This window comes from Peptacetobacter sp. AB845 (assembly GCF_047528295.1).
GTDB lineage: Bacteria > Bacillota > Clostridia > Peptostreptococcales > Peptostreptococcaceae > Peptacetobacter.
This window is the reverse complement of the sequence record NZ_CP180001.1, coordinates 922,744-1,038,086: the sequence shown is the minus strand read 5'-3', so window position 1 is coordinate 1,038,086 and position 115,343 is coordinate 922,744. Positions and strand designations below refer to the sequence as shown.

The window sequence follows — 115,343 nt, the reverse complement described above, 5'->3', positions numbered from 1 at the left end:
ATATTTTCTGTCCAGTAGTAGTAAACTGGTAGATATGCTAAGTTCCAGAATATCCAGAATATTACTGAGAATCCAGCTACAAGGAATATAGCAGCGATTCTTTTCTTTTCAACTTTAGTAAGAGGTTCATCTTTAGCTTCTGCTTTTTTATGAGCAGCTTCTTCTTTTTCTCTTTCAAGTTCTTCAGGAGTTTTTTCAAATTTGAATGGTTTTTTACCAACTTCACCCATGAAACGATTACCAAGAACGAAGAACCATAAAGCACCAGCAAACATTGATACAGCAGCTAATTTGAAGCAAGGAGCGAATCCTAGTACTCCATTTTTAGCGAATACGTCTTTGTATAATATACCAACTAAGAAAGTACCTATGAAAGCACCTGTGTTAACTAATGTATAACGGATAGAGAAAGCAGAGTCAACCTGATCTTTATCTGTTACTATACGTCCTACAAGTGCACCAGTTTTCTGTAAACCAAGACCTATACTTACACAGAATATCATAACATAAACCATTGCAGGTGATTTAGCTATACCACCACAGTAGTAACCTATACCTGCTATTATATAACCTATTGGAGTAGTATAACGTCCACCTATATATCTATCGGCGATAACTCCTCCTAGTAATGGTCCAAGATAAGCAAATGCTGTTAATAATGATTGCATTGTAGCACCCTGTCCTTTAGAAAGTCCAAGACCTCCTGTTGCAACAGATGCTGTTACGAAAATAAGTATCAGTGAACGACCTAGATAGTAAGCAAGACGTTCAAAGATTTCAGTACATCCACATACCCAAAATCCCTTTGGATATCCTTTTTTCTTTGTTTCTCCCATTTGAACAAAATTCCTCCTATTTAATTTTCAGTTTTGTTTTGATTGCCACTGATATGCAATTATGCTATTAATTTAACATCCAGAGCAATACTTTTTAATTTTATTAGTATTCCCCATCGACAATTACAATTTTAATATATATTTAGCCCTATATCAATAAATATTTTAGTATAATAAGAAACTTATATTAATTTATTTATCTTATAGATTCAAATTTTTTATGTTTTTAAATCTTATGATTACGTTTTCCATTTAATTTTTTATTATTTTTTTATCAATTCAACTTAAATTCTATAATTATTCATATCTTTTTCTCAATTATCTTTTTAAATTTTTAGAATTTTTTTATTTATATCATTTTTTTATTACCGAAAAAATTCTATTTTTTCAATAAATTTAGACTTTTTTAAAAGTCCAATCGATAACTTTTTTTTATCATTAATCCATATTTTTACTATATTTTGTATTGTTTTCTATAAGATATTTTTTTACTATAACCCATTTAGTAGAACATATTTTATAATTTAAACCAACTATATTTCCAAATTTAAAGTAAGTATTATACTATTAATTGTTAATCAAACTTAATTCCTATCAAAAATTCATTTTTAGTATATACTAATTTTCAATTAGCAAAATCAATTAACAAAAGTTAATATCTATACCTTTTGCTCCTGCCATTTTTTGCAAATAAAAAAGGACGCTTATAAACGTCCTATAATTACCCTTATTACTGTATAACTCTTCTTGCAGTGTATAAAGTTCTTGCAGATAATTTGCTTATTTTAACAACATCCCCAGTCTGTGGTGCATGTATGTACTGATCGTTACCTACATACATTCCAACATGATGTATTCTTCCACCTCTTGCAAAGAATACTAAATCTCCAGGCTGTAAATCTGCTTTAGCAACTTTTTTACCTACAGTAGCCTGTTCTCTTGAAACTCTTGGAAGAGATATATTAGCTCCTTTTTTGAATGCATACTGCATTAATCCTGAACAGTCGAATGAACTTGGTCCACTTGCTCCCCATCTGTATGGTTTACCCATCTGAGCTTTTGCAGTAGCTATTACTTTCTGAACTTTTGCATTAACTTCGTATGATGTAAGGTAATCTTCATTTACCCATCCCTGAAGTCCATTAGTTGATTTTACTTTACACCAACCATTTCCTTCTTTTATTATCTGAACTACATCACCTGTATTTATTTTTCCAACTACTTCTGCATCAGCATTAGCTTCTGTTCTTACATTTAAGAAGTCACATTCTAATACTTCTGCGTATTCTTCACCTTTTACTATTACTCCGTTAGCATCGAATCTAAACATTCCTTCAGTTGTTTTTGCTATTTCGTTAGCTGCTAATGAACCATCTGCTTTAAAGTAATATTTAACATTTGATATTGCTCTAAACATTGATTTAGCCATTGTATAGTCTTTCATGAAGTAATATTTTTTACCGTTAGATTCAACCCAACCTTTTACTTTACTTCCGTTTTTATAATAGAAAGTTTTGTTGCCCTCTTTAACAAAACCATTTTTTGCTGCTGCTCTTGTTACATCAGTCACTTCCTGAGTAGAAACTAATGATAAATCTGATATTTCATCAGCGCTTACTGTATTGTTTCCAGCGAATACTGTTAGTGATCCAGCTATTATAACTGCTGCCATTACTTTAGATATTTTCTTATTTATATTTAACGAATGCATTAATCGCCCTCCTGATTCTCTTATTAGTTAGTGGTTAATGTAGTAAAATTTATATTTCTTAAATTCTACATTTTCTATTCTATCATAGCTTTTTGTCATATACAAGTATTTTTGTTACATTTCTGTAACTTTTTTGTCTTTTTTAGTAACATTTATCTGTAAAACGTTGAAATTACTACATTCTTAAAAGTAACAATTTGAAACTTATGACTAAAAATGACAAATTAAAATTTGCTGCGACCATTTGAATATATCATTTTTGTAGTATTATGTCAACTTTTCGCAATTATTTACTACTTTCCAATAAAAAAAGCTTGGATTTTAACGCCAAATCCAAGCTTTTTTTCGTCTATTTTTACTATATAATTATTTTTTTGTTACTTTTTTGTTTCTAATTTTAAATTTTACTTATTAATAGGTTAATATTGTATTAATAGAAAGTAACAGTTACATATTTGTAATAAGTTGTTACTTATATATAAACAAACTTTAATATATAACTATCTTTAATATCCAATTACATTTAATACATTACTATCTTTAATACACAACTAACTCTAAAAACTTAAACTAACCTCTTTTTAGTTTTTTCTTAACTATATCTGTTATCATTGATACTTCATCAACCTTAAATAACAGTATTAAAAGTCCATATACAGCTGCACCTGCAACTATAGCAGTACCTAGAGCTATTACTTCCATTATTAGTCCTGTTCCAAGCATAGCAAATATAAATTTATAAACCACTCTAGCAACAACACCCATTATAAGTGCTGCAAAAGTAGTCTTGAAAAATACAATTATTATCTTTTTCTGACCAAAATCTCCAAGTTTCTTTTTAAGACTTCTAAATAGAAGTAGTATACATATTATTGAAGATAAACTTGTCGCAAGTGCAAGCCCACCGTGTTTTAAATGTCTTATAAATATTAAGTTCATACATATATTCATAACAACAGCTATTGTAGCATTTATCATCGGTGTCTTTGTATCCTGAACAGAGTAGAATATCTTTGTAAGTATATCTCTAAGTCCTACCCCTATAAGACCTACAGAATAGAATACTAAAGCTATAGCAGTCATCTGAGTCGCTCTTGCGTCAAATGCCCCTCTTTGGAATAATATTCTAACTATTGGCTGAGATAACACCATAGCACCTATTGTCATAGGCATTATTATAATTATTACAGAGTTTATACTTTTTCTAATAAAGTCAAAGAACTCTGTTCTATCCTCTGCTGCAGATAGTCTTGAGAACTGAGGATATACAACCGCAGATATAGATGCGATAAACATACCTGTTACAAACCCTTTTAATCTATCCGCATAATTTAGAGCAGATATACTTCCTTCTACTAGAGTCGAAGCAAGTGTTTTATCGACCATTATATTTATCTGATCCACTGCAACCCCTATAACTATAGGAGCTACAAGTATAAGCATCTTCTTAACATATTCATCTTTAAAATCTACAAATAATCTATATTTATATCCCTTCTTATAGGCAAATGGTACCTGGAAGAAGAACTGACTCGCCATAGCTAACAGTGCACCAACAGGTAGAATGTAAACATTATCTAAAACAACACTAAGAATCATCGCTCCGATTAATATAATGTTGTATGGTAGACCTATAAGCCCAGGTATAGTAAAACTGTCTTTAGACTGTAGATAAGACTTCATTATATCACTAAGACCTGTAAATATTGCACCGAATATTATTATTCTGGTAAATATAACAGCCTGTCTAAAAGTTTCACCTTTAAATCCCATAGCAAATATTTTTACAATAGGACCTGCAAAAATAAATGACAATGTAGATAATATTATACCTAGTATAATAGTTATATTAAGTATATTATTTGAAAATCTAAGCGCCTTATCTTCTCCACCTTCTCTTAAGTTTTCATAATAAAGTGGGATAAATGTAGTTGCAAGCGCTGTAGCAACTAATGTAAATAGTACCTTAGGTATGTTTGATGCAGCTATGAAAATATCACTATAAGTACTTGCCCCATATAAAGCTCCAAGTACTAACTCTCTACCAAACCCCATTATTTTTGAAAGCATCGTAACAGCCATAAGGGCTGCCGTAGCTTTTGCAACCTTGCTCATCTAGTTTAAAGCCCCCTTTCCATAAAAAGAAGCCTCATCCTCTGCTATTTTTTCCCAAGCAAAGTTATCCATTGTATTTTTAGAGATTGCATCTCTATCAATATTAGAATTAACTACTTCAACAACTCTTTTAGCTAATCTCTCTTCAAAACATTCTCCATCACTTACTACGTTCTCTTTTATACCTATAGCCTCTGGAATTCCTCCTGCATTGCTACCTACAACAGCTGCACCACATGCATTTGACTCTGTAACAACACATCCAAATCCCTCTCTCTTACTAGGTAGAATCATTACATCCATAGTATTCATAAACTTTCTAACACCGTCGCTTTCCTGATTTCCGGTAAATACAACGTGTAGATTTTTTTCTTTACATTTTTTCTCAACCTCAGATTTTAAAGGCCCATCTCCAACAACAGTAAATGTATATTCATTATTTGAATCTAAATTTTTTATAGCTTCAAATATATCAGCAAATTTATCAGATCTTTTTACTTCATTTATAGCACCTACAAATCCGATATTTTTGCCTGTTATATTGTACTTATTTCTAATTTCATTTTTCTCGTCTTCAGATATTGGGTAGAATTTTTCTGTATTTACTCCATTTCTTGAAGCAGTACAATTATCTCCAGAATATCCAAGTTCTCTTGCAATATCCATAAGTTTTTTACTTACAAAAATATTCTGTACAGAATTTTCCATTATCTGTAGCACCTTTTTCTTTATGTCGCTATTATTAAACGGCATTGTGTGAACATCACTACCATGATATGTTACGATATAAGGCTTACCAAAATCCCTATTTATCCAATAAGCTATTCTTCCATGTGGGTAACCCCAATGGCAGCTTACTATATCACAGTTTTCAATATCTTCTTTACAAGCTGAGAAGAATTCTGCAAATCTTGCTCTATCATCTTCCTGTTTTTCAATATTTTTACTCTTCATATCTATGCTTAAATATACTTTTTTGTAGTTTACACCATCAAAAGTAAATTCATCGCTAGTTTTATCATAGGTTTTTTTACCAGTTATCTTTTTAATAGCTCTAAAAAGACCTGTATCTTTAAACTGAACAGATATGATTTTGTATTCATTTTCTGGATGAAGTTTCATTATAGCTTTGATTTTTTCATGAGTTGCCATGAAAAGACCTTTTTTATTATTCTCATCCATATTCACTATATATAGTACTTTCATCTGTTTTTCCTCGCTATTTAGAATATATTTTTTTATATCTTTCAGCTACATTTTTCCAGTCGAAATCATTTAGAATTTTATCTTTATAATTTGATATTTTTTCAACCTTACCAGATGATATATCTTTTATTCTATTTTTTATTTCCTCTGAATCATCGTATTTTACACTATATCCAATAGTTCCGTCTGCAAAGTAGCCATCAAACCCCTGTCCTCTAGTGTATATCAAATGTAGACCCTGAGTCAATGCTTCAACATAAACTAGACCAAATGTTTCAAATTTAGATGGCATAACAAATATATCACTATTTCTGTATACATCTATTATCTTTGTCTTATCCATAAATCCTAGTAGATTTACCTTACCTGGTGCATTTTCCTCGGCATATTTTTTTATACCGTCTTTTTCAGGTCCATCACCGATTAAATCTAAAGTAGCATTTACCCCATCTTCATTAAGCTTCTTAACAGCATCTATTGAAGTGTAAATATTTTTATTTTTATCTAATTTCCCTGTAAATACTAACTTAACATTATCTTTATCTGATGTTTTTTCTTCATCCATTATTTCGTTTTCTAGCCAAAAACTATCAACTCCATTAGGAATAACCACAGACTTATTAAAAATCTCTTCTCTTAATTCTTTAGGAACATATTCCTTTATAACATCATTTTTATATCTTTCAGATAAGAATATAACCTGTTTAGCATTTTTCATTATCTCAACACCTAGAGGTCTAAGGTGTTTAACCTTTTTGAAGAATGTATTTACGTCTGTATTTCTAACAGCTACGATATAATCAATCCCTCTATCTTTTTTAAGTCTATAAGAAACATATCCATTTACAAAAAGTGAATGTGCATGTGTTATATCTATATCATCCAATTTGACATTCTTATTTAAATCAGAGTATATTTTTTTATTTTTCCACTTAAAGCTAACTCTATCAAATTTATTAAAACACTTAGAATATAAATACTCTGTCATATCACTTTCTTCGCCTACAAACTTGTTTATCATCTCATTAGAAGAAACAGGTATATACACTCTACTATATATACCTGTTTCCGCTAAATTTTCTATCAAGTTTTTATAAAGTTTAGAAGTGATATAATAAGAGCATACATGTAATACTCTCATACCTTCTCCTCCTATTATAATCTTAAATATGCAAATATTTTATAATCTCCAATATGCAAATCCTTTTTCTACCGCTTCTTTTGCATTGTATATTCCTTTTATATCTATAAGAACTTTTCCGCCTTTATCATTTTCCATAGCTTTTATCTCATCTAATGAGAATTTTGCAAATACACTGTGGTTGACAGCAGCTACTATACAATCAAAATCTTTTAATTCTTCTTCTGTTATCATATCTACACCGTAGAATTTAATAGCGTCATTTTCATCGGCTACTGGATCGTATACTTTTACTTCCATTCCGTAATCTTCTAGTCCAGTTATTATATCTGCAACTTTACTATTTCTAGTATCTGGGCAATTTTCTTTAAATGTTATACCCATAACTAAAACTTTTGCACCTTTTACTTTTCTATCTGCTTTTATCATTTCTTTAACTGTATTTGAAACAATAAATTCAGCCATACCATCGTTTATTCTTCTACCTGCTGATATTATCTGAGAATGATAACCTAATTCCTCAGCTTTGTATATGAAGTAGTATGGGTCAACTCCTATACAATGTCCTCCAACTAATCCTGGAGTGAATTTTAAGAAGTTCCATTTTGTTCCTGCTGCTTCTAAAACAGCTTTTGTATCTATATCCATTTCATTGAATACCATAGCTATCTCATTCATAAATGCTATATTTATATCTCTCTGAGAGTTTTCTATTACTTTAGCAGCCTCTGCTACTTTTATACTCTCAGCTCTATAAACACCAGCTTCTACTACTATTGAGTATATATTTGCAACTTCTTCAAGTGTTTCATCATCGCAACCAGACACTATTTTCATTATAGTAGTAAGTCTGTTTACTTTATCCCCTGGATTTATTCTTTCTGGAGAATATCCAACCTTAAAGTCTTCCATATATTTTAATCCTGATATTTCTTCAAGAATTGGTATACAAACCTCTTCAGTAGTTCCTGGATAAACTGTAGATTCATAAACTACTATTGAACCTTTAGTAAGATTTCTTGCTATTGCTTCTGTAGCTCCTATTACAGGTTTTAAGTCTGGAGTTTTATCCTGATTTATTGGAGTTGGCACAGCAACTATATGGAATTTTGCATCTCTTAAATCTTTTTCATCTGAAGTAAATTTAACTGTAGTATTTTTTACTTCTTCATTTCCTATTTCTTCTGTTGGGTCTATTCCATTTTTATAAAGTTCTATTTTTTCTTTATTTATATCGAACCCTATAACAGATGTGTGGCGTGCAAATTCAACCGCTAAAGGAATTCCTACGTATCCTAGTCCTACAACTGATATTTTTTCATTTCCATCAAGTATATCTTTATATAAACTCATTTTGAAACACCTCTATTTTATCTATTTATCTACCTATTAAATGGTTTATCTACCTATTGAGTGGTATTCTATCCCAGCTTTTTCCATATCTTCTGGAAGGTAGCAGTTTCTACCATCATATACAACACATTCTGACATCATTTCTTTAAAATCTTCTGGAGTAAGGTCTTTTACCTCTTTCCATTCAGTCATTATGAAACATAATTGAGCATCTTTTAAAGCTTCTTTAGCAGTTTTTGTGTATACTATTTTGTCCCCAAATTTCTTTTTAGCATTTTCAACTCCAACTGGATCAAATGTAAATACATTAGCTCCTCTTTCTAATAAATACTCTATATTAGGTATTGCTGGAGATTCTCTTAAATCATCTGTTCCTGGTTTGAAAGTAAGTCCTAAAACAGCTACGTTCATTCCTTCAAAAGAATCAACTTTTTCTGCAGCAGCTCTCATAAGTTTTAATTTCTGCTGTTCATTTACTTCTATAGCTGCCTTAACAGTTTTTAATTCATATCCATTCTGAGCAGATAACCAGTGAAGTGCTTTTGTATCTTTAGGGAAACAAGAACCACCATATCCTATACCAGCTCTTAAGAATTTGCTACCTATTCTATCATCGTAGCTCATTCCTTTTGCTACGTCTTCTACATTTGCTCCAACTATCTCACATAAATTTGCTATATCATTCATATAAGATATTTTTAAAGCTAAGAAGTCGTTTGAAGCGTATTTTATCATTTCTGCACTATTTCTATTAGTAAGAACCATAGGTATATCGAAAGGCTTGTAAATTTCCTGCATTATATTTGAGGCCCATTCACTTTCTGTCCCTATAACTATTCTAGCTGCATGAAGTGTATCTCTAACAGCTGTTCCCTGTGCTAAGAATTCTGGATTAGAAGCTAATTCTATATGTATACCTTCTTTTAAATTCTTTCTTATATACTGCTCTATTTTTTCATTAGTACCTATTGGAACTGTTGATTTTATAACTATTAAAGTATCTTTTTCTATAGACTGAGCTATCTGAGTAGCAACGCTTTTTATATAATCTAAGTTAGCTGACCCATCGCTTCTTTCTGGAGTACCAACAGCTATAAATATAACATCTGAAGATTTATACGCAGTTTCGTAGTCTGTAGTGTAATCAAGTCTACCTTCTGCATAATTTTTTTTCATTAACTCCTCAAGGCCTTCTTCATATATAGGTGAAATACCTTTTTTCATAGTTTCTACTTTTTTTTCATCTATATCAACACAAGTTACATTGTGTCCTTTTTCAGATAAGCATACTCCTGTTACCAGGCCGACATACCCTGTTCCTGCTACTGAAATTTTCATCGTGTATACCTCCATACTTAATACCGTAAATACACATCGGTAATTTTTATTACATTCTTCTCATCAATGCATTAAAAGCATAACAACAAAAAACGTAACAACTTTTAAATAATCCTAAATGCTCTACATTTCTGTAAATGTTCCAAGTTCTCTTTAATGCCTTAAACTTGTTGCTAGATATAGAGTTTGAAACTTTTCTATATTCTACTAGCTGTTCATTTAATCCATAAGCATAGTCAATCTTTTTAAGAATCTGAAGCCAAGTAGCTGTATCCTGACCCCTTCTAAGTAATGGCATTCTAAAATCTCCTACTATATTTCTGTCTATAACAACTGTTGAACAACCTATAACAGTATTTTTTAGAAGTCCATCATAATTTATCTTTTCAACTGTATTAGCTATCTTATCTGTAACTGTACCATCTTCTAATACATATCTATATGCTGTAAATGTAAAAGCATAATTATTTTTTTTCATAAAAGCTAACTGTTTCTCTAACTTTTCTGGCTTCCATACGTCGTCACTATCAACAAAGGCAACATACTGACCTTTTGCCATTTCAATCCCCGCATTTCTTGAAACAGCTGCACCAGAGTTTTCCTTATTTTTTATATATTTTACTCTGCTATCTTTTTTAACATATTCATCTATTATCGCTGCAGAATTATCTGATGAACAATCGTCTACTAAAATAAGCTCCCAATTATCATAAGTCTGAGCTATAACAGAATCTATAGTTTCATTTATAAATCTTTCTGCATTATAAACAGGAGTAACTATCGAAACTAAACCTTCTTGCATTTTTTTCTCCTTTCACAAGATCTACCAAGAGATATACTGCTCATAGCCGTAACTATCAATACTATGGCCAAATTGGTAGCTATATCTGTAAACATACTTTCTGCAAAAGCATATATCTGAATAGCTATTATAAAGATAATATCTCTTTTTCTATTCTCTGAACAAAGCTTGTATATTGTATAAGAGTACAAGCCGATAAATATTACAAAACCAAATATACCAAAAGTATACATAAGTGTTAAGTATCCGCTATCAAAAGGTAGCTTTGGAACAAATAAATATTCCTTAACATCTGATGGATGCCCAAATAGAGTCAATCCATTTACAGGATGAGTAAGGTATCTATTCCAATAAAGTGGTCTACTAGATAACACATCATTTAAAAAGCTATTTTCTTTAAATACAAAAGCTATTACTAGACTAAGTAAAGATATTAAAATCGGAATAGATGTTATAGATATTTTCATAAATTTATTATCTATTCTTAAAAATTTAACAAATGGAATTATAGCTGTTACAGCTACAACAGTTATAAGACCAGTTCTTGTATTAGTCTGTTTATACATTAATAATGCAAAGAATAGCAGTATAACTATGTCTATAAGCTCTAAATCATCAAATTTGCAGTAAAGATAAGATATCCAAATCGTAAACATCGCTATAAATGCACTGTTTGGATTCCCATAACCGAAGTCATTTCTCCCTTTTACAAATTCAGTTTCTCTAAGCCCTGTTATGTTCATAGTCATATAAATAGCAAAAAAAATAACATTACTTACCATATAAACTTTTATAACATAAAACATATCACAATCAATAAATGCTAGTGATAAGAAATACACATAAAGAAGATTTGGATTCTTTATTATCAGCATTTGAACTGCAAACAATCCAAATATAATGTAGTGTATAGGTTTATACTTGCTTATAGAATCTAAAATAAGGATTCCAGCAAGAACACCAGTCATAACCATACTTCCCTTGTATACTAGATAATGTAGAGACATAGTCTGATACCTAGCAACTATAAAAAATATAAGCATGGCTAAAAGTCTACTTCTCAATTTTTCACTAAGAAATTGACCTTTTAAAAACTCTAATTTATTAAATCTATTATTAATAGAAATATCCATGATTCACCTTCTTTTCATTTTGAAAAATACCTAAATAAATTTCATAAAATATTTTTCATAAAATCAAAGTAATTCAATAATAATATTATTGAATTACCTTGCTCCATGTCCTGTCAGTACAACTCCGACAGTTTTAAATATAATTTTCATATCAAGTAAGAACGATCTATTCTTTATATAGTATAAGTCGTCCTCTAATTTTTCTGCTGGAGTAGCTTCATATCCTCCATTTACCTGTGCCCATCCAGTAAGCCCTGGTTTTACAGATAATCTGTTAATAAATCCAGGTATTTCTTCATCAAACTGAACAGTAAACATAGGTCTTTCTGGTCTAGGGCCTATTATACCCATATCACCTCTTAAGATATTAAAAAGCTGTGGTATCTCATCTATTCTTGTTTTTCTTATAAATTTACCTACTTTTGTAATTCTAGGGTCGTCTTTTTCTGCCCACTGAGCACCAAATTTTTCGGCATCAGTTCTCATAGATCTTAATTTATATAAATAAAAACATTTACCACCTTTTCCAACACGTTCTTGTTTATACACAGCCGGTCCATTATCCTCTATCTTTATTAAAACTCCAAATATAACCATTAAAGGTATTCCTATTATAAGCGCTATAAGGCATAGGACTATATCCATTATCCTCTGATAGGCATTGAATAAGCTTCCACCTTTCACTATATCATAGTCTATAGAGTTTATATGTTCCTCTGTTAGCTGCTCTGGTCTTTTCGCACTATTAGACATATCTACCTCCATAAATAAAGTTCATTAATTATCAATTATTATTCAGTCTTATTTTTATATTATACTCAAAAAATCATATATTATCAATAGCTACACTTCACTATGACAATATATGATTTCCCTACCAATTGAACTTAAAACTTACTACACAAGTTGATCCTTTTTTCTAAGAGCTCTAAATAGAAGAACAAATGAAGTAATCACTAGTGCAACTCCAAAAGCATTTCTAACTCTATCAGGATTTAAAAGTTTTGCTCTCTCTAAAACAAATCCGACAGATGTAAGTTTTTTTATTCCATATTCATTTATAAATTTTTCTTGGTCCTCCTCAAGAAAATTCTCATTACAGAATATAATAGGAATATTTTTGTCTGCTGAAACATTTGCCACTGATAAAGAGTTTACAAATTCACCTATCTGAAGTCTTTCTCCGTATAAGTATGTTCCTCCCTTTACTATAAATGCCTCATCAGTATTGTCTAAGTCATAGAACTTTTTAATAATCTTTCTATTTAAGTCGTAAGAATCCGTACCACTAATTCTCTCTGGGTTTGGAACTAGCTTTTCGACAGTACTAGAAAGTTTGTTATTATCTCCTATTATATAAGTCTTTTTAATACCTTTTTCCTTTAAAAAATCTACTGTATCATATAAAGATGATTCATTTAAAGTTATTACAGGTATATTCTCCCTCGACGCTGCTATTGCCATAGAAACCCCTTCAGCATAGCCAAATTCTTCACCTACAGCAAGTGCTACAGTATCGTATTTTTTCACTTTATAAAGAGCCTCTGCAAATCTAAGAGATATGTCTGATTTTTTGCTTTCAGTTACTCTTACAGTATTTGCACCTGTTCTTTGAATTGCTCTTTCAACAGATTTTGAAATGCTCCTTATTCCTCCAACGACATAAACCTTTTTAACACCTAACTCTTTTATCCTAGACCAAACTTCTGGACTTATCTCTTCTTGAGTTGTAAAGAATATAGGTATATTTTTTTCATTTGCATAGGAAACTGCTGTTATTGCTGTACTTATAGAATTAGTATTCATAAGGACAGCCTCGTCAGCCTTCTCCCAGCCTAATTCATTAGCAAGGACAGATGTCTCATATCTGTCCTTACCAAAAATTGAATTTATATCGTATGTCTGATTAAATTTCTTATCTAAAATTTTTCCACTTCCTACATATCCCCGCACTGCTATAACAACTGCTGTTAATGTAATTAAATTTCGTTTTATTTTTTTGTTTAACTTCATTTTCTTCCCCTTACACTTAATCGGCAATTCAAATAACAGCACAACTATACATAGTGGCAAATATTAATTATTATTTTATAGTTTCTGTTATACCAGCACCTATCTGTGTTCCTAACTGATTTATCTTAGAATCACTGTTAAGTTTTTTCATGTCATTTGCATTATCTATAAATGCACATTCTATTAACATTGCTGGATATTTATTCTGTCTTAAAACTGCATAATAATCAGTTCCACTGCTATTTGCTTTTACCTTTATTCCTCTATTGTAGAATCCAAAAGTATTAACTATTCTTCTTAATACATTTGATGCGGCAGTCTTTGTTAATCCACCATTCTTATCCTTTACATTATAATACACTTCTGTCCCATTTGCACTACCATTATATGAGTTATAGTGTATACTAGTAAATAATTCTGGTCTTACTTTATTAGAAATAGCAGCTCTAGTTGCTAAAGATATGTATTCATCTTTGCTTCTAGTTAATACTACATTTATACCCTGTTTTCTTAAATATGCACTTGTTGCAAGTGTTGTATCAAGTGTGTAGTCTTTTTCTCTTCTTCCGTTTGAAGTTGCTCCTGAATCTGAACCACCATGACCTGCATCAAGTACAACAGTATTATCTTTATAAGAGTTGTTGTTTGTATTACTGTTATTATTGTTGTTATTTGATGTATCCTCATTAGTATTTGTATTTGAATTATGTTTAGACACAGAGTTTGATATTGAAGTTATAACTTTAGAAGATATACCTCCACCTATCTGATAAACTTTTTCTGCTTTATATGTATTTAAGTTTTCTGAGTGTCTAGCTGATACATAACTTGTAGGGTTTATAAGTATAGGTGATTTTTTCTTAGCAGCTAAAGGTCCACAAGTAAGAGCATCTATAAGCTCGTCTGATTTAGCTACAAATAAAGAATTTATATTTTTATTTGTGTAGAATCTTTTTATAACAGCTGCATTTGTTTCGTGTCTGTCTGATCCAGAAACTCTGTTTTTAGTTACATCTGCACTAACTATTCCATCTATTTTATTTGATACATTGTTTGATAAAACAGTTGTACCACCTATTAAATATGCATCAGTTAGGTTTTCTGATTTTAACCAGTTGTAAACTGATGAATTTATCGCATTCTGTTCTGTAAGTATTATAGGCTGTTTGTCTTCCCCAGCTTTTGCAGCTATTGTAAGAGCATCTATTTCCCCACTTGAGCCATTAGCTATATATGCTTTTGTAACATCGTGGTCTTTATCTATAGCTTTTGCTACATTTAAAGATAATTCAAAGTTGTTAGATCCACTTATACGAGAAATCTTAGCCCCTGTCTTACTTAAAGCTGAAACTGCTTTAGATGAAACATCGCTTGTATTTCCTACTATTATTATGTTTTTAGCTTTTAATCTTTTTATTTCGTTTATTATATTAGCTGGAACAACATCTTTACTTGATAAAAGTATAGGTGCGTTGTATGTAGTAGCTAAAGGTGTAGCTATTGTACCTGCTATACCAGCATTTCTATTAACTATTACAACTGTATTCGCACTTGTCCAACCTTCCTGGCTAACTTTTACAGCTGTTCCGTATCTATTATCTCCTATCATCTTTTTAACAGGAACTGCACTTCTTGCTAAAGTTCTCTGTATTACATTAGAAGCAGTATCTCCGTTAGCTATAGCTTCCTGAACTTCAGCCTCATCTATAACAACTTCCTGAGTTATATTACAAGAATCTAAGTCAAGTCCCATACCTTCAAGGTCTTTTCTATTTAATGTATATGGATTCGATGATTTAACTTCTATATTCTGTAATTCCCATACATTTAAATATTCTGGTTCCTGGTCTATTTTTATAGTACCTTCGTAAATATCTTTATCAGAATTGTATTTAAGTTCTGCACTTAGCGGCATATCGTAACATTTAAAGTTTAAAACTATCTTGTCCGCATTTAATTTTTCTTTGAACTTAACTGAAACAGAAGATTCTGTCCCAAATACTACACTCTGTTTTTCTATATTTACACTAACTTCTGAACCCTGTGCACTACTCTGAGCAAATGCTGCAGTAGGTGCTAACATTGTTGATGCCATTACTATTGCTGTTGTCGCTTTAAATCTCTTATTCATAAATTCCTCCTTCAATTTAACTAATTTAAATATAATTTAAATCGTAGTCTCTCTCACTACTACATAACTCTCAAAACCGACCAAAACAAATAATTATTTTAATTTTTACAAATAATCATTATCATTTAATAAATATTATGTAAATCTCATAACATTATGTAAATCATTATATCACAAAAAGTTACAAACTGTAACCTTTTTGATTCAATAAATGATATTCTTGATAAAATTTTTCAAAATTCTTGTTTCATTTTTCAACAAACTTTAAAATTTAATCATTAGTTCAATAAAAAGTAATTCTTAATCCTAAATTCTTCGTCCTAAAAAAAGTAACTCCTTATTCTATAACTTTTTGTTTTCTTCATACAAAAAAGCGCCTAAATTTAATTAGACGCTTCTTCCTCTTCTGCTTCAATTTCATATCTATTTTCTTCAGTTTTTGGATTTATAAAGTCAGAAAAGATTCCTTTAGCTCCTAGCTTTTCAAGTTCCTTAACCTTTTCTGTATCATTATACGTATTTACGTAAACATAAACCCCTCTCTGTTTAAGCTCATTTATAAACTTAGAATTTAGCTTACTTCTATCTACAACAACTGCTTTTACACCATTTTCATAAGCAAAATCTATAATCTCCTTAGAGTTTAACTCGTCCTGTTTGTAAAGACTGTATATTATAGATTTAAAATCGTAAACATCCATAACATCATTCAACATATCCTCTTCATAAATCTGAGGAATCATTCTATCAAGTAGCTTAGGATCTATACTCTTCGCTGTTTTTACACACTTCTGGTAAATTCTCTTACACCGCTCACCTTCTGCTTTTGCATCTAAAACAAAAGTAATATCTTTATATTTCTGCATAAGCTTACATGCATCCTCAAAAGACAATGTATGATACATACCATTTACTAAAGTATCTTCAAACTGGCTCTTTGTCGGTCTATTTTCATTCCAAGCAGACGGAAGCCCTAGCTTTTTAAGCCCTTCTGGATTCCAAGAATGAAGTAAGATTGGCTCTTCCTCTACACTGAATGTAATATCAATCTCAAACATTCTATATCCCATTTTATAATTTGTCTTAAATGCTTCAAGACTGTTTGTATAAGCTCTACGGTCTATACCACCCATAGCATGGGCTATGTATTTTGTCTTATCAATCCAATCGTAATTGAATCTTTCTTTAAAACTATCTATAAACACTCTATTATTTGATAGCTCTAAAATATTTACATACATACAATCTTTTATAAACTCCATTGGAACATATAACTTTCCTTCTATAAGCTCTACTCTTCCATCCATTTTAGTCTCTTCTTTGGATTTTCTATTGTAGACTATATTAGAGCCTTTCTTTAAATCATAAGTAGTTCCCTGATAATTTAAAACTATCTTTCCAAAATTTTCCTCTGTATAGCTATATTTTACATTTAGTGCCTTAGCTATATCATCAAAAGGCAAGAATACTATATCGTTTCTAAGTTTGTATGGACTCTTTGGCTCAAACTTCTTGTTGTTGACATATAGCTCCTGAGCTATTTTTGTATTCTTATACTCCTTAATTCTTTTTGACTCCTTGTGCTGCATAATACCTAAATAAACAGCAAAGCAAAGAATCAAAATAACAATAACACTCGCAATTTTATAAACAACCTTCAATGAATTAAATTTCTTAATCAAAGTATTTATTCTGTTAATACTAAACACCTTCTTTCTAATAAAATTTTATTTATTAAATCTCAACATTTTCTTCAAATACACTTTTTGCTCTTTATTGTTTTTAAATAAGATTATATTCATTTTAAATAAGTTTATATCTAGATAAAATTTTAATACAATTTAATCTAGTCAAAAGCAATAACATCTATATTATACTTTATTCTGTAAAAATTTTCCCCTAATTTCAATAGATTTTAGATAAAATTTTTTACAGAAACAAAAGAGACTGCTGTAGAAAAACTACAACAGTCTCTTTTTCCCACTATCTACAAGAGATATCTAAAAATAATGTATATTCATTTTCGGTGTGTCTGTTTGAGGGAACAGAGCCGAAAATATGAATAATCTATAAATAATTCCTTATATAAATATTATACTATAAATAACACTATTTGCAAGAAAATTATTAATATTTCAAAATAATTTCATATATAAGAAATAATAAAAAAAATAAGGCAGGAAATCCCCTGTGGAATGAGGGATTCCTGCCAAACAAAAGAATGTTTGTGAAAGTTATTCAATAATCTCTCGACTATTAAATAAGAAAAAAGATGTGTTTAGAGAAAAAAAGAAAAACGATTTGCTACTCAAAAAGGAAAACGGTAGCTTATTATAACGAAACTGAGGAAAAATGGAGAAAAATAAATAAGAAAAATTATCAGTAGTAATGCCAGGAGCGTATCCCCGACATTACATTTCCCAATCTATTTTAAATCCAAACCCAGTATTTTTTATCTGCCACACAGTCCCCACTATGTGGCAGTAATTTACATCTTTTACTCAATACTAACTTTCTAAAAAATCTTCTAAAATCTAATCTCACTAACTAACGTGATTGAGTATGAATATATTTTATCTTTATTTAATTTCTATTTTAGTTATACTTTATAATTTTGAAGTGTTTGTACTTTATCATATAATTTAACAAATCTCTTTTTTATTTACTTTATACTTTTAAAATGTTGCTAAAATTTGAGCTTTTAATACCCTTTGTTTTGAACTTTATTACATAATATTCTAGTTGTAGAATATCCTAATCATAGATTAAGATTTGACTATCTACTAGTTAAGACCTAAGTTATTTGCTATTGTTTTTACAACATTTAGGCTTACACCATGACCTACCTGGTATAATGCGTTTGCCTGTTTAGCATTTAATTCTAATGCATTTATCTGTGATTTAGCTAATTTATTTGTAGCTAATACTATAGGTGAGTTATTTAATGCAGCTAAGTTAGATACTGTTAATGCATCAACTAGTTCCATTTTATTTCTCTGTCCATCTTTAGCTACTAATACATCAGTATCCTTACCAAATGCACCTTTGTAGTATATGTTTATAACTTTTGCATTAGTTTCCTGTCTGTTTTCACCAGCTACTCTAGAAACAGATCCATTTGTTCCTACAGCTTCTTTTATGTTGTTGTATTCTGATTTACTAACAACTGCTTCTCCACCTACTATAGTTATAGCCTTGTTGTTGAAGCTACTTAATGCATCGTCTGATAAACCATTTTTATTAGATACTATTATAGGAGTTATTTTGTTTCCACTAGCTGATATTTTTGAACTAGATGCAACTGAAGCTATAGACATGGCATCTGCTTCACCTTCTGCACCTACTACGAATGCACTAGTAGTATTTCCTTTTTCTTCTATAACTTTTTTAGCTACTTTCATTGAAGTATCTTCTCTGTTTTTACCATTAAATCTATCAACAGTGAATCCGTAAGATTTTAATTCTCTTTCTAATTCTTTTGATATAACAGCTGTACCACCTACAAGGTGTATTTTTATACCACTTAAATCGCCAACTGTAGCTTCTCCAGATAATTTTTTAAGATAATCTGCAGTTGCTTTTGGTATTCTATTGCTTTCTGTTAATAACATCGGAGCATTTAAGCTTGCTGCTAATGGTGATGCTGATAATCCATCTACTAATGAATTTCCGTTTACCATTACTACATCGCCTTTTCCATCTGCGAATGGGTTATTTTCATTTGCATATTTTTCAGCTACTTTTACAGCTGTTTCGTATCTATTTTCACCTGCAAGTATGTCTACTTTTGGATTCTGAGTTAATAACCAGTTTAATAGTATTGTAGTGTCTTTTTTGTCACCTTTTACAACATAGTTAGTAACATTAGAGTTTGCATCTGTTAAAGCTATATTGAATCCGTATGTACCATCACTTGATTTTGGTAGGTTGTAGTTTAATGTAGATATGTTTACACTATTTGTACCTATTGTTGAGAATACAACAGAACCTTTTTTAGCTGGTGCACTTTTAGCTTCTGGGGCAGTTGTTTCTTTAGTCTGTGGCTGTGATCCAGTATTTACACTTGAACCCTGATTCTGTGTATTTACATTTGAACCCTGATTCTGTGAAGTAGTTACTTTTGGATCCTGAGCCTGTGAACCACTTGCTTTTTCATTTGTTTTTTCAGTTTTCTCAGAAGATTCTGGTGTTACTTGAGAAGCTCCTGATTTCTGTTCTGGTGTCTGTTTAGCACCATTTTTATTAGGAGCTACTGGTGCTTCCTCAGTACGAGCTATCTTAGAAGTTGCAACTGTTGGATTAGCTGATTCTTCTATTTTAGTTAATAAATCGTGTCCTTCTGTTGTTAACATTACCCCATTGAATAAATCAGATGTTTTAAATGTGTTAGGAGCTGTACCAGTTATATTTATAGTTTCATATAATGAATCTGCTACAGGCTGATAATCTGTTATTGCATTTACTGATTTTTTAGGGAATCCGTGGAAATCACTTGGATTTGCAGGATTAGCACTATTTATTTCAGTTGCATTTCCTGAGTTATTTAAGTACTGAGTGAAATCTAATACTTTATCTCCTGGTTTTATAACTATTTTACCGCTTGCAACTCCGCTTTTTTCCTGTAGATTTATAGTTACTGACTGATTAGGTACTACAGTTACAGCATTGCTATCTGCTAATATTTTTTTGTTGTTAGTTGCAGTAGGTATATTTTCTATAGTTTTCACTAAATTACTAGTATCTGCCATATCTTCTTTAGAATAATTTGTTTTTAATTCAGTTGCGAATATCTGTTCATTGTCTCCGCTACCTTCTGTAACGAATCCTCTTGACCATATTTCTACTGTTGTTCCAGGAGCTAAGTTTCCTAAAGCTGTCTGTAAAGCTTCCTGAAGTGCCATTCCACCTTCTTTTGTAGCTTTTGATATATCATTATTTACTACACCGTTTATTTTTACATAATAAACTGACTGTCCTGAGACATTACCAACACCGTCTATTGTGTTTCTTTTTTCGTTGTCAGAGAATTTTTTTGATTCTAATATGTCTCTAACCTTTCCTATTAATAAACCTAGCTGGTTAGCTGACTCTTCCGAAGTAGTCGCTGCCATTACTGGTGCAACAGTTGTTGCTAGCATAGCTCCAGCCATTACTACTGATAATTTTTTCTTATTCATTATCATTACCTCCATTTTCGTCTTTTAAATTTGTTACATCTCTTCTCATTTCAATTCTCCATCTACACGAGTGCAGATGTTAATTTCTTCCACACCACAGAGTTTATATCAATTGAGAAATAATAACAAGAGGTTTTACTTGTATTATTAAAAGGTTTATCTATTAACACTTATTAAAATAATAAATATTTTATTTTTATTTTTAAAATATCGCGATTTTTTAAAGTAATTATTATCATTTATATTCACATTTTATTCATAATTGAATTTCACTTAGAAAACCATATCAATGGCTCAAATACAGATAAGTAATGATTATTTATTTTTATATAATCATAATAATAAATTATTTTTATCTGATTTTCATTTAATAAATTCATGATAAATTCTTTAGACTAGTTTATTTGCTAAATCTTTTTAAACTTATTGTTTTTAGATTTACGATTAATTATTTTAATGGTAATTTTTAAGGCAAATTTTTGTACAAAAAAAGAGAGAGCCTTACCTGTTACTATATTAGGGTTATCTCTCTCTTATACACGGTAGATTTTCAAACAAAAAAATGCCTCGATTGCTCGAGACATTCTTTTGATAAGTGTTTTAATACTAGTGTTATGGTTTAGTTATAGTTTTTTAATTCATCATAAAAAAATACTCTATCATAGGATAGAGTATTTTCAACTGGCTGGGGATATAGGATTCGAACCTATGCATACAGGAGTCAGAGTCATGTGCCTTACCGCTTGGCGAATCCCCAATATTCTTTTCTCTTAGGAAGCTCTCTCCCTTCGACAAGATATATAATACTACATATTTAAAACTTATGCAATACTTTTTTTCAATTTTTTTCATTTTTTTTGACTTTTTTTGATTATTTGGCTGATGTAAAAAATATATTCTCCAAAATTAAAAACATATTCTCCAAAACAAGTAAAAATTAGAATAAAAAAATAGGATCGCCAAAAACTGACAACCCTATATACTAGCAACAGTATCTACTCTTAACTCTATTTAATTTCTTTTACTTAACTTTTATACTTATCTTATTTAACTCTGATAAAAATTCTCTTTCCATACATAAATAACGTAACTGAAAACCAAAGTAAAATATAAACCACTATAAACGCCACTGTCCTACTTCCCTGGCCAAACACCTCTGACAATAAATCAACTATTATCCACTTATCAAGAGGAATCTTAGTCGCAAGTGAAACAGAATAAATATTGGCTTTAAATAAAGTGTTGATTAAAATTTCATTTACTACAACTAAAAAAATTGGACTCGCTCCAAAAACAACTAGTGGAGACGAAATTAAATTCAATTCTTTTATCCTCATACTATCAAAAGTTAATAACATACCTGATAGTACAATTAAAAATCCTCCAGTCACTAACATAACAAATGATGGAGAGTAAATATTTACATTATAAGGGCATTTTCTTTCTAAAATAAGCGAAATTATAATAAGAGCCATTCCTACAATCAAAAATCTTATGCTCTTATCCTTGCTACTGCTCTTTCTATCACATATAAAACATCCACCTGAAGTTGCAATCAGTCCCGCAAATATAGCAGACATTGTAGAAATAATTCCATATCTTTCAAATCCAGCAAAATGACCTGCAAGTACCTTTGAATCGACAAAATACGCTAAACAAGTTTTCATATTGTAGCCATACTTAGATGAAAACGCAAAATATCCTATCGTTCCAACTGTACCTATAATAACTAAAATAATTCCTATAACATTTTGCTTAAACTTAAATCTTTTAAAAACAATATAAATAAGAGAAACAACTAAATAAACAATGCCTATAAACTGTAAAACACCCATAATTCTAAAATTGGCAGAAAAACCACTTCCAACAAGATTTATAAGTATTCCAAGTAAAAATATAACAGCCCCTATCTCTGCTTTTTTAATTGCAATCTGTTTAAAATCCAATTTATTCTTTAAATCGAACTCAACCTCTGTTGGAATCATAAAACAAAATGCCAGAATAAGTATTGGAACCCCTAAATCCCCAAAGCTAATTCCATTCCAACTAGATAACTTTAAAAACTTCGGAATCTCATCAGAAATGCCTATCCCAGATGAAAAAATAACTGCAATTAACGCAATTCCGATAATCATATCAACAGATCTATATCTCTTTTTTATATAATCAAAGCTACTCTTATAACTTACTTTGTTTTTATTTTCGTTTTTATTTTCTAAAGAATCTCTTTTTTCTTTATGATAGATATTCTCTTTAGATTTATTAGTTTCTTTATGTTCTTTATGATTAATTTCTTTATTGTTTATACCTTCTACTTTGTTAGTACTTTCTTTTTTCTTAGTACTTTCTTCATTATTGACATATTCTTTATAATTAATATTTTCTTTGTGATTAATACCTTCTTTATGATTATTCATTTGATTTTTAGAATTATCCGATTGAGAAGGTTTCTTCTTCTTTATAACTTTTTTCTTTGAATCTTCTTGAGGCTCTGGCGCAACATTTGGCTCTTCCTCTTCAACCGAAATATCGTACCCATCGTATACTGGAATATTCTCATCCTCTTGTATGTACATCTCCACTATCTCGGCTATCTCCTCCAAAGAAATTGTCTCCTCTATACCGCGTTTCTTATCATCTTTTTCCACTGCGTACACCTCTAACCGATTCTAATCACCCGATTATTTTTTCTTTTTCTTCTTTTTCTTAGTTTGCATAGGAGGAACCTTTGCCCCTTTGTTGTCGTACATGCCTGATTTTGTATTCTTCCCTTTTCTGAATGCTTTAAATCCATACGCAACAAACAGCCCGACACCTACACCTAAAACTATTTCACTAAACTTTACCTTTGGAGCAGGTTTGACTCCTGGTTCCGCAAATATATTTGTAACAGTAGTTAGCATAAATACACTTGCTAATGCTGCTATTCTTTTTATTTTTTTCATGATTGTTTCTTTTTTCCTTTCTTTAATACTTCTCTTATTTCTATTATATAAGAAAAAGTTGTATATAAAAACAGTTATTGTCGATTATTTATGTTTTTTGATAAAGTATGTCGAAAAAATGTTGAAATTTTATTATTTAGGCTGATTTTTAAGGCGACTTTTTTTATTTTTCTTTCATTATAAAAATATTGGTATTGTTTTTTTGACAAAAAAACATTTGTTCTCCTTGATATTACTTTTTTTGAAGGTGTTTTTAGGTTAAAAGTTTTGTTTTTTCCTACATTTATATATGTTTTTTTAGTGATGTGGGTTTATTTAGTGTTTGGGTGAGGTGGGGCGGGCGTTTCGTACAATAAAACTGTGGAAGAATAAAGAATTGCGTCGAAAGAGCAAGAGAATAGAGAAAAAAAGAGATGTAACGAATAAAAAAGGAAAACGGAGGTAAAAAGATAATGAATAAGAAAAGATTATCAGTAGTAATGGCAGGAGCAATGCTAGCAAGTAGTGTAGCACCAGTTCTTGCAGCAGAAGTGACTAAGGAAGAAAAAAGTGCAAACGAATTAGGTTTATTACAGAAAGAATTAAGAGAATTACTACCTACAAAAGTATTCTCAGAAGGTGATGCTTTAGAAGGACAGTCAGTATATGCAATATATGTAAATGGAAAAGATACTGGGCTATCTTTAACATCACAGCAGTCTCAGTGGCAGAGAGTATTCAACTCTTTAGATACTGGAGATGTTGTAGAAGTTTACTCTAAAGGTTTTAAAGAAGAAAATGGTAAAGTATTATCTAAAGAATATAAAGAAGCTGTATATGGAAAATATGAAACAGCTAAACAGCTAAAAGACTTAAAAGATGCCATAAACGCTTTAACTACTCCATCAAGTGGAAAATTATCTGGTTTATTAAATCAGAATGCTGCTACTTTTGATGAAAACTCTCAGAGAGTAGTTGTAACTTTTAAAGAAGATATCGGACACTTAGGTGCTTCAAATAATTCTATAGTTATAGGATTAGGTGATGATTTAATAAATCCAGAACAGTATAAAAACGAAGCTGGAAAAGCTGTAAATGTATCTTCAGCTACAACAGCAAAAGTATTCTACGGATTTGCTAAGGCAGCTCCAATAGTAGCAGCTGGTGCTCAGGATATACCAGGTTCAGCAATAAGACATATAACAATAACTCCTGGTGGATATGATTTATCAGTAACAGATTTATATGATGGATTAATGTTAACAACAGAAGGACATGACTTCTTTACATTATTAAATGAATCTATAGCTGCTGGAAGAACTGTAACAGTTAAAGGTAATGATGGAACTCCTGCAACTACTATAACTAATGAATCAACAGCAAAAACTGCAATAAAATTAGTTAATGGCAAAGCTAGATTCTCTGTAACAATAAGTGCAGTTTCTGGTGGTGTTGCTGCAGAAACTTATACTATAACTGGTACAAATGAAAAATACGCTGAAAGATTAGCTCAGTGGATAGCTGAAAACTTACCAAGAGTAGATATAATAGCTGGTGACAATAGATATGAAACAGCTGTAACAGTAGCTAGATCATATGCTGGTTTAACTGGTGAAAATGTTTCTAATGCATTTGATGGTGCAGAAGGGCAGAAAGTAAATGTTGTGCTAGTAAATGGAGAATCTTTAGTAGATGGTTTAGCAGCAGCTCCTTTAGCAGCTAAATTAGGAAGAACTGATTATAAAGCTCCAATACTATTAACAGAATCTAATAAATTACCAAAAGAAACTAAAGCATACTTAAAAGAAGTAATAGCAAATGTTAAAGTTGGTAAATTAAATGAAGTAACTGCTAACTTAGTTGGTGGAAAAACTGTTCTTAATAAAGAATTAGAAAACGAATTAAGAGACTTAGGATTCAACGTAGTAAGATATGGTGGAGATAACAGAGAAGAAACTTCTTTAGAAGTAGCTAAAGCTGTAAATCCTAACTTTAATAAAGCTTTCGTTGTAGGTGGAGAAGGTGAAGCTGATGCTATGTCAATAGCAGCAATAGCAGCACAGCAGAAAGCACCAATACTTGTTGGTAAAAAAGGTGGAGTGTCTCAGGATCTTACTTATGCATTAAGAGGTAAAAATGTTGATGTAACAGTAGTAGGTGGAGAAGGTGTAGTAACTAAAGCTGACTTCAAAGCATTAAAATCTGAAGCTAAATCTGTTATAAGAGTTTATGGTTCAAATAGACAGGTAACAAATGCAGAAATAATCAAAAAATACTATAAAGGGTCATTTGCAACAAACAAAAATGTTATAGTTGTTAAAGATGGTCAGAGAAATAAAGCTGAATTAATAGATGCATTAGCTGCATCAAATATGGCTGTAGAAAAAAATGCTCCAATAGTATTAGCAACAAGCAAAATATCTAAAGCTCAGGAAGATGCATTAGAATTAAATGGTGTAGGAGCTAAAACTTTATATCAGGTAGGACATGGTGTAGCTAGAGATGTAGTTAAAACTATAGCTGAAAACCTAGGATTAGCTGATAGATAGTTATAACTTAATAATAAATTTTACATCAATAAAGGCGAGGAATTTTTCCTCGTCTTTTTTCTTTTACATATAAAATAACTAATCGTATTCCTTTTAATATTACTAAATAAAAAAGACAAAAATAGACTTGCTTAGTAAGTCTATTTTTGCCTCAATAAATTCAAAAAACATATGTTCTGTAAAATATTTATACTATTTAAATATCAAAATTGAGAGCTTTACCTACTCTACTTTTTCCTCATATATAATTTTATCCTATATATCCAGGCTCTAAAACTAATCTAATTGGCTTCTGAGAAATTTTCTTCAAAATTTTCATATCACAAAGATTATTTGCATATCTTCTAGCTTTTGTATCTCCACAATTAGCTAAACTTTCAATATCTTTAAGTTCAATATAATCATTATTCCCAAAAAGATACATCTGAACAGCTGAATAAACAATATTAAACATTTTTTCGTCAACTGTTACTCTTTCATCTGCTTTAATAAAATTATATGCTGCTTCAAGAAGAATAGTCTTATTATATAAATTATCAAAAATCTCAGATTGACCTATATTGATAAGTTCCAAGAATGAATCTATAAAGAAGTTCATTTCACCTTGCATTGCAAGGCTATTAGTATTTTCAAATGCTTTAAGATATAAATTTCTTTTCTTATTTACACCTTGAGACAACGAACAAGATGTTAACCAAGAATAATCTTCTTGTAGAATCAAACTTGAAATAAATCTCGCTGTTCTTCCATTTCCATCATAAAAAGGATGAATATACCCAAAATAATAATGGAATATTGCATTTTTTATTAGATTACACTCTTGAGTATTTATGAAATCAATTAATTTTGATAAAAGCTCTTTTATAATTGGCTCTGAGTTATCAGAATTAGACACACCATCATGTATAGTTCCCTTTTTACCTTGAATGTATACGACTCCTTTTCTAAAAAGTTCTCCATCTGGAAGGTTCTCTTTTGTAACTCCCTCTGCGGTTATACTATCATAAATTTTTCTAATATCTCTAATATCTTTTATTTTTTTAGCTGAATCATTATTTATAGAGTTATCATTTATATTTTTAATAGCTGTATATGATTTTACAATACTTAAAAATTTTAAATTATTATTTTTATTTTTTATCTTATTTTTTATAACTTCTTTTGTTGTATAAACTATATCCTCTCTCCTACTTTCAACACCTTCTATATTATTAGTATTTTGAATTTCGGAACTCACAATATCTATGTAAAAACTTTCTTTAGCTATATTAGGCAATTTTTCATAAAGTTTTGCTATTTTCTTATCATATAAATTAATCTTTTTAATAAGATTAATTGTTTCTAATGTCGGAACGTAATATAATTCGTATTTATTCTTTTGTTTTTCTGGTTTTATGCTTAGACCTATTTTTAAAGTCGAATCATAGTTTTTTCTTTCTTCAAGTTTTTCTGCTCTCTGATCCATAGTTCCTAAATTGTAGAATAATTTATTCATGTATATCATAGAATCACCCCTATTTATCTAATATTTGTGACTTAACATTAATTATATCATAAATATTTATATTTTTAAGCTATAGATAAACAAAATTGTACTCTATTCGTTAAATTTATCAATTTTTAACGAATATAAGTATAATAAATCTATTATTTTATTATTTTACGTTAGAAATAAATAATAAAGAATTTACTTATAAGGGATATAAATTTTTTGAGGGATAATTGTGAAGGGAAAAGTACAAAATATTATGCATATGCTTCATATGATAAAACTAATTTAAAAAGATTCTATCAAGAAGGAATTAATAAGGATAAAATAGTATCTCAGATACCGATAAGTAAAGAATGTTTAAAAGATAATATAGAATAAATTACAAAAACACCGAAATTGTTATTGATTTCGGTGTTTTTTTGTTTTGTTTAGTATTTGGGTGGGTGGTGGTCGCGCGTTTCGTACAATAAAACTGTGGAAGAATAAAGAATTGCGTCGAAAGAGCAAGAGAATAGAGAAAAAAAGAGATGTAACGAATAAAAAAGGAAAACGGAGGTAAAAAGATAATGAATAAGAAAAGATTATCAGTAGTAATGGCAGGAGCAATGCTAGCAAGTAGTGTAGCACCAGTTCTTGCAGCAGAAGTTAAATCATATGAAGTATCTTCTAATGATTTAGGTTTACTTACAGCAAAATTAAGAGAAGTTATGGAATCAAAAAAATTCCATACAACAGACAAAAATAAAGATTTAGCTGGAAAATCAATATATAAACTAACTAAAGGTCTAAATCCTGTAGATGTAACTTTAGAAAGTGTTAAAACTCTAAATGTTGGTGATACTATAACTTTATGGGATCAGGGACATAGAGTTGATGATAAAGGAAACTATTTCTCAACAACAACTGAAAAAACTGAAGTTGCTAAAAAATGGTCTGAAACAGATTTAATAAATGCAGCAAATAAAATAGTAGCTGATATGGAAAATGATTCAGATAAAAGAACATATAAAGTTATAAAAGATGCTAAATTTGATTCAACTAAAAACATATTAGATGTTGAATTATATACAGGAAAAGTTCTTACTTTTAAAGTAGGAGATGATAGAGTTAACTTTATAGCTCCTATAGACAAAGATGGATATGAACTTGAAAATAAAGATGCAAATGCACAGTTAGTTGTTGGATTTAAAAAAGTAGTAACTGAAAAAAATCCAGGTCAGGATATAGATGCAACTAAAATAGCTGAAATAAAAATCGTTGAAGGTGGAAATGCTTACAAAGTAGAAGATTTATATGATGGCTTAATGTTAACAACTAAAGGACACGAACTTTTAAGCATAATGAAAGAAGCTGGAGATAAAGTTTGGATGTATGATGATAACACTTCTTTATACGTTCCTTATACAGGAGAATTAAAGGCTGATCATGGTGTATATAGATTCCATATAGAAACTATAGATGCATTTAATAAAAAATCTGTATACAAAGTAACAGGAACTGATGAAAATGCAGCTGAAACTTTAGCTAAATGGTTAGTTAACAAAGATCCTAAAGTTGACTTATTAGCAGGAGATAATAGATATGAAACAGCTGTTACAATAGCTAAAGATGTAGCTAATATAAAATCAGTTATAAACAATAAGGAAATAGTACTAGTAAATGGAGATTCATTAGTAGATGGATTAGCAGCAGCTCCTCTAGCAGCAAACTATGGTGTACACACTCCAATATTATTAACAGAATCAAATAAATTACCAGCTGCAACAAAAGAATATTTAAAAGAATTAATATCTCAGGTTCCAGTTGGAAAATTAAATGAAGTAAACATAAAAATAGTAGGTGGAACATCAGTTGTTTCAAAAGCTGTTGAAAAAGAATTAAAAGGATATGGATTCGATGTAGATAGATTTGGTGGAGCTAACAGAGAAGAAACATCTTTATTAGTTGCAGAAGAAATAGGTGAAGGAAAAGATGCATTTGTAGTAGGTGCAGAAGGTGAAGCAGATGCAATGTCTATAGCAGCATATGCAGCCTCTCAGAGACAGCCTATAGTAGTAGCTAAAAAAGGTGGAATATCTGAAGAAGCATTAGAAACTTTAGAAGATGTTAAAGTAACTGTTATAGGTGGAGAATCAGTAGTTTCTGCAAATGAATACAAAGAAATAAAAGCTGTAGCTAAAGCTGTTACAAGAGTATCAGGATCAAATAGACAGGCTACAAATGCAGAAATTATAGCTAGATACTATACTAATGATTTTGCTGGAGCTGCTAAAAATGTAGTAGTTGCAAAAGATGGGCAGAAAAATAAATCAGAATTAATAGATGCATTAGCTGCAACAACTTTAGCATCTAAAAATAATGCTCCAATAGTATTAGCTACAAACAAATTATCTAATGCTCAGATAAATGCATTAGAATTAAATGCTAATTTTGCAAATGCAGTATATCAGGTAGGACATGGTGTAGCTAGAGATATAGTTAAAACAATAGCTACAAGACTTGGTGTAATAAAATAATTAAATTTATATACTAGAGACGAGGAATTTTTCCTCGTCTTTTTTTCGCCTTTTGTTGTAATTTTTTATCAAATTCTATATATTATTTAAAAGTTTTTTATCAAAAATAGGCTTGCTTTTGTAAGTCTATTTTTGTATATTTTTAAAATAAAGAACAAATGTTTGGTTAAATAAGATTATCTTACTCTTATTTACTTATATTTAATGTAATAAAAAAATATTTATATATACTTTTTAATGAATTTTTCTTTGAAATTTTAACAAATTTTATTATTCTTTTAGCTTCATAATTCTTCAATAGAGAACATATGTTTTTTGAATATATAAATACAAAAATAGACTTACAAAAGCAAGTCTATTTTTGATATTTTATAATATTTACTTTTAGTCTCTGTTAGTTAATCCTATACATTCAGCTATTGTCTTAACAACTTCTCTGGCTACACCATGACCTACTTGGTATAGTGCGTAAGATTCTTTTGCATTTAATTCTAATGCATTTATCTGTTCCTTAGATAAGCTATTAGTTGCTAGTATTATAGGTGCATTTTTTGAAGCTGCCATGTTAGCTGCTGTTAGAGCATCTATTAAATCATCTTTATCTCTCTGACCATCCTTTGCAACTATAACTGTTTCTGCGGGACCTACAAATTCATTTCTGTAGTATCTATTTATTATTTCTGCATTAGTAGCTTTTCTGTTATCTCCAGCTATTCTTGTAACGCTTGAAGCTTCTGTGTTTAAATATTTTAATTCGTAATCAGAAAATACACTCTTTCCACCTACAACAACTACATTCTGGTCGCTTAATTCACTAACGGCTTCATCTGAAATTCCGCCTTTTTTAGCTACTATGATAGGTGTTTTTGTTTCTGATGCTACTGAAGCTATTGACATTGCATCAGCTTCGCCCTCAGCACCAACTACAAACGAATCAGCTATATTATTTGAAGGTTCTCCTGTTAATTTAGATATGGCTTTAGCTACTTTTAGAGAAGTTTCCTCTCTGTTGTCTCCATTGTATCTAACAACATCGAAATCATATCCTCTTAACTCTCTCTCTAAAGATCTGTTAAGAACTGACTCTCCACCAACTAAATGTATAGTAACTTTTTTAAATTTACCTACAAATACATTTTTTAGAAGTCTTTTTAAGTATGCTTTTGTAGCGTTTGGAAGTTTGTCAGCTTCTGTAAGTAGTATTGGTGATTTATAACCATTTGCATCATCTCCAAGACTAGCAGCAAGAGGAGCTGCAGCAAGACCATCTACTAGAGAGTTCCCATTTACTAGTACTATGTTTACATCTGCATTTGTTTGATTGTTTGTTATTGTATCACCTGTTAGCCCTGCGTATTCTTCGGCTATTTTGACAGCTGTTTCGTATCTGTTTTCACCAGCTAGACTTCCTACATAAGTTCTGTTTGGAAGCTCTTGAGCTAGTATTGGAGCAGTTGAAGTTGTTAGCATTGCTCCTGCAAGAAGTATTGAAAGTTTTTTGTTCATGTTCTGCCTCCTTTGAGTAGTTATATTTTTATTTTACTATATTTTAGATATAGGGGCTATAGGATTTTAGTTATGTTTTATAAAAAAAGACGAGAGATAAATCTCTCGTCTTTTATAAAGTGAAATTTATTATTTAGTTTTAATTAGTTTGTAAGTCCTAATCCATAAGCTATAGATTTAACTACATCTCTAGCTACACCATGACCTATCTGATATAAAGCTGTTGAAGTTTTAGAGTTTAATTCTAAAGCATTTATCTGTGCAGGTGATAATTTATCTGTAGCAAGTACTATTGGAGCTTTTATTTCTGATGCAAAGTTAGCTGCTGCTAATGCATCTACTAATTCTTCTTTATTTCTCTGTCCATCTTTTGCTACTAATACATGATCAGTTTTACCATTTCCTACCTGTTCACCTACGAAACCAGTGTTACCGTCTGCTAAATTTCTTTTGTAGTATGTTTCTATTATCTTAGCATTTGTTGCTTTTCTATTTGATCCACCTAATCTTATTACTGATTTAGATACTGATTTTAATTCTTTTTCTTCTGCTTCTGATACTACAGATTCTCCACCTATTACTGCTACATTTGCATTTTCATCAAATGTATAAAGAGCTTTTTCTGATATTCCGCCTCTTTTAGCTACTATTATTGGAGTTTTATTGTATGCCGCTACCGCTGCTATTGACATTGCATCCGCTTCACCATCTGCTCCTACAACAAATCTTTCTCTTTCAGCAGTTGAAGATTTAGTAGCTTCTACAGCTTCTGCTACTTTTAATGAAGTTTCTTCTCTGTTATCTCCATCATATCTTTTAACATCGAATCCTAATCCTCTTATTTCTCTTTCTAGAGCTGGACTAAGAACAGCATCTCCACCCACTAAGTGTACAGTTACTTTCTTTAATGAACCTATCTGTATATTTGATAATAATTTTCTTAAATATACTTTTGTTGCTTTTGGTAACTGATCTTTTTCTGTTAATAATATTGGAGCTGATTTAGCACCATTAGTTTTTACTGCTGCTAAAGGAGCTGCTGCTAAACCATCTACTAATGCATTTCCATTTACTAATACTATATTTGCATTTTTAATTCTTAAATCATTCTGTTCTCCTACTGTAGTTAATCCAGCATATTCTTCTGCTATTTTAACTGCAGTTTCATATCTATTGTCACCAGCTAATATGTCTACTCTCGCTAATGGTTTTAACATCCATTTTGCTAATCTTTCTGCATTTTTTTCATCTTTAGAAGTTATAGTGTAAGTTACTGCTGGTAGTTCTTTAGAATCAGTACCTTCTAGTTTAAATTTAGGGAATGTTACTGTAAATACATAGTTTCCATTAGCATCTTTAACTATTGCATTTCCTATTTTGTTAACATTCGCAAGTCTAGTTGTAGAATTTCCAGCTGTTGCCGCATGACCAGTTATTTCACCTGTAGTTCCTGATGCATTACCATTTACATGATAGTTTCTTCCCATTGCATCTGCTTCTTTAAGCATAGAGAAGAAGTCATGTCCTTTTTCTGTTAACATTAATCCATCATATAAGTCATCTATGTTTAAGCTATATCCACCAGAAGTTATTGTTATTTCTTCTACTGTAGAAGGTGCTATATCAATATATGCCACATTTCCAGTTGTTGGGAATCCATAGAAATCTTTTGCAGCTATTTCAGAATTTATTGCAGTTTCAACATTGTATTCATTTAAATAAACATTAGTTTTTATTGTTTTAGATCCTTCTTTTAAATTTAATGTTGAAGCATTAACATCTGCTGCAAATTTTACTGTAAGTCCATTACCATCAAGAGTAACTGATGATATAACTTTTTTTAGATTTCCAGCTTTTAAAGTATCAAATGTATTTTTTAACCCAGCTACTTGAGCGGCTGTATATTCTTCATGTCCTTCATTTCTTCCATAGTATTTTTCGCCTTCTTTAACGAAACCTTTTGATTTTATTACTACTTTAGAACCAACTTTTAAGTTTCCTAATTTTTTCTGATAATCATCCTGAGTAGATTTTTCTGTTAATCCTGTAGCAACACCATTTACTTCTACTTCATATATTGATTTTCCTGCTAAATCATTTCCATTTCTATCTCTATCTGCCTTTGTTTCATCAGCAAATTTTTCTGAAGTTAGTATAGTTCTAACTTTCTGGATTAATAATCCTAATTCTGATGCACTTGTTTCACTTTTTACTACTTCTGCTGCAAGAACTGGTGCTACACTACTTGCTAGCATTGCTCCTGCCATTACTACTGATAATCTTTTCTTATTCATTATCTTTTTACCTCCGTTTTCCTTTTTTATTCGTTACATCTCTTTTTTTCTCTATTCTCTTGCTCTTTCGACGCAATTCTTTATTCTTCCACAGTTTTATTGTACGAAACGCGCGACCACCGCCCCAACTAAAGCACAAAATCAACTCACATCATAAAAAACATATATAAATGTAGGAAAAACACAAAAAATCATCTAAAAAATGGCCTTACAAAAAGTAATACCAACAAGAACACATGTTTTTTTGTCTAAAATCACTCATAACATAATTAATAAATTTCAAAATTAACACAAAAAAATGATATAATTAAAATAGATTAGACAACGAAATAAAAAATACTTATTTAAATAAAGATAATTGAGAGAATATATTTCAAAGGAGGGAGTAGACATGGATATATTTGAGCTTATAGACATAGGTGAAAATAGTGAGATAGAATTCAAAAAAGCAAAAAATAGCGTTCCTAAAGACTTGTGGGAAACATATTCTGCAATGGCTAACACAAATGGGGGAACAATTGTGTTAGGAGTAGAAGAAAGATTAGGGGAAGCAGAAAGATTTTGTATTTCTGGGATTAATTCTGTAGAAAAAGTTTTAAAAGACTTTTGGGATACGATAAATGGAAATAAAGTAAATAAAAATATTTTAATGGACAGAGATGTTGAAGTTATAGATATAGACTCTAAAAAAGTAATAAAGATTGAAGTTCCAAGAGCAAATTATTCAGATAAACCAATATTTTTAAATGGAAATCCTTATAATGGGACATATAAGAGAAATTATGAAGGAGATTATAAGTGCTCTGTAAGTGAGGTAAATGCGATGATTAGAGATTCATCTGATGATAATTATGATTCTGTACTTATAGAAAATTATAATTTAGATGATCTTGATATGGAAACAGTTCATCGGTATAGAAATATGTTCTCATCTAGAAATTTACACCATATTTGGATAAAACTATCTGATGAGGATTTTTTGATGCAACTTGGAGCTATTGCAAAGGATAGAAATACTCAAAAAGTTTGGGTAACTGTTGCAGGACTTCTGATGTTTGGAAAAGGTCTTAGTATTAGAGAGAAATTTCCTTATTTGAATTTAGATTATCTAAATATGATTGATTCAGATACTGAGATAAGATATAGAGATAGGGTTACGATAGATGGAAATTGGGAGAATAATTTATTTAATTTCTATATGAAAGTTATAAATAAGTTGGTTGAAGGCTTGCCGATTCCATTTAAACTTGAGGGAATTGTGCGAGTAGATGATACTCCTGTAAATCAGGCTCTGAGGGAAGCTCTTGTAAATACACTTATTCATGGAAATTATTCTATTGAAGGAACAATTAAAATTATGAGATTTAGGAATAGGTTTGAATTCCATAATCCAGGAAATCTTAGAATATCTGTACTTGATGTGTATAGTGGTGGTATATCTAAGTGTAGGAATAAGAATCTTCAAAAGATGTTTAGACTTATTGGCTTTGGTGAAAATATAGGGTCTGGGTTTCCTAAAATATTAAAAGCTTGGTATGAACAAAAATGGGCTGAACCTGTACTTGAGGAAAATTTTAGGATTGATGAGGTTGTGCTAAAAATGAGTATGATTTCTTTTGTACCTGAAGTTTATAGAGAAAAATTGAGATTGATATATGGAAGTAGTTTAGATTCTCTAAATACTGATGAAGTTAAGATTCTTCTTGCAGCAATTACTGAGGGAGAGATTAGTAATGCAAGAGTGCAATGTATTTTGGATATGCATTCTAAAGATATTTCAGATCTTTTGAGAAGTATGGTAAATAGAGGATTGTTAGTTGAAGAAGGATTTGGAAGAGGCAAGAAGTATATGGTTAATGAGCAATTTTGCTGTGAAGAAAGTAATTCTAGTTTGGATAGTGTAGTAGAGAAATCTAAAGGGAATGATGCAAATAAAAAGATTATTTCTTTAGAAGATTTAAACTTGAATAATGTAAGAATTAGCAAAGTTGAGGAGGATATTATAAAGATTATAATAAATGATGGCTTTACAACAACTAGAATAAATTCAGATAGATTGGATATATCTAGACATATGAGTATTAGAGCTTGTAATGACCTTATAGAGAAGGGTCTTATAATAAGAGAAGGAGCTAACAAATCTACAAGATATATATTAAAAAAAGTTTAATCTTTGCAACATAAAATGCAACAGTAAACTGTTATTTGTTTGATTTGTGTTGCAAAAATGCAACAGTAAACTATTATTTATTTGATTTGTGTTGCAAAAATGCAACGCAAATCAAAAACTGATTTTTTTATATAATTTTTAAAGGATAAGTAGAGTAAAGTTAGTGAATTATATAAGAACATATGTTTGTAATAGATTATAAAGACAAAAATAGACTTACAAAAGCAAGCCTATTTTTGTCTTTTTTTATACTTTAAATATAACCTGGAAATTATATTAGAAATATATAAGAAAAAGAAAAGACGAGGAAATTTTCCTCGCCTTTTGTATAAACATTATATAGTTTTTATTATCTATTTGTTAAGTTTAACATTTTAGCTATAGTTCTAACTACTTCTTTGTTAACCTGTCCACCTACCTGGAATAATCCGTAAGCATCTTTAGCGTATGAATTTATAGCTGATTCCTGTTCTTTTGATAATTTAGATGTAGCTAGTACTATTGGAGCTTTTTTAGTTGCTGCCATATTTGCTGCTGCTAATGCATCTACTAAATCTATTGGTCTTCTCTGTCCATCTTTTGCTACTATTACGTTCTGAGCTCTTCCTACACCTTCAGCAAATCCAGATTCATTATAGTATTTTTCTATTACTTTTGCATTTGTAGCTTTTCTGTTATCTCCGTATATTCTATTTACAGATTTAGCTTCTTCTCTTAATGCGTTTTCATCTCTTGCTGTTACTACAGTTTTTCCACCTACTATTGTAGTGTCCATTCCTTTTAATTCGTATACAGCATCTTCAGATATTCCACCTTTTTTAGCTACTACTATTGGTGTTTTCTGATCTGCAGCTACTGCTGATATTGACATTGCATCTGCTTCACCTTCTGCTCCTACTACGAATGCTTTAGAGTCTTTTCCGTTATTTTTTCTTACAGCATCCATTACTAATAATGAAGTTTCTTCTCTATTATCACCATCATATCTTTCGATTTTAAATCCTAATCCTCTTAATTCTTTTTCTAAAGATTTATTAAGAACTGATTCTCCACCTACTAGATGTATTGTTGCTGATTTATTATTTCCTACTAAATGATCTGCCATTAATTCTTTTAAGAATTTAACAGTTGCTTTTGGTAAATGATCTGCTTCTGTTAATAACATAGGTACTTTTCTAGAAGTTTTATCTGCTATAGATGATGCTAGAGGAGCTGCTGCTAATCCATCTACTAAAGCGTTTCCATTTACTAGTACTATATCTCTTATTTCTTTTGTATTTCCATGTGAATTATTAGTAACTACTTGTCCATTTAATCCAGCATATTCTTTTGCTAATAATACAGCTGTTTCATATCTATTTGATCCTTCAAATTTATCTACTCTTGCCTGTGGTCTTAACATCCAAGATGCTAGTCTTGCCACTTCCTGTTTATTTTTTCCAGATATTGTATATGTTTCTGCCTTTAAATCATCTTTTGCAGATAATCTTATTTCAAATCTATATACTCCATTGTATTCTTTTATATTTCTAAATATCTGTGTTTCTAATGCTTTTATTGTTTCCTGATCCTGTATACGACCTATTTCATAATAGTTAAGTTCGTCATCATTTATAACTATTTTTCCTTCTCTACCAGCTGCTATATTATCTTTTAACATTCCAAAGAATTCATTTCCTTTGTCTGTTAAGAATAATCCATCATATAAATCAGCTACATCAAAGTTATATCCTCCTGGAGTTATAGTGTATTCTTTTACTAAACTTGAAGATATAACTGTTGCATCTGTAACTTTACCAGCTAAAACAAATCCATAGAATTCTTCTGGTTTTACTGTACTATTTAAAGTTGCTTCTGTTTTTCTAGCTTCATCAGTATAGTATTTTAATGAAGTTATTCCTGTATTAGCATCTTTTTCAGTTTTGAATTTTCTAGATACATCTTTTTCTAATATTATAGTTTTTTCTGATTCTAGTCCTGGGACTTTAACATCATCATGGAAATCTAATACAAGCTGTCCTACGCTGTTAAATTCAACACTTTTAAATAATTTACCATTTTCTTTATTAGGATCTATATTGTCTACTAGTAAATCTTTTAAATCCTTTAAAGATTTCTCATCGTATTTTGGATAATCTGTTTTTACTTCATAGTGATATAATTTTCCATCTACTTCTTTGTGTCCTTTGTCATATACTTTTACAGAATCTCCAACTCTTAGTGAATTAAATGCATTCTGCCATTTCTGAGTAGATGCATTTGCTGTTAACTGAGTCTGTTCTTTTCCATTTATAAATACTGCATATACTGACTGATTTCTTACATCATCTTTTCCAGTTGGTGCATTTTCTTCTTCATTAGCAAATACATTTTTTTCTACTAAGTTTCTTATTTCTTCCTGTAAAAGTCCTAATTCATTTGCTGAATGTTCACTTTTTACTACTTCTGCTGCAAGAACTGGTGCTACACTACTTGCTAGCATTGCTCCTGCCATTACTACTGATAATCTTTTCTTATTCATTATCTTTTTACCTCCGTTTTCCTTTTTTATTCGTTACATCTCTTTTTTTCTCTATTCTCTTGCTCTTTCGACGCAATTCTTTATTCTTCCACAGTTTTATTGTACGAAGCGCGCGACCACCGCCCCAACCAAAACACAAAATTTAAAAAATCATACTTTTTACATCTAAATTCATACAAAAAATATGAAAAAAACTAAAAAAGTGATATTATAAATATAAAGAATAAACAAAAAAATATTTTATACTTAGAAAGAGGAATTTTTATGAAAGAATTTATGCGTATAGTAGGAATTACTATTGAAGGAATAAAGAATGTCTGCCATGGATCTATAAAAATTAACGCAACAAATAATAAAAATGAAGAAGATTTCTCAAAATCAGGGTCTATTCTTGGAATATATGGTCAAAATGGTTCTGGAAAATCAACTATTTTAGAAGCTACAGATATTTTAAAATCTGTTATAACAGGTAAAAATCTACCAGATTATGTTGGAAGTATGATTAATACTACTTCTAAAAAAGCACGTTTAGAATACAATTTTTATATAGAATTTGATGATTTCAAAGGATTTATAGATTATGAATTTAACATATCTCTTGATGATAACGATAAATATGTTATAAATCATGAGAAATTATCTCTAAAAAAATTTGAAGATAATGAATGGAAGAGAAAAAGAATTCTATTTGAAGCAGAGAATGGAGAAATAACGTATTCAAAAGTAAAAAAAGTTATCTCAAAAGATACTAATATGTTTTCAAAATTATTATATGAGATAAATCCAGATGCTTCTTTAATTTTTGGAAGTGGAGCAAAAGATAAAGTGGCCGAAGAACTTGCAAAAAAAGGAGAGGATGACCTTCTTTTTGTTGTTAGAGTTCTTAAATATTTTTCTATTAAAAATTTAATTATTATAAAAAATGATGCGATGGGAAGTATATATCTTGATAAATTTGTTTCCCTAAATGTATATCTTCAAAATAGTGATAGTTTAAAAAGAGGAAGAATAGCAATCAATCTATTTAAGCCAAATATTTTGCCTGTAAATATATTTGATGGTGTTAAAAGTGTTATTGAACAGATAAATATTGTTATAAAATCACTAGTTCCTTCTTTAGAGATAGGTATAGTAAATGAAAAAGAGCAGCTTATGAAAGATGGAAGTGATGGGATAAGTTTTGAGATAGTAAGCATAAGAGATGGTAAAAATATTCCTTTAGTGTATGAATCAGAAGGGATAAAAAGAATAATTTCTATTACAAGTGCACTTGTTGCGGTATACAACAAAGAATCTGTATGTCTTCTAGTAGATGAATTTGATTCAGGTATTCATGAGTATTTGCTTGGTGAGATTTTAAAAATATTCAATGATTCGGCAAAAGGTCAATTTATTTTTACATCTCATAATTTAAGACCTCTTGAAAAACTTCCTTATAAGTCTATTATTTTTACAACTATCAATCCAGATAATAGATACATTTATCTTTCTGGAGTCAATTCAAATAATAATATTAGAGATTTTTACTATTCAGCGATTCTTCTTGGTGGTCAGGAAGAGGAAGTTTACAATGAAACTAGAGATTATAGGATAGAAAAAGCATTTAGAAAGGCAGGTAAACTTTATGGCAACGAAGAAGAAAACTAAAATAAAGCCTAAAAAGAAAGTTTTTCTATTAATTGTTGAAGGAAAAAGTGATGAAAAGGCACTAAAGCCTATAATTTCAGAATTGATGAATGATCAAGTGCTTTTTAAAACTGTAGGTTGTGACCTTTCCTCTAATGACGGAAAAGGATATAAAAATAAAACTCTTGTTGAATTAATAAAGATAGAGTTGACAAAATTTTTATTAGAAAATAGAGGAATTACAGAAAAAGATATAAAAAAAATAGTAGTTATATCTGATACAGATGGATGTTATATTCCGGATGAAGCTGTTTTTTCTTCTGATAAAGAAGAGCTTCGATATGAAGATGAAGGAATTTATACAAGTGATGTAGAAGGAATAAGGAAGAGAAATAAATTTAAATCTAAAAAGCTTGAGCCAGTTATCAAAGGTGAAATGTTAGGAGATATACCTTTAGAAATATATTATTTTTCTTGTAATTTAGACCATGTTATTCATGGGGAGAGAAATATGGATTCTTCTAAAAAGGTTAGCTCGGCAGAAGATTTTTCTGATTTATATGATGGTGAGGAGGAAAAATTTGTAGAGTTTGTAGATGAGTTTGGAGTAGAGAAGAAATTTAATGATTCTTGGAAGTTTATAAAGAAGGATTTAAATTCTCTTATGAGATACTCTAATATGAATGTTTTCTTTATAAATAATTTGAGGTATTTTAATGATGTAGCAAAAGTTGTTATTGAGAAGTGTATGAGAGATTCTGAAAGTTAAAAGAAATCTTTCCAACAATAAACCGCTATTTGTTTGATTTGTGTTGCAAAAATGCAACGCAGATAAAAAACTGATTTTTTTAATATACTTTTTAAAGGATAAGTAGAGTAAAATTAGTGAATTATACAAGAACGTATGTTTGCAACGGATTGTAGAGGCAAAAATAGACTTACAAAAGCAAGCCTATTTTTGTCTTTTTTATTTTTTGTAAAAAGAAAAGACGAGGAAAAGTTCCTCGTCTTTATGTATGTAAAATTAATTATTCACTTTTAATGAGTTACTAAATTTACCCTATAATTAGTTAGTTAATCCTAATCTCTGAGCTATTTCTTTAACTACATCTCTAGCTACACCATTACCTACCTGATATAATGCTTCAGATTTTTTACCTTTTAATTCTAATGCATTTATCTGTGCAGTTGATAATTTTTTAGTTGCTAATACTATTGGAGCTTTCTTTTCTGATGCCATATTTGCTGCTGCTAATGCATCTATTAATTCATTTTTATTATTCTGTCCATCTTTTGCTACTATTACATTTGAAGTATTGCTTATAGTATAGTATTTGTTTATTATAGCTGCATTTGTTGCCTGTCTATTTGCTCCAGCTATTCTTATTATAGAGTTAGCTTTAGCTTTTAAAGCTTTGAAATCTGCTGCAGATACTGCATTTTCTCCACCTATAACTGTTACATTAAATCCTTTTAATTCATCTATAGCGTCTTCAGATAATCCACCATTTTTAGCTACTATTATAGGAGTTTCTGCACCTGCTGCAACTGGAGCTATTGACATTGCATCTGCTTCTCCCTGTGCACCTACTACATAAGCATTTCCTTTAGAAGCTTTATTATTGTTGAATACTGCTTCAGCAACTTCTAATGAAGTTTCTTCTCTGTTATCTCCGCCGAATCTTTCAACTTCGAATCCGTATCCTTCTAATTCTCTTTCTAATGATTTAGATACAACGCTAGTACCACCAACTATACTTATTTTAACATTTTCTAAATTTCCTAATTCTATATTTTTAAGAACTCTGAATAAGTAATCTTTTGTAGCTGTTGGTAATTTGTCAGATTCAGTTAATAGTATTGGAGTTTTAGAGTCTTTATTAACATTTAAAGATTCTGCTAAAGGAGCTGCAGCTAATCCATCTACTAAAGAATTTCCGTTTACTAATACTATATTTCCATTTTTATTAGTTGAACCATATACAGCATCTAATTCAGCATATTCTTCAGCTATTTCTACAGCTGTTTCGTATCTATTATCTCCTGCTAATATATCAACTTTTGCAGATCTTGCTACTAACCAAGAATTTAATCTATCTATATTCTTTTTATCTGTACCAGTTATTGTGTAAGTCTGTTTTTCTAAACTTCCTACTTTTGGGAATTCAACTGTAAATGACCATTTTTTCTCTGCATTAACCTGTTTTACAGGATTAACAGTAACATCTAAATCAGCATTTCTATCTGCTTTATCATAGTATTTCATTTCAGCTAAGAAATCATGACCTTTTGTTGTTAACATTAAGCCATCATATAAATCTTCTACTGATAAGCTAGTTCCACCAGGTGTAACAGTTATTGTTTCTATTTTTTCAGAATCTATACCAACTATTTCAGCATCTGCTAAAGCAAATCCACGGAAATTATTTGCTGCAACAGCACCTAAACCTGTAGAAGCATTAGTTTCAATTTCATTACCATTTGCATTTATATATTTTGCAAAGTTTAATTCTTTATCCCCTGCAGTTAATCTTATATCAGAAACACCTTCAGCATGTACAGCATCTCCAAAGCTTATTGTAAGTATTCCTGTATCTGAATCAAATTTAACAGCATTTTTAGCTGAAGTAGAGTTTCCTAAAATAGTTCCCATATATGGTCTCCATACAGAAGTGGCACCTAAATTTGATTCTTTTGCTATTTCTTCAAGTTCTGCTGTTGTGTATGTAGGTTCAGATTTTTTTGAAGCATAGTATTTACCGTCTTTTTCTTCGTATCCATATGACCATATTTCAACAACATCTCCAGCTTTTACATTACCTAATTTGCTCTGGAAATCAGCCTGAGAAGATTCGTTATCTAAAGCTACTTTTTTTCCATTTAATGTTACAAAGTATACAGATTTACCATAAAAACCAGCATTTAATCCATCTTTATCATCCGCTTTATCAGCAAATACTTTTGAGTTTAAAGTTTCTCTAACCTTTCTTATTAGAAGACCTGCTTCATTAGCAGGCATTTCACTTTTCTGTACTTCTGCTGCAAGAACTGGTGCTACACTACTTGCTAGCATTGCTCCTGCCATTACTACTGATAATCTTTTCTTATTCATTATCTTTTTACCTCCGTTTTCCTTTTTTATTCGTTACATCTCTTTTTTTCTCTATTCTCTTGCTCTTTCGACGCAATTCTTTATTCTTCCACAGTTTTATTGTACTACATTTTCTATGTGGGTGCAATAGTTTTTTGAACTAAAAGTTACATTTTCTTAACCTTTTGCATATTGACTTTTGCATTTTCCTCGCATATCCGATGTAATATCTTGTATTATACTGTAAAGCTTACTAACTGTAAACCCCCTTTTTTAAATTCGTGGACTTTTTACCCCTTTTGCGTTATAATTATATATGGGAAATTTAGATATTTCTAACATCTCTTTTTCCCCATTTCTTCCACAGAAAAACAGGTACGGATTTTTCCGTATCTGTTTTTTTTATTGATTTTCTGCCATTTCCAATGGCAGAAATACTTTTTCTCGCCCCGCTCGAAAAAGAACCTAAAGCTCACGCTTTAGGTTTATTTTTTTGCAAACTTAGTATTATTCTTTTTTTTATTTTTTTGTAATTTTTTTGTTACTATTCTTTACATTTTTTGAATTTCTTGTAACTTTTTTGTAACTTATATCAAATTTATACCCATTTTTTACTATTTTTTATTTCAAATTTCAATACTTTTCAAATTCTGTAACAAAATAAAATTTTCAAAACCTAACGGCAAAAAATTTTACTATCATCTAAGTATCTAATATCTAAGTATCTAAAAATAAACTAAAAGATTTACATACACAAAAAGCCTATCCTCCAATAAGGCTAACTCTTTTCTACATACAAAAAAGGTTGTTGCATACCGCAACAACCTTTTTAAAAGCATTCTTCACTATACTATTTTAAAAATTACTCTTTATTATTTAAAAAAACTATTCTTAATAATTCTTTATTATTCTTCTGTTTTTTCTTCTTCATTTAATATCCATTCACCATTTTCGTCCTGCTCAGCATCTATACCTAACTGTTCTAATACTTTAGCATACTCTTCATCACTTAGAGAGTTTAGGTATTCTGATAATGCTTCTATCTGAGCTTCATCTGGTTCAACAGCTCTTTCGTACTGTTCAACATCGTCCTGGCTTATTGTTTCTATATTATCCATATCTATTTCTTTCTGTCCTAGAGCTTCTCTAGCAAATCCGAATAGATATTTTAAAGTATCTTTTCTTATATTCATGTTCATTTCGTCGTACATTCTACCAGCTTCAACAGTGTACTCTTTAACTGGGTCCTTCTGTGCAGATGCCTGAAGTCCTATACCCTGTCTCATCTGATCCATTAAATCTATATGATATGTCCAGTAGCTATCAACTACAGTAAGTAGTGTTTCTCTTTCTTCAGCTTTTACCATATCTTCGCCTAACATTATCTTTTTAAGGTTGTAGATATTTTCTACTATTGCATAAGTCTGGTTAGCTATAGCTTCTGGAGATAATTCTGACCATCCTGGTATTATTAATGTGTTGTATGGTACGAATTCGTTGTATAAGTGAGCTACGTATTTAACAAAATCACGATCTTTCCCTCTTAGATATGTTTCTGTAGCGTATATTATTCTTTCTTTTATCATTTCCTGAATTTCTTCAGATATATCTGCATTGTTAAGTACTTTATCTCTTTCTGCATATACAACTTTTCTCTGTTCGTTTATAACATCATCGTATTCAAGTACCTGTTTTCTTGTCTGGAAGTTTTTACCTTCTATTGTTTTCTGTGCTTTTTCTACAGTTTTAGTAAGTTGTTTACTTTCCATACCTCCAAATTCGTCTGGAGTTATTTTTTTAGAAAGTTTTTCTATAGTCTTACCACCGTAAAGTTTGATTATTTCATCTTCTACACTGACGAAGAATCTTGATTTACCTGGGTCTCCCTGACGTCCAGAACGACCTCTAAGCTGGTTGTCTATACGTCTTGATTCATGTCTTTCAGTACCTATTACGTAAAGTCCGCCTACTTCTCTTACTTTTTTAGCTTCTTCAGGATCTCCCGCACCAAGTTTTATATCTGTACCTCTACCTGCCATATTAGTTGCTATTGTTATAGCTCCTAATTTACCAGCTTCAGCAACTATGTCTGCTTCTTCTTTATCCTGTTTAGCGTTTAATACTTTGTGCTGTATTCCCTGTTTTTTAAGTAATTCTGATAATTCTTCAGATTTTTCAACAGATACAGTACCTACTAGTATTGGCTGTCCTGTTACATGTGCTTCTTTTATTTCTTCAACAACTGCTGCATATTTCTGTTTTTCTGTTTTGTATATTCTATCGTGTAAGTCTGCTCTTAATACTGGTTTGTTTGTAGGTATCTGAACAACGTTCATGTGGTATATTGATTCAAATTCCTGTTCTTCTGTTTTAGCAGTACCTGTCATTCCTGATAGTTTTTCATATAGTCTGAAGAAGTTCTGGAATGTTACAGTTGCCATTGTTCTTGATTCACCTTTTATTTCAACGCCTTCTTTAGCTTCAACAGCTTCATGAAGTCCGTCTGTAAATCTTCTTCCCTGCATTACCCTTCCTGTAAATTCATCGACTATTAGTATTTCTCCATCTCTTACAACGTATTCTACGTCTAAGTCCATCATTTTGTGTGCTCTAAGAGCCTGGTTTATAGCGTGGAATATTTCCATATTTTCTATATGAGTTATGTTTTCTATTCCATAGAATTTTTCTGCTTTTTTGATACCAGCTTCTGTAAAAGCTACTGTGTTTTCTTTTTTATCTTTTTCATAGTCTTCTTCTTTTATTGTTTTTAGGAATGCATTAGCAACTTTGTATATTTCTGTTCCTTCTGCTCCCTGACCAGCTATTATAAGTGGTGTTCTAGCTTCATCTATTAATATAGAGTCGACCTCATCGACTATAGCAAATTTAAGTTTTTTCTGTACTTTTTCTTCATTGCTTTTAGCCATGTTATCTCTTAAATAGTCGAATCCAAATTCGTTGTTTGTTCCGTATATTATGTCAGCTTCGTACTGAGCTTTTCTTTCTTCGTGAGTCTGATCAGCTATTATAACCCCTGTTGTTAATCCTAAGAAGTTGTATACCTGTCCCATTTCTTCAAGGTCACGCTGTGCAAGGTAGTCGTTGACAGTTACAACGTGTACCCCTTCTCCAGTAAGACCATTTAAGTAAACTGGTGCTACGGCAACCAATGTTTTACCTTCCCCAGTTTTCATTTCAGCTATTTTTCCCTGATGAAGAACTATCCCACCTATTAGCTGCACTCTGTACTGTCTCATTCCAAGTACTCTCCAAGAAGCCTCTCTTGCAACTGCAAATGCTTCAACTAATATATCGTCTAAAGTTTCTCCATTAGCTAATCTTTCTTTAAATATGTTTGTCATATTTTTAAGTTCATCATCGCTCATAGCTTTGAATCTATCTTCTTCTGCATCTATCTTATCTACTATGGCATTTATCTTTTTTATTTCAGCCTCATCAGACTTACTAAGTATTCTGTCTAAAAGTGACATTTAGAATTTCCCCCTTTTATATCTAATTAGATTTTCTCTTATTTATTACATCTTTTAATAATCTTTATCGAGTCTTCCACACTGTACGTTCACTCTTTATATTAGTTTAAAACGTACTATTTCTATTATATTATAATTGCTGATTTATGTATATAGTCAGAGAAAAATAATTGTGCATTTAATATCTATTTTTCTTATTTTCACTTTATTTTTATAGCTTTTTCATTGTGTTTATATTCTTACCTTATTGTATTAATTTATTTTTACGATTGATAAAATGATGTCATTACGTTATAATTAGACTTACTTGAAATTTTGTTACATTCAAGTGAATTCTTCCACACGTTTCCTTAGGGAAACAAAAAAGGACAAGATTCTAACTGCTATCCTAATGGATTTGCGGTTATCAATCTTGTCCTTCTTTTTTTAGGTTATCAATCTTGTCCTTCTTTTTTTATTTAATTTTATTAATGTATTTTCTTCTTATTCTTAGAGTAGCTCATACATTCTTTTACGTATCTTCTTACTGTAGATAAGCTTAGTCCACAGTAAACAGCTGTTTTTGAGTAGTCTGCACCTGTTTCCAAAAATACTTTGTAAACATATCTTTTTCTTTTCTTCTCTATTATATTTTCGTATTTTGGTAAATACAGGTTCCGTCCTCCACAAAATGCCACCATTATTCGATATGCATCTATGCCAACTGTTTCCGCAACCATTCTGTATTTAGGCTCTATATCCTCCAAATCAAATTCTAGTTCTGACATAGCTTTTCTGTGTTTCCTCTTTTCAGCCTCAAATTTTTCTATCTCCTTTTTGTTTCCATCTGCTTCCAATTTCTTTTTCTCATCCTCGTTTTTATCATCCCCTGCTGATTTTTCTGCTGAAGCTTCTTTTTGAGAATTATCTTTTTCTAGATTATCCTCTGACTCTAAATCAGCTTCTGAAGTTTGTTCATCATCTTCCAATGTCAAAACTTCCTTCTTATTTGCTTTTCCCTTGGGCATAATTGATCCTCCTAGTTAATATAAATTTTTTCTTTTCCCTATTTCTAGTTTATTTAACTTATACTGTCAAAGTTTTTATCCACCCTTCCAGGGCCCCTAAAATTTAGAAGGGTGAATAATTTTATTCATGATAAATAATCACTGAATAATTTAATTAATACCTATTTTTTTAACTATATATTAAAATTTCCTTTGACATATATATAATATTACATTTTTATAAAAAATAAAATAGATTTGACACGAAATGCATTTTTTTGCACCGAAAGTGCCTTTTTTTGACACGAAACTTCATTTTAAATAATGAAATACATTTTAATCTACATCTTTTGTAAAAATGATTCTATTATTTTAGATAATCCATTTATGCTATCAGATAATGTACTTACCTTCGTTTCGATTCTTATTAAAAGGAAAATTGACACTGCTATAGGAAATCCTACATTTGCAATTAAGTTCCGTAATTCATTTTCCATATTGCTTCACCTCAGCTGCTTTTACACAACTAAATCGTGTACTGTTTCATCTGTTGTGATTATTTTAGCCTCTGCAGTTGCAACTATATCTGCTCCTTTAACTGCAAATATGTTTTTCTGGACTATTAGATCCATTGCATTTTTTATTTCCTGTTCTTCTATTGCTTCCTTAGGTTCATCTAAAGATATTATTAATGTTTTTCCGTTATCTGTTTTAAATTTCATTGCAAGTCTTTTTCTTATCATATTTATATTCTCCTTATTTTTAGTTTTAATGTTTTTGATTTACATTTTTAATTCTTTTTAATGTTATTAAATATGCTTTCAATATTTTTTATAACTTTTGATAATTTTGTTCTTATTTGTTTTAATTGTTTGAGTTTGGTTAATTGTTTTGAGTTATATGTTTTATTATGTTTTTTATTTTGCTAATAATTAGCTTTTTAATTTTATAGACTTTCTTCATAATCTGTGTCGTCTATTTTTGCTATTTTATCTGCTGGTACTTCTAGCAATCCTGATAATGCCTTCCCTACTGCATGAACATCTTCCATCTTTGCATCTGCTTTTAGATTTTTGATGTTTTTAAATTTGTACTTCATTTCACCGCCTTCTAACTTTCCGTTCTCGAATTTAAGTCTTAGTATTGATGGGTTTTTTCTTTCTGTAACTGCCATTTTAGTTACCTCCTTATATATTTTATTCAGGCTTTTCCCTTGCCTGTGACTATAGTATAGGATTTTAAAAGGTTTAATTCTAACACCAACTGAAACTTTCTTCTGAAACGGAATCTTTAAAAATTAAAAGCTTTATAAAACGAAAAAAAGACTATTGCAGTTATTAAAATGTAATTTATATAAGTATCATTTGTACTTTATATAAGTTTCATCTTATAATTGCAATAGTCTTTTTTTATCTAGCTTATAGCATTTATTTAATTTATGCTCTTTCTTTATTTTATAGACTTATTTGTTTAGTTTATAATCTTTCTTTATTATAATTTTTGCTTTATGGGTTTAAGAAGTCGGTATAGAATCCGTACACACCGCTCTTTCTTAATTTGTCCACTGTTTTTTTATTGTTGTATGTGTTCATATACAATTTAATTCCCTTTGCATTACACTTGTCTACTAAAGATTTTGTGTAAAGTTTTGAATCTATTGTAAGAACTTTTATTCCGTTAAATGCACATAAATTAGTTATCCTATCTTCATTTACCTTGTTCATTGTGTAGCAGGTAAATAGCATCGAGTCAAAATCATGTACATTTAAAATCCGTTTGTATGTAGAATCATTGTACGCCTGAGGAATTATCCTAGAAATCACATCTCCACTGGCTTCTTGTACTATTTTTTCGTATACCTTTCTTATAGTCGCATCTTTTGTAGATTTTGAGTCTATTATAAGGTACATATCCCTATGATCTTCCATATAATTTACAATGTCCTTAAAAGACATTGTAGTATATTTTCCATAAGGCTTTAATTTTTTAAATTCGCTAAGTGTAGGCCTTTTGCTACTGTATTTTGTAGGTATTTTCATATCTTTTAGGTTGTCTTTGCTAAACGAGTGCCATGCAATTAATTCATCATCACTCGATAAGTTTATATCCACCTCAAATACTCTAAACCCTTTTTTATAATTGTACTCCATAGCCTGTCTTGAATTTGTGTAGTCTTTTCCGTCTATCCCACCCATTGCATGTGCTATGTATCTGTATTTTGTCCAATCGTAATTAAATCTATCAATTCCGCCTGAATATCCAACAGCCCTTGCTATAGAGTTTTCTGGGATATTTCCTAGAGCAATTATTCCCCTTGCACCGCTTAAAACTGTATGATTTGTGTTGTAGTTTATCAATACAAGTGGCTTACTTGTACAAATTGAACATGCAACAGATGCAATTGTATAATCGTTTTTGTCTACTATGTAAAAATCTTTTGGATTTGAGTAGAATCTATCTATTATTAATTTATTTGTGGCATATCTATCAGCTCCACCGATTCTTTCAGAATTTTTTAAGCTATTTTGCACAGAGCTATTTACAACAGAAGTCCCACCTATTATGTATCTTTTTGCTGCACTATCTGCAATTTCTTTTAAGTCGTTATCAATAGATTTTCCATTTGTAAGCAGGATTGGAGCTTTTTCTCTATAAGCTACTGGCGATGCAGACACTATATCTGCTTCTCCTCTCACTCCATTTGCAAGAAATACCTTGTCTATACTTCCATTTCCAATCACTTCTTTTGCAACTTGGTAAGATGTTTCGTATCTATTTTTTCCTCCTAGCCTAGTTACATTTTTTCCTTTGCTTTTTAAATTTTCTTCTATTGATTTAGATACTGCCTTTTCACTACCTATTATATAGATATTATTTGCAGCATTTAATCGACTTTGAGTTTCTTCTGGAATTTTGTTTGCAGATGTAAGAAGTATTACACCATTTTTTGCACCTGCAAGGGCTGCTGCACTCAGTCCATCAGCTACTGTATTGTCCATATTTACCAATATAATAGAAGAATAGCTTCTCATATCAGATATTTTAGCTGCTGTTTCATAGTTATTTTTCCCTTTAATTCGTTCCAGTGTGTTTAGCGCACTAGTTGGAGTAACAACAGATAAAACCATCATCGCCGACAAAACTATTGTCGTTATCTTTTTTCTTATCATATTTTCCCCCTATGTATGCTATTTTTGTTAATCTTCTTTTATTCTATATTCATTTGTACTACTTAGAGCCACATCATTTTCTCCTAATTGTTTCACGTCTACCTCATCCCCAGGTTTTACGCTTCCTCTTTCAATCTTAGCAGTTACTCTTCCTGGTTTTACAAAAGTAGTCTCTAATTTTTTGCCATTTAAGAATATATGGCTGGATTCAGTAAAGTTTTCTCCATCCACAGCTAGTGTACTTCCCTGAATTTTTACATCTTTTATCTTAATTTCGTCAATTCCCATTTTTAGTGTATTTTCTTTCTGTTTTTCACTATCTTTTAGGTAATATTTCTTGCCGAATAGTATATCGTACTGTACTAATTCATTCTTTTTCTTAAAATCTTTGTCGTCTTTCATATATGCATGGAATTTTTCAATAGGTCCATACTTAACTCCAGCATATTTTAATGTATTTTCTCCTATTTGATAAGACTCTTTTATTGCATTTTCTTCTTTAGGAATTTTGTATGTAGAGAAGTATGCATAAGGAGATACATATTTTTCTAAAATTTCATGTTCTCCATATAAGTAGTTTAGCTTAGGCATGTGATCTCCATAGTAAAGTACTATTGTATCTTCGCCTGTCTGTTTCTTTCTCTCTACTAACATATCATCAAGCTGCTTAACAAATTCATCCATTTCTCTTATCTGCTCGCAGTAGTAGTATATCTGATTTTTAAATTCCTTAGGTATATATCCACTTACTTTGCAGGGATATGTTTTGTCCAATATCTTTGTTGGATAGTTTGAATGACCTTGAACAGATATTGTAGTTACAAAATCCTTTTGCTTTGTAGAATCCATAGCTTTTTTTATGTATTCAGTAAGTATATAGTCTTTTGGCCATTTTAATGGTGTATATTCTAACCCATTCATATATTCAACAGATGTATACGTATCAAACCCAAGATTTTTATATCCTTTATCTCTATTATAGAAATTCCCCTTGAAATTGTGTATTGCTTGTACTCCAAATCCTTGTTTTTTCAATGTTGTAGCAAGTGAGTTTGAAGGTTTTTCCTTTACTATTGATGTATAAGGAATTTCTCCTTCAAGAAGGTAGTCAAAATTGCTTCCTGTAAGCATTTCAAATTCTGTTCTTGCAGTTCCTCCACCAGTTGTAGGCACATTCATATACCCACTTGTATTTTCTTTCATTAATTTTCTAAAGTTTGGTATTGGATCCATTCCAAAATGAACTTTTGGTATTATTGTAGGGTCCATAAATCCTTCAAGCTGAACAATTAATATATTTGGCGCATCTTTTTCACTCTTGATTGCTCTTTTATCCGCCTTTTCCTTTGCATCCACTTCAGCTCTAATTTTTTCAATAGTTTCTTTACTATATCCCTCTGGCTCTTTTCTCAAATATCCAAAGTATGAATCAAACAGAGAGTATAAAAAACCTTTTGCTTCATAAGATTGTTGTATATTCCAAGGAACATCTTCAAGATATCCAGAATGCATAAACTTCATAGTTGCTCCAGTAAATACAAACACAACTACAAGCCAAGCAGATATACCTGCTATTCCATTAAATCTTTTCTTATCTCTATCAAGTCTCCAAACAAATATAAATCCTGCTACAAAGACCGCAATCACTATTACCGCTATAATTATCATCTTTAAGTCGATAAATTTTTCAGCTATACTAAGTCCATCACCTAAAGAAAATAAATCCATAAATGCTATAGGCATACCTCTAAATTCTAAAATCACTCTATTTATAATACCTATAGCCAATAAAATAAACGATGTTACACATAGAGATGCTTTTTTATGCTTGAATAGGAACATAATCCCATTTATTGCAAATATTAAAAGTATATTTAAAAAGAATGCAACTGTATGCTCAGTAAAAAACTCTCCCATAGTTGAAAGAGTGCCTCTAGATAGCCACTCTATAACAAAGAAAAGTATTAGTGATGTTACAGACCACATCGCAACTTCTTTTAAAGTTTCTTTATTCATAAAAAAGCTCAATTTACTTTTTTTATCATTTCCTATATTTCTATAATTTATTTTTTTATCATTATTTATATAGCTTCTTTTACTATCTTTATTTCTATAATTTTTTTTATTATCTTTATATCCACTCTTTTTATTATCCATCAATACACCACCTTGTCATAAATATTGACATAATATAAATATCAACATCACATAAATATCAACATTATATATCAATATCTAGATATATTAATATCTCAACATTTTTATATTTTAAAACATCAATATTTTATTACATTGTTAAATTTTTGTAACTTTTAAACACAAGTATATCATAGCTTCCTTACTTTGTCCTTAACATTTAAAAATATTTCATACTTTTATCATAAAATCTTTAACTTTTTCTTTAAAATGAATAATTTTCTTAATTTTTTGTTCATTCACAAATAATTTTTTAATCAAAAAAATCCCAAAAATAAAACTTTTGTAATCTATATACAAAAAAACGGATAGCCTAGGCTATCCGCATTTTTATTAAAAATTTATTATCTTTCGCATTCCTGGTTAGCAACTGTACAAGATGTTTTGCATGCTGACTGACAAGAAGTCTGGCATTCACCACATCCACCTTTAGATGCACTGTTTTTTAAAGTAGCTTTAGATAAAGTTTTTATATGTTTTTTTGACATTTTAAAGTCCTCCATTCATAGTATTATTTTTAATTATAACATATATACATACATATTTCCAATAAATAACCCTTCTTTTTTTAGATAAATAATCAAAAATAACAAAGTAATTAATGATATAAACTCTGAACCTCCCACGACTAAAGTCACGAGTGTTCTTGGCTAGTTTAATAAACCAACTTTTCCCAAGTATGAAAAAGGAGACCTAATAAAAAGTCTCCTCCATAATTAAAAAATATTATTTTTCGTCTTTTTCTTCTTTAGCAGGATCTGCTATTTCATGTTTAACTTCTTTCTTTTCTGTAACAGTTCCTATAGCCCATTTTTCGAAAGGCATTTTAGTTCTGTTTGGTCCAACTTCAAGAACAACTCTTTCTTCTTCAACTTTTGCAACAGTAGCACAAAGTCCTCCTATTGTAACAACTTTATCCCCTACATTTATAGAGTCTCTCATCTGTTTAAGTTCTTTGTCTTTTTTCTTCTGAGGTCTTATTAATAAGAAGTAGAATACTGCAAATACTACTACCCATAAAACTAAACTCATAATTAACTGCTGTGTTGGCATAATAATCTCTCCTTTTAATGTACAATATTACCTTTTCTCTCAAGGTCTAAAGAATATTATAACTCATTTGTATGTATATATCAAATGTATATTAGGAAGAAGAAAATACAACTACTCACTGCTCCAGGCTTCAGCGTCCCATTCATTAATATAACACCTTTATAAGAATGGGATATGTTGCATTTTCTGAGCATTTTTACAGATACGATATTTATAAAATGATAAAGGCTATTATCAAATATTTTGTATGCAGCACTTTTCAAACGTAAAACACAAGTAATTCGCATCGACAATTCTGCAAGCGCCACATACATTGAAATGTGTTACATAAAATATGTGGCGCTGAAGCCTGGAGAAAGAATACTTGTGTTTACGTTAAAGGGCTGCTACAAAATCTTGTAACAGCCCTATCATTTTATAATTCGTATCCGTATTTTGTGAAGAATTCTTCTCTGAAATCAAGTAATCTATCTTCTCTTATTGCCTGTCTTATGTTTTCCATTAATTTTAATAAGAAGTGAAGGTTGTGAGTAGTTATTAATCTCGCACCTAACATTTCATTAGTTTTTATCAAATGTCTAATATAAGCTTTAGTGTAATTTCTACAAGTATAGCAATCACATTCAGGATCAAGTGGAGTGAAATCTTCTGCGTAAGTCGCATTTCTAACAACAACTTTTCCCTGACTTGTCATTGCAGTTCCGTTTCTAGCAATTCTTGTAGGTAGAACACAGTCAAACATATCCACCCCTCTTATTACACCTTCGATTAAATCATCAGGACTTCCAACACCCATTAAATATCTTGGTTTGTCCACTGGCATAAATGGAGTAGTGTGTTCTAATATATCGTACATTATTGGTTTTGGCTCACCAACGCTTAATCCACCTATTGCATAACCTGGTAAATCTATTGCAGTTATTTCTTTTGCTGACTGCTCTCTTAAATCCTTGTACATTCCACCCTGGATTATTCCAAATAGTGCCTGTTTTTCAGGATTTTTGTGAGCTTCTTTACATCTTTCTAACCATCTAGTAGTTCTTTCTAGAGAATTTTTTACATATTCTCTACTCGCTGGATATGGAGCACATTCGTCAAATGCCATCATTATATCAGAACCTAATGCGTTCTGTATTTCCATAGCCTTTTCTGGAGTTAGGAAATGTTTAGAACCATCTAAGTGTGATCTAAATTCAACACCTTCTTCAGAAATTTTTCTAAGTGGCCCAAGTGAGAATACCTGGAATCCACCACTATCTGTTAATATTGGTTTGTCCCAGTGCATGAATTCATGAAGCCCTCCAGCTTTTTTCACTAATTCGTGGCCTGGTCTTAGGTATAAATGGTATGTATTTGATAGGATTATCTGTGATCCTATTTCTTTTAATTCTTCTGGTGTCATTGATTTAACTGTTGCCTGTGTCCCAACTGGCATGAATATTGGAGTTTCTATATCGCCGTGTGGAGTATGTAGAACACCTAATCTCGCACCGCTCTGTTTACAAGTTTTTATTAATTCGTAAGTTACTGCGTACATCTTCTCATCCTTTCTTTTAAGTATTTTTGATTATTTAATGAGTTACTATTACCTAACTCTCAACTTCTTCATCTTTTTCTTCATTTTTCTGGCAAGTACACACATGATTCTTATCTTTTCTATTTCTGCAGAATATTGGAAGTGCCTTGCATACAAAGTCTACCTTGTGATCCTCTAACGTCTTTTCATTTTCATCATCTTCATGATGGTCTATTAAGTATTTTTTTATTATAAATAACCCAGCTATTGCAATTACTCCTAAAAGTATCTCTAACATGCCCTCTTTTTTAGGGATTAAAAGCATTTTTCTCGCAATCGCATATAAAAGTGCTTCTATCAGTGCTCCTGGTAAATGTAGTGAAAGCATTACAACAAGCTCAACTCCTATAACCAGAAGTAGTATCTGCCCAAGCATGTCATTTAGCTGTTCATACTGAATTATATTCTCAAAATTAACTATATAAGTGTCCCATATAAGTCTCAGAACATCTATTGTTCCCAAAAATACAGCGATTAATACAACTGCTGCAAGAATTTTTTCGAAAATAAATGCTGTATTTAAAATAAACCCATTCTTTTTGTGCTTCAAAATTCTCAACCCCTAGTTTAAATTTTTAAATCTATTTGAAACATTTTATTATACATTTTTATCTTAATATTATTATGCATTTTATCTTAATTATTATTATACATTTTAATTTCTTGATATTTTATCCTCTAATCACTTCTATCAACATATTTTACTATTTTATAAACATTGCATCCCCAAAGCTAAAGAATCTATATCTTTCCTTTATAGCTTCATTGTATGCATTTAACACATGCTCTCTTCCACATAAAGCACTTACTAACATTATTAATGTAGATTCTGGTAAGTGGAAGTTTGTAATTAGGTTGTCTAGCACCTTGAATTTGTACCCTGGATAGATGAATATATTTGTCCATCCACTTTTTGCAGTCATGTGTCCATCTTCTTCGGCTGCAGATTCTATTGTTCTACAACTTGTAGTTCCAACGCATATTACTCTATTTCCATTTTCCTTAGCTTTATTGATTTTGTCCGCTGCTTCCTGAGTAACCATGTAAAATTCTGAGTGCATTTCGTGATTTAACACATCGTCAACTTTAACCGGTCTAAATGTTCCAAGCCCAACGTGTAGCGTTACAAATGCTATATCTACACCCATTTCTTTTATTTCATCTAATAACTGATTAGTGAAATGTAGCCCAGCTGTTGGAGCTGCAGCAGAACCATTGTGTTTAGAATAAACTGTCTGGTATCTTTCTTTTTCCTCTAATTTTTCTGTTATATATGGAGGAAGTGGCATATTTCCTAACTCATCTAATATTTCCTCAAATATTCCGTCGTAGTGGAATTTTATAATTCTCGCACCTTCATCAGCCATTCCAACTACTTCACCTATTAACTTTCCTCCGCCAAATGAGAACTTAGTTCCTATTTTTGCTCTCTTTCCTGGCTTAACTAGTGATTCCCAAGTGTCATCCGTGTTTCTTTTTAAAAGTAAAAACTCTATCTTTCCACCTGTGTCCACCTTTTCACCGATTAATCTCGCAGGTATAACTCTAGTATCATTTAAAACTAGACAATCACCTGGTTTTAGGTATTCCTTGATGTCTCTGAAAATTCTATGTTCAATTTCTCCTGTTTCTTTATCAAGAACCATAAGTCTTGATGAAGATCTATCTTCTATAGGAGTCTGAGCAATTAATTCCTGTGGTAAATCAAAATTAAAATCGCTTGTCTTCAAATCTCACGCTTCCTTTCTAATAATTATTTATTATAGTTCATCTAGTATCTCACTCGATGTTATTATTTAACATTTTATTTTTGCATACTCTTTTTATAATAACAAAAAAATAACTATTTTTCCATAGATAATCAAAAATTGACCTTATACAAAATTTTCAAACTAAATTTATATCTTGTAAGTTAGACTTTATTTATACACTCTTTTAAGCTTTACCTATGTAGAATTTTAAATTTTATGTTATATAATTTAAAGTTTGTCCATAAAACTTTTGAAGATATTTTTTATAGATAAAAAAATCTTTACATCTTTGTATTTTCAATATATTGAAGGTATTTTTTTCTGAAATTTTAAAAACTTTCTTCTATTAATATATCAGTTCTTTTATATTAGTTAATATATTAGTTCTTTATGCAGTACAAACATTCTCCATTATTTAAATCTCTTGCTATGTAAAAAACTAAGGGAGACTACACAATATTATAGCCCAGCGACAATGCAGCTCGACTGCCTGGAGCGGGGATAATATGTGTAGCCTCCCTCTTTTTACTTATCAGAGATTTCATAATTGAGATGTTTGTACGCTTTTGGCATTGCCATTCTTCCTCTCGCACCTCTATTTATAAATCCCAACTGTATCAGATACGGTTCGTATACATCTTCTATTGTATTTCTATCCTCACCTATCGAAGCAGCAAGTGTATCCAGACCAACTGGCCCTCCACCAAACTTCTCGATAATTGTTTTTAAAAGAGTCTCATCTACATAATCAAGCCCAAGCGAATCTACACCAAGTAGCTCTAATGCATCTTTTGCTACATCTTCTGTGATGTCGCCATTTGCTCTGACCTGAGCGTAATCTCTAACCCTTTTTAATAATCTATTTGCAATTCTTGGTGTTCCACGAGATCTTCTAGCAATCTCTGCTGCAGATTTTTCATCAATATCAGCACCTAAAAGTCCAGACGATCTCTTAACTATCTGAGCAAGCTCGTCATTTGTGTAGTAGTCGAGTTTACAAATCACACCAAATCTATCTCTAAGCGGATTTGTAAGCATACCTGGTCTAGTAGTCGCTCCAATTAGAGTGAATTTAGGTAAATCAAGTCTTATACTTCTAGCTGAAGGCCCTTTACCGATTATAATATCTAAACAAAAATCCTCCATCGCTGGATAAAGAACTTCCTCAACACTTCTGTTGATTCTGTGAATTTCGTCTATAAATAAAACATCATTCTCTTCTAAATTTGTCAGTATAGCAGCTAAATCCCCAGCCTTTTCTATTGCAGGCCCTGATGTTATCCTTAAATTAACGCCCATTTCATTGGCAATTATCCCTGCTAATGTAGTCTTTCCAAGCCCTGGAGGTCCGTATAAAAGGACATGGTCTAGCTGTTCATTTCTACTTCTAGCCGCTTCAATAAAAATACTAAGCTGCTCTTTTGACTTTTCCTGACCTAAATACTCGTCAAGTGTTTTAGGTCTTAAATTATTCTCTATTTCTACATCGTCCATCTGCATAGTAGACGTTATAATTCTATTTTCATCGAAATCTTCTAGCATTTTCCTCGTCAATTTCTCCCTTCTCTATCTCATAATCCAAATTTTATTAGTATTTTTTTACTAATATTTTTGTATATTTTTTACTAGTATTTTTATAAATTTTTACTAGTATTTCTATAATTTTTTTCGATTATTTGATAGGATTTTTCATTAAGTATGTAAGTGATTTTCTAATAATTTCCTCAGTTTCCATACCTGGTTTCTTAGTTTTCTTGACAGCTTCTTTTGCTTCAGCCTGTGTGTAACCAAGTGCTATCAACGCATCCACAGATTCGTCTATTGAAATAGCTGCTGGCTGAGCTTCTAATAAAGTAGGCTCAAACTCGATCTGTGTCTTGTCTATTTTATCCTTTAATTCTAATATAATTCTTTCCGCAGTTTTCTTACCAACACCTGGAGCCTTAGATATTTTAGCTATATCTTCACTTAAAATATATGCACCAAGCTGCTTTGGTGTTGCAAATGAAAGAATTGAAAGCCCAACTTTTGGACCTATTTTTGATATTGAAGTCAGCATATCAAACATATTTCTCTCTTCTTCAGAGTGGAATCCGCATAAAAACATCTCGTCCTCTCTGACTATCAGCTTAGTAAACACCTTAGCCTTTTCGCCAACCTGATACTGAGCTGCTGTATTTGAAGATACCAAAATACTATAACCAATATCGTTATTATCTATAGTAATACTGTCAAAACCTATTTCCTCGATAGTTCCCTTAATGTATCTATACATAACTTTTTCCTTTCCAATTATTATTTTATATTACATTATATAGATTCTTTCTTAAATCATATCTAATTCTATATTATTTATCTATAATTGCTAAATACTTCTATAATCCCTGAATATTTCTCAAAGTTTTATCCAATTTATTTGCATGGGCGTGACATATAGCAATTGCAAGTGCATCGGCGACATCATCAGGTTTTGGTACTTTTTTAAGCTTTAAAAATGAAGTAACACTCTTCTGCACCCGGACTTTATCAGCCCTACCATATCCACAAACTCCCTGCTTAATCTGAGGTGGAGTGTACTCGTAAATTGGAACATTGTTGTGAGCACACGCAAGAAGAGTAACTCCCCTCGCCTGAGCAACAGTAATCGCAGTCTTTACGTTCTTGTTGAAGAACAGCTCCTCGATTCCAACCTCATCTATATCATAACTCTTTATAATCGTATCGACTCCCTTGTACACCATCTCCAGCCTAGTAGTCAAATCTGTGTGAGCTGGTGTAGTGATTGCACCGTAGTCGATAACTCTAAAATTATTTCCCTTGTATTCAATAACCCCGTATCCAACAATTGCGATACCTGGGTCAATTCCTAAAATAATCAAAACAAAACTCCTCTCTCTTTTGGTTTATATGGATAACTCTGTAAACACAATCATCCAATTTTATCAAACATATGTACTATTATACCATATAAAGAAAAAAATTTAAATCATGCTCTATATTCTATGATTTTGATAAATGATGATTATAGGTTTATTATTTTTATATTTCTTTATAAATAAAAAACACCCAGATTAAACTGAGTGCTTAACTATTTTCATATTCTTCCTTTAATTCTTCTGCCAACCAACTATCAGACATACAATGAATATCAGATATACCATTTTTCATTAAAAAATATAAATCAGAATGATAGAATATTCTAAGTGCATCATTTTCAGAAATACCTGTAATTCTTGAAAACTCCATTATAACTCTTGCATATTTCATATTTAATAAAGTTTTATCTGCTAACATATTCATCACATACCCTCTTCTCTAATTGTTCTACTAAGTCCTCAACAATCCACTCCTTGCTTTGAGTATGCAAAATATCATAAAACTTCAAAATATACCCTTCTATAAGGTCATTTTCATCAAGCAAATCAAAAACTTTTACTGAGTCCTCACTTATATAATTAGCCAAATTCTCCACGCAATATACAACAAAATCCATTTCTTTTTCATTTATCATAATAAATCACGTCCTTTTACAATCCTTCTATAAAAATTATATCACAAAAACTACACACCCTTAAACCTCCAACCACCCAAAGATTTCCGAGCTAGACAGAAGCGTAATAAAAAAGGAAGAACATATATATTTCACACTGCAATCTACAGACGCTTTCAACCTTCCTCTAAGATTTTAGAGCTAGATAGAAGCGTAATAAAAAAGAGGAAGACAATATCTACCTCCAGCGACAATGCAGCTCGACTGCCTGGAGCCTGAGGTAGATATGTCTTCCTCTCTTCCCTATTTACGATTCTTTACTAACTCAGTAATCTTCTCTAGTCCTATCTTCGCAGCATTTACTTCCCCTTTATTAGGATAATTCGAAAGCACAACCACACCTTTCTTGCTGTGTTTCTCAAATCCTATAAAGCAGTCAAAATTATCAGTACTTCCATCGTGCCAGATAATCTTCGTATCGTCGTTGATTACCCAACCTAACCCCATATCGTACTTACCTTTAGAAATAGTATAATACTTCTTATGCCCTAAAGCTAAATACTCAGGATCACACTCGATATTTTCCTGCACAAATTTCATCATATCATTCACTGTAGATACTAGACCAGATGTAGCTGCATACACCTCATCTCCATTCCACTTCCAACACTTACCTATCTCAGTATCTTCTGTATAGCCAGTATTTTCAAGCCCTAACTCCTCTACAGTTTCCTCTATAATAGTCTTAATATCCTTACCGTATATCTTAGATAGCACTTCTCCCATAACTGCACCACCAAAATGAGAATACACCCATTCACGATGCTTAGCATTTGGTTTAAAGTTTTCTATATCATTTAATATATCATTTTCCTTATATCCACAATATGGATTATCCTTGCTAAATAGCGCATTTTTCATTTCTTTTCTCGCTATATGCTTAGGATATGAGTTACCATATCTAGCTGTGTGAGTTGCAAGCTGCTCTATTGTTGGATTGTGGCTTATATTTTCGTCTAATATAGTCCCTATCTTATCAGTTGGACTAACTTTTCCCTCGCTAATCGCCTGACATAACTTAGCCATCATAATACTCTTAGTAAGAGATCCTATCTCGTATCTATGCTGCTGTTTAGTTATCTCAACACCTTTAGCTCCATAAACTTTATAATCCATTTCTCCATTATCTATAGTTCCTACTGTAAGAACTATCTTAGATGTACCCCTAGCACTCGTATAATTTTTTATAAGGTTATCTGAATTCATATAAACCCCTCCAATTTTCCTCTTTATATAATATCTTATCTTTCACTTCAAATTTTACTTTTTTGCTCTATTTCTATTTTACTACATTTATCTATCTTTTGCTTATCTTAGATACAATTTGTTTAGACTTACTCTTAAATATATCTAAAAGCATCTCAACCTCATCTACTTTCATAAGGTGAATTACTCCACCATACACTACTACTCCAGACATAACAGATACAAATAGAGCCTTTATTAAATCTCTCGTTCCATAAATTCCCCTCATATCCATAAATCTATATACAAAATAAACAACAACACCCATAACTACTGCCGATAGTATTGATTTAATTGTAGTTACAATTATCTTGTCCTGTCCAAAGTATTTTATCTTTTTTCTCAAACTTATGAAAAGCAAGAATATGCAAATTGTCGCCGAAATACTTGTAGCAAATGCAAGCCCACAATGTCCCATAAATTTTATAAATACTATGTTCATGCAGATATTCATAACCATTGCTATCATACCATTTCTCATAGGAGTCTTAGTATCTCCAAATGAATAGAACACATTTCCCAAAATATTTCTAAGCCCTGATGCAGGAAGCCCTATTGCATAATATGAAAGTGCTGCTGCAGTTAAAAGAGTCGCACTGTGGTCAAATTTACCCCTTTCAAATGCAAGCTGAACTATTGGAATTGAAAGCACCATTATTCCTATAGCAATTGGAACCATAAGCACTATTACAACATTCACACTTTTTCTTATTATTCCTGTAGCTGCTTTGTCATTTCCTTCACTTGATAGCTTAGATAAAAGTGGATAGACAACAGACTGAATACTCGATATAAACACACCTATTACAAAAGTATTTAAAATAGATGCATCATTTAAAACTGTGATTATCCCGTCTCCAAGTGTAGATGCTAAAGTCCTGTCTACAACTGTATTTAGCTGATTTACCCCTACTCCAATAAACACCGGAATAACTAAAATCAATGTCTTTTTTATGTATTTATCCTTTAAATCTATGTAGAACTTATATCTATATCCGTCTTTATATGACACTGGAACCTGAAATAAAAACTGACTCGCCATACCAATTAAAGTAAAAATAGGCATAAGTCTAATATCGTATTTTGCACTTAAGAATATCCCTATAATAATTATTATATTAAAAGGAATTCCTGTAATGCTCGGTACGATAAATTTCGAATTTATATTCATAAGGCAGGTCATAATATTACTAAGCCCTATAAATACCATACCCCCTATCATTATCCTAGTAAACTCTGAAGCAAGTTTTAGCTTTTCTCCAGTGTAGCTCATTGCAAATATTTTTACTAGCTCGTCAGAAAATATATACCCTATTACAGATAACAACAAACTGACTACAACTATCATATTGAATATATTATTTACAAACTTATCTGTCCCCTCTTTGCCCAAGTCCTTCTCTACAGTGTAGTACATTGGGATAAATGTTGTCGCAAGTGCTGTACCAATTGTAGAAAATATTACAGTTGGGATATTCATAGATGTTATAAACGCATCTGTAACCATCCCTGCACCGTGGACAGATACCAGTATTGTCTCTCTGGCAAACCCAAAAATTTTCGAAACCATGGTTACAATAAACAGCCCCATAGTCGCTTTTGCCACTTTACTCATAACTTTCCTCCTGATTTTTATATATACAAAAGAATACTCTCTCTTAATTATTTTGTATACACTTTCAAAAGATTTTTCTATTATATTTCATATAATTTATTTTTTTGTATTGCGTTATTTATAAATTCACTAAAATTTTTTGAGTATATATTGATTATACACCTTTAAAATTTGTTTTTTTGACTTTTTTAAAAAATTTGCACTTTTTTTAATTTTATCTGTTTAAAAGATTTTTTGTGGGGTAATTATATTAATAAGTGATTGATAAGATGATAAAAATTTTCGATAAGAATTATAAAAGATTCAATAAAATTATTATGAAGGTAACAATCAAATTAAAATAAAAAAATGACACAATGGTGTCGATTCTTAAGGAGGAATTTAAAATGACAAAATTCTATTTATGTGAAAGATGTAAAAACTTAGTTGAGGTAGTATACGAAACTCCAGTACCATTAATGTGCTGTGGTCAGAAAATGACAGAACTAGTTCCAAATACAGTAGATGCAGCTACAGAAAAACACGTTCCAGAAGTAACAGTTGAAGGAAATGTAGTAAAAGCTCAGGTTGGTTCAGTAGAACATCCAATGGAAGATAAACACTACATAATGTTCATACTTCTTGAAACAGATCAGGGAGTACGTAGAAAAGACCTTAAACCAGGTGAAAAACCAGTTGCTGAATTTGCTTTACTTGAAGGCGAAAAACCAGTTGCTGTATATGAATACTGTAACTTACATGGATTATGGAAAAAAGATTTATAAGAAATAAATAGAGGCTGTTGCAAATTTTTGCAATAGCCTTTTTAAGTTAGTAATCACAATTATTTGCTCTCCAGTCCTCAGCGCCCCAATTATTATTGAAAAATATATAAAGGTGTGGGGCGCTTGCGGAATTGTCGATGCAAATTAATTTGTGATTACTAACTTAAGGACTTATACAAAAACTTGCAACAGCAATCATTTATCTGCTTAAAAAATAGAAATTAAAGAAAAGAAAAGGGGCTATTGTTTTCACAATAGCCCCTTTTCTTTTTACTGAGTATTATTTTATTAAGTTTGAAGAACATGTATATCTAATTTATTATTTTACATCTTTTAATACGATTATTTCTATGTTTCTTCTTCCAAATTTGTAGCATTCTTTGCTTGAGTTCATGAATATGTCTATTTTTGTACCTTTTATTGCTCCACCACAGTCATTAGCTATGAATGTTTTGTTGAAGTAAGGTATATAAACTTTTGATCCATAAGGTATTACTTTAGGGTCAACAGCTATTGTTCCCCATCTTGGTTTCTGTCCTGTTGATGTTGTTGAATGTCCAGAATAAGCTGAAGCATTTGATTTGTATGATTTACCTGTTGAAGCAAGTTTACCTCTCTGGTCAAAGTAAAGTATTTTACCTTTCTGTCTAACTATTCCTGGAGTAAGTACACCTTCTTTATTGAAGTTGTATGTTTTTCCATTATCTAATTTACATATTCCAGTGTGTTTTCCATTTTCTCTTGTGAAGTAATATGTTTTGTTGTTTATTTTTGACCAACCATTTGCCATTTTTCCATCTTTCCAGAAGTAGTAGTGTTTTCCATCTACATTCTGCCAACCTTTTAATACTTCACCGTCTTCATCATTGTAATAGAAGTCTTTTCCTCTTTTTATCCATCCGTCGTTGTTTTCTACTACTGAAGTTGTTCTAGTTGCATCTGAGCTTTCTTCAACTGTTGCCTCAGCTGCTACTGTATCTATATCTTCTATTTTTTCATCTGCAAATACAAACCCTGTGCTCGATAAAAGCATCATCGATGCTAATACTATTGCGCTTAGTTTTTTCTTCAAGTTTAACATTAAAATCCTCCCAAAATTTACTTATCTTAATATAATCTAATATTCATTTCTTACAATTTGTTACTTTTCTTTTACTTCGCTGTTACTTTTTTGTAACTTTTTTAAGCTTGTATATATAATAATACAAAAGTTACAGCTTTGTAAAGACTTTTTTTGAAAATTTTACAAACAACAAACAACAACAAGTTGTGTGTTATTTTTGGCATGACAATTGATTATTATCGTGTTTTTGTGTATTTCAAGGATTTTAGCATATACACAAGTAACAACTTGTTTTTTCTTTAGCTATAAATTTTTTTATTTTTTCTTTTATATTTTGTAACACAAAAAGTTACAAAGATTGTAACTTTTTGTTTCTATTTCCTACAATTGTTACATTTAGTTTTTACAGATATATATTTTTTAGACTCTTTCTACATTATTTTGACTTTATTTTTATATTATTCTTATTTAATTTTTAATTATTGTTGTTTGATTTCTCTCTAGCTGCTATTTAATAATTCTTTATTTTCCTCATTTTCTCAATAATCTTTTTATTTTTTAATAATCGTGCATTTTTTACAGTTTTTTCACAGTTTATTACAGTATATTCACAATCGTTTTTTATAATATATGTATAAACATAATTTCAATATATATAAGTATAATTTATTTTTGGTTGTTTCATTTTTGCCATAATTGTAACTTATATTTTTCAATCTATAATTACAAATTATCTCGAATAATTATGTTTATAGCCTGAAAACTATTATCAAGATTATTTAATGAAGGAAATTGTATTTTTTTAGATATTTTTTTGCATTGAAACACAGTCTACAACTTGATTTCAGGCTTATTTTTTAGAATGAGGTGAATACTATATGAAACTATTGTATATCCAGGTGCTATATTTCACCATATACAGTTTTTTAGGGTGGGTGTGCGAGAGTGCATACTGCTCAATTGGACAGAAAAAACTAGTAAACAGAGGGTTCTTGAATGGTCCATTCTGCCCTATATACGGATTTGGAGCTTTACTTGTTATTTCGATATTGTCTCCATTTGTAAATAATATTCCTGTGTTATTTATAGCAAGTATAATAGTAACAAGTACACTAGAATATATTACAAGCTATGTGCTAGAAAAAATCTTCCACATGTCTTGGTGGGATTATTCGACATACAAGTACAACATAAACGGTAGAGTATGCCTTCAAAACTCACTGATGTTTGGTTTACTTTCTCTTTTCGTTATGCTTGTAATACATCCAGCTATAGATGATTTTGTGGCTAGTATCAATACAAAGGTAGCATTTGCACTTTCTGTATTATTTGCAACTTACTTTATAGTAGATACAATTATTACAGCAGGTACTATCCTTCATCTTAACGAAAGACTTGAAAAACTTCATGAACTTCATGAAGATCTTCTTGAAAAGAGAAAAAGACATCTCGAAGTTGTCAAAGGTCATTTACAGGCTAGTCTTGCAAACCAGATTGAAGAGCTTGGACTCTCTAAATACTCTCCAGCTGAAATGGAAGAGCTTCTATCTAATGACTTCAAAGGCAACTTTATAAAAGAAGAACATAAGATTATGAATGAGCTAGAATTTGAAATTAAATCTTTAAATACTAGAATAGAAGAATTAAAGAGCAAAGGTCATGGTGTATTAAGAAGAAGAGTTATAAAAGCATTCCCTAACATGAAATCTTTAAAACATAAATCTCTTCTTGAAGAAATAAAAGAAAATATAAATAATAAATAATAAATATTTCATATTTTTATATTTTATTTTGAAAATTCACAATTTTTTTGTTTACATTAGTTATAAATGGGTATATATTGTTTATAATATGAATTTTATAATAAATTTCAAAACAAATTTTGAGAGGGGTCGGTTATATGAGTTTATCAAAAAAAATACAGGCAAAAAGACAGGAAAAAATAAGAGCAGAAAAGCTTAAAAAAGCTAAAACTGCTGCAGCAGGAGTTGCCGCTGGTGTGGCAGCAGGTGCAGTTGGTGGTATTTTATTAGCTCCTAAATCAGGAAAAGAAACAAGAGAAGACATCAAAAATGCTTCTAAACAAGCTGTTGATGCCGTATCAGACAAAGCTACTGGTGCAAAAGCTAAAGCTGGCGATGTTTTAAGCTCTCAGAAAGAAAAATTCAACGATTCTAAAGCTAAAATAAAAGAATATCTTGATGCTAAAAAAGCTGTAGACGAAGCTTGTGAAGAATGTGATGTTAATTCAGAAGAAGTAGTTGAAGCTCTTGAGGAAGCTGCTGTAGCTCTTGAAGAAGCATCTGAAGAACAAAAGGAAGTTTAGAATTGGGGAGTAGACTATGACTGTTACAATTAATCTCAATACAATTTTATTTATATTGGCTATAATAGGTTGTGTAGCTTTAGTATTTTTAATAAAGCTAATAATAAATCTTCTAACAACTATAAAAAATGTGAATTCTGTTTTGGATAAGGTCAATGTTGTCCTTGATGACAATACAGAAAATATAACTAAATCAGTTGCAAAACTTCCTAAGCTTGTAGATGATTTTGGTCAGGTTGGAGAAAACGTTAGAGATGTTAGCGAAGTTGTTACAGATGTAGCTGCCGATATAATAGTTACAAAAGAAAGTGTTAAAGGCAATTTTGAAGTACTTACAGAAATATTGAACATAGTTAAAACTATTTTCACTTCTTCAAAATAGTTAATTATAATTTAAGATTAAAAGAGGCTATCGTATTAACTCTATTTATTAATATGATAGCCTCTTTTTTATTTTTAAAAATATATAAATGATTAATTACTAAAAAAGGCCATTGCAAATTGCAACAGCCTCTTTTTAACTTAAAAATGTCTTTTTACATAGTTTTTATCTACTAATATTACACAATTGTAGTTTGGATGAATCTTCTGTATCTCTTCATTTACCCAGTTTTTAAGCTCTTCCTCTTCACTGTGAGATAAATCACCGTCTACAACGACATCAAATACTAAGTTTTTCTTATTTCCTTTTCCTACTATTCTTAAATCGTGCATAGATTCTATTTTTTCATTTCTAGCTATTATTCTAGCAAGCTCTGTTCTAGTCTGGATATAGTCTTCATCTTCAACAGCTATTGGATCCATGTGTATTACTAAGTGTATGTTTAATTTCTTAGATAGTTCTTTTTCTGCATCATCTATAACCTCGTGTATCTCCATTATATCTATATTACAAGGCACCTCAGCGTGTACAGAGGCTATACATCTACCTACACCGTAGTTGTGTATTATAAGGTCATGAACCCCTGAGATTATATTGTACTCTAATAACCCATTCACTATGTTGTCTACCATTTCTTCATCTGGAGCTTCACCTAATAATGGACTTACAGTTTCTTTTATTAAAGAGAAGCCTGCATATAATATTATTAAAGATACAACTATACCTACATATCCGTCTAATGGGAATGCAGTAAATTTTGCTATTAGATATGATAATACAACACATCCTGATGTAAATACATCTCCCATAGCATCTACTGCAACAGCCTTTAAAGCCGATGAGTCTATCTTTTCACCTACATGTTTGTTAAATCTTCCAAGCCAGAATTTAACAGCCATAGATGCTAAAAGAAGTAAAAATGGTATTAGGCTAAACTGTACCGCTACTGGATTCATTATTCTTTCAAAAGATGTCTGAACGAATTTTATACCTACAAACATTACCATAAATGCAACAACAAGTGCTGATAAATATTCTAGTCTACCATGTCCAAATGGATGCTCTTCATCTGCAGGCATACTAGCTAATTTAAATCCTATCATAGTTATTGCAGATGATGCCATATCTGTAAAGTTGTTAAATGCGTCTGCTGTTATGGCAATACTTCCACTTAAGAACCCTATACTAAACTTTAAAATAAATAAAAGTAGGTTTGATACTATACCTACTATCCCTGCAACAGTTCCGTATTTATTCCTTACTTCTTCATTTTCAACCTGTTCACTATTTTTAATAAACTTTTTAATAATTGCTTCAGAAATCAAAGTTATCCCTCCCTGTTTAATTATTATTTGATATAGTTTATCATTTGATTTCATTTGTATAAGAGTATTGATTTTACTTGATTCTATACTCTATTTATTCTCAATAAATTCTCATATAATATTATAGGTATTTTTTATTTTAATTTCAAGCAAAAAAATTTTCAATTTGCATATATATTACCAAAATATCTTCAAAAAAAAATAAAAAACTGTTCACGCAGCAGAATGTGATACAGTCTTTTATTACATAAAATTTATATGGTTAAGTTAGTTGATTGCTATGTTGTATACTTTTCTTATTTAAGTTTTTTTTTATATTTCTTTCGTTACTACTCTTCAAATTATACTATCTATTTTTGAATAATGCAAGTACATTTATATGTCTGTCAGAAAATTATAAAATCATTTTTTTATTAGTTACAACTCTAATATTCTTTATTTAAAAAATTTTATAATCTATACACTTTAGTTTTTGCAAAGGTTTCAAACATATCAACTTATTTTTCGTCATTTTAAATTTTTTAATTTTTTTCTATAAGTTCATTTTTGCATATAAATTATTTCTATCATTTCAGTATTTTCTATCAATCAAACCATATTATTGTTCGTTTTTTATATCTAACTGGATTCTTTATATAATAAAGTCAAAAAACTTTATAAGTTTACTTAAGTTGTTACTTGCTTTTACTTTCCACAAGTTTTCCTCTTCGTTTGTAATTTAAGTAAACTGATAGCATTACAATACCTTTTATTCCCATACTAAGAGATATACTAATCCATACACCTGTTAGTCCAAGTCCTAATGCAGATGATAAAATAAGTGCCATAGGTATTCTAGCTCCTGTAAATATTATACTTACAGCAGATGTTATGTAAGTTCTTCCTAGACCTCTAAGTACACCAGTTACTATTATTTCTAAGCACTGGAATATTTCCCCAAATCCTAATATCATAAGGTAATTTGCACCTATCCTTCTAGCTTCTGGCTCGTCTATGAAGAATTTAAATATAAAATCTGCCCCAAATACTAATAAGAACATTGTAAGTGCTCCCCAGAATATAGCAAACATTATTCCAACTTTTGCACCTTTTTCTATTCTATCTACTTTTCCTGCACCGTAGTTCTGCCCTACAAATGCAGATACAGATGAAGCCATACCATCAGCAGTTGTATATGCAATAGACTCTATCTGGTTACCAACTTTCTGCACCGCAATGGCAACTGGACCCCATTTTGCAACTATTACACCTATACACATTGAAAATCCTGTAAACATACCACTCTGTATTGCAACCGGTAATCCAAGCACAAACAGCTCTTTATGGTAACTTAGTTTTATATTTTTAAAGTATCTTATTTTAAAATATATTCCTTCTTTTTTAGCTATTTTGTATATAAATACTAGTGTAGCACACGCCTGTGCAGTTATTGTTGCAATCGCAGCACCGGCAACTCCCATTTTAGGGAATGGACCAAATCCAAGTATAAGAACTGGATCTAAGAATATATTAACTAAAAGTCCTGTTGTATTAATTAAAAATGGAGTTTTACTATCTCCTAATCCATTGAAAATAGCTGTAAACACAGGATTTATAAAGTAAAATACCATACCTAATCCTACTATTATAAGGTATATACTTCCCTGTTGTGTTACATGCTCGTCTCCAAGTCTAAACAACTCAATCAGTGGTCGGTTAAATATTATAAGAACAGCCCCAAATAATATCGCTAAAACAATATTTATCTCTATAGCTGCTTTTATATACGCTCTTGTTTCATCTAGGTTGTGGTCTCCCATGCTCTGAGCAACCTTTACTTCTCCACCAACCCTAGATATAGCAATAAATGCAAGTGCTAACCAAGTATAAAATCCAGCAGTTCCAACTGCTGCAACGGCAGAACTTCCTGCTCTACCAACCCATAGCATATCTACTACGTTATATCCTATGTTTATAAATGATGTTCCCATTATAGGAAGTGCCAATCTTATAAGCTTGTCGGCTATTCTTCCTTCTGTTAAGTCGATTCTCCCTGCCATAAATCCTCCTATTCTTTTTATCAAAATCCCCTATTTTTATTATTATTCAACATTGAAATTGTATATTTTTTCTAGTAAATCTAGTTTATATTTTAAATCATCCCTAGATTTTTGCTCTATTTTTAGCTCATTTTTAAGTGCTTCCTTTTGAGCCTCAACTTTTTCCAAGTCAAATACAAATTCTTCCATTTCAAATACTTTTTCTTTTTTCTCAAGTGCGGCCTGCATTACCTCATCGGCTATGGCCTTTCTAATTCTTTCTATCTCTTGTATCATTGTTTTTTCATCTAAATTTTCTTCTTTTTCACAAGATACATCTAAAATATTTTCTAGCATCCTCATTTTTCCATAATTATCGTCAATAAAAGCATCCAATGCCCTTTCAAGTATCATCACTGATTTTTCATCTGCTCTTTTTGATAATACTGGATGAAGCTTTAGTGTGAGCAATTTTAAGCTATCCCTCATTCTTTCCTTTTCTCTAGAATTTAATCTATTTCTTTTTAAATAATCGTTAGCTTTTTGTATCCGCTCTTTTTTATTTTCTATTATTTCAATCAGTCCTAGCTGCTCTGATTCTGCAATTTCTCTGATTTTATTTTCGTCTATATCCTTATCTGACTTCATATAATCATTAGCTAGTTCTAACTTTCTCAAAATCATTCTTCTTTCAACTTCCGTCTGAAGTATTGCAAGTTCGTACATTCCAAAGTGAGACTGATAAGTCGATTTTATGAGTACCTCTTTTTTAATTATATTCTCTGCTCTATCAAGGACAGCTTCTGCAAAGTCCTCTTTTACTGACTGATATTCTTTTTTTAGATTTATTCTTCTATCTATGTTTAATACGCTCATATAGCCATCCTTTCTCTAATTTTTATTATTTGTTCTATTGATTTTTATATTTTAATTTCCCTTCATTTAATATAATAGAACAAAAAAGAAAGAAAATAAATACTTCTATTAAAAAAATGATTCTTTCAGTTCTTTTAATTTATTTTGTAATTTTCTTTTGTTTATATTAATCAATCTCTTTTATTTATATTAATTAAATTTTTACAATTAATAGATATTATTTTTTTCATTTTTGTGGTAACATTTCTTTATAGAAAAATTTATTATAGGGTGGTGATTCTTATTAGTACTAATGAAAAATTTGTTAAGAAATATTTCTTCTTTGATATAGATGGGACTCTTTCTACAGGTTTTCCTGATCCCTTTGTTCCAGAATCTACAAGAAGAACATTAAAAAAATTAGAGGAAAATGGTCATTTTTTAGCTATTGCAACTGGTAGAAGTCATGCAAAAGCTGTCGAACTTTTAGATGAGCTTGGATTTGACAATATGGTAAGTGATGGTGGAAATGGTATAACTATAAATAGAGAGCTTTTACACATAGAGCCTCTTAATAAAGAGAACTGTATTGCTCTTTTAAGGGAAGCAGATAGTAGAAATATTCCTTGGGGCATTTCTATAGATAATTCAAAAACTAGATACACTAAAAATAATGATTTTGTGGATGTTACAGAGGATGTTTACATGACTACTATTGTAGATCCTGATTTAGATATAGAAAAAATCGATACATACTACAAACTTTACATAGCATGTAAGCCAGAAGAGGATAATACTCTTGAAGCTTTAAAAAATCTTCCTTTTGTTAGATTCCACGATGCGTATTTATTCGTTGAGCCAGACGATAAATCTGTAGGAATAAAAGCTGTTATGGATCATTTTGGTGCTCCTTACAAGGATGTAGTTGTATTTGGAGATCAGAAAAATGACTTAAAAATGTTCAGAGACGAGTGGACTTCTATAGCTATGGGAAATGCTATAGACGAATTAAAAGAAAAAGCCGACTTTGTAACAAAAGATGCGGACAAAGATGGAATAGAATATGCTTGTAAGCATTTTGGCTGGATAGATTAATTTTATAAAAATAAAGGCGTAAGTGAAATTTTAAAAACTTTTTCGAGTTATAATAGCAATCTCCTCTCCAGGCGATCGAGTCGCATTGTCGAGTTCGATTTGCTATTATACCCTCTCAAAAGTTCATTTTTAAAATTTCGCTTTACGCCTTTATAATTTTATCTCTTTTGCACACCGTAGCTCATCAAAGATTATCAAACTTTTCAAATAACCTTCAATCCAAAATGTTGATAAAAACATCAATAGTAGAAAGTAATAAAAAATTAATATAAGTTTTTATACACTTTAAACTCTTTTACCAACTTTTCTGGTGAAAATTTTAATATCTGAGATAAATATAATGTGTAGCACAGTTATTTTTGTAGAAAACTCGATTTGGTTAGGATAATAGTAAACTGAACTCGACAATGCGACTTGTTCGCCTGGAGAGGAGGTTACTATTATTCGAGCCAAAAGAGTTTTCCCTAAAATATGTAGTTATAAACATTGCCATTTATTTTTAAGATTCTATCAGAATTTTATGCATTGTTTCTGATGGATTTATTATTTCTAGTTTTGTGCATTTTTTTAATTCTTTTTCAAAGTAAGGGAAATGAGTGCATCCAAGTATTATGGCTTCAACCTTATTTTCCTCAAAGAATTCTACTGCAAGGTCAAGGTGGTTGTCAGCTATTATGTTTTTAGCTTCTTTTTTAGCTTCTACATCCAACACGACTGGCAGTATTCCTATTCCTATTACATTGCAGTTTTTATTTTTTTCAACTATTGTTCTCTCTATTCCCGCAAGTCCTTGGTTGTTCGCTGCAAATACACCTACTGAGTTGTAGTTTACAGCTATTTTTTTGTATGCATCCATTGGAGTTACTATCACGATTTCTTCTTCTTTTGATAGTTTTTCCATATCAACCGCTGAGCTAAGAGAGTTGCAATATACTAATATTTTTTCTATTCCTTTAAATTTAATTGTTTTTATTATTTTTTTCATTTCCAATTCTTTTGTTTCCTGTGGCATAGACTGGAATTTTGTCTGCTCAACAGGATTTTCAGATACCGGAAATTCCTCAGTTTCTAGTCCTTTACTTTTTAGAAACTCCGCACCCATCAGAGTGTCTATAGGTGTTCCTGCTATTACTGCTATTTTTTCCATATTTTCATCCTTTTTTCTCTATTTTTTCTTCTTTTTTTGTGTTTAGTGTTACTTTGAATTTTATTTTTAGTTTTAATTTAGTCTATCTTTATATAAAATCTATAAACATCTTAACTGTTAGTCAACCTTCTTTACAAATACCAATTCTTTTTCTGTAGATTCTTCTTCAGAATATCTGAATTCATCTAAATCAAATCTTTTCACACCTTCTATATCGTCTATTTTATTTTCGGCTATGTATCTAACCATGTACCCTCTAGCTTTTTTAGAAGCTGTAGATTCAACTTTTAGCTTTCCAGATTTTTCAACTTTAAATGTGCAAGTTATTAGCTTTACTTTTGATTCAGATTTCTTGTTATCAAAATACTTCTCAACAGTTTTGCTGTATTCTTTTGATGCTAAATTAAGCACTATTCCTTCTCCACCTAAATCTTCAGATATGCTCCCTGATATACTTCCATTCCAAAATGAGTATAAATTCGCTTTGTCGTTTACTTTTACTTTTGTCTGCATTTCAAGTCTGTACTCGTCTATCATGTCAAAAGGTCTAAGCACACCATAAAGACCGCTTATTATTCTAAGGTGCTCGTTTAAAAATTCTATACCTTCTTTTGAAATACTTTCTGGCGCTATACTTTTGTATTGTATTCCATCATAGGCAAATATAGCTGGAGTTTTTCCTGTAAATTTAGGACTTTCACTTCCACTCTTAGAATCTTTACAACAAGATATAGGCTTCATTCTTTGGAATCTACAATAGTTTAACTGGGCTAGATTTTCTTTTATCTTCATTATTGCCCGTATTTCCTCAGTGATGTACTCCTTCATGTGCTTTAATACTTCATTTGATTTTTCATAAAGTTTTGGACAACTTAGTTCATTTTCGTCAATTAGATTTTTCCAGTCATCAGATTTTCTCATATTTTTGGCTGGAGATATTATTGTAATCATTTTTTCCACCCTTTTCCTTTTTTTAGAATTTATTGGTATTTAAGTCTGTCTGAATTATATTTTTATTATTTCTCTTATATAAGATTATCCTCTTTTAAAAGTCTATATAATGTCTGATCAAAGTTAAATTCTTTCATAAGATTATCCACTTCTTTTAAAGCTTTTTCTCTTTTTTCTTTTGATATATTTGATTTTACAGCTCTAACTAATATATTTTTAGGTGAATGTGCTATGTCTATAAATTCAAGTAGTTGAGTTTTATATCCTACACTTTCAAGCAGATTTGCTCTTATCGCATCCGTCATAAGTGCTGCCACTCTTTCTTGTATTATTCCATAATTTGTAAGTATCGATAAATCCTCTGATTTCATCTGAGCGTTTAACTCATGTTGGCAACAAGGCACTGAGAATATCATCTTCGTGTTCCATTTTATTGCATTATAAAGTGCATAATCTGTAGCTGTATCGCATGCATGAAGTGTTATCACCATATCGACCTTGTTGTTGTACTTATATCCATTAATATCTCCTAGTTCAAAGTGAAGATTTTCGTAGTTGTATCTTTTTGCGATTTCATTACATTTTTTTATTACATCTTCTTTTAAATCAAGACCTATCATTTTTACATTTATTTTCTTTATTTCTACAAAGTAGTAGTAAAGTACAAATGTTAAGTAAGATTTTCCACATCCAAAGTCCAAGATTGTAAGCTCTTTGTAGTCATTTTTTCTTATTTCGTGGTCTATTAATTCGATGAATTTATTTATCTGTTTGTATTTATCGTACTTAGATTTTACAACTTTTCCTTCTTTTGTAAATACGCCTAAATCAACTAAGGCAGGTACATTCATTCCCTCTTTTATTATGTATTCTTTTTCTTTGTTGTGCGATTTTGACCGTTTAGCCTTTGTCGCATTACTTCCACCTTTTTTTCCAAAGAACACTTTTCCCTTTTTAGATATTTTTATGTTGAAAGTTTCTTCTTCTGACCAAGCATCTAGCTGTTTAAAATCCTCTTCCATAAATTCAAATATCTTAGATTCTAAGCTAGATATTTCAATATTTTCATGAAATACCTGTTTTTCAGTGAATTTTTCAACCTGATAGAATTCTCTTCCCTTTGCTTCTTTTAGGTTTATATTTACTTTTTTGTATTCCACATCTTTATTTTTTCTATTGCTTATAACTATTTTGTATGGCTTTGAGTTTGCTATTTCTTTTATAGCATTTTTTAATTCTTCCACAGTAACTTCTCCTTTTTTATAATTCGTTAATTTTCATTACTTTCTATACTTTACTATTTTTTATACATACTTGCTTTTTCTATAATCTATTTTTTATACATACTTGCTTTTTATAATCAATTATTTTTTATATGTACTTACTTTCTATACTTAATTGCTCTTCCTTATTTTGCAATAAAATCCAATAACGCATACCATATTTTTAACGCCGAAATTATATCCAATTTCTCTTCTGGAGTGTGTATATCTATCATGTTTGGCCCAATTGATATTGCATCCAATCCCTCTACGCCATCCACAAAGAATCCAACCTCTAGCCCAGAATGTACTGCCAATTCCTTAGATTTTCTTCCGTATATTTTTTCTACACTTTCATTAAATGATTTTCTTAATTCAGACTCTTGTCTAAATGCCCAACCTGGATAAGAGTATTTTTTTTCCATTTCTGTATTTGTATCATTTGAAAGTTTTTCCATATCAGATTTTATTTCGCTTATTTTTAAATCTGAACAACTTCTGCATTCATTTAATATTATTATTTCCTCATCTAAAGTAGTTATAGTTCCTAGGTTGTCAGATGATTCAACCAAGTCCTCTATATCCTCGCTCATTGTCAATACTCCATTTTTAAACATCTTAATCCAAGAAATTAGTCTATCTTTTGCAGATTTTTCTACTACTCTTAAATCCTCTTGACCTACTTTTTTAGATTCTACATTTTCTAAATCTATATTTTTTAATTCCAATCTTTCTAGTTCTACTTTCTCTGAATCCAATTTTTCTAACTCTATTTTATCTAACTTTAATTTTTCTACTTCTATTTTTATTCTATACTCAGAGTTTGCGTATTCTTTTATTATAGTTCCTTTTGATTTTTCAACACTTGCCTCTACATTTTCTAAATCTTTTCCTTCTACAAGTATCACTGTTTCAGATTTAGAAGGTATTACGTTTGGAGCTTCTCCAGATTCTATAGACACAAGCTCAAATTCTATATTATCAATCATAATATTTTCCAACACTTCAGCTGCTAATTTTATCGCATTAGCTCTTCCTCTGTGTATATCAGATCCAGAATGTCCACCTTTTAACCCAGATATTTTTAATTTAAAAGCTACTGGATTTTCTAATTTCGACTCTACTCTTTCGAATTTTATTCTATTTTCAAATGCCATTCCCCCAGCACAACTAGCAATTATTACATCTTCCTCCTCAGAGTCTATGTTTATAAGAGTTTTAGATTTTAGCTTACTCGTATCTAAATTTTCTGCCCCTATAAAACTTCCCTCTTCATCTGATGTAAATACGCATTCTAATGCTGGATGTTTTATTTTTTTATTATCCATTATGCTCATCATATATGCGACTGCTATTCCATCGTCGCCGCCAAGAGTTGTCCCCTTTGCTCTGAGCATTCCATTTTCTGTGTATAATTCAAGCGAATCTGTATCAAAGTTATGCACATTTCCACTTTCTTTTACACAGACCATGTCAGTATGTCCCTGTATCATCACAGAATCCCTATCTTCCATTCCCTCAGATGCAGGCACATACACAATTACATTATGAAACTCATCTTGATAAGTTTTATATCCTCTATCTTCAGCGAATTTTTTTATAAAATCGCTTACTGCCTTTTCTTTTCCAGAATTTCTAGGTATATCCGAAATCATTTTGAAGCATTCATACGTCTTATACTCCATGTTTTCAGATTTTAGGTATTCTATTAAAGAGTCAACTGTTGATATTTTTTCTATATTATTTTTAAACGCATCTGAGTTCAATTTGTTTTTTAAGCTATCTATATTTAATTTTGTATTAGACATATTGACACCTCGATTTCTATATTTTAATTTCCAATCTATATTTTAATTTCCATCATCTACTCCCTGGAAAAATTTAATTATATTTCCCAGGTAATACTCTTCATTTCCACAATCTTTATTTGAATAATTTTTATTTGAATAATTTTTATTTAAATAATTTTCATTTGAATATTCTTCATTTGAATGTTTTTTCCCTGAATAATATTCATTATGATGATTCCTTACAACCTCTAAAAAAACGTTATTTACATTTATTTCTTTCAATATTTCGTAGCTATATTCTGAATGATTGTAATAGCATTGAATTTTTTTAAGATTAATATTTCTAAGTTTTCCACTAGTCAATTTATTTAGTATAACTATTATCGATTTGTCTATTATATTTATTTTCTGTCTACTTTTTCCTACATCGTGCAAAAGCCCTACTTTTATAAGCATCTCTTCATTTTTTATAAGATCTTCTTTTGCAGAAAATATTGTTTCCTTATCCAATATTTCCCCATTTGTAAGTGTGTAGCCACCTTCAAAATTATTTCCTTTTTTTAATTCATCTATTATATTTTCTATCTCTTTAGCCACCCTGACACTGTGCTTTTGCTCGGATTTTGAGATAGCATTAAAAATTTCATACTCTTTCTTATTTAGTTTTGATTCTACATACTTATAATCATCTTCATTTATTCTATCAGTCAAATTCATTATGAATTGTCTTACTCTTTTAGGAAGCATAATTTTCCTTCTTTCTTATATTGAACTTCTTTTTAATTCTATTCTATTTTTTACTTTTGTTCTCTATAAACTTTAACTTTTTCCTCTTTTTCATTACATTTCACTTCTTTTTAATTATACCATATAGACTTTTTATCTTCATTACAATAAGCATACAAATATAAATCTCATTCTCATTTTTCAACTTCATTTCATACTTAAAAGAACAAATAATAGAATTAAAAAGGCTGTTGCAAAAATTGCAACAGCCTGATTAATTCTATTATTGTTCATGATGCTTTTCTTTATACTCATTAAACATTGCTTCGTCTTGAGCTCTTTTTTCTTCAATGGCTTCGTTAAGCATCATATCTTTAACTTTCATAAGTCTTGTCTGATTTCCTCTTTCATTTTCGTCAAGTTTCATTGTTATGTATTTGATAGTTTCCTGAAGCTGAGGTATCATTACATATTCAAGTGCATTAACACGACGTCTTGTTTTTTCGATTTCATCAGCAAGTAGATTTGCTTCTTTTTCCATAGCTGCTAGTTTTAGCATTATTGGGAATACCCTAGATAATTCACTTATCGCAGCATCTAATTCTCCTGAAGTTGTTGCAAATCCATATGAGTATATGTCTGTAACATCATTTGTAGTTGTTTCAAAGTCAAATACTGGTACATCAACACTCATTACGTTCTTTTTATCAACGTTTACTATTACACCCTGTTTTGGATACATAAGTGCTTCTTCAACAGCCTGTGATGACATTACAGCATTTGCTATACTGAAATTCTGATAAACACCGCTTATCATTATTTCAACTTCTTCACGTAAAACCTTATTTTCTCTTGCTAAATCTAAGAAGGTTTTCATTAGCTCATCACGTTTGTCTTTTAGAAGTTTATGTCCTCTACTGGCAACACTCAGACGCTTTTTTAAAGAAGCAAGTACCATTCTGGTAGGATTTACATTTAGTCTTGCCATAGCCTACTCCCCCTTCTTTTATTTAGCATCTGGATCATATGTTTCTTCAGGGTAGTATTTTTCTATGTTAGCATCTTTTATACGTTTTAACTCACTCTTAGGAAGTATAGTTAATAATTTCCATCCTATTTCAAGAGTTTCTTCTATTGATCTATTAGTTTCGTATCCCTGATTTACATATTCCATTTCAAAAGCATCGGCAAATTTTGCATACTTTTTATCTATGTTTGTAAGTGCAGCTTCACCAAGTATTGACATAAGCTCTTTAGCTTCTTTACCACGAGCATATGCAGCGAATAACTGGTTCATTGTGTCTGCATGGTCTTCTCTAGTTTTTCCTTTACCTATACCTTTGTCTTTTAGACGAGATAGTGAAGGAAGTACGTTTATTGGTGGTGTAACACCTTTACGATAAAGTTCACGAGAAAGTATTATCTGTCCTTCTGTGATGTATCCAGTTAAGTCTGGTATTGGATGAGTTTTATCATCTTCTGGCATTGTTAATATAGGTATCATTGTTATTGAACCTTCACAGCCAAGTTTTCTACCAGCTCTTTCATACATTGTAGCAAGGTCAGTATATAGGTATCCTGGATAACCTCTTCTACCTGGAACTTCTTTTCTTGCTGCAGATACTTCACGAAGAGCTTCTGCGTAGTTTGTTATATCTGTTAATATTACTAGTACGTGCATGTGTTTTTCAAATGCAAGATATTCTGCAGCTGTTAACGCCATACGTGGAGTAGATATACGTTCAACAGCAGGGTCATTTGCTAAGTTCATGAATAGTACTGTTCTATCTATCGCACCTGTTCTTTTGAAGTCAGATACGAAGTAATCTGCTTCTTCGTATGTTATACCCATTGCAGCGAATACAACCGCGAAGTTAGATTCACTGTTAAGAACCTGAGCCTGTCTAGCTATCTGAGATGCTAGTTCTGCATGAGGAAGACCTGATCCTGAGAATATAGGAAGTTTCTGTCCTCTAACTAATGTGTTTAGTCCATCTATTGCAGATACACCAGTCTGTATGAATTCAGACGGATAGTCACGAGCTGCAGGGTTCATAGGTAACCCATTTATATCTAATTTCATTTCTGGTATTATGTCTGGGCCACCATCTTTTGGTCTACCCATACCATCGAATACTCTACCTAACATTTCTTCTGATACGGCAAGTTCCATACCATGTCCAAGGAATCTTACCTTACTGTCAGCTAGGTTTATACCTGCTGAGTTTTCGAATAACTGAACAAGAGCATTATTTCCATTAACTTCTAGTACTTTACATCTTCTTTTTTCACCAGAAGGAAGTTCTATTTCTCCAAGTTCATCGTATGTTACTCCTTCTACGTCTTTAACAAGCATAAGTGGTCCGGCCACTTCTGCAATAGTCTTATACTCTTTTATCAATTACTCCACCTCCTTAGCTGTTAAGTCTGCTAAGCAACTTACCATTTCTTCATCTATTGCTGCGTAAACTTCATTTACGTCTTTTTCTTCTACGTATTTAAATCTTCCTATTCTTTCTCTTACTGGAAGTTCTACTAATTTATCAAAATCAGCTCCGTTTGCTATTGCTTCTGCACTTCTGTTGTAGAATAACATTATTAATCTTAATAATAGGAACTGTTTGTTTAGTGAAGAGTATGTATCTACATCGTGGAATGCATTCTGATGTAAGTAGTCTTCACGTATTGTTCTAGCTATTTCAAGTTTTAATCTATCTGAGTATGAAAGTGCATCCACACCAACTAGCTGTACTATTTCCTGAAGTTCTGCTTCTTCCTGAAGTAACTTCATAGCATCTGCTCTATTTGTTGACCAGTATTTATTAACGTTTTTGTCGAACCATTTGTTTAATCTGTCTACATATAGAGAATAACTTGATAACCAGTTTATAGCTGGGAAGTGACGTTTGTAAGCAAGGTCACTATCTAGTCCCCAGAATACTTTTACTATACGAAGAGTAGCCTGAGAAACTGGTTCAGAAGTATCCCCACCTGGAGGTGAAACGGCACCTATTGCAGATAGTGCACCTTCTCTACCTTCTGTTCCTAAGCTTACTACTCTACCAGCTCTTTCATAGAACTGAGCTAGACGAGATCCTAGGTAAGCTGGGTAACCTTCTTCACCTGGCATTTCTTCAAGACGTCCTGACATTTCACGAAGAGCTTCGGCCCATCTTGATGTAGAGTCTGCCATAAGTGCTACTGAGTATCCCATATCTCTGAAGTATTCTGCTATTGTTATACCTGTGTATATAGATGCTTCACGGGCTGCAACCGGCATATCTGAAGTATTAGCTATAAGTATAGTTCTCTTCATTAGTGATTCACCAGTTTTAGGGTCCTGAAGTTCTGGGAACTCACGAAGAACGTCTGTCATTTCGTTTCCACGTTCACCACAACCTATATAAACAACTATTTCTGCGTCTGCCCATTTAGCAAGCTGATGCTGAACAACTGTTTTACCACTTCCGAAAGGTCCCGGTACAGCTGCAACCCCACCTTTTGCTATAGGGAACATTGTATCTATAACTCTCTGTCCAGTTACTAGAGGCATATCTGGAACTAGTTTTTCTTTGTATGGTCTAGCAACTCTGACTGGCCATTTCTGCATCATAGTTAATTCTTTTTCTGATCCATCTTCAAGAGTAAGAACACAAACTGTTTCTTCTACAGTGAATTCACCAGATTTTATTTCTTTAACAGTACCTTTTACTCCTACAGGAACCATTATTCTATGTTCTACAACAACAGTTTCCTGAACTGTACCTATTATATCTCCAGTCTGTACAGCATCTCCAACAGCTACTTTAGGAACAAATTCCCATTTTTTATCTCTGTCTATTGCTGAAACATCTATACCTCTTGATATATTAGATCCTGCAACTTCCACCATTTTTTCTAGTGGACGCTGGATACCGTCGTACATATTTTCTATAAGCCCTGGTCCAAGTTCAACGCTTAGAGGCGCATGTGTTGATACAACTTTTGTTCCTGGTCCAAGACCTGCTGTTTCTTCATATACCTGAATAGATGCTTTATCTCCACGCATCTCGATTATTTCACCTATAAGTCCCTCATCTGAGACACGAACCACGTCAAACATGTTGGCTTCCTGCATACCTTCAGCAACAACAAGTGGTCCAGATACTTTAACTACTTTTCCTTGGCTCATTTTATCACCGTTTCTTTCTATATTAATAAAATTAATAATTTGTTTTCTTACTTATCTCCGAAAAGAATATCAGCTCCAACTGCTTTTTCTACATTCTTTTTAACTCCTGCTATTCCTATTCCTAGGCTTCCGTCAACTCCTGGTATCGGGATAATAGCTGGTGTTATTAGTGATTTATAGCTGTCTATTTCTTCGATCATATCTTTGCATAGACCTTCTGTTATGTAGATAATAGCGAAATTCTCTTCAGTTACAAGTTCGTGTAGAATTTTTTTAGCTTCGTCTGAGTTCATACAAGGGTATGTATCTAGTCCAACAGCTTTGAATCCTACTACACTATCTCTGTCACCTATTACTCCTATTCTATACATAACTTACTCTCAGCCTTTCTCTTATTCTATCTGATGGAAGTCCAGCTAATTTACCAGCCATTATTATTCTAGCTGCTTTTATTTCATTTTCTTTAGCTAGTATGTAGCCTACTATAGCTTCTATTCCAAAAGATTTATATCTTGAATCTTTTACATATTCCATCAAACGATTATCACATAATTTTTCAAGCATTGTGAAACTGCCATTTTCTTTAAGCATTGGGATACTTTCAGCAAGAACATCTGATAATCCGTAAGAAACTAATTTCTCAGCGAATGATTCAAGCTGTTCATCGTATCCACCTATAAAGAATTTTTCTGTTATATTTCCACCTTCTATAAACACTTTTGAGAAGAAGTCCCAAGACTTATTCATTCTTCTCATTCTGACAAATATTCTTAAATTAATAGTATCTATTAGAAGTTTTACATATCCTTTTAAATATGCATTTTCTGATTTATCCGCAAGTCTTATCATATCTTTATAGCATGCTTTATCTAGGATTATATCTACCTGCTGAGGATCTTTAGTTCTTCCGAATACGTCTAGAACCTCTTCTATAGCATCCTTCATCTCTGTAGACATTCCAACAAAATCTCTTTCTCTTACCATATTTACAAGATCTTTAGTATCTATACTTCCACTTCCCATAAAGAATGGTTCAGGGTCTGTTCCTAAAAATTCTGCTTTTAATATAACTTTTATATTATGGTAATCTGACTGATATAAAAATATGTTAAAGTACTCAGGATCGTGAACTATCGATTTAACGAATTCGTAAGTTCTTTTGTGTTCCCGTGTTAAAAGCACTTCAAAATCTTGTGGTTTAACATCCTGAATAGCTCCTCCATACTCCATTTCTGTAAGTACCTTTAATGCTTCTTCCGGACTTTTACTTTCAACCATTTTTTCGATTTTATCGTGGCTAAGCATATTTTTTTCTCCGCTTCTTACACAGGCAGTGGCAAATACGTAATCTCTATCGTTAATCTTTGCCAAATCAATCAATCCCCTTTCTTAAAGTGGATAAGCCTTGTATTATTCGAACAATGCCTTTACCACATCAGGTGTTATTTCTTCTTTTATATCTTCAATTATAGATTCTATTGTAGCTGTTATTTCAACTTTCCCTGCTACAACTTTGAATCCTCCACTAGCATTTATTGTTTTATTTGATAAACAAAAATCATTTCCTTTTTCATTTGCCAGAACAATTACCTTTTCTCCAACAGCTTCAGCGTCTTTAGCATTGAAAAGAACTTCTCCACATTTAACACCTATGTCAGATAAAGTATCTGCTAGAAACTCTATATATTTTTCTGTGTCCATGTTGTGGACTTCATTAACTGCTCTTTCAAAACATTCATTAACAGCATCCTGTTTAGCTTTTAGAAGCATTTTTCTTGTTTCAAGCTGAGCAAGTGAATTTCTTCTGCTGAATACTTTTTCTGATTCAGCTTTTATTTTGTTCTGGACATTTAAAAGTATTTTATCTGCATCGGCCTGTGCCTTAGCTAATATTTCTTCTTCCTGTTTTCTTGCTTCAGCAACAGCATCATCTGCATATCCCTGAGCTTCAGAAAGTATTTTTTCTGTTATTTTTTCAATACTCATTATATCCACATCCTTAAACTGTTACTGTTGTTATTATAAAGCTATTGCGTTTAACATTAAGAAAGATACTAGTAATGCTAATACGGCATATGTTTCAACCATTGCTGCATATATCATACCTTTTGCTAATTCTTCTGGTTTTCTAGCTATAAGCATTATACCAGCTGCTGCTGCTTTACCCTGAGCTATAGCTGAGAATACACCAACTATTCCTATAGGTGCTGCTGCTGCTAATATTGCTGCACCCTGTGCAACTGTTAAATCTGCTATTCCACTTCCACCCATAAGACCTATTTTAAGCATTATGATGAAAGCTATTAATAATCCATATATACCCTGAGTACCTGGTAGAGCCTGCATGATTAGTGTCTGACCGAATTTTTTAGGGTCTTCTGCTACTACTCCTGCTGCTGCTTCCCCAGCTATACCTACACCTATCGCACTTCCTATACCTGCTATTGCTGCTAATGATGCTCCTAAAATTGCTAACATTGTACCGATTGACATATTAATCTTCCTCCTTAACTATGTCGACATATTTTGTCTTTTTATCAAATGGTTCAAACGCTGTTCCTCCGCCTTTATAGAATTTACCGAAGAATTCAACGTACTGTAGTCTACTGGCGTGAACGAAACTTCCTAATGCATTTATTGCTAAGTTGAATAAGTGTCCAAACACAGCAACTATTATTAATAATATAGATCCTTTTATTCCTCCGCCTGCTAAGCTTCCCATTGTATTTATAACCTGAGCTATAACTCCAGTGGCAAGACCTAGAGCAAGAAGTCTTGAGTATGAAAGAATATCAGCTAAATAAGAAGTTATATTGTATAAGCTTCCTAAACCGCCTGTAATCTTTCCGAATATTCCTTTTTTCTTTCTTCCTCCTGTTAGAAGAAGTCCAAGTACACCTACAATAGTCATATACTTACCTATTGTGGCAACTGTTGGCCCTATCTTTCCGCCTACTCCAAATAGAACTAAACCTATTAAAAGTATGTACCAGAAACCTATATCGCATAATGCATCGAAAGGTTTACCCTCTTTTATAAGCATGTATGCCTGTATTCCCATACCTAGGAATAAATGTATACCACCTAGTATGAATGAGAATATTAATAATTTCATAGGGTCATTTACTGGGTTAAACCAAAGTGGCTTGATTACAAAGTTGTCTATTCCGAAGAATGTCTTTGCTGCAACTGTTGGTAAATCTCCAAACCAACCACCAAATAGTGCACCCCATATTGCAGTTGAAATACCACACCAGAAGAACATATTTATAAGTTTTTTCATCATTCCCTCTAGTCTGAATTTCTTAGATATTATGAAGCATCCAACTGCCATTATTATTCCGTATGCTGCATCACTAAGCATCATACCAAAGAATATAAAGTAGAAAGGTGCTAACCATTTTGTAGGGTCTATTTCTGTATATTCAGGTAATGCGTAAAGATTTGTTATTGCTTCGAAAGGATAAACAGCTCCTTTATTGTGTAATAATACTGGTGCCTCTTCTCCTTCTGGAATTTCATTAAATTCATAATAACATTCATTAGCATCTAGCACTTTCTGAACACTTTTTTCTGCCGCTGCTGGCATATATCCGTCAAAATAGAAAGAAGCTTCTGTTTTTAAAAGCCTATTTCTTATCTGATTTCTGTCTTTTTCTATTACTGCATCGTCATATAAGCATTCTACTTTTTTGATTTCTCCTGTCATAGAAGCTATACTTGATTCTACTACTTCTTTTTCTTTTGCAATTTCTGCAAGTTCTTTCTCATAATTTCCTGTTATTTCAACAGGTGTTCCAAACATGTTTGAGAATGTAACCTTGTTAAATCCAAACTGTCTAACACAATCTAAAACAAGTTCAATATCATCTTTTAGAGCTATTATAGATAAGTAATGTTGATCTGCATCGCTTCCGATAAGTCTAAATACTGTTCTATCTGTAGCTTCTTCTACAGCAGCTCTCATAGCTTCTATCTCTGTTACACTAGGAACAACACCCATCATAATTTCGGTACTATCTGTTTCCCTCAATTCAACAGGTATGTCATAAGAAAGCCATGGTTTTAATGAAACCATATTAGTTTCTATTTTGTTTTCTTGTCCTTTCAGATTCACAAGACTATTATAAAGCTTATAAACCTCTTCTACAGTATTTTGGATACTTTCCTTATCCTCCATAACCTTTTTGAATTCTCTCTTTGTAATAGCTCTTCTAGTCTTTATAAGAGGCCGTTTAGATTTATCGTACTGGTTAAGTGTTTCAAGCACTGTTGAAATCTTCTGAAGCTCAGCATCTATTCTGCTAACTTCATCTTCGTTGCCGTCTTTTACAACTATATTAGCCCACTCTTCATCGAGAAGCTTTTGATCCTGTGCACTTAATTCAACTACCCCAAGATCCATTAAATGTTTTATAAGCTCTTCTTTGTTGTTGCTCAGTCCTATGACAGAAAGTTTTTTCATCTTAACTATTGACATTAGACTTCACAATCCTTTCTAGAACAACCTTTACTCCAGCTTGAATGTTTTTTTCAGCTTCTGATAAAATCACTCTGCTCTTTTCTGATGTTTGTTCAATAATATCATCATATACTTTTCCTGCTTCAGCCTCAGCCTTACTTATTGCTAAATTGTATTCAGCATCGGCCTTATCTTCTGCCTCAAGTATTAACTGTGATGCTCTTTTATTCGCATCAGCTACGATTTGTTTCGCTTCCTGAACTCCATCTTTTTTAATTTTATCGGCCTGTTCTTCTGCTTCATTGATAACTTTTATTAATTCAATAGATGACATCTCTTCACCACCTGTCTTTTTGAAATTGGCCAAACTTTTTTATAATATTCTTAGATTATATTTATTATATTTTTATTTTACGATTTTGTCAATTTGATAAAGTCACTTTTTTGAATTGTTTTTTTGACTATTCTTCAATTTTCTAACTTATTTTGCATAATCATTTTCTCTTTCTATCGTTTTGAATTTATTTTGAATACGTTTTCCATTTTTTACCTAGATAATAATTTTTTGTGTAAAATTTTTATTTCTAGCTCTTTCATTTTATTATTTTTTACTTAATTTTATTGAAATTTAAACACTTTCTTTTTAAAGCTATACTTTCAGATTTATCATGGTTTTGAAAAACTGTAATTTCAACTTTGATTTTTTTTGAAACTATTTGAAGTATCCAAGATTGAATCAGTATATACAACTTACTACTTTTTGCAAGTTGTTTATATATTATTATTCTTTTTTTGAATTTTACTTCTTTTATTTTTTTAGCTATTTTTTTATCAATCACGATAATTTACATTAATTTCTATTATAATTCTTAATCTTTTGTATACAATTCATATTCTTTTTAGATATATCTATCTATTTATAAGAGTGTATACAAATGTTTTCTCATCATTATAGATAATTTTTTAACTTTTATTTTTTAAGAATTTATTTCTTTTTCTTTTTAAAAATAGGTTTTAAACTATTCAGATAATTCCCACTAATAATTTTTATTTATTACTGATTGTATATCTATATTATTATGCATTTGCTAATGTTTTTTATTTAACTTCAAATAATTTACTTTACTTCAAATTACTTACTTTGTCCCAAGAAAAAGAAACCTACCAGTAAAACTCGAGTTTTCTAAATACAAAAAAACTAAATACAAAAATACAAAAAACTAAACACACAAAAAAAGACCACCGCATTACTGCAATGGTCTTAGGGATTATCTGGAACTAACAAAATAGTTCTTCATATGTATTTTTAATTCTATTTAAAGCTTCATTTAATGTAGCTCTTGGGCATCCGATATTGATTCTTACGAATCCTTCTCCGTCCCGTACAAAATAACTTCCAACTACCATAGTTAGATTAGCCTTTATAAAGAAGTCTCTCATTTCTTCTTCATTTGCAAATATTTCTCTAACATCTATCCAAGCTAGGAAAGATGATTCAGATTTCATAACTTTTGCTTTAGGCATATTTTTTTCGAAAAAGTCGTAAACTATCTCGAAGTTTCCTGCAACATATGCAGTCATCTGATCTAACCACTCTTCACTGTCATTATAAGCCGCTACTATAGCAGGTACAGCAAATACGTTTGGAGAAGTTATTGAGTTGCTTTTTAATCTAGTTAATAAAGTTTCTCTTACTTCTTTGTTTCTTATTACAACGTAAGAAGTTTTAAGTCCACCTAAGTTAAATCCTTTATTAGGTGAAACACATACTATACTGTTTTCATGTATTTCAGGATGTGCATTCCATAAAGATGTAAATTGACTTCTATCAAATACTATATCTCTATGTATTTCATCACATACTAAAAGTACATTATATTTTAGACATAATTCTGACACTCTATATAGCTCATCCTTTGTCCATATACGTCCAGATGGATTCTGTGGACTACAGAAGATAAATACTTTTATATTATTAGATTTCATCTGTTCTTCCATATCTTCAAAATCTAAATAATATCTATTGTCCACTAATTTTAATGGACTGCAGTATAACTGTCTGTTGTTGTTTTCTACAGCTTCAGCAAAAGGATCGTAAGCTGGTGTATTTATTAATACCCCTTCTCCTTCCTTAGTGTAAGCCTGAACTATATAATGAAGAGTTGATACTGTACCAAAAGTAAGTTTTATCCATTCTTTTTCTATATCTACATTGAATCTTCTTTTGTTCCAATCTATTACAGCATCGTAGAAATCGTCGCTTACAAATGTATAGCTGTAATCTCCAACCGCTGCTCTTTTAGCGATTGCTTCTTTTATAGCTGGTGAGCATTCAAAATCTATATCCGCTAAATCCATAGGGATTGCATCTGCACCTAAGCCAAATTTTTCTTTTAATACATGGTTACTCCATTTTCTACAGTTACCTTCTTTTCTGTTTATTACCTTGTCAAAATTATATTCCATATTAATTACTCTCCCAATATTATAAATTCTTTAGTTGTTTTATTAAGCGAAACACCTTTTCCGTCTATTATAACAACATCATCTTCTATTCTAACTCCACCTACATCAGGTATATAAATTCCTGGCTCACAAGACATAACCATTCCTTCTGTTAGAATATCTTTACTTCTCTGGTTTAGTGTAGGAACTTCACCATCTCCTAGACCTATTCCATGTCCTAGTCCATGGTTGAAATATTCACCAAATCCATGCTCTTCTATAATTTGTCTAGCCACGCTATCGACTTCACTTGCCTTTGCACCTTCTTTAATAGCTGCAATTGCAGATGTCTGAGCTTCTAAAACAACATCATACACTTTTTTAATAATTTCAGGAGGCTCTCCTATAGATATAGTACGAGTCATATCTGATTGGTATCCTTCATAAACAACACCAAAATCTATTGTTATTGCTTCATTTCTTTTTAATTTTTTTGTTGTCGGTCTTCCATGAGGCATTGCACCTCTATCACCTGAAACAACTATTGTTTCAAAAGACATTCCACTTGCGCCTTTTTTAAGAGCATGGTATTGAAGTAGAGCTGCTACCTCAAGCTCTGTCATACCTTCTTCTATTACTGAAATAACTTCACTAAATACTTCATCTGTTATCTCGCATGCTTTTTTGATAAGAGCAATCTCATCATCTGATTTGATTGCTCTTGCTTTTCCAAGTTCATTTGTCAATAGAGTAAGATCTAATCCTGCTTCTTTTAACCGGATGTAATCCTGTATAGTCATAGCCTGGCTTTCTATTGCGAGATTTTTTATATTTAGCTCTTCTAATAATTCTAGTATGCTAGGTATATAAGAACCCTGTGGTACAATTTTTTTAATAAATCCAGTTGTTTTTTTGTCAGCTTCGTCTATGTATCTTCCGTCTAAAATCTGATATTTTGAATCTTTTGTTATAAGTACATATACACCGCTTCCTGTAAGTGCACCGACATATCTCTTATTGTTTTTTCCTTTTAATAAAATAGCCTCTGTGTTTAATTCGTCTATTAAATCTCTTAGTTTTTTTACTCTATCGTTCATGGTTTTAGTCCTCTCTTTTTTAAATTAGAAGTCTAGGTCTAAATCTCCAAGTAAGTCTTTATCTTCACTTGAGAATATATCTTTTGTTGCTTCTTCTGCTTTTTTAGCCTCTGCTTCTTCTTCCTGACGTTCCATAACTTTGAAGAATGGCCAGTATAGCGCAATTGCTAATACTAACTGTAATCCATTGGCTAATATTGTTCTCCAGTCACCGTTTGTTAAGAATCCTTCTAAGAATACTCCAACGTATGGTGGGTCAAATATTGGTTTATCTAATAATCCCCAGTGCATTAAGAACATTGGTAATGTACCTATTATAGCTCCACCAAATACGTGTGGTATGAACATTATTGGGTTTAATATTATTGGAGCACCGAATAATATTGGTTCATTTATACCGAATAGAGCTGGGAATAATGAAACTTTACCGATCTGTTTGTATCTTTTGTTTTTAGATAGTAAACATGCTATTACACATCCTATACTTATACCACATCCTGTGAATCCGAAGAATGCACTTGATGTACCTGCTGTATAGAAGTGAGGTATTGGCTGTCCAGCCTGCATAGCTGCTATATTTTCAGCTATGAATGTAACCATTATTGGTCTTGTTATTGGACTGAAAACTGATGAATGTATTCCGAAGAAGAATATTGTACATATAGCAAAGTTTAATCCAAGAACTGCCCATGGGTTATCCATAGATCCAACTAATGGAGCTAAGAATTTAGTAAGTATCTGTGGTGGTAATTCACCGAATATTGCTAATGATGCGAATCTTGCGACTATAAAAGTCCCACCAACTATTAAACTTGTAGGTATTAACTCGAATGATTTTGATACGAAATCTGGTACGCCTTCTGGCATTTTTATTGTAAGGTTTTTAACTTTACAGAAGTTGTATAATTCTACTGCAAGTAAACCTGCTATCATACCTGTAAATAGACCTTTAGCACCTAAGTTACCTAGGTCTAAAGCACCTTCTGGAGTTATATCTGCAACTAAGAATAAGAATGCGAATGTTGCAAGAGTTATACATCCAGGAATATATAATTTATAATGATTACCTAAGTTATAAGCTATACACATACAAGAATATAAACCTATTAAACCTATTGAAAGTGTTACTGGTAAATCTAATATTGCCGCGTTATTTAATATAAACTGGCTTAGTGGGTTGTTTTCCCCGATCATATTTGGTAATGCTGGAAGTACTGCAAATAAACTTCCTAGTATTGTGAATGGTGTCATCGCAACCATTCCGGCTTTTATCGCACTTAAGTGTCTCTGATTATCCACTTTATGCGCTAGTGGCATAAAGTATTTATTCATAAATGCTTCAAATTTAGCAAACATATATTCAATCTCCTCTTTTTATTATATTAAATTTTTACTGTCCCATCTGATGTTTTTTGTAAGTTACTAGAGCTAATTTCATAACTGTTGCTCCGTCCATTTTTCCGTAAACGTCTTTATCTATTACAACGTAAGGTATATTTCTTGGTTCGCATAAAGATGCTATAAAGTCAGTTTTGTGAGAAACCTGAGGTCCTATCATTACTATATCCCAGTTGTCTATTTCACTTTCTAGTGAATCTGCTGGTATAGCAGTGAATGCGAAATCATCTTCGTTTAATTTAGCACTTTCTTTTACTACCTTTTTCATATTCTGCATAAGCATGTTTGTTGAAAATCCACCTGCACAACATAATAATATTTTCATAACTATTATTCCTCCTAAAATTTTGTTTTTTATTTTTACTGGATTTTTTTATATTATTTATATTTTTAAAATATAATTAATTTCTAATTTACTTTTGACAAATTTATCTTTCTGATTTATTTGTTTCTAATTTTTTAAGTTCAAATCTTATTCTTCTTCGAAAACATTTATAACTGCTTCTATTATGTCCTTAGCTAGCTGAGAAGTCATGTAGTGGTCCTGAGCATGAACCATTAATAAACTCATTTCTGGGCTTTCCATATCTTCATTTAAATCCCGTGTTATAAGCTGAGTCTGTATATTGTGAGCTGCTACGTCTATTTTTCTAGCTTCTTTTAATAAAGCTCTTGCTCCATCAAAATCTCTTGTTTTAACTTTTTTTAAAGCTTCGAAAGCTTTAGCTTTACTTTCTCCTGCTGTAGATATTAATTCCATTATCTGCATTTCTGTTGACATTTTTCAAAATCTCCTTTTACCTTTTAAATTAGCCAAAATTTCTTATTTTATTGTATTTTTCTTTATCTAAATTTAAAATTAATTTAGTATATAGCTCTATAGTATCTTCAAGATCTTTATTACTTACTATTGAGAATGCACAGTGTCCATATCTTACTGGGATACAAGTAACAACAGCTGCTTTCCCTTCGTTTACTAGATGAGCCTCACCTGCATCTGTTCCTCCTGACTGGAACATGTCGTGCTGTAACGATATATCGTTTTCCTCAGCTACATCAATAACGTAATTAACTAGTTCTTTGTTTGGAACTAAAGTTCTATCTCTATGCATAAGCATGATACCCTTGTCTATCTGTTTCTGATTTGTGTAATCTCTTACAAATTCATTTTTTGCACATGCAACATCTATTGCGAATACTATATCTGGATTTACGAAATAAGTAGCTGTCTTACCACCTCTTATTCCTACTTCTTCACTACTTGTTGCTGCAAAGTGTACATTACAGTTTAAATCTTCTTTTTCTAGTCTTTTTAAAACTTCTCCCATAACAAAGCATCCTAATCTATCGTCAAATGCTTTACCAACTAATCTATTTGGTAGGTCGAATTTTTCAAATTCAGTTGAGTATGTAACCATATCTCCAACTCTTATTCCTAGATTTCTTACTTCTTCTTCTGTATATGCACCGATGTCTGCGTATATATTTTCTGCTTTTCCTTCATTATAAGTAGCATTTATTATAGCAGGTATTTTCTTACCTTCTCTAGTTGTTATTCTTACTCTCTGCGTGAAATGGGCTAAAGGTTTAACACCACCTATATTTATAAGATGTATCATACCTAATTTATCTATACTTCTTACCATAAATCCTACTTCATCCATGTGAGCGCAAAGCATTATATTTGGTAGGTCTTCACCTTTTATTTTTGAAAATATTACACTTCCTAAACCATCGTATTCCACTTTATCACTATAATCCTTTAATTCGTCTAGCATAACCTTTCTAACTTCGCCTTCATTAGAAGCTATGGCATCTGCTTCAGACAATTTTTTTAGAAAATCTATATTCATCTTTTATCCTCCTATATATATTTTCAATTTATATATGAATTCTTCATAAGACTGAGATTTATTTAGCATATCCACTATTTCCTCACTAGACATTACCCTATCTAGGTATTTAGATATCTGTCTGTGTAGTTCTAAATCTCCTTTTTTAAGAGAAACCATAAATATTACTTTTGGAGTTTTTCCTTCGCTTTCAATATCTGCCTGCACAAGACCTACAGATATTAAGTTTTTATTTCCTGTCATCTCTATTGGATGAGGTATTGCAACTCCATTTTTATATATAGTACTTAGGCAAGACTCCCTCTCCCAAACATCATCTGGGAATGTAGGGGAACAAGCTTCATCATCTACAACATCCTGTGCCATAGAATAAAGAACTTCTTTATAATCCATTTTTTCTGTTATGCATCTAAAATGATTTTTGCTAAATAAACTCAAGATATATTCTTTAGGGTTATTAGCACTATGCATATGGTCTACAAACATTACACTTTCTTTTATGTTCATATTATCTAGCTCATCTAAAATTTCATTTATTAAAATTACTGGAGCGTCGATTTTAAATCCTAGCTTTGTTATTGAGAAAATTAAATCTGGTTTAAAGTCTATAACCTCTTCTTCATCTAATAATGAGAAGTTTTCTATTATTGCATTTCTAAAAATCTCAGCTAATCTAAGCTTTATTAAAAATGCACTTCCTCCTCCAGATGAGCAAACAATTGCTATTCTGTATTTCTTATCAAAGTTGTTTTTTTCTCTCTTTTCAAAAGGAACCGCTATATGAGTAGCTATAAATCCGATTTCATTCTGATCTATTTCTATATCATATTCCTGCTCTATTTTTTTTGATAACTGTATTGCTAAGTTGAAAACTGTAGGGTATTGTTGACTTATTTTCACTGAAAATGGATTTGAGATACTTTGGTTGTTTTTAGATCTTTCTATTAAAGCAGCTATATGTAAGTATAAAAGCTTTAAAAACTCTTTATCATCTAAAAAGCTTGTTTTATATCTTTTATCAACCTCTTTAAAGTACTCATATATAACTTCCTCTAACTTGCTTTTATCTATTGCAAGAGAAGCAGCTTTCTTATCTTTTGTTTTTTCTCTTATAAGTCTTTTTAGGTAATCATTTTCCTGAGGGGTAAAATAATATCTATTTTCATAGAATATTCCACTTAATATGCCTTCTAATACTTCATCATCTTCTTTTTTATCTATCATATATACATCAGAGCTTTTTCTTAAGCTTGTCTTTATATATAGGATAACTAACTGTGATAGTATTTCTTCCAGCTCAGTTATATTTACCTCTAGTGAATGTTCATTGAAAATATTTTTTATAGTAGATTTTATATTTACTATCTTTGCTTTACTTACATATGTCATTTTATATTTCATAAAATTTCTATTTTTCTTTGCGTAAAGCTCTCTGATTAATTTTTGAATTGAATCTATCTGACCTTCTACTTTTAATCCATAATGAGGTTTTCTATCTAATCTCAAATCGTATTTAAGCAGCCTATCATCTATCTTTTTCAAATCATTTTTTATCTGGGATGTACTCACTAAAAACTTATCACTTAAGCTTTCAATTGTTTTGTATCCATCCGTTAGCAATAACTCCACTATAATTGAATCCAATCTTTGTTCAGGACTTTCAACTATATAATCGGGTAATTTTTCTAAGTAAGTTTCAAACTTATTCTTATCTGTTATTTTAAGAATATAACCTAACCTCGTTTTGTATTCCAAACAAAATCCGTTACGCTCATAATCTTTTTCCATATCCTTTATATCGTTTCTTATGGTTCTTGTTGAAACTCCTAATTTTTCTGCAAAATAATCTAATTTTAAGTATCCATCGCTATTAATTAGTTCTTCAAGAATAATACGTTGTCTGATAAGATCACCCCCTTAATTAGTTGTGTCCTTTGTCTTTAAGGTTATTATATTAAAAACATATCCTTTACAAAAGACGAATTTTTTCATTACATATCTTGAAATTTGTATCTCATTATATTTAAAGTTATTCTAAATTAAATTAAGTTTTATTATTTAAAACTGTTAGTAAACTTTATTAAATATACATTTTTTACAAAAGAGTATATTTATTTTATTCTCTTATTATATTATACATTTAACATAGAGTTTACAAAAACATATTTTTTTCACTTTAACTAGGAAAACATTGCCCCATTATTTTTACAAACGCAAATAAATAGTATATCTGCTTAAATACCCTAAATCCACACACAAATAGTATGAATTTAGGGTCTTTAAAAGGTTGGTTTATCAAATTATGCTCTATTTATTGAGCCACAAACTTCCATTCTTCCTTTAACAAATTCTTTAACAGAGTCACGTCCAGCTGCTCCATATTTTTTAGGGTCTATTACATCTGGGTTTTCAGCTAAAACTTTTTTAACTCCATTACTGAATGCTATTCTAAGTTCAGTTGCATAGTTTACTTTTGCTATACCTCTTCTTATACTTTCTTTTATTGTTTCGTCAGGTATACCAGAACCACCGTGAAGTACTAGTGGAACAGATACAACTTCTCTTATTTCTGATAATCTATCTAAATCTATTTTAGGTTCACCTTTGTATATACCATGAGCAGTACCTATTGCTACAGCTAATGAAGACACTCCTGTTCTTTCAACAAATTCTTTAGCTTCCTGTGGATCTGTGTGAGCATTTCCTTCTCCACCATCTAAATCGTCTTCTTTTCCGCCTACTTTACCTAATTCTGCTTCTACTGGTATATCTGATGGTCTACAAGCGTCTGCAACTGCTTTAGATACAGCTATATTATCTTCAAATGATTCATGAGAACCATCTATCATTATTGAAGTATATCCAGTTCTAAGTGCCTGCATAGCTAGTTCAAAGCTTGAACCGTGGTCTAAGTGCATTGCTACTGGTACACTAGCTTTTTCAGCTGCAACCTTAACATTTGCTAAATAATAATCTAAACCTGCGTATTTTACTGTAGATGGAGTAGTCTGTAGTATAACTGGAGAATTTAATTCTTCTGCAGCTCCTATTACAGCCATAACCATTTCCATATTTTCAACATTAAACGCACCTACTGCGTAATGACCTTCCTGCGCTTTTAAAAGCATTTCTTTTGTAGTTACTAATGCCATAACTAAACCTCCTTCAAATTATTCAATCTATCCAATCAAATTTTCTATTTTTCGTATTCGTGTATTATTACACCTTTAACAACTCTATTAACTGTTCCTGTTGGAGATGGAGTATCTGGTTTGTTTCCAACTTTAACTGAAACAAATAGAGATAATGCCTGAGCAAACATTATGTAAGGGAATGCAAGGTATGCATCTGGAAGATTAGCATATTCTTTTCCAAATCCGAATGTTTCCCCAGAGAAGTTTGCTTCATTTTCTACAGATATAGCACAAGTTAATTTTGCTATCTGGTCTGCATTTATTTCTTCAAGTACATCTAAATCGTACTGTCTTGTATATGCATTGTTAGAAACAAATACAAATACTAGAGTGTTTTCGTTTATGAATGATTTTGGGCCGTGTCTGAATCCCATTGAAGAATCGTATCCTGTAGCTATTTTTCCTGCAGTTAATTCAAGTAATTTTAACTGAGCTTCCTGAGTTAAAGCACCTAATCCACCTGAACCTAGGTAAACAACTCTATCAAAATCACCTTCTATATATTTATGTACTTCATCTTTTCTTTCTATTACATTTCTTCCCATTTCAACTATTGTTCTTACATATGAGCTTTCTTCGTCTTCATTTAAGTTGTCGAATATAAGCATTGCAGATAACATCATGCAAGAGAAACTTCCTGTCATAGCAAATCCCTGGTCATTAGATCTTGCTGGCATTAATAATAAGTAGTTGTGTTCGTCGTTTTTAGTCATCTGTGCTAATTTACCTTCTGGAGCACAAGTTATAGCTAAATGATAGAAATCTTTAACTACCTGTTTTCCTAGGTTAAGAGCTGCTAAACTTTCTGGACTGTTACCACTTCTTGCAAATGATACTAATAAAGTTGGCATATCTTCTTTTAGATAGTCGTAAGGATTTGAAACTATATCAGTTGTAGCTATAGCTTCTATTATCATTTTTTTCTGGTCATTTTTTCTGTTTAAGTAAGGAACTATTGAATTACCTACATAAGCAGAAGTACCAGCACCAGTAAATATTACTCTAAACTGTCCGTGTTTTTCTCCTATGTTAGATATGAATTTATCCAAGTTTTCTTTGTTTTCTTTGTATATTTCGTAAGCTTCAGCCCATAATTCTGGCTGCTGTTTTATTTCTGTTGTTGTTATTATTGCACCTAAATCTTTTAATTTCTGTTCGTCGAATTTAAACATTATTTTTCTCCTTTTTATTTTTGGTCTTTATTTGGTAATAAGGTTATAACCAGTTAAGAAAGTAAAAAATATAATCGCCTTTCGAACGATTTTGTCTAAACTGGTAACTACCACTTTCTATTCTTAGAATAATTTATTTGTTTTTCTTTGTCAATAGAAAATTTTAAACCTTATACGTTTTTATTATATAAATAACCTTCTTTTATCGTCTCAATTAAGCTATTTTAGTTACTTCCACTAAGTTTTTGTACTTTTCAACTTCTTCTAATTTAACAAATCCTGTGTCTACGTTTAAAGCATTACTTATACCACATGCATTTGCAAGTTTTATAGTTTCTTCTAGACTATATCCTCTAAGTATACCTACACTGAATCCTGCTATTGTACTATCTCCACTGCCAACAGTATTTACTGCCTCTACTTTTGGAATTTTAACATCATAAACATTTTTACCATCTAGATATATCATTCCATTTTTTCCTAGAGATATACATACATTTTCTGCACCTAACTCTAAAAGTTTTTTACCAGCTTCTATTATTTCTTCTCTTGATTCTACATTTACATCTAGTAGCTGTTTTATCTCATCTGTGTTAGGTTTTATAAGATAAGGCTTAGATTTAAGAGCTGCCTTTAACGCATTTCCAGAAGTATCTAGTACAAACTTAACTCCATTTTCTCTGCATATATTTCCTATTTTTTCGTAGTATTCAACAGGCATATTCTGGCAAAAGCTTCCAGATGCTGCTAAAACCTTAGTATCTTTTATAACTGCATTTAAATCTTCTTCAAATCTTTCTAAATCACTATCTTCTACAACTGGCCCTTTTTCTAAAAACTCAGTACTAACTTTATTATTTTCTATAATATTTAAGCAGTTTCTAGTTTCAGAATCTATTTTTGTGAATCTATTTTTTATTTCTTTCTTGTCTAGCTCATTTTTTATAAATGCACCATTAAATCCACCTAAGAATCCAATCGCCATAGGATCTTCACCAAGAATTTTACACACTTTTGTTACGTTTATTCCCTTTCCTCCAGCAGTGGCATTAGATTCGATTACTCTCTGCACTTCACCTATATTTATTTCACTTACTCTATATAATCTATCTATAGATGCATTGAATGTTATTGTCGTAATCATGACTACCTCCCTATTTAATTTTTTATTTTACCTATTTAATTTTTATTTTAATTTTTTTAATAAGTTTCAATACATAGTGGTTATTACCACTTCTGAATATAAATTATTTCCTCTGTCTTGTCAATAGAAAATAGATTATAATTATTATATTGAGTTTTATATAATTTTATATATTGACATGATAAATTATCTATTTTATAATTCAAATGTGGTTATAACCACTTTAGAGAGAGAGGGTATTATGATAAATAGACAAGATAAAAGACCGATATATGATCAATTAGTTGAAATATTGAGAAACAAAATAGAAACTGAAATGCAGCCAAACGATAGGATGCTATCTGAAAGAAAGATTTGTGACGAGTACGGAGTTAGTAGAACAACTGTTAGACTTGCAATGGCGGATTTAGAACATATGGGGTATATATATAAAAGACATGGCAAGGGTACATTTGTATCTGCTCTAAACCAGCAGTCACAGAATCTTATGGACAGCTACAGTTTTACAGATCATATGAAATCTCAGGGCAAAACTCCTACAACAAAGGTTCTTTCATTTGAAATCCTTGAAAGTACTAATTACTTTGCTGAAAAATTAGGTATAACTCCTGGAGATAAGATGATAAAAATAGTTCGTCTTAGACTTGCAGACGATATTCCTATGATGCTTGAAAGAACTTATCTTCCATTCACTGAATTTACAGGATTGACTGAAGAAAAGGTTGTAGAAAGACCTTTATACGAAATATTTAAAGATGATTATAACGAAATAATAAAAGTAGCAGACGAAGAGTTCTCTGCTGGTATCGTATCTGATAAGGAATCTAAACTTTTAGATGTTCCTGTAGATTCAGCATGTTTAAAGCTACTTCGTACTACTTACAATGACAACAATATCGTTATCGAATTTACTCTAAGTGTCGCTAGAAGTGATAAATTTGTTTACAAAATAAGACACGTAAGATAAATAAAAAATATTTAAATAAATAAGCATTTAGATAATAAACGTTTCGGTAATAAATGTTTAGATAATAAGTATTTAGGTAGATAAATATTAAAATATATACGTATTTAGATAGTGCGGTATTTAGATAGCGATAAAATTTTAAAATTTTTAGGAGGCCGTTTTGAAAACTTATATTTACGCTGATAAATTTTTTATGAATTATGGAATTGAGGAAAATGGATATTTATCTATAATAGATGGTAAATTTGGTCATTTTCAGAAAGAAAAACCTGAGTCTGCTGAAATTGTAGATTATTCAGGAAAATACATAGCTCCTGGTTTTGTAGATACACACATACATGGGCTTTTAAACTCAGATGTTATGGACAACACTCCAGAAGCCATAAAAACTATATCAAAAGGACTTCTACAGTTTGGTGTAACTAGCTTCTTACCTACTACACTTACTGATTCTGTAGAAAGACTTGATGAATCTGTAGAAAACATCAAAAATGTATACAATGATGTAGAAGGTGCAAAAATACAGGGTATCTTCTTAGAAGGTCCTTGTTTCACTGAAAAATATAAAGGTGCTCAGAATAAAAAATACTTTATAAACCCTACTTCAGAAATATTAGACCAGTGGCAGGAAAAATCTGGAAATTTAGTAAAGAAAATAGCTATTGCTCCAGAAAGAGAAGGTGCTGTTGAGTTTGCAGAATATGCAACAAAAAATGGTGTAACTGTTGCACTTGGACACAGTGCTGCTACATTTGAAGAGGCTAAAAGGGTTGTAGGTGCTGGAGCAAATGTATTTGTTCATACATACAACGGTATGAGTCCTCTTACACACAGAGAACCTGGTATGGTAGGGGCTGCTATGGAGCTTAAAAACACATTTGCTGAACTTATATGCGATGGACATCACGTAAGCCCTGTAGCCGCAAATATTATGATGAATGCTAAAACAAGAGAAAACATAGTACTTATAACAGACTGTATGAGAGCTGGAGCTATGGAAGATGGACAGTATACTCTTGGAGAATTTGATGTAATAGTTGAAAATGGAACAGCAAGACTTTTAACAGGAAGCCTAGCAGGAAGTGTTCTTAGCATGAACAATGCGATAAAAAATGTAGTAGATTGGAACATAGCTACACTAGAAGAAGCTATAAAAATGGCATCTTACAACCCAGCAGTTAGTTGCAACATAGACGACAAATGTGGATCTATAAAACCTGGACTACCTGCCGACTTTGTAGTTATAGACGATTCACTAAATGTATATAATACATACCTAGATGGTGTTTGTAAATACTCAAAATAATAGATATAATCACAAAATAATGTAAATTAGAATAATAAATATAAACATTGAAATACAATAATAGAAAAACAATATATCTATCATTTTATATTTGTTTTTTATTATAAATTTTTTTCTATTCATACTAAAAAAAGAGGCTGTTGCAATTAATGCAATGGCCTCTTTAAGTTAGTAATCACAATTATTTGCTCTCCAGTCCTCAGCGCCCCAATTATTATTTGAAAATATTTAAATGTATGGGGCGCTTGCGGAATTGTCGATGCAAATTAATTTGTTATTACTAACTTAAATACCGATTGTAAAAACTTGCAACAGCAATCATTTATCTATAAAAAAAATAGAAATCATAGAATATAAAAAGAGCTATCCAGGTTTATAATTTGAATAACCCTTTTTCTTGTGCAAGTATAGCTGCTGTAAGCGCATCTAAAAGTGCATTTCCATTAGCTACATAGTACTTGCTTGATCCACTATAGAACTCAGATATTACTTTTCTATTTGTTTCATATCTATCATCTCCAGCTATTCTTCCTGCTGAATATTTCAACCGAAGGTCCTCGCCCCATTTTAAAAAGAAAGAGGGCTAGTGCTTTTATGCATTAAAATATTTTCTTACTGACAAAGAGGGATTACAAATTCAGTTTCGCGACAATCTGGAAGCGCCTCGCTCCCTTTAAATGTGTTACATAAAAGTGCGAGGCGCTGAAGCCTGGAGAAAAACTGAATTGTAATCCCTCTTTCACATAAAAAAAGAGCTAATGCATAATGCACTAGCCCTCTTATATCAAATTTAATTATTTGCAAAGTTTTTTGAATTCATCAGCAACGAACTGAACTTTTGTTCCTATTATAACCTGTACAGAAGTTTTACCTGGTCTTATAACACCAGCTGCTCCTGAAGATTTTATTTTAGATTCGTCTACTTTTGTACTATCTTTAACTTCTAATCTTAATCTTGTTATACAGTTGTCTATAGATGTTACGTTTTCAGCTCCACCTAAACCTTCTAATATAACCTGAGCCATAGCTGTGAAGTCGTTGTTATCTAAAACTATAGCTTTTTCAGCTTCTACAGTATCTTCTTCTCTACCTGGAGTAGCTAAGTTGAATTTAACTATAACGAATCTGAATACTACATAGTATACAGCACCAACTACTAAACCTATTCCTAATAACCATAATGGGTTTAATGCCATTGGAGCTTTGAAACTTAAGAACCAGTCAACGAACCCTGCTGAGAAGTTGAATCCAGCTCTTACTGGTAACATAGCACAAACTGTCATTGATATACCAGTTAATAAAGCGTGAACTACGTATAATGCTGGAGCTAAGAACATGAATGAGAATTCAAGAGGTTCTGTAACACCTGTGAAGAATGAACCAACTGCTGCAGCTAATAATAATCCGTAAACAGCTTTTTTCTTGCTATCTTTTGCAGTGTGGTACATAGCTAAAGCACCTGCTGGTAAACCGAACATCATAACTGGGAAGAATCCTGTCATGTACATACCTGTTACACCTTTAACTCCTGTTCCACCCCAGAAGTTACCGATATCATTTATACCTGCAACGTCGAACCAGAATACTGAGTTAAGAGCGTGGTGTAATCCTGTTGGTATAAGAAGTCTGTTGAAGAATCCGTATACACCTGCACCTACTCCACCTAAAGATATTATTCCTTCACCGAATGCAACTAGTGCATTGTAAACTGCTGGCCATACGAAGAATAATATAGCAGCTGCTAACATTGAGCAACCTGAAGTAACTATCGCAACACTTCTCTTACCACTGAAGAAAGATAAAGCGTCTGGTAATTTAGTACCTTTGAATTTATTATAGCAAGTTCCACCTATAAGACCAGCTAATATACCTATGAACTGAGTCTGAGTTTTAGTGAAAGCTGCTGCAACCTGATCTTCAGGTATACCTTTGAACATAGCAACAACTGCTGGAGAAAGTAATGTAGTTATCATTAACCATGATACTAGACCTGCAAGACCTGCAGTACCATCGTTATCATCTGACATACCAACGGCTACCCCTATAGCGAATAAGATACCCATGTTATCTATAAGAGCTCCACCTGATTTTAATAAGAATGCTGCTATTACGTTATTAGCACCCCAACCACTTGGGTCTATCCAATAACCTATACCCATGCATATACTTGCAACAGGAAGTGCAGCAACTGGTAGCATTAAAGCTTTACCTAGTTTCTGTAAATATTTCATCATAAGAAATATTCTCCTTTCATGTATAATTTTTTATTATTTCAGCTCTATTTTTGAGCAAAATAGACATTTTTAAAATTTCAATATTATATTAATTTCTTTATTTTTTCATTTTAATACTATATTGACTTTATTTTTTAGTTAATTTTTATAATTGCTTAATAGCTTTTTACTATTTTTTAGTTATTTTTATTATTTCATCGCCTATGCTAACTGGACCATATTCTGTTGGTTCAACTGCTTCAAAAGCATCTGGGTTACAAACAAGTACTGGGCTTGTTACATCGTATCCAGCTTCTTTTATTTTTTCCATGTCGAATTCTACTAAAAGATCTCCAACATTTACTTTCTGTCCAACTTCTACATGGCTTGTGAAGTGCTGTCCCTGTAGGTTTACAGTATCTAATCCTATGTGTATTAGTATTTCAGCGCCATCTTCACTTAATATAGAAACAGCATGTTTTGTAGGGAACATTATTGTAACCTCTCCTGCTACTGGAGCTACAACTCTACCTTCTGCAGGTTTTATACCTACACCTTTTCCTAACATTCCGCTTGCGAAAGTAGGATCGTTTACTTCTTCTATTGCTATTGTTTCACCGTTTATTGGAGAAACTAATTTACAAGAGTTATCTTTTTTTCCAAATAATTTTTTAAACATCGTTACACCTCAAAATTCTTAATTTTCATCCTCTATTGTAGAAACACGTCTTATATGCACCGCAAGATATACAAGTTCTTCATTTGATATCCTCTGATTATACTGTTCTTCTATATAATCCCTTATCTTTAGTGCGCACTTAAATTCTTCAGGATATTTTGTTGCTATCATTTCAGCAAATACATCGTCAGAATCTTTTAACATCTCTCCCATAAATATCCTCTGTGAAAGGAATTTCAGATGTGTAATAAGTCTTGAATAATGTAAGCTTTCTTCATCTAGTTGTATATCAAAAGTATCTGTTACTATTTTTAGTATATCTCCTATAAGAGTAGTTATTTTTAATGCTTCGTTCATCTCTGTATTGTACTCTGCATTTACTATGTGTAGTGCGATGTTCGCTGCTTCATCCTCGCCCATCTCTACACCCAGCTTTTCTTTTATTAGGTTTACAGCATATTCTCCAATTATATATTCTGGATTATAAAAATGCTTTACTTCCCATAAGAGAGGATTACTAAATTTCATACCATTTTTAAATCTATACACTGAAAAGCTTATGTGATCTGTCAGAGTTATGTATATGTTCTGATTTAATCTCTTTCCAAGTGTACGTTTTGCGTAGTTTATTATGTCATTAGACACTTTAAAATGCTCGATAGGAAGCTCTTCTATTAAACGTTTAAACTTATCTATTGCAGATTTACCATTCATTGTGAATACCTTTTCCACCTTAGACTTGTCTATCTCGTCTCCTTCTTTGGCTTTAAATCCTATTCCTTTTCCCATGACGATAATCTCTTTATTTTTTTCATTGCATGAGCATACAAAATTGTTATTTATAACTTTTGTAACTTTCATAATCGTTCCTTGCCTTTCCAGATATAATATTAAATCCATATTATACTATTATATCCTAAAAATAATAAGATTATCATAAGAATAAAAAAAGACCCAACTTTATACAATACACCTATAGTGCATTCTATAAAATTCGGTCTTGCCTGCTCTACCAGTAACACTCCAAATTGTCGTATCCATTTTTAACTGTTTATAGGATAACATTTTCATAATTTCATGTCAAGCATTTTGGGCAATTTTTTTTCAAATTTTTTTCTAACTTGATTCAAATTATTCTTATTATTTTCATTTATATTATAGTAGGCACTTTTTAATATTTTTAATAACTTATTTTTTATTATATAATCCGAATTTTAATATTTTATTTTAATATATCTTTTAATATTATATCTTTATTTTTTATCTTCTACTTTTGGAATAGAAATCTTTCAAATCGATCTACTTCTTCTATAAACTCATTTACAGTAGATACAAAAGAATTGACTATACTCTGAGAATTAAACTTAACTACCTCATTTTTTATCATTTCAAACTTATAATTTTTATTTACACCTATACCCTGGCTCATATTTTTTCCAGAGTGTTTTTCCGCATAGTAGTTGTTTCTCTCGTATATCATATTTAAAAAAATATCCCTCTCAGCTTCATTATTTATGTAGATTTGTTCCTCTAGGTCTATTACTATGCTAGTAAATCTGTCCTTGCCTGTGTGGATTGATGCTGAGTATTTTAATCCCTTATACTTATTTATCGTCGACACCAAAATCACACCCTTGCTAATTCTAAGTCCACAATTTTCTACGCCATAGCCATTTATTATATCTACTATTTTTTCCGCCATAAGCTGATTTTCGTCTATATTTTTATCCTTTATTGTATCTACCTTTTTTAGCATAATTTTAATCACCCTTTTGAATAATTTTGAATAAATTTGTATTTAAAAAGTCTGTAGCATACACTACAGACTATAATAATTATATCAAATTATGTGATTTTTTTCATTCTGCTTTAGAAACTATCGTTATTATCTATAATACTTTTTATTTCTATTTTTTAAATTTTTATTTTTATTATTTTTTAATATTTTTATACATACTATCTATATACATTCTTTTTCTTCATTTCTTCTAATAATACATAAACAGTTCCATCGTCTACACATTTATCTACAGCACCCGGATTAAATATTTCCTGTCTTACAATACTAGTAAGCATCGCTCTAAGAAGATATGCACCAGATTCTTCTGCTTTTTCTCTATATAAATCAGAATCCATTTCTATATTGTGAAGGTCTAATGTATCTATGTATGCTTTGTCAGTGATTTCAGGAAGATGTGCTGTATTTATAAGTCTTTCAACTTCCTCAGACATCTCTGGCTGATTAAACATAAACATTGGAACTGGTCTTCCTGTGTCCTCTTTTATTCTTTCTTTGAAATATTTTATATCGTTAAACATTTTGTCATACGCTTTTTTTCTTTCGTTTCTTCTATACATTACGATATATGTGTAGTCAGTTATTCCTCTTTTTAAATCATCAGGAAGATAAGTAAGTACAAGCTCTTTTGCTTTTTCATCTATTCCGTAGTATGCTTCAGCAATAAATCCTGTAATTGCAGCTATTGTGTCTGTATCTCCTCCAATTGTAACAGCTTTGATTACAGCATCTTCAAAACTTTCACCTTCTAAAAATGCTGCCATAGCTTGAACAACAGCAGTTTCACATAATGCATCCCTTTTCATTATATCTGCATTTCTGTACTCTTCAACAGACTTAGATAAATCGTATCCATATTCTTTTTCTATGTATTTTTTTATTGTTTCTTTTTTACTTCCGTTTCTAGCTAAAAAAATTGCACTCGCTATTGCCTGAGCACCTTTAATTCCTTCTTCACTGTTATGTGTAACTTCAGCAGTTAATCTTGCGTATATATCCACTTCATTTAGGTTGTTTGCAAGCCATCCAACAGAAGATACTCTCATTGCAGATCCGTTTCCTATACTTTCATAAGGCTCTGGTTTCTGAGAAATTAGCCAATTGCTAAATAAAGTTCCATATCCAGCAGTTATATGGCTTCTTCCAAACATCTGCATATTGTATCTTAGGCATAATTTTATTTCTTCTGCAGGTTTGTCAAAAGTCTGAGAAAGAGCTTTTCCAACAGCTACAGTCATTACTGTATCGTCGGTAAATATTTCCCTAACTCTTGGATTTATTTCTATTCCTTCTTTGAATAGTTCGTCGTATTTTTTCTGTACTTCTTCGTATTTAGGGATTGTTAGACCGAAATCGTATCCATTTCCTAGAATATCCCCAATTATTGCTCCTAACATTTTTCGTCACTCCTTGCTTTTAGATAGAGGTTCTACTTTCCTCTATTGAATATAATAAGGTTTTCTTTGTATATAGTAAAGTATTAAAAAAGAGGATGCCTAAAACACCCTCTTAAATAATCTATATTATATGCATAGATATTCCCGTTACAACTACTCCAGCCACCATATTTCCTACAAGAATTCCTAAAAATGCATTCTTTATCCTCATATGAAGTATTGAAGCAATTGCTGCAGCTGTCCAAGTACCAGTCGTTGGAAGCGGAACACCTACAAACAGAATTAGCCCCAGAACAGATGCACTTTTTAGTTTTTTCATAGATGACTCGATTTTATTATCTATTTTTTTAGATATATTTTTCAAAAAAGATATACCTCTAATAAAGTTTAATATATGTCTAAAAGTAAGTATAAGCGGGATTGCCACCAAGCTAGACCCTACTACACTAGAAATATACACCCCCAATGGATCTAAATCCATAGCAATTCCAATAGGGATGGCACCTCTTAACTCTGTAACAGGCATCATCGATAAAAATAATATATTTAAATATCTCAAGTAATACCTCCCTTTTTTATATTTTAAATTTTATTTATAAATTATAACATATTAATTTAAATACATAGTATAAACGTAAATATGCTGTTGTAAAATATTTACAACAGCATACACAATTAATCTTTTTCATTCTTAAAAACAAAAGATCGTTGACCAATATAATTAATTATAACAAATAAACACATACCTACTAACATCGCTATATTTTCTTGGATAGATTTTGAATACCCCATTAAAATATATTTAACAATAGGTTTTGCTATCCCGTATGCTAACAAATAACAAGCAGTTATATTTATAATAAATTTAGGAACTGTTTTTGATGTATTGTTGGAATTTTTAAATGTAAACATACGATTTAATATATAACTTAAAATACTACCAAAAAAGTAATTAGATGCAGAAGATATCCAGTAACTAAAATGTAAAATGTTATAAAAAATAAACATAATACCAGTTCCAAATATAGTATTAACTATTCCAACTAGTATAAATTTCCAAAATGTATAATCAAATATTTTATTTAATAAATTTTTCATTCTGTTCTTCTCCACAAGTTTTAGATACTATATATCTTGGTCTATCTTTTATTTCCTCATAAATTTTTGCTATATAATAACCTATTATACCTAAACTGATCATAATAATACTACTTGAAAATAGCTGTATCAATATAATAGTTGTAAATCCTTCTAATGCCTGATGCTGTAACTTTTGGAGCAAAGATATACCACCAATAAGTATTGAAATTATAAAAGTAACAACTCCTAATATTGTAATAACTTGCATCGGAACTGTAGAAAATGCAGAAATATTTCGAATAGCATATTTTATGAGTGAAGTAGTTGACCACTTAGACTCTCCTATCTCTCTATCTTGAACATCGAACTGTACACTTGTTGTTTTAAATCCAATCCAAGAAGAAAGGGCTCTAAAAAATGTATTTTTTTCTCTCATATTAATCAAAACATTTACAGCTTTTCTATCTAATAGTTTAAAGTCTGATGCATTTTCCATATTAAATCCTGTTACAGCACTTATTATAGAGTAAAATGTTCTAGCTGCAAATCCATGTATTTTTCCTTCTTTTCCTCTGCTAGATTTTTGACCCTCTACTACTTCATAACCTTGTTCCCAAAGGTTATACATTTCAACAATTTTTTCTGGTGGGTGTTGCAAATCACAATCTATAACAACACAACAATCACCTTTTGATTCAGATAGCCCTGCCATAATTGCAGCCTCTTTACCAAAATTTCTAGAAAAATGAACTCCTTTTACATAATTATCTTTTTTCGAAGCAAGGGTTATTTTTTCCCATGTTTTATCTTTAGAACCATCATCAACAAAAATTAGTTCATATAAAATTTTAGCTTCTTTTAAAATACCACTAATAACACCAGTCGTTTTTTCAATTACACTTTCCTCGTTATACGCTGGAATAATTACCGATATCATTATTCTCCCTCCTTATCTTCAGAAAGCTTTATTACTAGAATATCATCTACTACATTAATAGATTCATCTGACGGCCAAGTCTTCATAGCCTTTACTCTTTTATCATCAAGCAATTTATTTCTATTTTCTTTGCTAAGATTTATTAAATCTAAACCAAATGTAGTCCTTAAAAATTTTGTCACATGATATGAATCATATAATAAATTTTCTTCTAATAGACTAGTAAACATATATACTTTTGACATTGGAAGTATTTCACCTGTTTCTTTGTTAAATTTTTCATATTTAAATCTGTCTTGTATATTTCCAAGAACAGCTATTTTTTCAAAATCATACTTATCATCAAGATTATGAATTTTTGAAATCATTTCTAACCCTGTTGCGTATGTTTGTTCATAACATAAATTCATATAAAAATAGCTTATGTTGGCCATTATTGCATTATTTATTACTATTACAAGTAATAATAAGCATACTGCATTTTTTAATATAGGTTTGAACCATTGTTCATATAATACCGCTGTTAAAATAAATAATACTGTTAGGCATTGAAGCATCATAAGTCTATATTCAACTGTACTTGATGCAAAATTCCATATACAAGAAAACGGTACAATTGCAATTAAACAAAATATTACTAATATCATTGCCCAAACTCTTTTAAAAATACCACTTTTAATAACTGAAATAATCATTCCAAGAAACATAGTTCCTAAGAATATTAGGTTTAGAACACTATATAGAGTAAATCCATATCTAAAAACATTCCACTGTAAAAAATATAATGCTATTGGTTTTATTGATCTTAGAAGACCTTCTTTTATAAATCCTTTTTTAATCTTTCCTACTTCAGAAATTCCTTGATAGCTATTTGCAGCAACTCCAGTGAAGCGCATCGATAATTTCCAAATTACATAATAAGAAGCTAGTGCTATTGTATAAACTATAATTTGTTTAAATATCCACTTGAAATATTCTTTCTTTTCATAGTTATTTTTTAATAATTCATTAATGAAATAACATATTGCTAGTATTAATGCAAAAGATACATAGGCCTGGTATATACCACAAGATACACATATACAAACTATTCCTAAAACTAATTTTAATTTACTTTTTTCCTCAATTCTTGAAAAATACACACCTAAAGCTGCTAAAAACATCGATACCATGTATCCATCTGCTGTAAATAAAAAGAATATTGTCTCTGTTGTAGCAGGTGCAGCTGCTAATAATCCACCTGTTAATCCTATAAGTACCGGATTTTTCATTTTAAATAAGGCTACAATTACAACAACTGTTAGTGAAATAAAGATACATGACATCAAACCATTTATCCATGGTAAGTCGTAATAAGAGCTCATTCCACATGCCCACGAAAGCGCCCATCTACCAGATCCAATCATATTCTGATTTGCATAGTAATTATAAACTGTATCATGGTTAGGTAAACTATTTGTAAATTTATAAATATGCACTAACATCACTATAATAAATGTTGAAATAAAAGCAATTTTATACTCTTTTTTGAGTTTTTCTCGATAAAATTGAAGTATTTCTTCTCCCATTTCTCCCTCCATAAAAATTTTAATTTTCCTATTGCTAGTAAAACATAGCTATCCATATTAATTAAAATTTATTATAGCACTTATTTTTATTTTTTTCTATCCTATTTCCAATAATTTTCAAATATAAGTCTTAATATATATTTTTTATTATTATTTGGTATTTTATTAAAACTATAGGCTTTAAAAAATAAATTTTTAAAAGTATAATTTTAAAAATAATAATATCTACAAATTAACTCAAAAATTTTTTATAAAAAACAACAAATAATTAGATAAATAACTACAGAATATAAATTTGATATATATTTTACGAAAACTATATATAATAATCTATTGTTAAGTTGATAAAATATATAAAATATTAAAAAATGTATTTTGGATTAATCTGTTTATAGTATTGATTGGTTATAATAATTTTTTAATATAATCTTTCTTTGAAATGTAAAATATGAAATGTATTGTAATAATTAGAAAAACTTGTAAGAATAAAAATATTTATTTGATACTTATATACATTATTATAACCATAATCATTGTAAATAAAAAGCTGACTCCTACAAAATACAGAAATCAGCTTTTATCTACCTATATAAACTTTTAAAATATACTCTATTTAAAATTATTTTGATATTTACAGTAGCTTCTTTCTATATAACAAATGATGCATTCTAGATCTTCATTATTTAGCTAAGTTTTCTTTATCTTCTTCTTTATTTTCTTCTTCTGATTTTTCCTGCTCAGTTTTGTTTCCAGTGAATGCATAATCTGTAGCTGTTCCTGATATTTTATCTGTTATCACACCGCTGTTGTTTATAGATACACCACTAGCATTTACTTCTACATGTTTTACAACACCGCTATTTGTCATAACTAATTTATCAGCTGATGAAGCTATAACTATATTTTCTATCTGAACCTTATCTTCACTTATATTTAAAGTCTTAGCCTTTTTGATTTCTAATTCTTTTATAGATTTATCACTTACTTCTATATTTGCATTTTCTGCATCTACTACAACCTTACCTGTAAAAGTACCTTCTAATTTTATATTTAGTGCTTTTTCTGTAGATATGTTATATTCTTCTGATGTAGCTGCAGGAGTTTTTATTGTTATTGTATCTCCAGCATTTGCATTTGCTAATACTGTATTTAAATCATCTTTATTATTAACTTCGTAGTTTATAGTTGTCTGAGTTGCTTTTATTTCGTTTATAGCATCTTCATTTCCGTTACCGCCTACCTGAGTTATAACTTTTACTATTTTATTTTTAAATAAAGTTTTCTGGTTGTTAGTAAGTTTTGAGCCAACTATAACAACAGGAGCATTGTTTTTAGCTGCAAGTACCCCTACTGATAATGCATCTATCAACTGTCCCTGATTTTTAGAGCCATTTTTAGCTACATATATATTGCTTAATTCTTTAGAATTATAGAATTCTTCTATAACCTTAGCATTTGTATCATTTCTGTTGCTTCCTTCTATTCTAGTTGCACCTGGTAATTCACTTGCAACTGCTTCAGATACAACTGATTCTCCACCTACTATATAAGAATTAGCTATTTTATTATCTGTTATAAAGTCTTTTGAAGCAGCTATACCTTTTTTAGGATTTGAAAGTATTATTGGCATATCTTTCTGAGCTGCTGCAGCTGCTATACTTACTGCATCTGCAAGTCCTGTAGCACCATTTACTACTGCTATATCTGTAACTTTTTTAGTTTCGTTTAATTTTTTAGCTATTTCAAGAGCTGTTTCTTCTCTTGTATCACCTTTTATTCTTTCAACTGTAGCTACACCAGCATCTTTTAATTCAGATTCTAGTGCTGTTGGAAGTACAGCTTCTCCACCTATTAAAACAACTTTTTTAGCTTTTAATCTTACTATTTCGTCTTTTGTAACTGTAGTAAGAGCTTTTTTAGAAGTTAAAAGTATAGGTGCATTATTTGCTTCTGCATAAGGAGTTGCAGCAAGTGCATCTGCTATTGCAGAGTCATTTACAAGAACAACTGTATCTGCATTTGCAAATCCTTTTTTACTTATCATAACAGCTGTTTCGTATCTATTGTCACCTACTAATTTATCCATTGATGCTGCAGATACTGGAACAACTGTACTGGCTAGTATAGTAGCTGCCATAGCAACTGTTGTATATTTCTTTAAAGTCATACAAATCCCTCCATTTAGTCAAAATCCTTATATGTTTATATTACCATATTTTGACTATACATTCTTTGATTTTTGCATGTGTTAGATATTTTATGCATATTACAAAATCCAACTCTACTATTGCTTTTTACACATATTCTAATATTATTTCAACCCATATGTTTTACATATGTTCTGGTATTATTTCAACCCAGTAGTTGTCTGGATCCGCTATAAAGTATATTCCCATTGCTTCATTTTCAAAACATATACATCCCATTTCTTTATGAAGCTTATGTGCTTCTTCAAATTCTTTAACTCTTAATGCAAGATG

93 protein-coding genes and 1 tRNA gene (2 of these 94 only partly in view) are annotated in these 115,343 nt (G+C 30.9%); 13 read left to right on the top strand and 81 right to left on the bottom strand.

Features of this window, described 5'->3' with window-relative positions:
• The 17 genes from ACK2WO_RS04940 to ACK2WO_RS04860 form a co-directional block, all read right to left on the bottom strand.
• On the bottom strand, positions 1–836 hold the 5' portion of the coding sequence (locus ACK2WO_RS04940) for an MFS transporter (RefSeq protein ID WP_178412228.1). The gene continues 547 nt to the left of window position 1, outside the view; 836 of the gene's 1,383 nt are visible here — the first part of the coding sequence; the start codon lies at positions 834–836; its stop codon lies beyond the left edge, outside the window.
• Positions 837–1,566: 730 nt separating this feature from the next.
• The gene (locus ACK2WO_RS04935; protein ID WP_414698579.1) at positions 1,567–2,547 is read right to left on the bottom strand and encodes an NlpC/P60 family protein; all 981 of its coding nucleotides are present in this window, start codon (positions 2,545–2,547) and stop codon (positions 1,567–1,569) included.
• A gap of 570 nt (positions 2,548–3,117) precedes the next feature.
• Positions 3,118–4,662, bottom strand: a complete 1,545-nt coding sequence (gene murJ, locus ACK2WO_RS04930) for a murein biosynthesis integral membrane protein MurJ (protein ID WP_414698578.1) — start codon at positions 4,660–4,662, stop codon at positions 3,118–3,120.
• Positions 4,663–5,868, bottom strand: coding sequence for a glycosyltransferase (locus ACK2WO_RS04925; RefSeq protein ID WP_414698577.1), 1,206 nt, complete (start codon positions 5,866–5,868; stop codon positions 4,663–4,665). It abuts the gene before it with no gap.
• 13 nt (positions 5,869–5,881) lie between these two features.
• The gene (locus tag ACK2WO_RS04920; RefSeq protein WP_414698576.1) at positions 5,882–7,009 is read right to left on the bottom strand and encodes a glycosyltransferase family 4 protein; all 1,128 of its coding nucleotides are present in this window, start codon (positions 7,007–7,009) and stop codon (positions 5,882–5,884) included.
• Positions 7,010–7,048: 39 nt separating this feature from the next.
• Complete coding sequence (locus ACK2WO_RS04915) at positions 7,049–8,362, bottom strand: nucleotide sugar dehydrogenase (protein WP_178412224.1); 1,314 nt, start codon at positions 8,360–8,362, stop codon at positions 7,049–7,051.
• A 45-nt stretch (positions 8,363–8,407) separates the two neighbouring features.
• Positions 8,408–9,700, bottom strand: a complete 1,293-nt coding sequence (locus ACK2WO_RS04910; protein WP_414698575.1) for a UDP-glucose dehydrogenase family protein — start codon at positions 9,698–9,700, stop codon at positions 8,408–8,410.
• Positions 9,701–9,749: 49 nt separating this feature from the next.
• Entirely contained in the window at positions 9,750–10,502 is a 753-nt protein-coding gene (locus ACK2WO_RS04905) for a glycosyltransferase family 2 protein (RefSeq protein WP_414698574.1), read from the bottom strand.
• On the bottom strand, positions 10,487–11,635 hold the full coding sequence (locus ACK2WO_RS04900) for a hypothetical protein (RefSeq protein ID WP_414698573.1): 1,149 nt from the start codon (positions 11,633–11,635) through the stop codon (positions 10,487–10,489). Before ACK2WO_RS04900 ends, ACK2WO_RS04905 begins: the two co-directional genes overlap by 16 nt.
• Positions 11,636–11,728: 93 nt before the next feature.
• Positions 11,729–12,388 carry an exopolysaccharide biosynthesis polyprenyl glycosylphosphotransferase gene (locus ACK2WO_RS04895; RefSeq protein WP_178412220.1) on the bottom strand — a complete coding sequence of 220 codons (660 nt, stop codon included), beginning with the start codon at positions 12,386–12,388 and terminating at the stop codon, positions 11,729–11,731.
• Positions 12,389–12,532: 144 nt separating this feature from the next.
• Complete coding sequence (locus ACK2WO_RS04890; RefSeq protein ID WP_414698572.1) at positions 12,533–13,648, bottom strand: cell wall-binding repeat-containing protein; 1,116 nt, start codon at positions 13,646–13,648, stop codon at positions 12,533–12,535.
• Between the two features lie 70 nt (positions 13,649–13,718).
• Positions 13,719–15,779 carry an N-acetylmuramoyl-L-alanine amidase gene (locus ACK2WO_RS04885; RefSeq protein ID WP_414698571.1) on the bottom strand — a complete coding sequence of 687 codons (2,061 nt, stop codon included), beginning with the start codon at positions 15,777–15,779 and terminating at the stop codon, positions 13,719–13,721.
• A gap of 383 nt (positions 15,780–16,162) precedes the next feature.
• On the bottom strand, positions 16,163–17,461 hold the full coding sequence (locus ACK2WO_RS04880; RefSeq protein WP_414698570.1) for a stalk domain-containing protein: 1,299 nt from the start codon (positions 17,459–17,461) through the stop codon (positions 16,163–16,165).
• 1,101 nt (positions 17,462–18,562) lie between these two features.
• A complete protein-coding gene (locus tag ACK2WO_RS04875; RefSeq protein WP_414698569.1) occupies positions 18,563–20,956 on the bottom strand; it encodes a cell wall-binding repeat-containing protein in 2,394 nt (797 codons plus the stop codon).
• Between the two features lie 682 nt (positions 20,957–21,638).
• Positions 21,639–21,713 (bottom strand) — tRNA-Gln (locus ACK2WO_RS04870).
• A 286-nt stretch (positions 21,714–21,999) separates the two neighbouring features.
• Positions 22,000–23,604, bottom strand: coding sequence for a hypothetical protein (locus tag ACK2WO_RS04865; protein ID WP_414698568.1), 1,605 nt, complete (start codon positions 23,602–23,604; stop codon positions 22,000–22,002).
• 33 nt (positions 23,605–23,637) lie between these two features.
• The gene (locus ACK2WO_RS04860) at positions 23,638–23,901 is read right to left on the bottom strand and encodes a hypothetical protein (protein ID WP_414698567.1); all 264 of its coding nucleotides are present in this window, start codon (positions 23,899–23,901) and stop codon (positions 23,638–23,640) included.
• 452 nt (positions 23,902–24,353) lie between these two features.
• On the opposite strand from ACK2WO_RS04860, the gene ACK2WO_RS04855 reads away from it, so the two are divergent.
• Entirely contained in the window at positions 24,354–26,429 is a 2,076-nt protein-coding gene (locus ACK2WO_RS04855; RefSeq protein ID WP_414698566.1) for a cell wall-binding repeat-containing protein, read from the top strand.
• Positions 26,430–26,679: 250 nt separating this feature from the next.
• Here the strand turns inward: ACK2WO_RS04855 and ACK2WO_RS04850 are convergent, their stop codons facing one another.
• Positions 26,680–27,933: a Fic family protein gene (locus ACK2WO_RS04850; protein WP_414698565.1), complete on the bottom strand. Its 1,254-nt coding sequence runs from the start codon at positions 27,931–27,933 to the stop codon at positions 26,680–26,682.
• 207 nt (positions 27,934–28,140) lie between these two features.
• On the opposite strand from ACK2WO_RS04850, the gene ACK2WO_RS04845 reads away from it, so the two are divergent.
• On the top strand, positions 28,141–28,299 hold the full coding sequence (locus ACK2WO_RS04845) for a hypothetical protein (RefSeq protein ID WP_414698564.1): 159 nt from the start codon (positions 28,141–28,143) through the stop codon (positions 28,297–28,299).
• Between the two features lie 188 nt (positions 28,300–28,487).
• Positions 28,488–30,437, top strand: coding sequence for a cell wall-binding repeat-containing protein (locus ACK2WO_RS04840; RefSeq protein ID WP_414698563.1), 1,950 nt, complete (start codon positions 28,488–28,490; stop codon positions 30,435–30,437).
• 384 nt (positions 30,438–30,821) lie between these two features.
• Here ACK2WO_RS04840 and ACK2WO_RS04835 read toward each other — a convergent pair whose 3' ends face one another.
• Positions 30,822–31,943 (bottom strand): cell wall-binding repeat-containing protein, encoded by a 1,122-nt coding sequence (locus tag ACK2WO_RS04835; RefSeq protein WP_414698562.1) that lies wholly within the window; start codon positions 31,941–31,943, stop codon positions 30,822–30,824.
• A 143-nt stretch (positions 31,944–32,086) separates the two neighbouring features.
• Positions 32,087–34,237 (bottom strand): cell wall-binding repeat-containing protein, encoded by a 2,151-nt coding sequence (locus tag ACK2WO_RS04830; protein WP_414698561.1) that lies wholly within the window; start codon positions 34,235–34,237, stop codon positions 32,087–32,089.
• Positions 34,238–34,628: 391 nt separating this feature from the next.
• Here ACK2WO_RS04830 and ACK2WO_RS04825 point away from each other — a divergent pair, with 391 nt between their 5' ends.
• Positions 34,629–36,407, top strand: a complete 1,779-nt coding sequence (locus ACK2WO_RS04825) for an RNA-binding domain-containing protein (RefSeq protein ID WP_414698560.1) — start codon at positions 34,629–34,631, stop codon at positions 36,405–36,407.
• A gap of 349 nt (positions 36,408–36,756) precedes the next feature.
• Here ACK2WO_RS04825 and ACK2WO_RS04820 read toward each other — a convergent pair whose 3' ends face one another.
• A complete protein-coding gene (locus tag ACK2WO_RS04820) occupies positions 36,757–38,928 on the bottom strand; it encodes a cell wall-binding repeat-containing protein (RefSeq protein ID WP_414698559.1) in 2,172 nt (723 codons plus the stop codon).
• A gap of 264 nt (positions 38,929–39,192) precedes the next feature.
• On the opposite strand from ACK2WO_RS04820, the gene ACK2WO_RS04815 reads away from it, so the two are divergent.
• Both ACK2WO_RS04815 and ACK2WO_RS04810 read left to right on the top strand, forming a co-directional pair.
• Complete coding sequence (locus ACK2WO_RS04815) at positions 39,193–40,575, top strand: AAA family ATPase (protein ID WP_414698558.1); 1,383 nt, start codon at positions 39,193–39,195, stop codon at positions 40,573–40,575.
• A complete protein-coding gene (locus tag ACK2WO_RS04810) occupies positions 40,553–41,323 on the top strand; it encodes a hypothetical protein (protein ID WP_414698557.1) in 771 nt (256 codons plus the stop codon). Before ACK2WO_RS04815 ends, ACK2WO_RS04810 begins: the two co-directional genes overlap by 23 nt.
• 297 nt (positions 41,324–41,620) lie before the next feature.
• On the opposite strand, the gene ACK2WO_RS04805 is transcribed toward ACK2WO_RS04810, so the two are convergent.
• From ACK2WO_RS04805 to murJ (ACK2WO_RS04710), 20 genes are all read right to left on the bottom strand, one after another.
• Positions 41,621–43,666: a cell wall-binding repeat-containing protein gene (locus tag ACK2WO_RS04805; protein ID WP_414698556.1), complete on the bottom strand. Its 2,046-nt coding sequence runs from the start codon at positions 43,664–43,666 to the stop codon at positions 41,621–41,623.
• Between the two features lie 884 nt (positions 43,667–44,550).
• Positions 44,551–47,136: a preprotein translocase subunit SecA gene (secA, locus tag ACK2WO_RS04800; RefSeq protein ID WP_414698555.1), complete on the bottom strand. Its 2,586-nt coding sequence runs from the start codon at positions 47,134–47,136 to the stop codon at positions 44,551–44,553.
• Between the two features lie 467 nt (positions 47,137–47,603).
• The gene (locus ACK2WO_RS04795; RefSeq protein WP_414698554.1) at positions 47,604–48,143 is read right to left on the bottom strand and encodes a Mor transcription activator family protein; all 540 of its coding nucleotides are present in this window, start codon (positions 48,141–48,143) and stop codon (positions 47,604–47,606) included.
• 320 nt (positions 48,144–48,463) lie between these two features.
• Entirely contained in the window at positions 48,464–48,619 is a 156-nt protein-coding gene (locus tag ACK2WO_RS04790) for a YvrJ family protein (RefSeq protein WP_414698553.1), read from the bottom strand.
• Between the two features lie 21 nt (positions 48,620–48,640).
• A complete protein-coding gene (locus ACK2WO_RS04785) occupies positions 48,641–48,865 on the bottom strand; it encodes a DUF2922 domain-containing protein (protein ID WP_414698552.1) in 225 nt (74 codons plus the stop codon).
• A 203-nt stretch (positions 48,866–49,068) separates the two neighbouring features.
• Positions 49,069–49,296: a DUF1659 domain-containing protein gene (locus ACK2WO_RS04780; protein WP_178411492.1), complete on the bottom strand. Its 228-nt coding sequence runs from the start codon at positions 49,294–49,296 to the stop codon at positions 49,069–49,071.
• A gap of 331 nt (positions 49,297–49,627) precedes the next feature.
• Positions 49,628–51,292, bottom strand: a complete 1,665-nt coding sequence (locus ACK2WO_RS04775) for a cell wall-binding repeat-containing protein (RefSeq protein WP_414698551.1) — start codon at positions 51,290–51,292, stop codon at positions 49,628–49,630.
• A gap of 27 nt (positions 51,293–51,319) precedes the next feature.
• Positions 51,320–53,449: a sulfatase-like hydrolase/transferase gene (locus ACK2WO_RS04770; protein ID WP_414698550.1), complete on the bottom strand. Its 2,130-nt coding sequence runs from the start codon at positions 53,447–53,449 to the stop codon at positions 51,320–51,322.
• Between the two features lie 383 nt (positions 53,450–53,832).
• Positions 53,833–53,976 (bottom strand): six-cysteine ranthipeptide SCIFF, encoded by a 144-nt coding sequence (gene scfA, locus ACK2WO_RS04765; RefSeq protein ID WP_071585583.1) that lies wholly within the window; start codon positions 53,974–53,976, stop codon positions 53,833–53,835.
• Between the two features lie 238 nt (positions 53,977–54,214).
• The gene (gene yajC / locus ACK2WO_RS04760; protein WP_414698549.1) at positions 54,215–54,541 is read right to left on the bottom strand and encodes a preprotein translocase subunit YajC; all 327 of its coding nucleotides are present in this window, start codon (positions 54,539–54,541) and stop codon (positions 54,215–54,217) included.
• Between the two features lie 415 nt (positions 54,542–54,956).
• Positions 54,957–56,078, bottom strand: coding sequence for a tRNA guanosine(34) transglycosylase Tgt (tgt, locus tag ACK2WO_RS04755; RefSeq protein ID WP_201416251.1), 1,122 nt, complete (start codon positions 56,076–56,078; stop codon positions 54,957–54,959).
• 52 nt (positions 56,079–56,130) lie between these two features.
• A complete protein-coding gene (locus ACK2WO_RS04750; protein WP_414698548.1) occupies positions 56,131–56,667 on the bottom strand; it encodes a phosphate-starvation-inducible PsiE family protein in 537 nt (178 codons plus the stop codon).
• Between the two features lie 154 nt (positions 56,668–56,821).
• Positions 56,822–57,847: a tRNA preQ1(34) S-adenosylmethionine ribosyltransferase-isomerase QueA gene (gene queA / locus ACK2WO_RS04745; protein ID WP_178411208.1), complete on the bottom strand. Its 1,026-nt coding sequence runs from the start codon at positions 57,845–57,847 to the stop codon at positions 56,822–56,824.
• Between the two features lie 546 nt (positions 57,848–58,393).
• A complete protein-coding gene (gene ruvB / locus ACK2WO_RS04740; RefSeq protein ID WP_178411207.1) occupies positions 58,394–59,410 on the bottom strand; it encodes a Holliday junction branch migration DNA helicase RuvB in 1,017 nt (338 codons plus the stop codon).
• Between the two features lie 130 nt (positions 59,411–59,540).
• Positions 59,541–60,143, bottom strand: a complete 603-nt coding sequence (gene ruvA, locus ACK2WO_RS04735; RefSeq protein ID WP_006439816.1) for a Holliday junction branch migration protein RuvA — start codon at positions 60,141–60,143, stop codon at positions 59,541–59,543.
• A gap of 100 nt (positions 60,144–60,243) precedes the next feature.
• Complete coding sequence (gene ruvC, locus ACK2WO_RS04730; protein WP_006439815.1) at positions 60,244–60,747, bottom strand: crossover junction endodeoxyribonuclease RuvC; 504 nt, start codon at positions 60,745–60,747, stop codon at positions 60,244–60,246.
• A 205-nt stretch (positions 60,748–60,952) separates the two neighbouring features.
• Entirely contained in the window at positions 60,953–61,168 is a 216-nt protein-coding gene (locus ACK2WO_RS04725; protein ID WP_414698547.1) for a hypothetical protein, read from the bottom strand.
• Positions 61,149–61,379, bottom strand: a complete 231-nt coding sequence (locus tag ACK2WO_RS04720) for a DUF3791 domain-containing protein (RefSeq protein ID WP_414698546.1) — start codon at positions 61,377–61,379, stop codon at positions 61,149–61,151. The genes ACK2WO_RS04725 and ACK2WO_RS04720 overlap by 20 nt, the downstream gene beginning before the upstream one ends.
• A 282-nt stretch (positions 61,380–61,661) precedes the next feature.
• Positions 61,662–62,624, bottom strand: coding sequence for a serine hydrolase domain-containing protein (locus ACK2WO_RS04715; RefSeq protein ID WP_414698545.1), 963 nt, complete (start codon positions 62,622–62,624; stop codon positions 61,662–61,664).
• A gap of 91 nt (positions 62,625–62,715) precedes the next feature.
• A complete protein-coding gene (gene murJ, locus ACK2WO_RS04710; protein ID WP_414698544.1) occupies positions 62,716–64,278 on the bottom strand; it encodes a murein biosynthesis integral membrane protein MurJ in 1,563 nt (520 codons plus the stop codon).
• A 386-nt stretch (positions 64,279–64,664) separates the two neighbouring features.
• Between murJ (ACK2WO_RS04710) and ACK2WO_RS04705 the strand changes: the two genes are divergently transcribed.
• Positions 64,665–65,042: a desulfoferrodoxin family protein gene (locus ACK2WO_RS04705; RefSeq protein ID WP_414698543.1), complete on the top strand. Its 378-nt coding sequence runs from the start codon at positions 64,665–64,667 to the stop codon at positions 65,040–65,042.
• A gap of 319 nt (positions 65,043–65,361) precedes the next feature.
• Here ACK2WO_RS04705 and ACK2WO_RS04700 read toward each other — a convergent pair whose 3' ends face one another.
• Entirely contained in the window at positions 65,362–66,123 is a 762-nt protein-coding gene (locus ACK2WO_RS04700; protein WP_414698542.1) for a 3D domain-containing protein, read from the bottom strand.
• 917 nt (positions 66,124–67,040) lie between these two features.
• Here ACK2WO_RS04700 and ACK2WO_RS04695 point away from each other — a divergent pair.
• From ACK2WO_RS04695 to ACK2WO_RS04685, 3 genes are all read left to right on the top strand, one after another.
• Complete coding sequence (locus ACK2WO_RS04695; RefSeq protein ID WP_414698541.1) at positions 67,041–67,868, top strand: putative ABC transporter permease; 828 nt, start codon at positions 67,041–67,043, stop codon at positions 67,866–67,868.
• A gap of 137 nt (positions 67,869–68,005) precedes the next feature.
• Positions 68,006–68,431, top strand: a complete 426-nt coding sequence (locus ACK2WO_RS04690) for a YtxH domain-containing protein (RefSeq protein WP_414698540.1) — start codon at positions 68,006–68,008, stop codon at positions 68,429–68,431.
• 16 nt (positions 68,432–68,447) lie between these two features.
• Positions 68,448–68,813 (top strand): hypothetical protein, encoded by a 366-nt coding sequence (locus ACK2WO_RS04685; RefSeq protein WP_414698539.1) that lies wholly within the window; start codon positions 68,448–68,450, stop codon positions 68,811–68,813.
• 140 nt (positions 68,814–68,953) lie between these two features.
• On the opposite strand, the gene ACK2WO_RS04680 is transcribed toward ACK2WO_RS04685, so the two are convergent.
• The 3 genes from ACK2WO_RS04680 to ACK2WO_RS04670 all read right to left on the bottom strand — a co-directional run bounded on the left by ACK2WO_RS04680 (position 68,954) and on the right by ACK2WO_RS04670 (position 73,032).
• Positions 68,954–70,138 (bottom strand): cation diffusion facilitator family transporter, encoded by a 1,185-nt coding sequence (locus ACK2WO_RS04680; RefSeq protein WP_178412334.1) that lies wholly within the window; start codon positions 70,136–70,138, stop codon positions 68,954–68,956.
• Positions 70,139–70,812: 674 nt separating this feature from the next.
• Positions 70,813–72,177 (bottom strand): MATE family efflux transporter, encoded by a 1,365-nt coding sequence (locus ACK2WO_RS04675; RefSeq protein ID WP_414698538.1) that lies wholly within the window; start codon positions 72,175–72,177, stop codon positions 70,813–70,815.
• A gap of 42 nt (positions 72,178–72,219) precedes the next feature.
• Positions 72,220–73,032, bottom strand: coding sequence for a hypothetical protein (locus ACK2WO_RS04670; RefSeq protein WP_414698537.1), 813 nt, complete (start codon positions 73,030–73,032; stop codon positions 72,220–72,222).
• A 273-nt stretch (positions 73,033–73,305) separates the two neighbouring features.
• On the opposite strand from ACK2WO_RS04670, the gene ACK2WO_RS04665 reads away from it, so the two are divergent.
• Complete coding sequence (locus ACK2WO_RS04665) at positions 73,306–74,106, top strand: HAD-IIB family hydrolase (RefSeq protein WP_414698536.1); 801 nt, start codon at positions 73,306–73,308, stop codon at positions 74,104–74,106.
• A gap of 499 nt (positions 74,107–74,605) precedes the next feature.
• Here the strand turns inward: ACK2WO_RS04665 and ACK2WO_RS04660 are convergent, their stop codons facing one another.
• From ACK2WO_RS04660 to pfkB, 24 genes are all read right to left on the bottom strand, one after another.
• Positions 74,606–75,253: an Asp/Glu/hydantoin racemase gene (locus ACK2WO_RS04660; protein ID WP_414698535.1), complete on the bottom strand. Its 648-nt coding sequence runs from the start codon at positions 75,251–75,253 to the stop codon at positions 74,606–74,608.
• Between the two features lie 117 nt (positions 75,254–75,370).
• Complete coding sequence (gene yaaA / locus ACK2WO_RS04655; protein WP_414698534.1) at positions 75,371–76,204, bottom strand: peroxide stress protein YaaA; 834 nt, start codon at positions 76,202–76,204, stop codon at positions 75,371–75,373.
• Between the two features lie 74 nt (positions 76,205–76,278).
• Entirely contained in the window at positions 76,279–77,448 is a 1,170-nt protein-coding gene (locus ACK2WO_RS04650; RefSeq protein WP_414698533.1) for a class I SAM-dependent methyltransferase, read from the bottom strand.
• A 164-nt stretch (positions 77,449–77,612) separates the two neighbouring features.
• Positions 77,613–79,274, bottom strand: coding sequence for a beta-Ala-His dipeptidase (gene pepD, locus ACK2WO_RS04645; RefSeq protein ID WP_414698532.1), 1,662 nt, complete (start codon positions 79,272–79,274; stop codon positions 77,613–77,615).
• 42 nt (positions 79,275–79,316) lie between these two features.
• Positions 79,317–80,003 carry an HDIG domain-containing metalloprotein gene (locus ACK2WO_RS04640; RefSeq protein WP_414698531.1) on the bottom strand — a complete coding sequence of 229 codons (687 nt, stop codon included), beginning with the start codon at positions 80,001–80,003 and terminating at the stop codon, positions 79,317–79,319.
• 262 nt (positions 80,004–80,265) lie between these two features.
• Positions 80,266–80,970, bottom strand: coding sequence for a V-type ATP synthase subunit D (locus ACK2WO_RS04635; RefSeq protein ID WP_178412388.1), 705 nt, complete (start codon positions 80,968–80,970; stop codon positions 80,266–80,268).
• Between the two features lie 18 nt (positions 80,971–80,988).
• A complete protein-coding gene (locus ACK2WO_RS04630) occupies positions 80,989–82,383 on the bottom strand; it encodes a V-type ATP synthase subunit B (protein ID WP_414698530.1) in 1,395 nt (464 codons plus the stop codon).
• Positions 82,384–84,153, bottom strand: a complete 1,770-nt coding sequence (locus ACK2WO_RS04625; protein WP_414698529.1) for a V-type ATP synthase subunit A — start codon at positions 84,151–84,153, stop codon at positions 82,384–82,386.
• Positions 84,154–84,200: 47 nt separating this feature from the next.
• Positions 84,201–84,524 carry a V-type ATP synthase subunit F gene (locus ACK2WO_RS04620; protein ID WP_178412385.1) on the bottom strand — a complete coding sequence of 108 codons (324 nt, stop codon included), beginning with the start codon at positions 84,522–84,524 and terminating at the stop codon, positions 84,201–84,203.
• Entirely contained in the window at positions 84,517–85,524 is a 1,008-nt protein-coding gene (locus ACK2WO_RS04615; protein WP_178412384.1) for a V-type ATP synthase subunit C, read from the bottom strand. Before ACK2WO_RS04615 ends, ACK2WO_RS04620 begins: the two co-directional genes overlap by 8 nt.
• Positions 85,525–85,563: 39 nt before the next feature.
• A complete protein-coding gene (locus ACK2WO_RS04610; protein ID WP_414698528.1) occupies positions 85,564–86,139 on the bottom strand; it encodes a V-type ATP synthase subunit E in 576 nt (191 codons plus the stop codon).
• A 33-nt stretch (positions 86,140–86,172) separates the two neighbouring features.
• A complete protein-coding gene (locus tag ACK2WO_RS04605; protein ID WP_118549788.1) occupies positions 86,173–86,646 on the bottom strand; it encodes a V-type ATP synthase subunit K in 474 nt (157 codons plus the stop codon).
• Between the two features lies 1 nt (position 86,647).
• Positions 86,648–88,633 carry a V-type ATP synthase subunit I gene (locus ACK2WO_RS04600; protein ID WP_414698527.1) on the bottom strand — a complete coding sequence of 662 codons (1,986 nt, stop codon included), beginning with the start codon at positions 88,631–88,633 and terminating at the stop codon, positions 86,648–86,650.
• Positions 88,620–88,949, bottom strand: coding sequence for a hypothetical protein (locus ACK2WO_RS04595; protein WP_178412381.1), 330 nt, complete (start codon positions 88,947–88,949; stop codon positions 88,620–88,622). The genes ACK2WO_RS04600 and ACK2WO_RS04595 overlap by 14 nt, the downstream gene beginning before the upstream one ends.
• Before the next feature lie 944 nt (positions 88,950–89,893).
• A complete protein-coding gene (locus tag ACK2WO_RS04590) occupies positions 89,894–91,081 on the bottom strand; it encodes a PatB family C-S lyase (protein ID WP_178411421.1) in 1,188 nt (395 codons plus the stop codon).
• Positions 91,082–91,086: 5 nt separating this feature from the next.
• Complete coding sequence (locus tag ACK2WO_RS04585; protein ID WP_178411420.1) at positions 91,087–92,157, bottom strand: M24 family metallopeptidase; 1,071 nt, start codon at positions 92,155–92,157, stop codon at positions 91,087–91,089.
• 24 nt (positions 92,158–92,181) lie between these two features.
• Complete coding sequence (locus ACK2WO_RS04580) at positions 92,182–93,513, bottom strand: PTS sugar transporter subunit IIC (protein WP_414698526.1); 1,332 nt, start codon at positions 93,511–93,513, stop codon at positions 92,182–92,184.
• A gap of 34 nt (positions 93,514–93,547) precedes the next feature.
• On the bottom strand, positions 93,548–93,880 hold the full coding sequence (locus ACK2WO_RS04575) for a PTS sugar transporter subunit IIB (protein ID WP_178411418.1): 333 nt from the start codon (positions 93,878–93,880) through the stop codon (positions 93,548–93,550).
• Between the two features lie 147 nt (positions 93,881–94,027).
• A complete protein-coding gene (locus ACK2WO_RS04570) occupies positions 94,028–94,336 on the bottom strand; it encodes a PTS lactose/cellobiose transporter subunit IIA (RefSeq protein WP_414698525.1) in 309 nt (102 codons plus the stop codon).
• 28 nt (positions 94,337–94,364) lie between these two features.
• On the bottom strand, positions 94,365–95,408 hold the full coding sequence (gene ypdE / locus ACK2WO_RS04565) for an aminopeptidase (RefSeq protein WP_414698524.1): 1,044 nt from the start codon (positions 95,406–95,408) through the stop codon (positions 94,365–94,367).
• A gap of 3 nt (positions 95,409–95,411) precedes the next feature.
• Positions 95,412–97,298 carry a BglG family transcription antiterminator gene (locus tag ACK2WO_RS04560; protein ID WP_414698734.1) on the bottom strand — a complete coding sequence of 629 codons (1,887 nt, stop codon included), beginning with the start codon at positions 97,296–97,298 and terminating at the stop codon, positions 95,412–95,414.
• 410 nt (positions 97,299–97,708) lie between these two features.
• The gene (gene fba, locus ACK2WO_RS04555; protein WP_178412324.1) at positions 97,709–98,560 is read right to left on the bottom strand and encodes a class II fructose-1,6-bisphosphate aldolase; all 852 of its coding nucleotides are present in this window, start codon (positions 98,558–98,560) and stop codon (positions 97,709–97,711) included.
• A gap of 44 nt (positions 98,561–98,604) precedes the next feature.
• The gene (locus tag ACK2WO_RS04550; protein WP_178412323.1) at positions 98,605–99,774 is read right to left on the bottom strand and encodes an SIS domain-containing protein; all 1,170 of its coding nucleotides are present in this window, start codon (positions 99,772–99,774) and stop codon (positions 98,605–98,607) included.
• A 214-nt stretch (positions 99,775–99,988) separates the two neighbouring features.
• Complete coding sequence (gene pfkB, locus ACK2WO_RS04545) at positions 99,989–100,918, bottom strand: 1-phosphofructokinase (protein WP_414698523.1); 930 nt, start codon at positions 100,916–100,918, stop codon at positions 99,989–99,991.
• 241 nt (positions 100,919–101,159) lie between these two features.
• Here pfkB and ACK2WO_RS04540 point away from each other — a divergent pair, with 241 nt between their 5' ends.
• Both ACK2WO_RS04540 and nagA read left to right on the top strand, forming a co-directional pair.
• Complete coding sequence (locus tag ACK2WO_RS04540; protein WP_329999408.1) at positions 101,160–101,885, top strand: GntR family transcriptional regulator; 726 nt, start codon at positions 101,160–101,162, stop codon at positions 101,883–101,885.
• 160 nt (positions 101,886–102,045) lie between these two features.
• The gene (gene nagA / locus ACK2WO_RS04535; RefSeq protein ID WP_414698522.1) at positions 102,046–103,191 is read left to right on the top strand and encodes an N-acetylglucosamine-6-phosphate deacetylase; all 1,146 of its coding nucleotides are present in this window, start codon (positions 102,046–102,048) and stop codon (positions 103,189–103,191) included.
• A gap of 373 nt (positions 103,192–103,564) precedes the next feature.
• On the opposite strand, the gene ACK2WO_RS04530 is transcribed toward nagA, so the two are convergent.
• The 12 genes from ACK2WO_RS04530 to ACK2WO_RS04475 all read right to left on the bottom strand — a co-directional run.
• A complete protein-coding gene (locus ACK2WO_RS04530) occupies positions 103,565–103,738 on the bottom strand; it encodes a cell wall-binding repeat-containing protein (RefSeq protein ID WP_414698521.1) in 174 nt (57 codons plus the stop codon).
• A 247-nt stretch (positions 103,739–103,985) separates the two neighbouring features.
• Positions 103,986–105,425, bottom strand: coding sequence for an N-acetylglucosamine-specific PTS transporter subunit IIBC (nagE, locus tag ACK2WO_RS04525; RefSeq protein WP_178411701.1), 1,440 nt, complete (start codon positions 105,423–105,425; stop codon positions 103,986–103,988).
• A gap of 169 nt (positions 105,426–105,594) precedes the next feature.
• On the bottom strand, positions 105,595–106,083 hold the full coding sequence (locus ACK2WO_RS04520) for a PTS glucose transporter subunit IIA (RefSeq protein WP_414698520.1): 489 nt from the start codon (positions 106,081–106,083) through the stop codon (positions 105,595–105,597).
• Between the two features lie 18 nt (positions 106,084–106,101).
• On the bottom strand, positions 106,102–106,944 hold the full coding sequence (licT, locus tag ACK2WO_RS04515; RefSeq protein WP_414698519.1) for a BglG family transcription antiterminator LicT: 843 nt from the start codon (positions 106,942–106,944) through the stop codon (positions 106,102–106,104).
• A gap of 406 nt (positions 106,945–107,350) precedes the next feature.
• Entirely contained in the window at positions 107,351–107,839 is a 489-nt protein-coding gene (locus tag ACK2WO_RS04510; protein WP_414698518.1) for a hypothetical protein, read from the bottom strand.
• 200 nt (positions 107,840–108,039) lie between these two features.
• The gene (locus tag ACK2WO_RS04505) at positions 108,040–109,278 is read right to left on the bottom strand and encodes an ADP-ribosylglycohydrolase family protein (protein WP_414698517.1); all 1,239 of its coding nucleotides are present in this window, start codon (positions 109,276–109,278) and stop codon (positions 108,040–108,042) included.
• A 121-nt stretch (positions 109,279–109,399) separates the two neighbouring features.
• A complete protein-coding gene (locus ACK2WO_RS04500) occupies positions 109,400–109,837 on the bottom strand; it encodes a COG2426 family protein (RefSeq protein ID WP_414698516.1) in 438 nt (145 codons plus the stop codon).
• Between the two features lie 116 nt (positions 109,838–109,953).
• Entirely contained in the window at positions 109,954–110,376 is a 423-nt protein-coding gene (locus ACK2WO_RS04495; RefSeq protein WP_414698515.1) for a GtrA family protein, read from the bottom strand.
• Positions 110,357–111,295, bottom strand: a complete 939-nt coding sequence (locus ACK2WO_RS04490) for a glycosyltransferase family 2 protein (RefSeq protein WP_414698514.1) — start codon at positions 111,293–111,295, stop codon at positions 110,357–110,359. The genes ACK2WO_RS04495 and ACK2WO_RS04490 overlap by 20 nt, the downstream gene beginning before the upstream one ends.
• Positions 111,295–112,863, bottom strand: a complete 1,569-nt coding sequence (locus tag ACK2WO_RS04485) for a glucosyltransferase domain-containing protein (protein ID WP_414698513.1) — start codon at positions 112,861–112,863, stop codon at positions 111,295–111,297. Before ACK2WO_RS04485 ends, ACK2WO_RS04490 begins: the two co-directional genes overlap by 1 nt.
• Before the next feature lie 679 nt (positions 112,864–113,542).
• The gene (locus tag ACK2WO_RS04480; protein ID WP_414698512.1) at positions 113,543–115,030 is read right to left on the bottom strand and encodes a cell wall-binding repeat-containing protein; all 1,488 of its coding nucleotides are present in this window, start codon (positions 115,028–115,030) and stop codon (positions 113,543–113,545) included.
• 163 nt (positions 115,031–115,193) lie between these two features.
• On the bottom strand, positions 115,194–115,343 hold the 3' end of the coding sequence (locus ACK2WO_RS04475) for a VOC family protein (RefSeq protein ID WP_178411762.1). 222 nt of this gene lie beyond the right edge of the window; only the last 150 of its 372 coding nucleotides appear in the window; the start codon falls outside the window, past its right edge; its stop codon occupies positions 115,194–115,196.

What these genes read in the sequence shown, in the direction of transcription:
- ACK2WO_RS04595 (WP_178412381.1), bottom strand. Translation starts at nt 88,949, where the DNA reads ATGTCATCTATTGAATTAATAAAAGTTATCAATGAAGCAGAAGAACAG.
- ACK2WO_RS04675 (WP_414698538.1), bottom strand. Translation starts at nt 72,177, where the DNA reads ATGGCAGGGAGAATCGACTTAACAGAAGGAAGAATAGCCGACAAGCTT.
- ACK2WO_RS04715 (WP_414698545.1), bottom strand. Translation starts at nt 62,624, where the DNA reads ATGAATTCAGATAACCTTATAAAAAATTATACGAGTGCTAGGGGTACA.
- ACK2WO_RS04905 (WP_414698574.1), bottom strand. Translation starts at nt 10,502, where the DNA reads ATGCAAGAAGGTTTAGTTTCGATAGTTACTCCTGTTTATAATGCAGAA.
- ACK2WO_RS04885 (WP_414698571.1), bottom strand. Translation starts at nt 15,779, where the DNA reads ATGAATAAGAGATTTAAAGCGACAACAGCAATAGTAATGGCATCAACA.
- ACK2WO_RS04850 (WP_414698565.1), bottom strand. Translation starts at nt 27,933, where the DNA reads ATGATATACATGAATAAATTATTCTACAATTTAGGAACTATGGATCAG.
- ACK2WO_RS04580 (WP_414698526.1), bottom strand. Translation starts at nt 93,513, where the DNA reads ATGTTTGCTAAATTTGAAGCATTTATGAATAAATACTTTATGCCACTA.
- ACK2WO_RS04835 (WP_414698562.1), bottom strand. Translation starts at nt 31,943, where the DNA reads ATGAACAAAAAACTTTCAATACTTCTTGCAGGAGCAATGCTAACAACT.
- ACK2WO_RS04815 (WP_414698558.1), top strand. Translation starts at nt 39,193, where the DNA reads ATGAAAGAATTTATGCGTATAGTAGGAATTACTATTGAAGGAATAAAG.
- ACK2WO_RS04700 (WP_414698542.1), bottom strand. Translation starts at nt 66,123, where the DNA reads ATGTTAAACTTGAAGAAAAAACTAAGCGCAATAGTATTAGCATCGATG.
- ACK2WO_RS04790 (WP_414698553.1), bottom strand. Translation starts at nt 48,619, where the DNA reads ATGGAAAATGAATTACGGAACTTAATTGCAAATGTAGGATTTCCTATA.
- ACK2WO_RS04520 (WP_414698520.1), bottom strand. Translation starts at nt 106,083, where the DNA reads ATGTTTAAAAAATTATTTGGAAAAAAAGATAACTCTTGTAAATTAGTT.
- ypdE (WP_414698524.1), bottom strand. Translation starts at nt 95,408, where the DNA reads ATGAATATAGATTTTCTAAAAAAATTGTCTGAAGCAGATGCCATAGCT.
- murJ (WP_414698578.1), bottom strand. Translation starts at nt 4,662, where the DNA reads ATGAGCAAGGTTGCAAAAGCTACGGCAGCCCTTATGGCTGTTACGATG.
- ACK2WO_RS04625 (WP_414698529.1), bottom strand. Translation starts at nt 84,153, where the DNA reads ATGAGCCAAGGAAAAGTAGTTAAAGTATCTGGACCACTTGTTGTTGCT.
- secA (WP_414698555.1), bottom strand. Translation starts at nt 47,136, where the DNA reads ATGTCACTTTTAGACAGAATACTTAGTAAGTCTGATGAGGCTGAAATA.
- ACK2WO_RS04875 (WP_414698569.1), bottom strand. Translation starts at nt 20,956, where the DNA reads ATGAATAAGAAAAAATTATCAGTAGTAATGGCTGGAGCTATGCTAGCA.
- ACK2WO_RS04635 (WP_178412388.1), bottom strand. Translation starts at nt 80,970, where the DNA reads ATGGCAAGACTAAATGTAAATCCTACCAGAATGGTACTTGCTTCTTTA.
- ruvB (WP_178411207.1), bottom strand. Translation starts at nt 59,410, where the DNA reads ATGCTAGAAGATTTCGATGAAAATAGAATTATAACGTCTACTATGCAG.
- ACK2WO_RS04725 (WP_414698547.1), bottom strand. Translation starts at nt 61,168, where the DNA reads ATGAATATGTTAGCAGATAAAACTTTATTAAATATGAAATATGCAAGA.
- ACK2WO_RS04810 (WP_414698557.1), top strand. Translation starts at nt 40,553, where the DNA reads ATGGCAACGAAGAAGAAAACTAAAATAAAGCCTAAAAAGAAAGTTTTT.
- ACK2WO_RS04600 (WP_414698527.1), bottom strand. Translation starts at nt 88,633, where the DNA reads ATGTCAATAGTTAAGATGAAAAAACTTTCTGTCATAGGACTGAGCAAC.
- yaaA (WP_414698534.1), bottom strand. Translation starts at nt 76,204, where the DNA reads ATGATTACAATAATATCTCCAGCCAAAAATATGAGAAAATCTGATGAC.
- ACK2WO_RS04610 (WP_414698528.1), bottom strand. Translation starts at nt 86,139, where the DNA reads ATGAGTATTGAAAAAATAACAGAAAAAATACTTTCTGAAGCTCAGGGA.
- murJ (WP_414698544.1), bottom strand. Translation starts at nt 64,278, where the DNA reads ATGAGTAAAGTGGCAAAAGCGACTATGGGGCTGTTTATTGTAACCATG.
- ACK2WO_RS04770 (WP_414698550.1), bottom strand. Translation starts at nt 53,449, where the DNA reads ATGGATAATAAAAAGAGTGGATATAAAGATAATAAAAAAAATTATAGA.
- ACK2WO_RS04590 (WP_178411421.1), bottom strand. Translation starts at nt 91,081, where the DNA reads ATGGAATATAATTTTGACAAGGTAATAAACAGAAAAGAAGGTAACTGT.
- ACK2WO_RS04490 (WP_414698514.1), bottom strand. Translation starts at nt 111,295, where the DNA reads ATGATATCGGTAATTATTCCAGCGTATAACGAGGAAAGTGTAATTGAA.
- ACK2WO_RS04670 (WP_414698537.1), bottom strand. Translation starts at nt 73,032, where the DNA reads ATGAGCGTATTAAACATAGATAGAAGAATAAATCTAAAAAAAGAATAT.
- ACK2WO_RS04510 (WP_414698518.1), bottom strand. Translation starts at nt 107,839, where the DNA reads ATGCTAAAAAAGGTAGATACAATAAAGGATAAAAATATAGACGAAAAT.
- ACK2WO_RS04620 (WP_178412385.1), bottom strand. Translation starts at nt 84,524, where the DNA reads ATGTATAGAATAGGAGTAATAGGTGACAGAGATAGTGTAGTAGGATTC.
- ACK2WO_RS04720 (WP_414698546.1), bottom strand. Translation starts at nt 61,379, where the DNA reads ATGATAAATGAAAAAGAAATGGATTTTGTTGTATATTGCGTGGAGAAT.
- ACK2WO_RS04505 (WP_414698517.1), bottom strand. Translation starts at nt 109,278, where the DNA reads ATGTTAGGAGCAATAATTGGGGATATTCTAGGAAATGGATACGATTTC.
- tgt (WP_201416251.1), bottom strand. Translation starts at nt 56,078, where the DNA reads ATGTACGCAGTAACTTACGAATTAATAAAAACTTGTAAACAGAGCGGT.
- ACK2WO_RS04685 (WP_414698539.1), top strand. Translation starts at nt 68,448, where the DNA reads ATGACTGTTACAATTAATCTCAATACAATTTTATTTATATTGGCTATA.
- ACK2WO_RS04910 (WP_414698575.1), bottom strand. Translation starts at nt 9,700, where the DNA reads ATGAAAATTTCAGTAGCAGGAACAGGGTATGTCGGCCTGGTAACAGGA.
- ACK2WO_RS04795 (WP_414698554.1), bottom strand. Translation starts at nt 48,143, where the DNA reads ATGCCCAAGGGAAAAGCAAATAAGAAGGAAGTTTTGACATTGGAAGAT.
- ACK2WO_RS04540 (WP_329999408.1), top strand. Translation starts at nt 101,160, where the DNA reads ATGATAAATAGACAAGATAAAAGACCGATATATGATCAATTAGTTGAA.
- ACK2WO_RS04840 (WP_414698563.1), top strand. Translation starts at nt 28,488, where the DNA reads ATGAATAAGAAAAGATTATCAGTAGTAATGGCAGGAGCAATGCTAGCA.
- ACK2WO_RS04660 (WP_414698535.1), bottom strand. Translation starts at nt 75,253, where the DNA reads ATGGAAAAAATAGCAGTAATAGCAGGAACACCTATAGACACTCTGATG.
- ACK2WO_RS04640 (WP_414698531.1), bottom strand. Translation starts at nt 80,003, where the DNA reads ATGCTTCCTAAAAGAGTAAGACAATTCATAATGAATTTGACTGATAGA.
- scfA (WP_071585583.1), bottom strand. Translation starts at nt 53,976, where the DNA reads ATGTCAAAAAAACATATAAAAACTTTATCTAAAGCTACTTTAAAAAAC.
- ACK2WO_RS04805 (WP_414698556.1), bottom strand. Translation starts at nt 43,666, where the DNA reads ATGAATAAGAAAAGATTATCAGTAGTAATGGCAGGAGCAATGCTAGCA.
- ACK2WO_RS04570 (WP_414698525.1), bottom strand. Translation starts at nt 94,336, where the DNA reads ATGTCAACAGAAATGCAGATAATGGAATTAATATCTACAGCAGGAGAA.
- ACK2WO_RS04855 (WP_414698566.1), top strand. Translation starts at nt 24,354, where the DNA reads ATGAATAAGAAAAGATTATCAGTAGTAATGGCAGGAGCAATGCTAGCA.
- ACK2WO_RS04825 (WP_414698560.1), top strand. Translation starts at nt 34,629, where the DNA reads ATGGATATATTTGAGCTTATAGACATAGGTGAAAATAGTGAGATAGAA.
- yajC (WP_414698549.1), bottom strand. Translation starts at nt 54,541, where the DNA reads ATGCCAACACAGCAGTTAATTATGAGTTTAGTTTTATGGGTAGTAGTA.
- ACK2WO_RS04705 (WP_414698543.1), top strand. Translation starts at nt 64,665, where the DNA reads ATGACAAAATTCTATTTATGTGAAAGATGTAAAAACTTAGTTGAGGTA.
- ACK2WO_RS04915 (WP_178412224.1), bottom strand. Translation starts at nt 8,362, where the DNA reads ATGAGTTTATATAAAGATATACTTGATGGAAATGAAAAAATATCAGTT.
- ruvA (WP_006439816.1), bottom strand. Translation starts at nt 60,143, where the DNA reads ATGTATAGATACATTAAGGGAACTATCGAGGAAATAGGTTTTGACAGT.
- ACK2WO_RS04585 (WP_178411420.1), bottom strand. Translation starts at nt 92,157, where the DNA reads ATGAACGATAGAGTAAAAAAACTAAGAGATTTAATAGACGAATTAAAC.
- ACK2WO_RS04895 (WP_178412220.1), bottom strand. Translation starts at nt 12,388, where the DNA reads ATGTCTAATAGTGCGAAAAGACCAGAGCAGCTAACAGAGGAACATATA.
- pepD (WP_414698532.1), bottom strand. Translation starts at nt 79,274, where the DNA reads ATGTCTAATACAAAATTAAATATAGATAGCTTAAAAAACAAATTGAAC.
- ACK2WO_RS04900 (WP_414698573.1), bottom strand. Translation starts at nt 11,635, where the DNA reads ATGGATATTTCTATTAATAATAGATTTAATAAATTAGAGTTTTTAAAA.
- ACK2WO_RS04480 (WP_414698512.1), bottom strand. Translation starts at nt 115,030, where the DNA reads ATGACTTTAAAGAAATATACAACAGTTGCTATGGCAGCTACTATACTA.
- ACK2WO_RS04550 (WP_178412323.1), bottom strand. Translation starts at nt 99,774, where the DNA reads ATGTTTAAATTCGACGAACAGAAATTAAAAGATTTAGGTGCAATAATA.
- licT (WP_414698519.1), bottom strand. Translation starts at nt 106,944, where the DNA reads ATGAAAGTTACAAAAGTTATAAATAACAATTTTGTATGCTCATGCAAT.
- ACK2WO_RS04780 (WP_178411492.1), bottom strand. Translation starts at nt 49,296, where the DNA reads ATGGCAGTTACAGAAAGAAAAAACCCATCAATACTAAGACTTAAATTC.
- ACK2WO_RS04690 (WP_414698540.1), top strand. Translation starts at nt 68,006, where the DNA reads ATGAGTTTATCAAAAAAAATACAGGCAAAAAGACAGGAAAAAATAAGA.
- ACK2WO_RS04860 (WP_414698567.1), bottom strand. Translation starts at nt 23,901, where the DNA reads ATGAAAAAAATAAAAAGAATAGCAGCATTAGCAAGTGTATTTATGCTA.
- ACK2WO_RS04605 (WP_118549788.1), bottom strand. Translation starts at nt 86,646, where the DNA reads ATGTCAATCGGTACAATGTTAGCAATTTTAGGAGCATCATTAGCAGCA.
- nagE (WP_178411701.1), bottom strand. Translation starts at nt 105,425, where the DNA reads ATGATGAAATATTTACAGAAACTAGGTAAAGCTTTAATGCTACCAGTT.
- ACK2WO_RS04775 (WP_414698551.1), bottom strand. Translation starts at nt 51,292, where the DNA reads ATGATAAGAAAAAAGATAACGACAATAGTTTTGTCGGCGATGATGGTT.
- ACK2WO_RS04920 (WP_414698576.1), bottom strand. Translation starts at nt 7,009, where the DNA reads ATGAGAGTATTACATGTATGCTCTTATTATATCACTTCTAAACTTTAT.
- fba (WP_178412324.1), bottom strand. Translation starts at nt 98,560, where the DNA reads ATGGCATTAGTAACTACAAAAGAAATGCTTTTAAAAGCGCAGGAAGGT.
- ACK2WO_RS04820 (WP_414698559.1), bottom strand. Translation starts at nt 38,928, where the DNA reads ATGAATAAGAAAAGATTATCAGTAGTAATGGCAGGAGCAATGCTAGCA.
- ACK2WO_RS04935 (WP_414698579.1), bottom strand. Translation starts at nt 2,547, where the DNA reads ATGCATTCGTTAAATATAAATAAGAAAATATCTAAAGTAATGGCAGCA.
- ACK2WO_RS04575 (WP_178411418.1), bottom strand. Translation starts at nt 93,880, where the DNA reads ATGAAAATATTATTATGTTGTGCAGGTGGATTTTCAACAAACATGCTT.
- ACK2WO_RS04485 (WP_414698513.1), bottom strand. Translation starts at nt 112,863, where the DNA reads ATGGGAGAAGAAATACTTCAATTTTATCGAGAAAAACTCAAAAAAGAG.
- pfkB (WP_414698523.1), bottom strand. Translation starts at nt 100,918, where the DNA reads ATGATTACGACAATAACATTCAATGCATCTATAGATAGATTATATAGA.
- ACK2WO_RS04830 (WP_414698561.1), bottom strand. Translation starts at nt 34,237, where the DNA reads ATGAATAAGAAAAGATTATCAGTAGTAATGGCAGGAGCAATGCTAGCA.
- ACK2WO_RS04925 (WP_414698577.1), bottom strand. Translation starts at nt 5,868, where the DNA reads ATGAAAGTACTATATATAGTGAATATGGATGAGAATAATAAAAAAGGT.
- ACK2WO_RS04890 (WP_414698572.1), bottom strand. Translation starts at nt 13,648, where the DNA reads ATGAAGTTAAACAAAAAAATAAAACGAAATTTAATTACATTAACAGCA.
- ACK2WO_RS04495 (WP_414698515.1), bottom strand. Translation starts at nt 110,376, where the DNA reads ATGAAAAATTTATTAAATAAAATATTTGATTATACATTTTGGAAATTT.
- ACK2WO_RS04785 (WP_414698552.1), bottom strand. Translation starts at nt 48,865, where the DNA reads ATGATAAGAAAAAGACTTGCAATGAAATTTAAAACAGATAACGGAAAA.